The sequence below is a fragment of the Sphingomonas sp. 179-A 2A2 NHS genome (genome assembly GCF_045371305.1).
Classification (GTDB): Bacteria; Pseudomonadota; Alphaproteobacteria; order Sphingomonadales; family Sphingomonadaceae; genus Sphingomonas.
Genome location: NZ_JBIQDE010000006.1, coordinates 1 through 114,112 on the forward strand (window position 1 = coordinate 1; position 114,112 = coordinate 114,112).

Consider the following 114,112-nt stretch of genomic DNA (forward strand, 5'->3'; position numbering starts at 1 on the left):
TGCCGCTCACGCCCCGCAGAGGCAGCTTTGTGCCGCCCGTCGAGTTTGCGCTCAGGCACCACCTCGCTATCCGTGAGATTGCTCCGGCGTCTCACACGCCCGAGGTGGCCTATGGAGGAAGAACGATGATATCAGCGGAGGCTAAACATGCCTGAACCGCGCCGGCCGGCGGTGAGCACCTAGTTAACAGCCCGCAGGTGTGGACGCCGCGAACCACATCAGGGACGCACGGACGGATCAGCCATCCGTCTCAAAGCACATTCGCCAGCGATGGATCGCAATCGCTCGGGAAGACAGAGCCTAAGTCATCGATGCTTTGCTATTTGGGGCGCTCGCCAAAGCATTCAGTGCTGTATGGACGTCGTTTCTACGGCAGACGTGCATCCGTGCTCAAAGAGCCGGCGGCGAGCCTACCGCCTCCAACGACGCAAGCGGACTGGAACACTCTATATAGGGCGCGCTTGCTCCCGACTTGTGGAACGGCAACATCTACGACCGAACGGGAGCGGCGAACACGCAACCGGCGAGCCAGAACAGCATCGCGCCCGGCATCTCAATGTGTCTGACGGTCTCGCTAGATCGCCCGCACGTCGCGAGCAGCACGGCATATGGAAACACCGTGGCGGAGAGGGTGGGATTCGAACCCACGGTACCCGTAAAGGCACAACGGTTTTCGAGACCGTCCCAATCGACCACTCTGGCACCTCTCCGCGAGGCAACCGGGCGTGCCAGATGGCGGGCCCGGTGGATCGAGGGCGCGCCTCTAACGTGGTTGTGGTGGCGGCGCAAGCGGCTGCTTGTGCAGCGCGCAAGAGCAACTAGATTGGCCACATGTCCGCCGAACCCACCACCGCGATCCCCGCTGACGCGCCCGTCGCGCCGCCGATCGCCCATGCCCGCTTCACGATCGGCGATATCGTGCGGCACCGCATGCTCGATTTCCGCGGCGTCATCTTCGATATCGATCCGGTCTTCGCCAATACCGAGGAATGGTATCTGTCGATTCCCGAGGGGCTTCGCCCGCGCAAGGACCAGCCGTTCTACCATCTGCTCGCCGAAAACGCCGAATCGACCTATGTCGCGTATGTGAGCCAGCAGAATCTCGTCCATGACGAAAGCGACGAACCAGTGGATCATCCGGCGATCGCCGGATGATCCACTGGGCTCACCGACGGCCGCTATCGCCTGCGCCGCGAGCATCGTCACTGATAGATCAGGTGGAGATCGGGCCGGCAGCGCGATTCATCTTCGCTGCCGCCCCGCTCAACATTGACAAGCGACGGCGACTCTACTAGCTGCGCCGTTCCTCCTGGCCCGGTTTCCGGTCCGGGCACAGACATTTGGGTAGAGTGACAGGGCCATGTTCGCAGTCGTGCGCACGGGCGGCAAGCAGTATCGCGTTGCCGCCGGAGACAAGATCGTCGTCGAAAAGCTGGAGGGCGATGCCGGCGCCTCCGTTACGCTGAGCGACGTGCTCCTCGCCGGCGAAGGTTCGGAGCTGAAGCCGACCGACGGGCTGACCGTCGCGGCTGAAATCATCGCGCAGGCGAAGGGCGAGAAGGTTATCGTCTTCAAGAAGCGCCGCCGTCACAACTATCGCCGCCGCAACGGCCACCGCCAGAACCACACGATCCTCAAGATCGTGTCGATCGGCGCGTCGGCCTAACCGCGAAGCGTAAGGAGCAAGCACCATGGCACATAAGAAAGCAGGCGGCTCGTCGCGTAACGGTCGTGATTCGGCCGGTCGTCGTCTTGGCGTGAAGAAGTTCGGCGGTCAGGAAGCGATCGCGGGCAACATCCTCGTCCGTCAGCGCGGCACCAAGTTCTATCCGGGCCGCAACGTCGGCATCGGCAAGGACCACACCCTTTTTGCGCTCGTCGACGGCCGCGTGGTGTTCCACGAGGGCAAGCTCGGCCGCAAATTCTGTTCGGTCGACATGATTGCCGAAGCGGCAGAATAACATCGGGTAACCATCCGGGTTGCCCACCAGGGCGATCCGGAGCCTCCATCAGGGAGGCCAGCCAGAAACAAGGGAGCCGGGTCCGCCCAGGCTCCCTTTTTTCATGCTCCCTCAACACGCATGTCGCCGGCTCGTCATGACGAGCGGCTAACGGCGCACGGGAGGAGAGCGCACCATGTTCGCGCGGACGAAGAGACTGACGCTGCGGCCAAGCTGGCCGGAAGAAGCGGAGACGCTGACGCAAGCCATCGCCCATGAAGAAGTGGCGATGAAGCTCGCGCGGCTGCCGTGGCCCTATAGCGTGGGCGATGCCGAGGCCTTCCTCGCGGTGCCGCGGGGCCCCACCGACGCGCGCTTCTTCATCCTGGCGCATGACGGCTCCTATCCGCGGATGGTCGGCGGGATCGGCCTCAACGCCACCGGCCGCCACACCGCCGAACTCGGCTATTGGCTGACCCCCCAGGCATGGGGCCGCGGCTATGCCACCGAGGCCGGGCGCGCGGTGATCGACATGGCGCGGCACGCGCTGCCGCTGCGCCGGATCGAGGCGAGCCATCATCTCGATAACCCGGCCTCGCGCCGGGTGCTGGAGAAGCTCGGCTTCCGCGAAGTGCGGCGCCAGCCGCTCTATTCGCTCGCCCGTGGGGGAGAGGTGGACTGCGCGGTGCTCGCGCTCGATCTCGAGGGCGAGGCGGAACCGGCCCGAATGCGGATCGCCGCGTAGCATCGCAGGCCCCTACGCAACGGCCGGGCGCCTCCCCCGTCCGGCCGTTCGCATCCCTGTGCGCCCGCGTGCCACCCCGTGGCGCCGCGGATGTCGCGGATTGCAAAATCGTGGCGAACGGCCGACAGCGCGGCCATGTCCGTTGCCCCTCTCCGCCGTCGCCTCAGCCCGGAAGAATCGCGCGCCGCCGCGATGGAGGCGGCCAGCGAGCTGCTGGTCGAGGTCGGCCCGCAGGCGGTCACGCTAAAGGCTGTCGGGGCACGGATCGGCCGCACCCACGCCAATCTCCTGCATCATTTCGGATCCGCCGAAGGGCTGCAGAAGGCGCTGATCGAACACATGGCCTCCCGCATCGTCACCACGATCAAGGAAGCGGTGATTCGCTCGCGCGAGGCGGAGGATCCCGCCGAAGTCGTGGATCTCACCTTCGATGCGTTCGGCAAGAACGGCGCGGGCGCGCTGGCCAGCTGGATGATCCTCAGCGGCAATGAAAATGCGCTGGATCCGATCCTCACCGCAATCCACGATCTGGTCGAGGATCTCGCGCAGGACCAGCACGCCCCGGGCGCCCCGATCCGTGAAGAGACGCTGCAACTCGTCCTGATGGCGCTCGGCGATGCACTGCTTGGCGGCTCGATGGCACGCACGCTCGGCCTGCCGCGCGACACGGCCCGCCGCCTCGCCCGCGGCATGCTCCTCGCCGACCGGGGCAAGTAACCCGCCCGCGCACGCACAAATCAGTCGTCACCTCCGGCTCGATCCGAGGTCCCGCTTCTTCATCCTTGAAGACATGCCGTAAGCGCCCGCGGGCGAAACCAACGCGTCGCGATGGAATAGGGGGGAGGCAGGCGCGTCGCCCGTTTGGGCCGCGGCACCAGCACCGCTTCGCAGAACCGACACTGTCGGCGCGCTTTACACCTGCCGCTTGTGCGCGCGGCACGTTAACCTTCCGAACCCGCGCGTTTCCGCCGATCCTGCGCGGCTGGCACGCGCACTGCATCATGATCAGTGCACCGAGCGTGGTTACGCTTCAGCCGGGCGGGTGCGTCGCTTCTTCGATCTCGCGACGCCCCGCCCGCACCCGGTAATCTTCAGTGTCAGCCGGCCTTGGCCTGGTCCTTCAGCAGATCGGCAAGCTCGCCGCTCTCGTACATTTCCATCATGATGTCGGATCCGCCGACGAATTCGCCGCCGACATACAGCTGCGGGATGGTCGGCCAGTCCGAATAGGCCTTGATGCCCTGGCGGATCGCCTGGTCCTGCAGCACGTCCACGCTCTCGAAATCGACATTGAGGTGCTGGAGGATCGCCACCGCACGGCTGGAGAAGCCGCACTGCGGGAACAGCGGGCTGCCCTTCATGAACAGCACAACGGGATTGTTCTTCACCACCTCGTCGATGCGGGCGTGGGAGTCGTCGGTCATCTTCTTGATCCTCGCGGGGAAACTGCTGCGGACTATTTCGGTACCGACGTCGTCAACTGCAAGGCGTGGAGCACGCCGCCCATCCGCCCGCCCAGCGCGGCGTAGACGGCCTGGTGCTGCTTCACCCGCGGCATGCCGGCGAAGGAGGCGGACGTCACCTTCGCCGCATAATGATCGCCATCGCCGGCCAGATCAGTGATCTCGACCTCGGCGTCGGGGATGCCTTCGCGGATCAGCGCGGCAATCTCGTCCGCCGCCATCGGCATGTTACTTCAGCTCCATCAGCTGGCGGCGCGCGACGATCGTCTGCTCCTCCAGCGCGGCGCGCACTGCGGCCTCGTCGGTGTCGATCCCGGCGGCGGTCAGATCACCCACCACCTTGCGCACGACGTCTCCGTCGCCGGCTTCTTCCAGATCGGCGTGAACCACCGTCTTGGCATAGGCATCGGCTTCCTCGGGCGTCAGCTTCATCAGCTCCGCGGCCCACTGGCCGAGCAGGCGGTTCCGGCGTGCCACGACGCGGAACGCCATATCCTCGTCGTGCGCGAACTTGGCTTCAAAGGCGCGCTCGCGATCGTCGAAGGTAGTCATGGTTTTGCGTTGCTCCTGTTTGATGCCGGAATAGGTGGGCGGAGCACGCGACGCAACATGCGCCACATCGTTCGTGTCGCCTCATGCACCGACAGCGGATGCCGGGCCGCACCCGCGGTCCGCATCTGGCGATCCGCGGGACGGTCGATTGGCCGTCCCGCGTGCCGCTCAGTCGGCCACGCGCACCACGAGCTTCCCGATCGCGCCGCGGCCGGCCATCTTGGCGATCGCATCACCGCCCTTCTCGAACGGGAACACCTCGGTCACCTTCGGCGCGATCTTGCCCTCCCGCCATAGGTCGAACAGTTGCTTGATGCTGGCGCGGTTCTTCTCCGGCTCGCGCGCGGCATAGGCGCCCCAGAACACACCGCGAATGTCGCAGCTCTTCAGCAGCGTCAGGTTCAGCGGGATCTTCGGGATACCGGCCGGGAAGCCGATCACCAGATAGCGGCCTTCCCACGCCATCGATCGCAGCGCCGGCTCGGCATAGTCGCCGCCCACCGCGTCATAGACGAGGTCAAAGCCGTTCTTCCCCGCCTTCTCCTTGAACGTGTCGGCCAGCGCTTTGCTCTCGTCCTTGGAGAAGGGCGCGCGGCCATAGATGATCACGTCGTCGGCGCCCGCCTCGCGCACGGCCTGCGCCTTCTCTTCGCTCGATACGGCGCCCACCACGCGCGCGCCGAACGCCTTGCCCAGTTCCACCGCGGCCAGCCCGACGCCGCCCGCCGCGCCCAGCACCAGCAGGGTCTCGCCGGCCTTGATCTGCCCGCGATCGACCAGCGCGTGGATCGTCGTGCCATAGGTCAGCAGCAGCGCCGCGCCTTCCTCGAAGGAGCGCTCGTCCGGCACCGAATAGATATTGTCCGCCTTCATGGCGAGCTTCTCGACCAGCCCGCCCATGCCGGTGTTGCCCATCACCCGATCGCCCGGCTTCCATGCCGTCACGCCTTCGCCGACGCTCTCGACCACGCCGGCCACTTCGCCACCCGGGGCGAACGGGCGCTGCGGCTTGAACTGGTATTTGTCCTCGATGACCAGCACGTCGGGATAATTGATCGCGCAGGCCTTCACCGCGACGATGACTTCACCGGCCTTGGCGACGGGATCGGGAAGCTCCCCGATTTCCAGCGTTTCAGGTCCGCCCGGCGCTTTCGACAGCAGTGCTCGCATGTTTCTCTCCCGCGATCCACGGGCGATGCTCATCCAGCATCGCCTCGAATTTCGAAATCGCGGTATCCCTTGCCAGCGTCAGGCCGACTTCGTCCAGCCCCTCCATCAGGCACCGGCGACGGAACGCGTCCAGCGCGAAGACGAACCGGTCCTGATAAGGGGTGGTGACGGTCATTGTCTCCAGATCGATCGTGATCTCATCCGTCTTGGCGACCTCGATCAGCCGGTCCACCGCTTCCTGCGGCAGAACGACGGGTACGATTCCGTTCTTGAATGCGTTGCCGGAAAAGATGTCGGAAAAGCTCGGTGCGATCACCGCCTTGACGCCCATGTCGCCCAGCGCCCAAGCGGCATGTTCGCGGCTCGATCCGCAGCCGAAGTTGTCGCCGGCGATCAGGATCGGGCTGCCGGCATAGGCGGGATCGTCGAAGATGTTGCCCGGCTGCGCACGCACCGTCTCGAACGCGCCGCGGCCAAGGCCGGCGCGCGTGATCGTCTTCAGCCAGTGCGCCGGGATGATGACGTCGGTGTCGACGTTCTTCGCACCCCAGGGATAGGCCTTGCCCGAAACGTTGCGCACCGGCTCCATCAGCGGCCCCGCACCTTCGCCAGGACGGAGGGCTTGGCGATCGCAGCATAAGCCGCGACGCCGCTCAGCATCGATCCCGCGACCAGCAGCACCAGAATCTTCTTCATGTCGTCCTCCCCTTACGCCATCAGCTCGCGCACGTCTGCCAGCCGCCCGGTCACTGCCGCCGCGGCCGCCATCGCTGGCGACAGCAGGTGCGTGCGCGCCCCCGGCCCCTGCCGGCCGACGAAGTTGCGGTTGGAGGTGGAGGCGCAGCGCTCGCCCGCCGGCACCTTGTCCGGGTTCATCGCCAGGCACATCGAGCAGCCCGGCTCGCGCCATTCGAATCCGGCGGACAGGAAGATCCGGTCCAGCCCTTCCGCTTCCGCCTGCCGCTTCACGAGCCCCGATCCCGGCACCACCATCGCGCGCACGCCATCCGCCACGTGGCGGCCGTCGGCGACGGCGGCGGCGGCACGGAGGTCCTCGATCCGGCTGTTGGTGCACGATCCGATGAAGACATGCTGCACCGGCACGTCCTGCAGCCGGGTCCCCGGTGTCAGGCCCATATAGTCGAGCGACTTCTGCGCCGCTTCGCGCTTGGACGGGTCGGCGAAGCTCTCCGGCGCCGGCACGGTGCCGGTGATCGACACCACGTCTTCCGGGCTCGTGCCCCAGGTCAGGGCTGGCGCGATCTCGCTTGCGTCAATGATGACGGTGCGGTCGTACGTTGCGCCCACATCGCTCGCCAAGCTGCGCCACCAGGCGACCGCCTTGTCCCAATCCGCACCTTTCGGCGCCATCGGGCGACCTTTGATGTACGCGAATGTACGGTCATCAGGCGCGATCATCCCCGCCCGCGCGCCCGCCTCGATCGACATGTTGGCAACCGTCAGCCGCCCCTCGATCGACATCTCGCGGATGATGTTGCCAGTATATTCAATGACATAGCCGGTCCCGCCCGCGGCGCCGATGCGCCCGATGATCGCCAGGATCACGTCCTTGGGCGTCACCCCGAACCCCAGCGTCCCCTCGACCCGCACTTCCATCGTCTTCGACGGACTTAGCAGCAGCGTCTGCGTGGCGAGCACATGCTCCACCTCGCTAGTTCCGATGCCGAAGGCGAGCGCGCCCAGCGCGCCATGCGCCGACGTGTGGCTGTCACCGCACACCACCGTGGTGCCGGGCAGCGTGAAGCCCTGCTCCGGCCCGACGACGTGGACGATGCCCTGCTCGGCAGCGAGCGCATCGATGTAGGGGACGCCGAATTCTGCGACATTCTGGCGCAGCGCCGACAATTGCGTCGCGCTTTCCGCGTCAGCGATCGGCAGCTCGCGGCCCGCTGCGTCGACGCGCGGCGTGGTCGGCAGATTGTGATCGGGCACCGCCAGCGTCAGGTCCGGCCGGCGCACTTGTCGGCCCGCCGCGCGAAGCCCTTCGAAGGCCTGCGGGCTGGTGACCTCATGAACGAGGTGGCGATCGATGTAGATCAGGCACGTCCCGTCGTCGCGTCGTTCGACGACATGCGCGGCCCAGACCTTCTCATAGAGTGTGAGCGGACGGCTAGCCATGTTGCCGCGCCCTTACCCGAGATGGGCGTGGGAGGAAAAGGCCACTTTCCTCCTCGGGCAATAAAAGTTTTCTCCGCCCCGCCTCTCGAGACCGAACATTGCGTAACCGGACCCGAGGGCGCGCCCAAGGGACAACCTTAACCCAGCGCCACCTCGTAATAGGCCGTCGTCTTCGACGCGACGTCCTCCGCCGTCACCCCCGGCGCCAGCTCGATCAGCCGGAACGCGCTCTGGTGATCGGGACGCTGGAACACGGCGAGATCGGTGATGATCATGTCCACGACGTTCTTGCCGGTGAGCGGCAGCGTGCAGCTCGGGATGAACTTGGGGCTTCCGTCCTTCGAGACATGCTCCATCACCACGATGATCTTCTTCACCCCGGCGACGAGGTCCATCGCGCCGCCCATGCCCTTGATCATCTTGCCCGGGATCATCCAGTTCGCGATGTCGCCGTTCTCGGCCACTTCCATCGCGCCCAGCACGGTGAGGTCGATATGCCCGCCGCGGATCATCGCGAAGCTCTGCTCGCTGCCGAAATAGACGCTGTTGGGAAGTTCGCTGATCGTCTGCTTCCCGGCGTTGATGAGGTCCGGGTCCTCCTCCCCCTCATAGGGGAACGGCCCGATGCCCAGCATGCCGTTCTCGCTCTGCAGCGTCACCGTCATCCCTTCGGGGATGTTGTTGGCGACGAGCGTCGGGATGCCGATGCCCAGGTTCACATAATAGCCGTCGCGCAATTCTTTTGCGGCCCGGGCAGCCATCTGGTTGCGGTCCCAGCCCTTCGGCGTTTCAGACACGGGGGCAGTCTCGGGCATCAGTGGCTCCGTCCTTCGATCGGTGTGATGGTGTTGAATTGTTCGCGCAGTTCCTGGCCGACGCCGTCGACGATCGCCTGCAGCGCCTTGTTCTCGTTGACCGGCCAGACGGCGGCATAGGCCTTGGCGGCATGGCGGATGGTGTCGGCGATGAGATAGCCGAACACGCGCGGATCCTCGAGGACGCCGGGGTCGATCAGCACCGTGCTGCCGACCCCCTCGGTTACCCAGATCCGCGCCGCCTCGACCGAGCGATCGCCAAGCGCCGCCACGCCGTCGATATCAATTTCCCTCGGCTTGCTCATGGCCGCTCCGCCACCACCGCCGCGCCCGGGAGCGCGAACCAGGCAAGGCCGGTATAATCGCGCCGTTCCCCGCCGCCGCTCGCTACCACGCAGCCGCTGCGCGCGATCGGCCGCACCGCCGCCGCGGTCGAAACTTCGGCATCCGGCTCCGCCATTCCTGCGGCTGATAGGGCCTTCTTCGCCGCGACCGGATCGGCGGCGATGAAGGTCACGCTCGCCCCCATCGTGCGCAGTGCATTGAGCGAGGCAACCGCCGCATCCCGCTCCGCCGCTCCAGCCTTTGCGACGCTCGCATCAATCAGCACGGCAGTCTTGCCGTCGGGGCAGGACGCGCCCGACGTCATCGCCCGGGCGACATGGCGGATAAGGGCGCGCCAGCCAGCCTCAGGGGCCGGTGCGCCGGGCTTGCCGGACGTGCTGCCATCGGGGGCGGGAAGCGCGGAGCCGGCCGGCAACACCTGCAGCCTCGCGGTGGCGGGGATCTCGGTTCCCGGCAGCGGGGCGGCGGCCACCGCAGGCGCAGTGATCCGGGTGCGCTCCTTCTTGCGCTTGGGGCCATCCAGCTTGCGCTTTCCGATCGTGCCCGCTGCCGCGACCGGGATCACCGCCGCGACACAGCCGGACAGCATCCCGCCAAGCGCCAGCGCCGCCGCGATGGTCGCGTGCGGCCGGCCGGTCACGCTGTCACCTGCTCCGCTGCTTGGGCGGGCCGGGGGCGGGTCAGGCGGAACTCGATCTTCTTGTCGTACGGCGCGCCGACGATCATCCGCTTCACATAGATGCCCGGCAGGTGGATGTGGTCGGGATCGAGGCTGCCGACCGGCACCACCTCCTCGACTTCCGCGATGCAGACCTTGCCCGCGGTGGCCATCGGCTGGTTGAAGTTACGCGCCGTCTTGCGGAAGATGAGGTTCCCGCTCTCGTCCGCCTTCCAGCCCTTGATGATGCTGATGTCGGCCCGGATGCCCCGCTCGAGGATATATTCCTCCCCGTCGAACACCTTCACTTCCTTGCCCTCGGCCACCAGCGTGCCGACACCCGTCTTGGTGTAGAAGCCGGGGATGCCGGCGCCGCCCGCGCGGCAGCGCTCGGCGAGTGTTCCCTGCGGGCAGAATTCCACCTCCAGCTCGCCGGAGAGATACTGGCGCTCGAATTCCTTGTTCTCGCCGACGTAGGACGAGATCATCTTCTTCACCTGGTGCGACCGGAGCAGCTTCCCCAATCCCTCGCCGTCGATGCCGGCATTGTTGCTGGCGATCGTCAGGTCCTTCACGCCCGATGCCTGGATCGCGTCGATCAGCCGCTCCGGAATGCCGCACAGACCGAACCCGCCGGCGCAGATCGTCATTCCGTCATGCAGCAGGCCGTCCAGCGCCGCCGCGGCATCGGGATAAAGCTTGTTCATGCGGTGCCGCCTCTCGATTTCGTATCGGCGGTAACGATTAGCGGCTTGGCACCCGAGCTTCAAGCAAAGGTGAATGGTGGTTCAACTTTGCTCGTCCAGTCATTCCCGCCGTCAGAAGGTGGTTCGCGCCACCCCAAGGGCGTCGGCCAGATCGTCCAGCGCCTGCGCCTCGCCAGTAACCTTGATCGCGTGCATGCCCAGCGCCGCCGCCGGCTTGCAGTTGATCCCAAGATCATCGAGGTACACGCAGCTCGCCGCGGGCTTGCCGAGATAATCGAGCATCATCTGATAGATACGCGGATCGGGCTTGCGGATCCCCACCTTGCTCGATTCGATCACATGATCGAACCGCGCCAGCACCTCGGCCACCTTCGCCGCCTTCTCCGCGGAACGGGACATGCCCGCACCCTCCCCCGCCGGCACGTTGTTGGTGATGCACCCGAGGCGGTAACCATTGCTCTTCAGCCAGTCGATCGCGTGGACCATGCGCGGGCGGATATCGCCGGACAGCAGCGCCAGCACGTCCTCGCCGCGCAGCTCATGGCCAAGCGCACGCGCTTCTTCGGCAAACATCGTGTCGAAGCCACCAGCGTCGATCTCTGCGCGTTCAAACAAAGCCCAGGCGTTCGCGTCCGGGTTGGTGGCGTTGATCTGGCGGATCAGATCGTGCGGCAATCCGCGCTCGCGCTCCAGCCGATTGAACGCCTCGAACGGGGACGAGGTGACCACCCCGCCGAAATCGAAAATAACCGTGTCGCGCATCCGCTCCCGCTTTCTATTCTCGTGACAGGCGGCCATCGCCGTGCCTGCTGCGCCCGTCAATAGCGGCGCCAGCGATAGCGAACGTCCGGCAAGCGCTCCTCGTTGCCGCTTGTGCCGCGTGGTGGATCTGCGCCGCCTCAGCCAGGTCATCCTCGCGAAGGCGGCGCAGCGTGATCAATATTCCAGCTTCAGCCCCGGCCGGTTCCAGCGCGTCTTCACCAGCCGCCCGGTGCCCGACAACGTGAGGTACGCATCGCGCATGTCCTCGCCGCCGAAGCAGATGTTGGTGGTGAAGATATCGTCGGTCGCGACGAACTCGACCAGCTCGCCCTCCGGCGAGATCACGCTGATCCCGCATTCGCCGATCGTCGCCACGCACACGTTGCCCGACGCCTCGACGGCGAGGGAATCGAAGAACTTCCAGCCGGCAGGGCGATAGACCGGGATGCCCGGCCCGCCGACGCCGGCGGCCGCATCCACCTTGCCCGGCGCGGTCACGGCGAACTTCATCAGCCGGCAGGTGTAGGTTTCCGCCGCATAGAGCCACTTGCCGTCCGGCGAGAGGCCGCAGCCGTTGGGGTTGTTCGACGGGAAGACGACTTCTTCCAGATGGCTGCCGTCGGCCTTGGCGTAGAAGATGCCGACCACGTCATGGACGCGCTTCCTGTGGTCCACCTTGCCGTGGTCGGTGAACCAGAAGCCGCCGTGCTTGTCGAACACCAGATCGTTCGGCCCGCGCAGCACGCAGCCGAAATCGCCCGATTTGTACAGCACCTCGACCTGGCCGGTCGCCGGATCGATCCGCTCGATCCGCCCGCCGGAATAGTTGCTGGCGATCCCGCCCGGCGCCAGCATGCCGTTGTTCTCGTGCCAGTCGAACCCGCCGTTGTTGCAGCAATAGAGCATGCCATCGGGCCCGAGCGCGAGGCCGTTCGGGCCGCCGCCGGGCTCCGCGATCGTCTCCTTGCGGCCATCGGGATGGACCCGCGTGATCCGCCCCGGCTCGATCTCGACCAGCGCGATGCTCCCGTCGGGCATCATCACCGGCCCTTCCGGAAAGCGCAGGCCGTCCGCCACCAGTTCGAAATCCGCCATCATCCTCTCCCTCGCTGCCTGGCGCCTCCGCTCATCCGCGAATTTCCGCCGTGTCGACGGTTACATTCACGAGGGCGGCGCCAGAGGCAAGGGAAGGCGTGACGGGGGCCGTCAGTTGCGGAAGCTGGGATCGATCCGGTCGAGCTTGCGCAGCAGTGCCGGCCAGGCGAGCTTTTCGGCCAGCTTGCCCATGCCCGCCGGCGCGCTTTGCCCGGCGACCTTCTCCTCCACGCCCTGCGGCGGATTGTTGAGGTTCTCGCGCCCCGCCGACAGCATCAGCACCTGCGCCTCGCACGCGCGCTCGAGGAAGTAGAGCCGCAGGAAGCAGGACGCGACACTGTCGCCCACCGCCAGCGTGCCGTGGTTGCGCAGGATCATCGCGTGCTTGTCGCCAATGTCCGCCACCAGCCGCTCGCGCTCATCGAGGTCAGTCGCGATGCCCTCATAGTCGTGATAGGCGACATTGTGCTGCGCGATCATCGCCGTCTGGGTGTGCGGCAGAAGGCCGAATTCCATTGCCGACACTGCCTGGCCGTGCGGCGTGTGGAGGTGCATCACCGCCGCGGCATCCTCGCGCGCCATGTGGATCGCCGAGTGGATGGTGAAGCCCGCCGGGTTCACCGGGTGATCGGTATGGCCGACCGGATTGCCCTCGACATCGATCTTGACCAGGCTCGAGGCGGTGATCTCCTCGAACATCATGTCATAGGGGTTGATCAGGAAGTGATGCTCGGGCCCCGGCACGCGGGCGGACAGGTGCGTGAAGATCAGATCGTCCCAGCCGTACAGCGCGACGAGGCGGTACGCCGCAGCAAGATCAACCCGCGCCTCCCACTCGCCGGGGGCATATTGGGCGGTGTTGTCGACCGGTGCCAGCGTGGCCATGGCGTGCTCTCCTGATTGCGATTTGCGCGGGATCATAACGGCGCGCCGGGACAGGGGCAATCGAACCCGGATCGGGGCGCGAATCCCGGCGATAGCGCGACCGTTCGCGGACGATTGCAGAAAACGAATGTTGAGGAAGTTGAGGCGACAGCGCGTTTTTCTCCAACACCCTCAACATTGGCGGCGATCGGCAACAGGGCAGGCGTCAGGCGCATCATCATCGCCGCTTAGAACATGATCCGTGCCATGTAGGACAGACGCCGGCGGATCACTCCGGCGTCATCACCACCTTCAGCGCCTCGCGCCGGTCGAGGATGGCGTATGCCTCGGCGCCCTGCGACAGCGGCAGCCGGTGCGAGATGTAGCGTTCGGGCCTGAGCTGCCCCTTCTGCACCATCGGGATCAGTTCCTGCCACCAGTGCGGCACGGAGCAGGTGCCGGTGCGGAACGTCAGCCCGCTGGCGAAGGCGCGCTCCATCGGGAAGGGGAAGCGCCGCGTCTGGTTGACGCCAAGGCATGACACCGTGCCCCATTTGCCCACCAGCCGAAGCGACAGATCGATCGTCGCGTCGGCGCCCACCGCCTCGACGACGCTGCTGCACATCCGGCCCTTGGTGTCTTCGCGGATGAATTGCACTGCTTCTGCCGGATCGACGCCGACCGCGCCCAGCCCTTCAGCAATCGCGCGCCGCTCGGGCACCAGGTCGATCGCATAGACCCGCCCCGCGCCCATCGCGAAGCAGCCTTCCACCGCCATTAGCCCGATCGGGCCGAGCCCCACCACCGCGACGCTCGCGCCCGGCTTGATGTCGGCATTGCGCACCGCCATCCAGCTGGTCGGCAATGCATCGGTGAGCATCAGCGCCTGCTCGTCGCTGATTCCTTCGGGGATGCGTCGCGCATTGACGTCGCCCGCGGGCACGCGCACCGCTTCCGCCTGGCTGCCCTGCAGCGCCGCGGACAACCCGTAGCAGCCGGACCCGTTGTTTTCGCATTCGTGCACCCGGCCCATCAGGCAGCCGGGGCAGGCGCCGCAGCCGACCGCGGCGGAGATCATCACGCGGTCGCCTGATTTCAGGTTGCGCACCGCGCGGCCGATCTCGACCACTTCGCCCACCGCCTCATGACCGACGCAGAAGCCTTTATCCTCGGAAAAGCCGTGGCCGTGATAGATGTGGAGGTCGCTGCCGCAGATCGCGCAATGCTTCACACGGACCAGCACGTCGCGGTCGTCCTGCAGCGCTGCATCCTCGGTCGATCCGTACTGGATGTCGCGCGCGCCGAAATACCGCAATGCCTTCATGATCCGCTCCCTTATGCCTTCGCCCAAGGGGAGCGGAACGGCGGACGCGCGTCAACCGGCCTTCGGAAATCCCGGATAGCCGCGACGTGGCCCCCCTCCGACAAGGGTGGCGGAGTCGGGTGAATGAACGCCGGGCGTGTGCCTCTGGACGAGCCCGGGCAGCGTTGCCATCTTTCTTATAACGCTCTCTTGTGTGGCTAATCAGCAACACCACATGATGCTCGAAGGAAACAGGCACTACCCATGAACCTCGAGAAATTCACTGACCGCGCCAAGGGCTTCCTCCAGTCGGCGCAGACCGTCGCGATCCGCATGAGCCATCAGCAGATCGGCCCGGAGCATCTGTTGAAGGCGCTGCTGGAAGACGAGCAGGGCATGGCCGCCGGCCTCATCCAGTCCGCCGGTGGCGACGCCCGCCGCGCGGTGACGGAGACCGATGCCGCGCTCGCCCGCATCCCCGCGGTCAGCGGTTCGGGCGCGCAGTCGACGCCGGGGCTCAACAACGATGCCGTGCGCGTGCTCGACCAGGCCGAGCAGATCGCGCAGAAGGCCGGCGACAGCTACGTCACCGTCGAACGCCTGCTGGTCGCCCTCGCGCTGTCGCTCAACACCGCCGCCGGCAAGGCGCTGCAGGCCGCCGGCGTGCGCGCCGATGCGCTCAACACCGCGATCAACGACCTGCGCGGCGGCCGCACCGCCGACACCGCGACGGCCGAGGATCGCTATGACGCTCTGAAGAAGTTTGCCCGCGACCTCACCGAGGCGGCGCGTGACGGCAAGCTCGATCCGGTGATCGGCCGCGACGAGGAAATCCGCCGCACCATCCAGGTCCTCGCCCGCCGCACCAAGAACAATCCCGTACTGATCGGCGAGCCCGGCGTCGGGAAGACCGCCATCGCCGAGGGGCTGGCGCTGCGCATCGCCAATGGCGACGTGCCCGATACGCTGAAGAACAAGACGCTGATGGCGCTCGACATGGGCGCGCTGATCGCCGGAGCAAAATATCGCGGCGAGTTCGAGGAGCGGCTGAAGGGCGTGATCGACGAGGTGAAGGCCGCCGAGGGCGACATCATCCTCTTCATCGACGAAATGCACCAGCTGATCGGCGCCGGCAAATCCGAAGGCGCGATGGACGCGGGCAACCTGCTCAAGCCGGCGCTCGCGCGCGGTGAGCTGCACTGCGTCGGCGCGACCACGCTCGACGAATATCGCAAGTATGTCGAAAAGGACCCCGCGCTGCAGCGGCGCTTCCAGCCGGTGTTCGTCGGCGAGCCGACCGTTGAGGACACGATCTCGATCCTGCGCGGGCTGAAGGAGAAGTACGAGCTTCACCACGGCGTGCGCATCACCGATGGCGCGCTGGTCTCCGCCGCGACGCTGTCGAACCGCTACATCACCGATCGCTTCCTGCCCGACAAGGCGATCGACCTGATGGACGAGGCCGCCAGCCGCATCCGCATGGAGGTGGAATCCAAGCCCGAGGAGATCGAGACGCTCGACCGCCGCATCCTTCGCCTCAAGATCGAGCGCGAGGGGCTGCGCCGCGAGACCGACGAAGCCTCGCAGGACCGGCTCGAGAAGATCGAGGAGGAACTCGCCAATCTCGAGCAGCAGTCCGCCGAGCTGACCCAGCGCTGGCAGTCCGAGAAGGACAAGCTGGCCGGCGAGGCGAAGCTCAAGGAACAGCTCGACGCTGCCCGGCTGGAGCTGGAACAGGCGCAGCGCCAGGGCGATCTCGCCAAGGCGGGTGAGCTTTCCTACGGCCGCATCCCGGCGCTCGAAAAGCAGCTTGCCGAGGCGCAGGGCGCCGCGGCCAATGCGATGCTGCGCGAGGAAGTGACCTCGGAGGATATCGCCGGCGTCGTCGCCCGCTGGACCGGAATCCCGGTCGAGCGGATGATGGAGGGCGAGCGCGACAAGCTCCTCAAGATGGAGGAAGTGATCGGCAAGCGCGTGATCGGCCAGGCCGATGCGGTGCGCGCCGTCTCCACCGCCGTTCGCCGCGCCCGCGCCGGGCTGCAGGATCCGAACCGGCCTCTGGGCTCGTTCCTGTTCCTCGGCCCGACGGGCGTCGGCAAGACCGAGCTGACCAAGGCGCTCGCGGAATTCCTGTTCGACGATCCCAACGCGATGGTGCGCATCGACATGAGCGAGTTCATGGAGAAGCACGCGGTCGCCCGGCTGATCGGCGCCCCTCCCGGCTATGTCGGCTATGAGGAAGGCGGCGTGCTGACCGAGGCGGTGCGGCGCCGGCCCTATCAGGTCGTGCTGTTCGACGAGGTGGAGAAGGCGCATGGCGACGTGTTCAACGTCCTCCTCCAGGTGCTCGACGACGGCCGCCTCACCGACGGCCAGGGCCGCACGGTCGACTTCTCGAACACGCTCATCATCCTGACGTCGAACCTCGGCAGCCAGTATCTCGCCAATCTCGGCGAGGGCGAGGACGTCGAAACGGTCGAGCCGCAGGTGATGGAGATCGTCCGCGCGCACTTCCGCCCGGAATTCCTCAACCGGCTGGACGAGATCATCCTCTTCCACCGGTTGGGTCAGGCGCACATGGGGCCGATCGTCGACATCCAGGTGGCGCGCGTCGGCAAGCTGCTCGCCGATCGCAAGGTCACGCTCGACCTCACCGACGCCGCGCGCGCGTGGCTCGGCCGCGTCGGCTACGATCCGGTCTATGGCGCCCGCCCGCTGAAACGCGCGGTGCAGCGCTATCTGCAGGATCCGCTCGCCGATCTCATCCTGCGCGGCGAAGTGAAGGACGGCAGCACGATCAAGGTCGACGAAGGCGACGGGAAGCTCGTGCTTTCCGTTGCCGGCTGACATTGCAACTTTCTTTTGCTATGCAGCAATCGAACCCTTTGCAGGATCTTGCCTGATGCGCTTCGTGAACTTGGCTCTGGTTGCTTCGCTTCTTGCCACGCCAGTCGTGGCGCAAACCCAGCCGACGAGCGCGGCGCCGGCAACCGAGAAGGGCTCGAAGGACCCGAACCGAATGGTGTGCCGCACTGTGGAGACGACCGGCAGCCGGCTCGGCAGCAAGAAGATCTGCCGCACGGCGGCCGAATGGGTCGAGGTTCAGGCGATCGAACGGCGCGATATCGAGCGGATGCAGGCCGGCCGCGTCAAGAGCAACTGATCGTCAGCCGTCATAGCCCATCCGCTCCACCCACGGGCGCAGGATGGGCATGACGGGGGCGAGCTCGTCGCGATACCGCTGCCAGCGTGCCACCGCGCGCTGGTACAGCGGCTCGGTGACCTGCGCGTAGCTGGCGGTGCGCACCGTGCCGCGCTGCTGCGCCCCGGCGACATTGTCGATGAGCTCTGGCGTATAGTCCGCACCGATGAAGTCGAGCGCCGCGCGCAGCTCTGCCGCGGGATCGGCGACCAGCCGCTCGTAGCGGACGCGATGAACCGTCAGCGGCAACCGCGCCTCCGCCTGCGACCAGGCGGTGAACACCGCATCATAGGTGCGCGCCGCTTCCTCGAGATCGGTGAAGCTCAGCATTGCCTGGTTCGGGCGGAAATTCGCCATGAAGCAGCTTAGCACCACGTCATACGGGTGGCGTTCGACCAGCAGGATGCGCGCCTCCGGGAACAGCCGGTGGATCAGCGGCATGCGCGCCATGTGCAGTGGATGCTTGTCGACCGTGAGGTCCGCCGTCGCGCTCGCCCCCAGATCCTCCACCATCGCCCAGTAGCGCGCGCGCAGATCGGCGAGCGCGTCAGGCGCCAGCGCGGGCACGCTCGCCAGCCCCCCGATCGCCTGTTCCAGCGTCGGGATCATCGGCTGTTCTTCCAGCACCTGTGCGCCCGACAGGCGGCCGACCATCGTGTCGAGCAAGGTCGTCCCCGAACGCGGGAAGCCGACGATGAACAGCGGCGCCGGCCGGTCGGTGGCGGGGCCGTCGACCGTGGGCGGCGCCCAATCGCGCAGCGCCTCGGTCTCGCCGATGATCTTGGCGCGGTAGCTGCCCACCGCTGACGGCCGCGCCGTCTCCCTCACCTTCGCGTTCATCTCGGTGAACAGCGCGAAGGCCGCCTCTGTTTCACCCATTCGATCCGCGATCAGCGCCCGGATGTGTGCGCGGCGATGCGCGCTGATCGTCTCAGGGATGCGCTGCGCATGCGTGGCCGCTTCCTCCAGCCGCCCCCGCCGAAAGGCCGCCCACGCCTCGAGCAGCGCCAGCTCGTCCCCGATCCGCTGCCGCGCGACGGCAATCAGCGCGTCGAGCAGATCGAGCGCATTGTGGTTCTCCAGCAGCAGACCGAGCTCGAGGTAAGCGGCCGGGTCCTCCGGTGCGAGCGTGATCGCGCGGCGCAGCGCCTCCTCGGCGGCATTGACGTCCTCTGCGGCGGCTTCCGCCAGGCCGAGGGCCAGCTGCACCCGGGCATCGTCCGGCTCGATCCGCGCCACGTCGCGCGCCACCCGTCGACGCGCCTCCGGCCGGTCGAGCGCTTCGAGCACCTCGATCAGCGCAAGGTAAAAGTCCGTTCCCTGCCGCCGCTGGGTGATCGCCATCTCCAGCGAGGCGACGGCCGCATCGCCCTCACCCAGCTGCATCTGCGCCTGAGACAAATTTGCCCAGCTGTCCGCGTCCTCGGGCCATGCCGCCACCACGTCGCGGTACAGCGCCGCGGCCGCCAACGCATCGCCGCCTTGCAGCGCGACGAATGCCGCCAGCCGGTCGACCTTCGGTTCGCGCGGCAGCGGCGCGAGCAAATCGGTCACCCGCTCGAGCCGACCCGTCGCGATCAGCGCCTGCGCCAGGTTGAAGCGGGTGGCGCGATCGTCCGGGATAAGGGCATGAAGCGCCTCGAGATGCCCACGCGCAGCCTCCGGATCGCCTGCCCGGCTCGCCAGCATCGCGGCGAAGGCGAGCCGCGGCTCGCTCGGCTGGTCTACGACGGCAGCCTCGGCCTGCTCGCGAGCCTCCGCAATCCGCCCGGCTTGCGCCAGTTGCGCGATGCCGCGCAACACCGTCTCGTCATTGGTCATCGTATTCACTTCGGTTGCGCCACGTCGAACGCGACGGTCAGCCGCTCACCGGCAGCGAAAGGTCGCGTGCCGTGCCACATGGTCGAGGGAAACAGGACGAGCTGGCCCAACTTGGGTTCGATCTCGCGGAAGGGGGCAAGGTCCGGCACCAACGTGTCGCACGCCCCCAGCGTCAGCCATCCATCGCGCTGCTCGCCGCCAAGCGAGGGCGGCAGCGCGACGTAGAGCGCCGAGCTGATCCAGCCATGGCTGTGGACATGATCGGCATGATGCCCGCCATCGGTCAGCCGCACCGACCAGGAGCCGGCGAAGCGGATCGGCGCGCGCGGCCCGGCCAGTAGCGGATGCGCCGCATCGGCTGGCGGCAGTGCGGAGATATAGCGCGACACCGCGCCGCGGATCGCATCGCGCAGGCGAATGATCTCGGGCTCGATCCGCGCCAACAACGGCCCGTCAGTCTGCGTGCCACGCCGCACCGATTGGTCGAGCGGCTGCTCGGCGGCGATGTGCAGCGAACGCAACCGCTCGGCGAGTTCGGTGAGATCGCCGAGCTCGCGGCTGATATCATGCACCTGGACGAACGCGGGATCGCCCTCCAGCCACGCCCAGCGCGGGTCGTCCGTCATCCGCCAGCCAAGCGCCACGTACGGCCACAGGATCCGCCCCCCCGGCGCCCTGGTGCCACGATGCGCGAGCGCCGCCGCCTCGGTGATGCGACCGCGGCGGATCATCGATCGCACGCGCCGCACCAGCGTGCCGGCCTCGACGGTATCGGACAGGCCGTCGAAGTATGCGCCAGCCGCGGCATGATCACCGGCCTCGTCCGCCGCGATCGCCGCGAACAGATCCAGGAATGGCTGCGCGCCGATCGCGCGCCGCGCGGCGGCGACGGTGGCGGTCACGTCCTCGAAGCGCTCGGCGAGCAACAAGGTGGATAGCCAGGCCTGCCACAGTGACGGATTATCCGGCGTGCGCGCTACGGCCTCGCGATAGCTGCGCAGATCATCGGGATCGCCCATCATCCGCCGCAGCCGCGCAAGCGTCGCATGGCCGTCGAGCCACAAAGGCTGCTGCGTGACGATCTGCTCGATCCCGGCAATCGCCCCCGCGGCATCGCGCTCGGCGAACTGTGCGCCGGCCAGCCCGAGGAATAGCGCGCCATCCACGGCCGATAGCCGGCGCGCGAGCAGGAAATCCTCCACCGCCGGCAGCCCGGCCTCAAGCCTGGCGCGCGCCGCGCCATGCGCGATCAGCCCGTCGGTCGGCGCAAGGGATCGTGCGCGCGTCAGCGCGTCGACGGCGATCTTCAGGTCACCGGTATTTCGCGCTGCCAGCCCATAGACCTGCCACAGCCGCGCATCGCGGGAATGGCGTTCCGCGGCGCGACGAAGCAGCGGCACCGCGGCCTCGTCCTGACCCTCGCGCATGGCCAGCAGCCCGGCGCGATAGGCGCCCTCGGCATCATTCGGCACGGCGCGCCGAAGCATCGCAATCGCGTCCCCAGCCGGCGCTTGGGGTAAGGCGGACGTCACGCGCATCACCAGCGTCTTTAACGCCCCCGCCACAAAAGAAAACGGCGGGCATCGCTGCCCGCCGTTCGAGTTCCTGGTTGTGAGTGAGACTTAGAAGTCCAGCGTCACGCCCGTGTAGATGTAACGACCGATGGCGTCGTACACGCCCGGCCAAGTGTTGCCGTTGCACGGACCAGCCGGGCAGTTGGCAGCCGCGGTCAGGCGCGGCGACTTGTCGAGGATGTTGTTCGCACCGAGACGGAAGTTGAAATTGTCCCCAACCTTCGCGGTGAACGACAGGTCGAAGTAGCTCGTCTCTTCCAGACGACGGTTCACCGGGGTGACCGTACCGCCCAGCTCGACAGTGTCGAGCGTCACCGGGCCCATGTAACGCCAGCGGAGCGAGAGACCCATGCCGTTCGGCGCGGTGTAGCTCGCACGCGCCTGGTGGCGCCACTTCGGGTTCGGCGTGCCGCAGATGTTGCCGTACAGGTTCGAGCAGTCATACGGATCCGACACACCCGGATCGGTGATCAGCTCGTCCAGGTACGTACCAACGAAGCTGAGGCCGACGCTGCCGGCTTCGCCAAGCGGCACGGTGTAGCTGGCGTTGACGTCGATACCCTTGGTCGACAGGCCACCGATGTTCTGCGTCGTATCGACAACGTAACCGCCGTTCGACCGCCACAGCGAACCGAACTGGTCACGGTTGATCAGGCCGCAGAAGAACGGGTTCGCGGTCTCGGTGCAGATCTGCAGGGTGGTATCCTGACCGATGCTGCTGACGGCGCCCTCGAGCTTGATGCTGAACCAGTCGACCGACAGCGCGAACCCACGCAGGAAGCGCGGCTGGATGATCACGCCTGCCGTGTAGGTGTCGGCGACTTCCGGCGCGAGGTTCGAGTTGCCGCCGATCAGGCCGTTGTACTGCTCGGACGGATTCGGCGCGACCACCTGGCCAATGGTCAGGCCCTGCGCCAGACAGCCGACGTCAGCTGCCGTGATGGCGAAGCCGGCGCACGGATCAGTCGAGCCGTTCAGCGCGACGCGGTTCGGCGCGAACAGATCCTGGACGGTCGGCGCACGGACGGCGCGATTGTAACCGCCGCGGAAGCGGATGTCGCGGATCGGCGCGAATTCACCCTCGATCTTGTACGTGTCGGTGTTGAACTTGCCACCAGCCGAGTTCTTGTACGACGAATAGCGGTAGCCGCCGGTGAGCGACAGATCGTGGAAGAAGTTGTCCGAAACCAGCGGCAGGCGGACTTCGGTGAACACTTCCTTGACGTCGAAGCTGCCTGCGACCGGCAGCGTCGGCGCGCCCTGACCCGCGAGATCGCCGGTCTGGAACGTCACGTCCGAGAAGAAGTCCAGCTTCTCCTTGCGGTATTCACCACCGATCACAATGCCGAGCCCTTCGTCGGCCCACGGCGACTTCACGCCATACTCGCCCAACGAGCCGCTGATCGAAGCGTTGGCTACCTGCTCGGTGTTGATGCCGCGCTGGAAGCCCGGAACCTGCAGGTAATCGAGCGCCGCAGCGCTGACGCCGCCACCGAAGATGTTGTACGGCACGCAGTTCGGATCGCTGCCGCCAGCCTGAGCCGAACGGCAGATCGGGGTACCGTCCGGTCCCGTGATGACGTCGAGCGCGTTGGTCAGACGGCTCACCGAGAAGTCGTTGAAATACGTCTCGGCGAAGTTGGTGCGGCCATACTGGTAGTAAGCGTCATAGTTCCACGCCGAACCCAGATCGCCGCGAACGCCGGCCACGAAGCGGTAGCTGGTGTGCTGGAGATCGTCACGACGCGGGCCACCTTCAACGTTGCGGCGCAGGATCTGCAGCGCACCGCGATTGTAGGTCCCACCGCTCACCGGATCGGTGAATACGAACGGCGCTTCGCCCGCGATGACCGAATTGTCGGGACGCGTAAGCAGGTTGCCTGGTGCGCACACGATCCCGGCCTGCTGCGGGGACAGCAGCGGGTTGTCGCAGTTGATGGAGAACGTATTGCCGAAGTTGCCCGACGGCGCGATCTGCGCCACGGTACGATCGTCCATGAACATGAACTCGGCGTACGGCTTGATCGCCTCCGAGATCTCGTAGTTCGCGAAGAAACCGGCCGTGTAGCGCTCATCCGGACGCTGGAAGTAGTTCGTCGGCGCGAAGTTGTACGGCGTCGAGCCCGGGATGAAGGTGTTGCCGGGGCCGATCTGCAGGGTCGCATCGTTCGTGAAGAACGTGCCGTTGGCCGAGGTGGCCGAACCGCCGCAGTTGTACCGTCCGAGGCCGGCCGCCTGCTGCGCCGCGGTCGACTGACCGAGCGCGCACGACGAATAATCGCGGCGATCCTGCGTCACCGCGTCGATCTTGCGGTAGCCGGCATAGGCAGTGATGTGGCCGCGGCCGTCATCAAAGCTGGTGCCGAATGCGGCCGACACGTCGACCGTGCCGCCGTCCGCAACCTGCCCACGCGGCGCGCCGAAGCCGCGCGCACCAAGCGCATCACGCACGTCCGAGCCCGCGCGGTTCGTGTGGTTGTAGAACGAATACTGGCCGTCGAGGCGGAAGCCCTCGAAATCGGTATCCATGACGAAGTTGACGACGCCCGTCACCGCGTCCGCGCCGTACACCGACGAGGCGCCGCCCGTCAGCACGTCGACACGCTTGATGATCGAGCCCGGGATCGTGTTGATGTCGGCAGCCGACGAGCTCGGGTCGCCCGGCATCAGGCGGCGGCCGTTGACGAGGACGAGGTTACGCTCCGAACCGAGGCCACGAAGGTTAATCGTCGCGGTGCCGGTCGACGCGTTCGAATAGCCCGAGTTCTGGCCAGCGAACACCTGCGGCAGCGAGTTGACGAGATCCTCGACGCGGGTCGTGCCGGTCTGACGGAGCTCGGCGGAGGTCAGCACCGTGATCGGGCTGGCGCTCTCGAGGTTCGGCGAACGCAGGCGCGAACCGGTGACGACGATGTCGCTCGCACCACCCGAGGTGGCGGGCTCCCCGTCCGACGAGGCCTGATCCAGCTGGCCTTCGATCGGGCCGGTGCCGGCCTGTTCTGCAGTGGACTGGACTTCGGATTGCGCCAGTGCCGGGGTCGCAAGGATTGCGACACCGAACACGACCGGCGCAACACCGCGCAGCAATGCGCTCTTGGTCTTGCTAACCACGTTTCGATTCCTTCCCTCTTTTTCCTGTCCGGGGCCTCCCTCAGCCCAGATTACGGACAGAATAGGCTTTGCTTGCAACGCAGACCTGTCATTGTAAACGTGTGTCAGGGCGGGATGAGGCACAATCACTGTCGCATGTAGCACAATTGCAACAGCACCTAATTACGGGCAAGGAACGGGCGATGGCGGGGCGCTTCACGATCGGATTGTTGCTGGTTTCGCTGCTGGGCTGCGGCCCGGCCGCTGCGCAAGGGGACAAGCGGAAAAGTCCTCCCGAATCCGTGGCAAAGCTTGCGGCATGCCGCCAGATCACGGAGGATACTGCGCGGCTCGCGTGTTTCGACCGCGAAGTGGCTGCCTTCGACGTCGCGGTGCGTGACCGCAAGGTCGCGGTCGTGGATCAGGAGGAAGTGCGCAAGACGAGGCGCACGTTGTTCGGCATTGCCTTGCCCCGGATCAAGCTGTTCGATGATGCGGACGATGGCGAACCGGAGATCAAGCAGCTCACCGCGGTCATCAAGTCCACCAGCCAGGGCGAAGGGGGGCGGATCGTCTTCACGCTGGACGATGGCGCGGTCTGGGCACAGACGGATGACTATCCGGTCTATTATGCGGTAAAGCCCGGCCAGAAGGTGACGATCAAGCGCGGCGCCCTCAGCAGCTATTTCGCCGATTTCGAGAAGACCGTCACCGTTCGCGCCAAGCGGCTGCGTTAATGCACCCAGCCGAGCGCGAAGCAGACACTTTCGCGGCGCGCGGCGATCTTGCCGGGGCAGAACCGTTGCTGGAAAAGGCGCTGGCCGCACAGCCAAATCGCGCCGAAACCTGGTTGAAGCTCGGCTCCGTGCGCCGCGCGCTCGGCAACGCGAGCGGCGCCATGGCTGCCGTCTCCGAAGCGCTGCGGCTCGAACCGTTGAACTTCATGGGGCTGATGAGCCGCGCCCGGCTGAAGGAAAGTGCAGGCGACGCGGTGGAAGCCGCACGCGATTATCTCCGCGCCCTCGCCCAGCTACCGCCCGATCAACCTGTCTCGCCCCATCTGCGCGCGATGGTGGCCCATGCGCAGCGGCAGGGCGAGGCGTTCCGTGATCAGGTCGCGGCGCGGTGGGAGGCCGTGACGCAGGCGGTGCCCGGCCTCGATCCGGACATGCGCAAGCGCGCGCAGCGCTTCACCAGCAATGCGCTCCACCGTACGCGCGTCTACCATTCCGAGCCGACGCACTACCATTATCCAGGGCTCATCGAGCGCGAGTTCCACGATCGAAGCGCCTTCCCGTGGCTGACGCAGCTCGAGGCGCAGACCGACGCGATCCGCGCCGAATATCTCGCCATGCAGCAGCGCGGCGCCGGCGTCGGCCAGCCGTATGTCCAGTACGAGGCCGGCCTGCCGGTGCGGCAATGGGCAGCGCTCAACCACTCGCTTGACTGGACGGCGTTTCACCTGACGCAGAACGGCGGGACGATTTCGGTCAACGCCGATGCCTGCCCCGCCACCATGGCCGCCCTCGCCCCGATCGATCAGCCGCAGGTGAAGGGCCGATCGCCCAACGCAATGTTTTCGCTGCTGAAGCCGCGCACGCGCATTCCGGCGCACACCGGCGTCGCCAATACCCGGTTGGTCTGCCACCTGCCACTGATCGTGCCGGACGGCTGCTGGTTCCGCGTCGGCGCCGAGACGCGGCAGTGGCGGGAGGGCGAGGCATTCGTGTTCGACGACACGATCGAGCATGAGGCCGCGAATGACAGTGATGCGCCGCGCGTCGTGCTGATCTTCGACGTGTGGCACCCGGGCCTTGCTCCGCCCGAGCGCGAGGTCGTGGCCCGGCTGATGGAGGCGGGCGGTCTCGACGAGGGGACGCCGCTCTAGGCGCCTATTGCGGCATCGGCCCGGCGATCAGCAGCGGATCAATCCGCGCGTCGCGCCACTTCATCGCCCAGTGGAGATGCGGTCCCGAGGCACGCCCCGTCGCGCCGATCGCACCCACCACATCGCCCTGTCGCACCCGCGCGCCCAGCGGTACGTCGATCCGCGACAAGTGGAGAAAGGCGCTGTTCAGCCCCATGCCGTGATCGATGATCAGCAGATTGCCCTCGAGCGTGAAGGGCGACGCGGCGGCGAGCGCCACCACGCCATCCGCCGGCGCTTTGACGGGCGTGCCCGCCGGCCGTGCGACGTCGACGCCGGAATGATAGCTCCCCGGCTCACCGCGATAGATGCGCTGCGCCCCGAACAGGCCGGAAATGCGCCCCGTCACGGGCCAGGTGAAGCGCTGGCGCCATCCTTCCACATCCGATGATTGCGAGCGCGCCGCGGCGATCTGCGCCAGCTCGTCCGGTCGGCGGCGCTGGAAGTCCGCGCTCGGCACCGGATATTTCGCCACCCGGTCGAGCCGCTCGATCCGCCAGGCGCGCGGCGCGACGGAAATGCTGCGCGTGACGGTGCGGCCGTCGCGCAACACCGCTTCCAGTGTCGATGTCGGCCCGGCGTCCCGGTCAAATGCAACGACGAACCGGCCGTCCGCCGCCACCGGCACTGCCTCGCCATCCTTGCGCAGTTGCGTGGTTCCGGTGGGCGCCGCGCCGAGCAGCAGCCCGCCCTGGCTGGCGGTGCCGTCGATCCTGATCGCCGCGGGCGGCAAGGGAGCCTCAGGCGCGGGCGCGGCAGCCGGCAAAGCGCGAGGTGGTGGCGGCGGTGAAGCAGGCGCCACCGCCGGCGCCATCGCCGGGGGCGCCACGCAGCCCGCGATCATCACCAGGAGCGCGCCCGCCACCAGCGCCCGCACCGTCATTTCGGCGCCATCGCCTCCGATGCCAGGGCAGCGCTGGCGAAGGCACGCTGGGTCGCCACGTCCCAATAGCGCAGATCCTCGATCGGGATTCGCGCCCCGCTGATCGCGCAGGTCACATGGTCCCCCGGCGTTAGCACGCGAAAGCCATTGGCCATGTAATGAAGCCGCGCGGGGCGATCGGTATTCGACATCAGCATTCGTTCGTCTTTCACTCTAGCCGACTATAGCAACGTCGGCTGATCGGCTTTGGTGCCCGAATAGGCCCGCCCCCGGGCACCCTCAACCTTCGCATCGACCGTCCCGTCGGCGAACTTGAGCGTCAGCGCTCCTGCCGCGCGCGCCGCCGCCGCGCTGGTAAGCGTGCCCCCGCCGCGCGCCGTGACGCGGGCATAGCCGCGCGCCAGCGGCGCATCGGGATCGACCGATGCGAGCAGCCGGCCGAGATCCTCCAGCCGCTGCCGCGCGCCCTCGATGCGCCGCGCGAGCAGGGCGGGCCGAAGCACCGCCGCGGTACGATCCAGTTCGCCGCGGGCACGCACCACCCGACGCTCCAGACCGCGATCGAGCCGCCCGCCAAGGTCGTCGAGCCGCTGGCGTTGCGGACCCAGCAGCCGGTCGCGCGACGGCAGGTGCCGCGCCAGCGCTGCCAGCCGCTCCCCGCCACGCTCGACATAGCGCCGCGCGCAACGCTCCATTCGCTGCCCCTGCGCCGCCACCGCCAGCCGGATGTCGGCAAGCACCGGCACGGCAAGCTCGGCGGCAGCGGTGGGCGTCGGCGCGCGCAGATCGGCGGCATAGTCGCACAGCGTGGTGTCAGTCTCGTGCCCGACGGCGGAGATGATCGGGATCGAGCAGGCGGCGACGGCGCGCACCACGGCTTCCTCGTTGAACGCCCACAGATCCTCGATCGAACCGCCGCCGCGCGCGACGATGACGAGATCGGGCCTCAGATCCTCCGGCAGCGCATCGAACCCACGCACCGCCGCCGCGACTTCCGCCGCCGCGCCCTCGCCCTGCACCTTCACAGGCCAGACCAGCAGGTGGCTGGGGCAACGATCCTCCAGCCGGTGGATGATGTCGCGGATCACCGCCCCGGTGGGCGAGGTGACGACGCCGATCCGCCGCGGCAGGAAGGGCAGTGGGCGGCGCGTCTTGGATTTAGCGAACAGACCCTCGGCATCGAACCGCGCCTTGTTGCGCTCCAGCAGCGCCATCAGTGCGCCGGCGCCGGCCAGTTCCATCCGCTCGATGATGATCTGATATTTGGAGCGGCCCGGATAGGTCGTCAGCCGGCCGGTCGCGATCACCTCGATCCCGTCTTCCGGGCGAAAGGCGAGGCTTGCCGCCTGTCCCTTCCAGATGACGCCGTCGATCACCGCGGCATCATCCTTCAGGCACAGATAGCAATGGCCCGACGCAACGCGCTTGTAGCCGGAAATCTCGCCGCGCAGGCGCACATGGCCGAATTCGCCCTCCACGAAGCGCTTCAGCTTGGCCGACAGTTCGCCGACCGACATCGCGGCTGCGTTGTCCCCCGGGACAGGGTCCGCTACGAGCCGCGCCGGAACATCGAAGAAGGGGTCGGGCATGAACGTCCTGCTGATCGGATCGGGCGGGCGCGAGCACGCTCTGGCATGGAAACTCGCGCAATCTGAGCATCTAGATACGCTCTATGCTGCCCCCGGCAACCCCGGGATCGCGCAGCACGCGACCATCGCGGCACTGGATACGGCGGATCACCGCGCCGTGATCGATTTCGTGCGCCGGAACGCCATCGGCCTTGTTGTCGTGGGGCCGGAGGTGCCGCTCGTGGCGGGGCTTGCCGACAATATCCGCACCATCGGCGTGCCGGTTTTCGGCCCGGGGCGTGAGGCCGCGCGGCTCGAAGGATCGAAGGGCTTCACCAAGGATCTGTGCGCCCGCGTCGGCATCCCGACTGCGCGCTATTTTCGCGTCACCTCACGCGATGGCGCGATCGCCTGCCTCGATGACTTCGCCACCGGCGCTGATCTTCGCTGCGTGATCAAGGCAGATGGCCTCGCCGCGGGCAAGGGCGTCGTCGTCGCGATGAGCCGCGCCGAAGCGGAAGAGGCGATCCACGCGCTGTTCGCCGAGGGCCCGGCCGAGGCGGTAATCGAGGAATTCCTGGAGGGCCAGGAGGCGAGCCTTTTCGTCCTGTCCGACGGCACGGTCACCGCCAGCTTCGGCAGCGCGCAGGATCACAAGCGCGTCGGTGACGGCGATACCGGGCCGAACACCGGCGGCATGGGCGCCTATTCTCCCGCCGCGGTGCTGACGCCCGAACTGGAAGAGCAGGCGCTGGGCGAGATCGTCCGCCCGACGATCGACGCGCTCGCCGCTGCCGGCACGCCGTACGTCGGCGTGCTCTACGCCGGGCTGATGCTGACCGCGGATGGCCCCAAGCTGATCGAATACAACGTGCGCTTCGGCGATCCCGAATGCCAGGTGCTGATGGCGCGCTTCGAGGGCGACCTCCTCGAAACGCTGCTGGCGGTGGCCGAAGGGCGGCTTGCCGACCTGCCGGAGCCGGCCTTCGCCGATAATGTCGCGCTGACCGTGGTGATGGCCGCCAACGGCTATCCCGGGACGCCGGAGACGGGCGGCACCATCACCGGCATCGACGCCGCGGAGGCGACCGGCGCAATCGTGTTCCAGGCCGGCACGCGCGATGACGGTGGCAAGCTCGTCGCCGCCGGCGGCCGCGTGCTTGCGGTGACGGCAACCGGCGAGAGCGTCGCCGAGGCACAGGCCGCCGCTTATAAGGCGGTCGACGCGATCGACTTCCCGACCGGCTTCTGCCGCCGTGACATCGGCTGGCGGGCGATCGGCTAGATGGCACCCGGCAATCCCTCACCCCCGTTGCGGGAACCATGTGCCGTCCCTAAGGCTTGGCGCTCGGCGTAGCGGAGCGTTTCATGGAGCCTACCTCAACGGACGGCACGTTGGTCACGATCGTGCTGGCGATCATTGCCCTGCTGGGCGTGCTGACAGTGGTCGCGATCATCGTCGGTGCGCGCAAGAAGCGGCTGCGTGCGGCCGCCGATCGCAGCGAACAGGAACGCCTGGCGCGCAGTGCCAAGCGGCCGACGCCGGTGCGCCCCTCTTCGACGCGCCCAGGCACGCGCGCTGCGCCGGCCCCCATTGCCGGTGCGCCGGATCAGCCGGCACCGGTGGCGCCGCCCCCCGTGGCGCCGACCGCGCTGGACAGCGCGGCGCTCGGCACTGCCCCCGCACCCGCGCCGGTCACGCCGCCCCCGCCGCCGCTCACCGATCTGCCGGAAGTGATGCCCGCCGCGCCGGAGCAGCCGGCCGAGCCGATGCCACTCGCCGACGAGCCGATCGCCGCCGCCGCGCCGCTTGATGCGTCGCCCGCCGCCGAAGCACAGCCGCCGCAGCAGAAACCGCCGGTCGAAGCGCCGCCTCCGCCGCCTGCCGCGCCCGCAGCCCCTGTCGGCCCGCCGCCGGGTGAGGCGCCGGTCACCACGATCAAGGGCCTCGGGCCAAAGGTCGCCGGACGGCTCGCGGAACTCGGCATCCACACGGTCGGGGATCTTGCCGCGCTCGACCAGCGCGCCGCGGAGGATCTGGACGCGCGCCTCGGGCCGTTTACCGGCCGCATGGGCCGTGATCGCTGGCTCGAACAGGCGCAGCTCCTCGCCAGCGGCGACATCAAGACGTTCGAGGAGCGGTTCGGGAAGCTCTGAGGGCTGATCCGGATCGATTGACGGCCGCGCCGGCGCCGCGCAAGGCGCGGAACATGCGCTTCTTCTCGGACAACGCCGCCCCCGTCCACCCTGCCGTGCTCTCCGCAATGGCAGAGGCGGATGTGCTCGACACCGCTTACGACGGCGATCGCTGGTCAAAAGCGCTCGACGAGCGGCTGTCCGAGCTGTTCGAGACGCAAGTCGAGGCCTTGTGGGTGCCGAGCGGCACGGCGGCCAATTGCCTCGCGCTCGCCGCGCTGTGCCCGCCGCACGGCGCGGTGCTGTGCCACCATGACGCGCATATCCAGAACGACGAATGCGGCGCGCCGGAATTCTACACCCATGGCGCCAAGCTGCTGCTCGCGGAGGGCGCCGGCGCGAAGCTGACGCCGGAGACGCTCGCCGCGCTGCTCGGCACGATCCGCAACGACGTGCACCAGGTGCAGCCGCACGCCATCTCGATCACCAACGCGACCGAATATGGCCTGGTCTATTCCCCCGACGAGGTGGCGGCGATCGGCGCGCTGGCGGCGGACCGCGGCCTCGCGCTGCACATGGACGGCGCGCGCTGTGCCAATGCGCTGGTCCACGCCGGTTGCTCGCCCGCGGACATGACGTGGCGGGCAGGCGTCACCGCGCTCAGCTTCGGCTTCGTCAAGAACGGCGGGATGAACGCCGAAGCGCTGGTGTTCTTCAAGCCCGGGCTGGTCGAGGCGACGCGTTATCGCCGCAAGCGCGCCGGGCTGCTCTTCTCCAAGGGCCGCTATCTCGCGGCGCAGATCCTGGCGCTGCTCGAGGAGGACCGCTGGCTGGCGAATGCCCGCGCGGCCAATGAAGGCGCGGCGCTGATCGCCGCCGCAGCGGGCACGCGGCTGGTCCACCCGGTCGAGGCGAACGAGGTGTTCCTGCGCGTTTCACCCGACGAAGCGGCATCGCTGCGCGCGAAGGGCTTCGACTTCTACGACTGGGGCGTCGGCGAGGCGCGGCTCGTCATTTCGTGGAACCAGCGCGCGGAGGATATCCGCCCGCTGGCCGAGGCGATCGCAGCGCTCGGCTAGGCGCTTCACCCGCCGCCCGATCCGCTCTACGCGGCGCCATGACCACCGCCCCGCCGCCGCAATCGACTCGCGCCCGCGTGCTGATCCCGTTCGGGATCGTCACGCTGATCTGGGGATCGACCTGGCTGGTGATCCGCGATCAGCTGGGCGTGGTGCCGCCGTCCTGGTCGGTCAGCTACCGCTTCCTCGTCGCCGGCGCGGTGCTGCTCGCCTGGGCGCTGATCCGGCGCGAACCCGGCCGGCTGGACGCACGCGGCTATGCCTTTGCCGCCGCGCTCGGCCTTGCGCAGTTCGTGCTGAACTTCAACTTCGTCTACCGCGCGGAGCAGTTCATCACCTCCGGCCTCGTCGCCGTCGTCTTCGCGCTGCTGCTGATCCCCAATTCCCTGTTCGGCCGCATCTTCCTTGGCCAGCGCTTGGGGCGGCAGCTGGTGATCGGATCGGCCATCGCCATGGCCGGCGTCGCCTTGCTCTTCGTCCATGAGATCCGCAGCGATCCCAAGGGGCCGACTGCCTCACTGGTCGGCATCGGCCTGACGTTATGCGCGATCCTCTCCGCCTCCAGCGCCAATGTGATGCAGGGAACCGAGGTGGCGCGCGCTTACCCCATGCTGCGCACCACCGCGATCGCGATGCTGCTGGGCGGCGCGTTTGACGCGGCCTGGGCGTGGATGACGGTCGGCGCACCAGTGATGGAATGGCGGCTCGGCTATATCGCCGGGATCCTGTACCTCGGCATCTTCGCCTCGGCGCTCGCCTTCCCGCTCTATTTCGGCGTGATCCGCATCATTGGGCCGGCGAAATCGGCCTATTCCAGCGTCATCGTGCCGGTGATCGCGATGGCACTGTCGACGATGTTCGAAGGCTATCGCTGGTCGCTGCTCGCCGCGGGCGGCGCAGCGCTCGCCGCCGCCGGGCTGGTGGTGGCGCTCACCGCACGCAGGCCCAACCGGTAGTCGGGATAGAGCGGCGTCCAGCCGAGTACCCGCTTGGCCTTGCCGTTCGCGACGCGCCGGTTCTCGGCATAGAAAGCGCGCGCCTGGGGTGACAGGCTGTCCAGCGGCACGATCGGCGGCGGCGGCCGCCCGAGCAGCGCCGCCGCATAGTCGATCACATCATCCTGGCTCGACGGATAATCGTCAGCGAGATTGTACGCCCCCGCCGGCGCGGTGAACCCCGCCACCACGCCGCGCGCGATGTCGTGGACATGGACACGGCTGAACACCTGGCCGACGAGCCCCGTGCGATGCGCCTTGCCCGCCGCGACGCGGTCGAGCGCAGATCGGCCGGGACCGTAGATGCCGGGAAGCCGGAAGACGCGCGCGCCGAGTGCCAGCCACGCCGCGTCGGCCGCATTCCGCGGTGCGCGCCGCCCGGTGATCGGCGCGCTTTCGTCCACCCACGCGCCACCCGCGTCGCCATAGACCCCGGTGGAGGAGAGATAGCCGAGCCACCTCCCCTCCAGCAGCGCGCCGTATTGCACCAGCACCGGATCGTCGGCACCATCGGGCGGCACGGAGGAGAGGACGTGCGTTGACGCCGCAATCCCCGCTCGCACCGCATCATCATCGTCGAAGCGGATCGTGCCGCCGCGCCCGTCGCGCGTCGTGGCGAGCACCGGGCCGCCCGCGGCATCGGCGATCGCACTGGCGGCATAGCCGAGCCCGAAGATGAAGAGCCGGCTCACTTCGCGAGCGTTGGCTTGGCCATGGTGGCGCCGGGCACGTGATCTTTCTTCCACTGCATCGACATCCGAACGCGCGTCGCGCCCGAAGGGTGATCGAAGAACACGAATTCCTCGAATCTGCCCGGCTCGAGCTTCCGATATTCCGACAATCGGATCGCCGCGGTGGCAAAGCCATCCGGCGCGCGCGCGGCGTCGAGGCCGAAGCGATCGGCCTCGCTCTCGCTCGAGCGGATCACCGTGCTGATGTACGGTGTCGCCAGTGCGGCCAGCACGCTCGCGACCGCCAGCAGCAGCGGCGCGCCGGCGGGGTCCGCCACGTCACGCACGCCCCAGCGCGCGTGGCGCGCGATCAGCCGCGGCGCAATCCGCGAAAGCGCCAGGAAGACGACCACCACGAACAGGCCGAACCACAGGAGCAGCCACCAGATGTGGCCGAGCACATAATGGCCCATCTCGTGCCCCATCACCGCGGCGACCTCATCGGGCGGGGTGCGGTTGAGCAGATTATCGTTCAGCGCGATGCGGATCGTGGGGCCGAGCCCCGCGACGTTGGCGGAGATCCGCTTCGACTGGCGCGACTCGTCCGCGACGTAGATGTGTTCGGCGGGAATGCCGTTCGCCTTTGCCATCGCCACGATCCGGTCGCGCAGCGGGCCGGCGGGCATTTCGGTATAGCGGTTGAACAGCGGCTCGATGAACACCGGCCCCAGCAACAGCCCGATGGTGAGGAAAGCGATCACCACCCCCGCGCCGATGGCCCACCAGGCGCGACGGAACCGGCGGATGACGGCGTAGATCGCGGTGAACAGCAACGCATTCACCACCAGCGACACGCCCAGCATCTTCAGCTGATCGATGAACCAGGCACCGAACGTCTGGCTCATCAGGTCATATTGCGCCTCGCGCACGAAGTCGGTGTAGATCGTCCACGGCAGGAACAGCAGGAAGCTGACGAGCGTGAAGAGCACGCCGTAAAGGCCGGGAACCAGCCAGCGGCGCTTCACCCGGCGTTCGGCGAGTTCGCGCATCCGCGCCGAGAAGCCGCTGGCGAGCAGCGCGCCATAGACCAGCACCGCAACCACGGCATTCCACAGGATCAGCCAGTACCCGCCCTCGAAATAGGCGTCCGACTTCGCCCGTGCGGGCCCCTGCAGAAGATCGAGGTAGGCGCGGGTGGCCGCGTCGACATCGAAGCCCGGATTGGCCACTTGCGCCTGCGCGATGGCAGGCAGCAGCGCCGCTGCCCCCAGCAGCGCTGCCCCGATTGCCTTCCTCATCCCCTGTCCCCCCCGGTTATGGGGCCATTGGCCCCTTGAACAACGTGCCGAAATAATCGCCCTTGTTCCATACCGGACGCGTGGCTGCGTCGGCGATGTCGCGGGCGATGCGATAGTTGACGTCGACGAAGCGGACGCCCTGTTCCCATTCGATCGGCTGCGACAGATCGTCGCTGGGCTTGTGATAGTTGGTCGACATGAAATGCTCGACCGCGGCCTTGCCCGGCCCCTTCTGGCCCGGCCACAGGAACACCGAGGGCACGCCCTTCTGCACGAAGCGGAAATGGTCGGAGCGCACGAAAATCCCCTCGTCCGGCATCGGATCCGGCGACAGCGTCACGCCCGCGCTCTGCACGGCGCGCTCGATGATCGGCCCCAAGGTCGAACGATCGCCGCCGAACGCCACCATGTCCTCGAACTTGTAGGTCAGGATCGGCATGTCGAGATTGACGTTGGCGATGATCGACGATGCCGGAACCGTGGGGTGATTGGCGAAATAGTCGCTGCCGATCAGCCCCTTCTCCTCGGCGGTGACGGCCAGGAACAGCACGCTGCGCTTGGGCGCGCCTTCCTTCTGGAAACGCTTGGCCTCCTCGATCAGGCTGGCGATGCCGATCGCATTGTCGAGCGCGCCATTGTGGATCTTGTCCTCGCCCTTGCCGCTGTTGCCGACATGGTCGAGGTGCGCCGAGAGGACGACCACTTCCTTGGCGAGCGTCGGATCGCTGCCGGGCAGCATCGCGATGACGTTGGACGAGCGCGCGGGCGTGAAGCTCGTCTTCACCGACGCGGAAAGCGTTGCCGGCAATGCCTCGGGCGTGAAGCGGGCGTCGGCCTTGTTCGCTTCCCTGGCGATCTTCGTCCAGCCCGTCCGCGCACCGGCGAACAGCTTTTCCGCGCCGGTCAGGCTCAGCGTCGCAAGCGTCGGGATGCCGCCTTCCTCGACATGGCCGGTGCCATCCGGATTGGCCCAGGTCATGCGGCTGTGGCTGTTTGCTTCCGCCAGCTTGGCGAACGGGCGCTGCTTCTCGCTGCGCGGGGTGTAGAGCGTGACCGTGCCGATCGCCCCGCGCTCGGCGGCGAAGCGCGCCTTGGTGGTGGGGGAGCCGAGCCACGCACGCTCCTCACCCGTCATCTTGGACGGCGAGCCGCTGACGAAGGCGACGATCTTCCCCTTCACGTCCACGCCGCTGTAATCGTCGCGGCCATATTGCGGCGCGACGATGCCATAGCCGACGAACACCACGGGGGCGGACAGGTCCGTCTCCTTTGCACGCGGGTTCGCCGAGGGGACGTAATCGACGCCGTAGGTGAGCGGCAGCGTGGTGCCGCCGCGCGTAACGCTCAGCTTGCCCTCGCCATCCGTCTTGAACGCCACCAGCGGCACGTTCTGCAGATAGCTACCCTTGTCGCCGGCCGGCTTCAGCCCGGCGGCAAAGAACTGCGAGGCGACATATTCCGCCGCGATATCATATTCCGGGCTGCCCGCCTCGCGCCCCTTCATCGCGTCCGATGCAAGGAACATGACATGCCCCTTGATCGCCGAGGCACCCGGCGACAGCGGCGCTGCCTCCTGCGCGATCGCCGTTACCGGCAGGGTGGAGAGAAGAAACGCAAGAACGACACGACGCATTGGTGGATTGATCCGAAAGAAACCGTTCGTCGCGGCCATCGGGATGCGGCACGCCGGCACGGACGGGAAGGTTGAGCGATTTCTTCGAACTAGCAGCCCGCCGCGCCATCGCAAGCACCCCGTCCCGCCGCGGCAAGCCGCCTTCAGCTAATACGGATGGAACCCAAGGCGCCCCCGGCTATATCTCCCCTCATGCTCGACGTTCTCAACGCACCCGCCGTCCCCGCCGTTCACCGGCGCCAGGATTATCGTCCGCCGGCCTGGCTGGTGCCGCAGCTGTCGCTCGATTTCGCACTCGATCCCGCCGCTACCCGCGTCCGCGCCCGGCTGGAGGTCACGCGCAATCATGAGGGTGACGAGCCGCTGCGCCTCGACGGGGAGGAACTGACGCCGCTCTCCGTCAGCGTCGACGGCGTCGCGATCAACGACTGGCGGATGGAGGGCGACCAGCTCGTCATCCCGCTGACCGGCAAGGATCATGTCATCGAGACCGAGGTGGAGATCGCGCCCGATCGCAACACCCAGCTGATGGGCCTCTATTCCTCGGGCGGGAACCTGTGCACCCAGTGCGAGGCGGAAGGCTTCCGCCGCATCACCTTCTTCCCCGATCGCCCCGACGTGCTCGCCACCTATCGCGTGCGCATGACGGCCGACAAGGCACGCTATCCGGTGCTGCTGGCCAATGGCGATCCCGTCGCGTCCGGTGATAACGGCGACGGCACCCACTGGGCGGAATGGCACGATCCCTTCCCCAAGCCCTCGTATCTGTTCGCGCTGGTCGCCGGCGATCTCGCGTGCAACCGCGGCACCTTCACCACCCGCTCGGGCCGCGAGGTGGAGCTTGGTATCTGGGTGCGCGAGGCGGACCTGCCAAAGACCGATCACGCGCTCCACGCGTTGAAGACGTCGATGGCGTGGGACGAGCGCGTCTATGGCCGCGAATATGATCTCGACGTGTTCAACATCGTCGCGGTCGACGATTTCAATTTCGGCGCGATGGAGAACAAGGGGCTTAACATCTTCAACAGCCGCTACATCCTCGCCGACCCCGATACCGCGACGGACTACGACTATGACGCGATCGCCTCGGTCGTGGCGCACGAATATTTCCACAACTGGTCAGGCAACCGTGTCACCTGCCGGGACTGGTTCCAGCTCTCGCTGAAGGAAGGCTTCACCGTCTTCCGCGATCAGGGCTTCTCGGCCGATCAGGGCTCGGCCGCGGTCAAGCGGATCGAGGACGTACGCGGCCTTCGTGCCAGCCAGTTCCCGGAGGATGCCGGCCCGCTCGCCCATCCGGTGCGCCCGGAAAGCTATATCGAAATCTCGAACTTCTATACCTCGACGATCTACAACAAGGGCGCCGAGCTGATCCGCATGATGGCGACGATCCTCGGACCCGTCGATTTCCGCGCCGCGTGCGATCTCTATTTCGAACGGTTCGACGGCACGGCGGCGACGTGCGAGGATTTCGTGCGCTGCATGGAGGATGCGGGCAACGTCGATCTTGCCCGCTTCCGCCTGTGGTACAGCCAGGCTGGGACGCCGCGCGTCTCGGTCAGCCTCGATCATGACGGTGGCCGCGCCACGCTGCGCCTCGCGCAGCACGTGCCGGCGACGCCCGGGCAGGTCGACAAGCAGCCGATGGTGCTACCGCTCAAGATCCGCCTGTTCGGCGCGGAAACCGGCGCCCCGCTCGGCCCCGAACAACTCGTCCTGTTCAGCGAGGTGAGCGAATCGATCGTGTTTGACGGCATCACCGAACGCCCGGTGCTGTCGATCAACCGCGGCTTCTCCGCGCCGGTGACGATCGAAAGCGATCGCACTGCGGATGATCTCGCCTTCCTCGCCCGGCACGACGATGATCCCTTCGCCCGCTACGAGGCGATGCAGCAGCTGATGCTCGACACGCTCGTCGCCGGGACCATCGAAGGGCGCGCGGATCATCAGGCGGTGATCGATGCGGTCGCCGACACGCTCGACAATCCCGCGCTGGACGCTGCGTTCATCGCGGAGGCAGTGCTGCTGCCATCCGAGGCCTTCATCGGCGACCAGCTGAGCACGGTCGATCCGGAGGCGGTGTATCGCGCGCGCGAGGCGCTGCGCGCCGATCTCGGCCGCGCGCTCGCCGACCGCTGGCGCGAGGTGTACGAGGCGCACACCACCGACAAGCCGTATGAATATACGCCTGCCGCCAAGGCGTCGCGCCGGCTGCGCAACGTGGCGCTCGGCTATATCGCGGCTTCGGGCGCGGCCGATGCGGCGGCGCTTGCCTTCCGCCAGTTCGAGCGCGCCGACAACATGACGGATCGCCAGGGCGCGCTCACCACGCTCGTCAACGGTGACAGCGATCTGCGCGAGGCGGCGCTCGACATCTTCTACAATCGCTATGCCGGCAATTCGCTGGTGCTGGACAAATGGTTCCAGACGCAGGCGCTCTCGACACGCGACGATACGCCCGCCGCCGTCGCGGCGCTGGCGCAGCATCCCGATTTCACGCTCGCCAACCCGAACCGGGCGCGCAGCCTGATCGGCGCCTTCGCGGTGAACCAGCGGGCGTTCAACCAGCCGGATGGTGCGGGTTATCGCTTCCTCGCCGATCAGCTGATCGCGCTGGACCGGCTCAATCCGCAGACGGCGGCGAAGCTGCTGCCGCCGCTGGGGCGCTGGCGCCGGTTCGATCCGGCACGCGCCGCGCTGATGAAGGCCGAGCTCGAGCGGATCGTCGCGACGCCGGGCCTGTCCAAGGACGTGTTCGAACAGGCGTCCAAGAGCCTGGAGGGCTAGGCGCCCTCGCACCCGCCCGCCCGGCGCTGCGCCGGGGCGGGCGGGTGCCGGTGCATCACGCGGTGCGGGTGCCCGTCACCGGGAAGCTGCCGAACGCGCCCGCGCCCACGGTGCCGCTCACGCTGTCGCCGTCGATGGTGACGGACATGTCGAGCGTCATCGGCATCGGCACGGTCATCTGCTGCTTCCACGTCAGCGTGTTGCCGTTCACTTCGCCCGACACGTCGGACGAGCCCATCGCGCCGGAGTTGGTGCCGGTGAAGGTATTGCCGTCGCTCTTCACGGTCAGCGTCGACTTCTGGTCACCCAGCGGCGACTTCACGGTGACGTCGTAGGTTCCGTCGACTCCAGCCATCACTTTCTCTCCTCAGGTGCGCCCGCTGCGGACGCTGCACTCATCACCTCGACTGGCAGTCCCAGCGTGTCAAGCTGGGGCCGGACGGTCTTGGCATCGCCGATTACCACCCAGACGAATCGGTTCGGATCGATGACGCTACGGATCGCGCCCTCCAGTTCCTGGCGGGTCATCGCGCGGTAACGCTGGGTGATCGTCGAATAATAATCGTCCGGCCGCTGGTAGAGGTCGTTGGCCTGCATCGCGCCCAGCACGTCGCCGGCGGTCTCGAACTCCCCGGCCAGCGATCGCGTCGCGCCGGTGATGGTGCGGTCGAACTCCGCCTGGGTCATCGGCTTCGGCCCCAGGAACGCGCTGATCTCCTGCCGCAGCGATGCGATCGCCGCGCCGGTCTTGTCGGCCTGCACCGGCGCCACGATCACATAGGGCGCGGCTTCCGCATTGCGGTTGAAGTTGCCGAACGCGCCATAGGACCAATGCTTCGTCTCGCGCAGGTCCATGTTGATCCGGCCGAGGAAGTCCCCGCCCAGCGCATCATTGGCGGTGATCACCGGCAGCAGGTCCTGCGTGCCGCGCAGGTTCGTGCGCAGCGCGCCGGTGATGCGCGACTGCGGCGAATCCGGCCGGTCGACCAGCACGATGCGCGGCGCGGGCAGGCTGCGATCCTCGCGGAACACCTTGGTGCCCGCCGGGCCCTGCGCCGTCCAGCCGGTCAGCGCACGATCCAGCGCGCTCTTCACCTCCCCCATCGGCCGATCGCTGACGACGAAGATCTTCACCTTGTCGGGACGGAACCAGGCGCGGTGGAACGCGATCAGGTCGTCGCGGGTCAGCGACTGCACCGCCGCCGCATCGCCGCTGCCGCGTGCCTTGGCGTAGGGGCTGCCCGCGCCATAGAGGATCGGCGGCACGACGCGCTGGGCGATGCCGGCGGGATCGGTCAGCTCCTGCGCGATCTGCGCCAGCAGCTGCGTGCGCACGCGCGGCAGCTCGCTTTCCGGGAAGGCTGGCGCGCGCAGGATATCCGCCCACAGGTCAAGCGCCGGCGTCAGGTTCGCGCTCGGCACGCGGAAGCTGACGGTGGTGCGATCTGCCGAGGAGCCGGTGTAGATGTCGAGCCCCAGTCGCTCCTTCGCCTCGGCGAGCTGGATCGAGTTGAGCGACTTGGTGCCCTCGTCGATCATCGCCAGGGTCATCGCCTGCGTGCCCAGCTTGTCCGCCACGTCGGCCGCAGTGCCGGCGTCGAAGCTTGCCACCATCTGCGTCACAGGCACGGTCGCCCGGTTCGCGTAGACCAGCTCGATCCCGTTGGTCAGCTTCGCCCGCTGCACCGTCGGGAAGGCAAGCGCGCCCACGTCGGCAACGTCCGGCATCGGCCCGCGCGTGCCCTTGGGCGCCGGATCCGCCGCCAGCGTGCCCGGTGCTTCGGCCGGCACCTGCGCCTCGTCATATTTGTCGCGCTCGCCCGGCACGACGGTCAGCGAATAGGCGGGCTTCGTCAGCCAGCGCTGCGCCGCCGCCTTCACGCTCGCTGGCGTCTGCGCCGCCAGCGCCGCCAGCTGCTTCTTGTAGAAGCCCGGGTCGTTCGAATAGAGCGCGCCTTCCGCCAGCGACACGGCCTTGCCGCCGAACCCGCCGACCGATTCCAGCCCCGCAATGCGGCGCGAAACGGTGGAGGTCAGCGTGCGCTGCACTTCGTCCTGCGTCGGCCCGGTACGGATGAAGTCGGCGACGAGTTCATCGAGCCGCTTCGCCACCACCGCCGGATCGACGTCCGGGCGCACCAGCGCCTGGATGGTGAAGGTGCCGACCTGCGCATAATCGGAATAGCCGGCACTCACCTGCACCGCCGTCTTGTCGCCCTTCACCAGCGCATTGTCGAAGCGCGAGCTGGCGAGGCCGCCAAGCACCGATGCCGCAACCTCCAGCGCCGGCGCGTCGCGATCGTTCAGCCCCGGCACCGGCCAGCTCTTCACGATCAGCGGCGCGGCGACGCGGTCCTTCATCACTTCCGCCTTGGGCGCGGGCAGCGTCGGTACCGGTGCCGGCGGCGCGACGCTTTTCGGCCCCGGCTTGATCGCGCCGAAATACTTCTCGGTCAGCCGCTTCGCGGTCGGCACGTCGATGTCGCCGGCCAGCACCAGCACGGCATTGTTCGGCCCGTAATGATCGCGGAACCAGTCCTTCACGTCCTGCAGGCTGGCGCGATCGAGATCCGCCATCGAACCGATCGTGCTGTGGCCGTAGGGGTGGCCATCGGGGAACACGTTCTCGATCAGCTTGTAGCTGACGAGGCCGTAAGGCTGGTTGTCATTCTGCCGCTTCTCGTTCTGGACGACGCCGCGCTGCTCATCCAGCGCCGACTGGGAGACGGCCCCGGCCAGCCACCCCATGCGGTCGCTCTCCAGGAACAGCGCCCGCTCCAGCGCGGCGGTCGGCACCGTCTCGAAATAATTGGTGCGATCGAAATAGGTCGTGCCGTTGAGGTCGGTGGCGCCGACCTGCTTCAGCGGCTCGAAGAAGTCGCCCGGCGCATTCTCGCTGCCGTTGAACATCAGGTGCTCGAACAGGTGCGCGAAGCCGGTCTTGCCCTCCGGCTCATGCTTCGAGCCGACGTCATACCAGACGGAGACCGCCACCACCGGCGCCTTGCGGTCGGTGTGCACCACCACGCGAAGGCCGTTCTTCAGCGTGAACTGCTCGTAGGGAATGTCGATCGCCTTCACCAGGTCGGCGACCGGCGCGGCCTTCTGCGCGCCGGGGATGGCAGCGGTTGCGGTCGCCGCCTGCGGCGCGGCGTAGGCGGGGGCGAGCGGGACGAGTGCGATCGCCGCGACGCTGGCGGCCAGTGAAATCGACAGACGCAATGGGAGACTCCTCAAGGATCATGCCAGCCTAGTGGCGCTTCGCCGAACTGTTAAGACCGCAACACTTCGTTACATGATTGACTGCCACGGCAACCATTGCCTAAGCAACGATCATGGCGTTCACCGACTCGACCTTCTCTCCGGAAACGTCACCGGGTTATCTCGTCCGGCTGGTCCACCAGATGAATGTCGCCGCGATCGACCGCACGCTGGCCGAAGACGGCCTCACCGCGACGCAATGGACGACGCTCGTCTCGCTTCATTTCCAGCATGCCGACACCTGCGTCGGGCTCGCCCGCAAGCTCGGCCACGACAAGGGCGCGATGACCCGGCTGATCGACCAGATGGAAGCACGCGGCTGGGTGGTGCGGCAGCGCGACGACGAGGATCGCCGCCTGATCCGCCTGTCGCTCACGCCGGAGGGCACCGCAACGGCGATCGCCGCGAAGCGCAAGGTGATCACCTGCTGGAACGGCATCCTCGCCGACTGGAGCGATGCCGAGGTCGCCGAGCTGATCGCCATGCTGCAACGGCTGCGCCGCACGATGGAGGAAAAGATGGCGGAAGAGAGCGACCCATGCGCCGCCTGAAGAGCCTGTTCCGGCCTGCCACTACCCGCGCCGCCGGCACCGCCGCGCTCGTCGCGCTGCTCGCCGCCTGCACCCCGCCGGACACCGCGCCGCAACTGAGCCAGCGCGCGCCGGCGGACCTCGGCCTCACCGGCGCGCCAATGCCGTCGATCGATCCCAGCTGGTGGACGGCGTTCGGCGATCCGCAACTCGACCGCATCGTCGCCGATGCGCTTGCCGGCAGCCCGGATCTCGACGCCGCCCTCGCCCGCGTGCGTCAGGCGCAGGCGGTGCTCGCCCGGCGCGACGCGGAAACCGGCCCCGACATCACGGGGGACGCGAACGCGCAGGTGTCGCGCCTTTCCGGTCGTTACACCATTCCGCCGCCCTATGGCGGCAGCGTGCGCTTCCTCGGCACCGCACAGGCGAACCTGTCGTGGAACCTCGACCTGTTCGGCCGCCAGCGCGCCGCGATCGAAGGCGCCCGCGCCTCGCTCGCCGCCGCCAGCTATGACGTCGACGCCGCGCGGCTGATGCTCGCCGGCTCGATCGTCTCCACCTATGCCGAGGTCGCCCGCGCCGAGCGCGTCGCCGGCATCGCCCGCCAGACCATCGCGACGCGCGAGCGCGCCGTCCGCCTCGTCAACACGCGCGTGCAGAACCGCCTCGCCAGCGAGCTCGACGTGCAGGCGGCGAGAACCCTGCTCGCTCAGGCCCGCGTCGCGCTGACCCGGGCGGAAGCCGCGCGCGTCATCGCGGTCGACGCGCTTGCTGCGCTCGTCGGCCGCGGATCGGATTATGCCGCGGGCATCGGCGTGACGCGGCTGGCCCCGCCGACCAGCCTTGCCCTCCCCACCAGCATCCCGGCGGATCTCCTTGCCCGCCGCGCGGACATCGCCGCCGCCGCTGCGCGGGTCGACGCTGCCGCCGCTGGCCGCCAGGTGGCGCGCCGCGCTTTTTACCCGAACGTGAACCTCATTGCGCTCGCCGGGCTCCAGGCGGTCGGCATCGGCAACCTCTTCAATGCCGATGCGGGGACGGCGGGTGCCGGCGGCGCCTTCCATCTTCCGATCTTCGATTCCGGCCGGCTGAAGGCGGATCTCGCCGGCGCCACCGCGCAGGTCGATCTTGCCATCGCCGATTACAACCGCACCGTGGTTGGCGCCGTGCGCGAGGCCGCCGACGCGCTCGCCGCGATCCGCGCCAACGCCGCCGAGGCGAACGCCCAGGCCGAAGTCGTCCGCGGCTTCACCGAGACCAACCGGCTGAACGCCGTGCGCATCAACGCCGGGCTCGAATCGCGCCTGACCGGCATCGACACCGACATTCGCCTGCTCGACGCGCAGCTTGCCTCCGCCACCCTCGCCGTCGACGCGCTCGCCGCCCGTGCCCGGCTTGCGCAAGCGTTGGGCGGCGGCTTCGATCCCTCCCGGAACCCTGCATCATGAGCGATACCGCCGTTCCTGCCCCCCCGCCCGCCGGCCGCCCGGCGCTTCGCCGCCGGCTGCTGCTGGGGCTGGCGATCGTCGTCATCGCGGCGCTCGCCATCTGGGCGGTGTTCCACTTCCTGCTCGCCCCGCCGGCGGAGGAAACCGATGACGCCTATGTCGCCGGCGACGTGGTGGCGATCACAGCCCGTGATCCGGGCACGATCATCGCCATCCATGCCGACAACACGCAGGCGGTGAAGGCCGGCCAGCCGCTGATCGATCTCGATCCGCTGACCGCCGACGTGAACCTCGCTGCCGCGGAGGCCGAGCTTGCCCGCGCGGTGCGCGGCACCCGCGCCGATTTCTCCCGCGTCAGCGAAGCGAACGCCGCCGTCGTCCAGGCCGAGGCGCAGCTCGCCGCCGCGCAGGGCGATTACGCCCGCCGCCGCGGCGCCGCCGACGAAGGCGCCGTCTCGGGCGAGGAACTGAGCCACGCCGCGGATCAGGTGAAGGTCGCGCGCGCCGCGCTGAACCTCGCGCGCAGCCGCCGCACCCAGGCGCAGAGCACCGTTGCCGGCACGGCGGTGGGCACCAACCCCGCCGTCCTTTCCGCCATCGCCAATTATCGCCGCGCTGCCATCGTGCGCAGCCACATGCACATCGTCGCGCCGATCGACGGCGTCGTGGCGCAGCGCAATGCGCAGGTCGGCCAGCAGATCGCCGCCGGCACGCCGTTGATGGCGGTCGTCCCGCTGCAGCGTCTGTGGGTGGATGCGAACTTCCGTGAAACGCAGCTGAAGGACCTTCGCATCGGCCAGCCCGCGACCGTCGTGGCGGACGCTTATGGGGACGATGTGGTCTATCACGGCCGGGTCGTCGGTCTGGCGGCGGGCAGCGGCAATGCCTTCGCGCTTCTTCCGCCGCAGAACGCCAGCGGCAACTGGATCAAGATCGTGCAGCGCGTGCCGGTGCGGATCATGCTGGATCCCAAGGATCTGAAGGCGAACCCGCTGCGCGTCGGCCTGTCGGTATTCGCCACGGTGGACACCGCGAACACCAGCGGCCCGCGCCTCGCCGCGCCCGCCGCCCAGCCCTATCGCGGCAATGTCGCGGAGGCCGATCCCGCCGTCGAGGCGAAGATCGCCCAAATCATCGCGGCGAACCGCTGATCCCATGGCGCGCGCGCACCCTGCCGCCCCTTCACTGATCGCCGCCCCGGTGATGGCACGCGTGCATGGCTAGCGCGGCCGCGCCCGCCGGCGCCCGCCCGGGCAGCCCGCCTGCGCAGCCGGTGCCGCTCTCCGGCGCGCGCCTCGGGCTCGTCGCCTTCGCATTGGCACTCGGCACGTTCATGATGGTGCTCGATACCACCATCGCCAACGTCTCCCTGCCCACCATTGCGGGCAACCTCGGCGTCAGTGCCGACAATTCGACCTGGATCGTCACGGCGTTCGCGGTCGCCAACGGTATTTCCGTGCCGTTGACCGGCTGGCTGATGCGCCGCTTCGGCGTGGTGCGCACCTTCTGCACCTCGCTCGCGCTGTTCACGGTCGCCTCCTTCCTGTGCGGCATCGCGTGGAGCCTGCCGTCGCTCATCATCTTCCGCGTGCTGCAGGGCGCCGTCTCGGGCCCGATGATGCCGGGCAGCCAGGCGCTGCTGATCTCGGTCTTCCCGCCCGAAAAACGCGCCACCGCGCTCGGCATCTGGTCGATGACCACGTTGGTCGCGCCGATCATGGGGCCGATCCTCGGCGGCTACATCTCCGATAATTACCATTGGAGCTGGATCTTCCTGATCAACGTGCCCTTCGGCATCTTCACCATCGCGATCTGCTGGACGAACCTGAAGGATCGGGAGACGCCGACCGCCAAGGTGCCGATCGACACGATCGGCCTTGCGCTGCTGGTGCTATGGGTCGGCTGCCTTCAGGTGATGCTCGATCTCGGCAAGAACGCGGACTGGTTCAACGATCCGACGATCGTGGTGCTGACGGTGATCGCCGGGATCGGCTTCGTCGCGTGGCTGATCTGGGAGCTGACGGACGCGCATCCGATCGTCGATCTGTCGCTGTTCACCAACCGCAATTTCGCGATCGGCAGCCTGGCCTTCTGCCTTGGCTATGCGGTGTTCTTCGCCAACATCCTGCTGCTGCCGCTCTGGCTGCAGACCCAGCTCGGCTACACCGCCACCTGGGCCGGGCTGGTCGCCGCGCCCAGCGGCATCGTCGCGGTGCTGCTCACGCCATTGAGCGCGCGCCTGTCGGGCAAGATCGACGCGCGGATCCTCGCCAGCATCTCGTTCGTCGCGTTCGCGATCAGCTACTGGATGCGCTCGGGCTACACCACTTATGCCGGCTTCTGGGATTTCGTGATGCCGCTGCTGGTGCAGGGCGTCGCCATGTCCACCTTCTTCCTCGCGATGCTGACGATCTCGCTCGATCGCATCCCGCCGGAACGGATACCCTCGGCGACCGGCCTCTCCAACTTTACCCGCATCGTCGCGGGTGCCTTCGCCGCGTCGATGATCACCACCGCGTGGGACCGGCGCGAGGCGCTGCACCAGGGCCGCCTGGCCGAGGCGATCGGCAACGGCGTGCCGTATCAGATGGCCAGCGAGGGACTGATGAACCTCGGCATGAACGCGACTCAGGCGGCCGCTGTGATCACGCGGCAGATGGTCGGCCAGGCGTATCTTCTCGCCTCCACCGATCTCTTCCGCCTCTCCGCTTGGCTCAGTGCCGGGCTGCTGATCATCGTCTGGTTCTGCCGTCGCCCGTCCGCCAACGGCGCAGGCCCCGTCGCCGCCGACTGAGCCTTGCGTCCTCCCCCGCGCCAATTCATAGCGTGTTCCAAGAATAGAACGGGAGAGGGCCATGGATCTTTCGCTCAGCGACGAGCAGGCGATGCTCCGCGACACGCTGACGCGCTATCTGGCGCAGCATTTCGCCTTCGATCCGCACCGCCCACGTGACGGCAAGGCGCTATGGCGCGCACTTGGCCAGGATCTCGGCGTGCTCGGCGCGACGCTCCCGGCGGAGGCCGGCGGCCTTGGCGGCGGCGCGGTGGAGGCGATGGTCGTCGCCGACGCGCTGGGCGAGGCGCTTGCTCCCATCCCCTATATCGACGGCGTGGTGATCGCCGGCAGCTTGCTTCAGGCGGCGGGCGGTGAGCGCGCCGCTGCCCTCCTGCCGCAGATCGCTGATGGCAGCACGCGCGCAGTGCTCGCCGCCGGGGAAGCCGACAGCCGACAGGCGCTCGAAGCCGTGACAACGAAGGCGGAGAAGAGCGGCAACGGCTGGGTGCTGACCGGCGAGAAGATCGTCGTCGCCGGCGCGCCGGACGCCGACTGGCTGCTCGTCACTGCCCGCACCTCGGGCGCCCCGCGCGACGTGCGCGGCGTCTCGCTGTTCCTCGTGCCAACGGACGCGGCCGGCGTGTCGCGCCACGATTATCGCCTGATCGACGGGCTTCCCGCGGCCGACATCACGCTCGCCGGCGTGTCGCTGCCGGCCGACGCGCTGCTGGGCGAAGAGGGCGCCGCGCTCCCGCTGCTGGAACGCGCGCGGGACGCCGGCATTGCCGCGCTCTGCGCCGAGGCAGCCGGCCTTGCCCGCAAGATGCTGGGTGACACGGTCGCCTACACCAAGGAGCGCAAGCAGTTCGGCCAGCCGCTCGCCAGCTTCCAGGCGCTGCAGCACCGCATGGTCGACATGTTCATCGCTGCCGAACAGGCGACCTCGGCGGCCTATCTCGCCGCGCTGAACGTGGATGCGGCGGCTAATGTGCGCGCCCGCGCGATCGCCGCTGCCAAGGCTACCGTCGCCGATGCGATCCGCTTCATCGGCCAGAATGCCGTCCAGCTGCACGGCGCGATGGGGATGACCGACGAGCTCGCCGTCGGCCATTATTTCCGCCGCGCTACGGCAATCGAGCAGCAGTTCGGCGCCGCCGACCACCATCTGAAGCGCTACGCCGCGCTGATGCGCGCCGAGCTGGCGATCTGAGAAGGCCCCCTCCGCACGACGCGGAAGGGACCTCTCGCGTTACAGCACGAAGCGGCTGAGGTCGGTGTTGCGCGCGACGCCGGCGAGGTGCTGCTCGACATAAGCCGCATCCACCGTCACCGAGCTGCCCGCGCGATCCTCGGCGTCGAAGCTCACTTCCTCAAGCAGCTTCTCCATCACGGTCTGCAGCCGGCGGGCGCCGATATTCTCGATCTCGCCATTCACTTCGGCCGCGATCCGCGCGACGGCGCGAATGCCGTCCTCGGTGAAGTCGACGGTGACGCCTTCGGTACCGATCAGCGCCTTGTACTGCGCCGGCAATGACGCCTTCGTGTCGGACAGGATGGCGACGAAATCATCCTCGGTCAGGCCCTTCAGCTCGACGCGGATTGGCAGGCGCCCCTGAAGCTCAGGCAACAGGTCGCTCGGCTTCGCCACATGAAACGCGCCCGACGCGATGAACAGGATATGGTCCGTCTTCATCGGGCCGTACTTCGTCGAAACCGTGGTGCCCTCGATCAGCGGCAGCAGGTCGCGCTGCACGCCCTCGCGGCTCACCGAACCGCCGCGCACGTCGCTCACCGCGATCTTGTCGATCTCGTCGAGGAAGACGATCCCGTTCGCCTCCGCATCGGCCAGCGCGACGCGGCTCACCTCATCCTGGTCGAGCCGCTTGTCGGCCTCTTCCTCGACCAGCTTTTCCCATGCCGCGGGCACCAGCAGCTTGCGCCGCTTGGTCTGCCCGCCGCCCAGCTTGCCGAACATTTCGCCCAGGTTGATCATGCCCATCTGGCCGCCACCGGGCATTTCGAACGGCATCTGCGGCGCGACCTGAAGCTCAAGCTCGATCTCGGTCTGGTCGAGATGCCCGTCGCGGAAGCGCTGGCGGAAGCTTTCGCGCGTTGCCTGGCTTGAATCCTTGCCGACCAGCGCATCGAGCAGCCGGTCCATCGCCGCTTCCTCGGCCTTGTCCTTCACCGCGTTGCGGCGACGTTCCTTTTCCAGCCGCACCGCTTCCTCGACCAGGTCGCGCGCGATCTGCTCCACGTCGCGGCCGACATAGCCGACCTCGGTGAACTTGGTCGCTTCCACCTTCACGAACGGCGCATCGGCCAGCTTCGCCAGGCGGCGGCTGATCTCGGTCTTGCCGCAGCCGGTCGGCCCGATCATCAGGATGTTCTTGGGCGTGACCTCGTCGCGCAGCTCAGGCGCCAGCTTCTGCCGGCGCCAGCGGTTGCGCAGCGCCACCGCCACGGCACGCTTCGCGTCCTTCTGTCCGATGATATGTGCGTCGAGGGCGGCGACGATCGCCTTGGGGGTAAGTGTGTCCTTCATCGCGCCCGCATATCGGGGCCGATCGGCGGGGGATCAAGCGGCGCGCGTGCCTTCACCCCTCCCGCACGATCCCTTTCAGGCGATACAGCTGGTCCAGCGCCTCGCGCGGTGACAGCGCATCGACATCCAGCGCCTCCACCGCCGCACGCAACGGGTCCACCGTCTCCTCCGGCACGGCCGCCGCAGCAGCGGCGAACAGCGGCAGGTCGTCCAGCCCCGCCGCCAGCCCGCCGGTCTTGGCGCGCCCCGCCTCCAGCTTCGCCAGCACCGCCTTCGCCCGCGCCACCGTTGCCGGCGGCATGCCGGCGAGCCGCGCGACGGCAAGACCATAGCTGCGATCCGCCGGCCCATCAGCCAGTTCGTGCAGCAGAACCAGTTCGCCCTTCCACTCGCGCGCCCGCACATGGTGCAGCGACAGCGCGTCGCATCGCTCCGCCAGCCGCGTCAGCTCGTGATAGTGCGTTGCGAACAGGCAGCGGCAGCGATTGTCCTCGTGAATCGCCTCCACCACCGCCCAGGCGATGGCGAGCCCGTCATAGGTCGATGTGCCGCGCCCCACCTCGTCGAGGATGACGAAGCTCTGCGGCGTCGCCTGCGCCAGGATCGCCGCGGTCTCGACCATCTCGACCATGAAGGTCGATCGTCCGCGCGCCAGATTGTCCGACGCCCCGACGCGGCTGAACAGCCGGTCGACCAGCCCCAGCGTCGCACTGGTGGCCGGCACATAGCTTCCCGCCTGCGCCAGCACCGCGATCAGCGCATTCTGCCGCAGGAACGTCGACTTGCCGCCCATGTTCGGGCCGGTGACGAGCCACAGCCGCGAGCTTTCGGACAGCGTGCAATCATTGGCGACGAACCGCTCGCCCGCCTTGGCAACCGCCGCCTCCACCACCGGATGCCGACCGCCGATGATCTCGAAGCATGGATGCTCCACAAGGCTCGGCCGCGCCCAGCCGCCCTCCGCGGCGCGCTCCGCCAGCCCGGCCGCCACGTCCAGCCGCGCCAGCGCATCCGCCGTCGCCGCGATCGGCTCGGCGCGGGCGAGCGCCGCAGCGATCAGGTCCTCGAGATGCGACGCCTCCGCCGCCACCGCATGCGCGCCCGCCTGCGTCACCCGGCTCGCCACCTCGTGCAGCTCGGGCGCGTTGAAGCGCACCGCCCCTGCCATCGTCTGGCGATGCGTGAAGCCGCTGTCGGGCTTCATCAGCGCCTCGGCATTCTTCGCCGGCACCTCGACATGATAGCCAAGCACGTTGTTGTGCCGGATCTTCAGGCCGTTGATCCCGGTCTCGGTGCGATAGCGCGCCTCCAGCGCCGCAATCGCCTTGCGCCCGCCTGATCCTGCATCGCGCAGATCGTCGAGCGCGGCGTCATAGCCCTCCGCGATGAAGCCGCCGTTCGCCGCGTCGATCGGCGGCATCGGCACCAGCGCGCGCTTGAGGAGGTCGATCAGCTCACCATGCCCGCGCAACCGCGGTGTCAGCTGCGCCAGCAGGTCGCCGCCTGCCCCGTCCACCAGCTGCGCCTCGATCGATTGCAGCGTCTCCGCCAGCAACCATGCGCCGTCGAGCCCATCGCGCAGCTGCCCCAGGTCGCGCGGGCTGCCTCGCCCGGCCACCAGCCGCCCGATCGCACGGCCGATATCGGGCAGCGCGCGCAACCGCTCGCGCAGCCGGGCGCGCAGGTCGCCGTCCTCGTGGAACAGCGTGACCAACGCCAGCCGCGCCTCGATCGCAGTCCTGTCCATCAACGGCGCGCCGATATCCGCCGCCAGCAGTCGCGCCCCCGCCCCCGTTACCGTACGGTCCACCGCATCGAGCAAACTGCCCTTACGCGTGCCGCCGGCGGTGCAGGTCAGCTCCAGGCTCTCGCGCGTCGCCGCATCGATCGCCATCGTCTCGGCGCTGCGGCGGATCACCGGCGCACGTAGGAACGGCAGCGTCCCCTTCCCATTATGGTCGAGGTACGCGATCAGCCCGCCCGCCGCGGCGAGCATCGCGCGATCGAACTGGCCGAAGCCGTCGAGTGTCGCCACGCCGTGCAGGCGCTTCAGCCGCTCCTCGCCGCGCGCGCTGTCGAATTCGCCGCGCGGACGCCACACCGTCGCCGGCGCATCGCTCCCCTCGGCCGCCACCACTTCCGCCGCCGCCAGCCGCGCAAGCTCCGCGCCCAATGCCTGCGGCGAACAGGCGATCACCTCGAACCGGCCGGTCGATACGTCCGCCGCCGCGATCCCGACGCCGCCCGCCGCTTCGCCCACCGCGACGCACCAGTTCGCGGCGCGCGCATCCAGCAGCGCTTCCTCGGTCAACGTCCCCGCGGTGACGAAGCGGATGATCGCGCGGTTCACCAGCGCCTTCGATCCGCGTGCCTTGCGCGCCTCTTCCGGACTCTCTGTCTGCTCCGCGATGGCCACGCGGCGCCCGGCCTTGATCAGCCGCTGGAGATACGCCGTCGCCGCATGCACCGGCACGCCGCACATTGGAATCTTCTCGCCCGCATGTTCGCCGCGCGCCGTCAGCGCGATATCAAGCACCCCGCTCGCGATCCGCGCATCCTCGAAGAACAATTCGAAGAAGTCGCCCATGCGATAGAACAGCAGGCAATCGCCCGCTTCTTCCTTCAGCGCCAGATATTGCGCCATCATCGGCGTCGGAGCGGTGGGTTCGGCCATGATTTTCCGGGTGTCGAAACGGATGAGGTGCGGATGCGGGCAGACGGACGTAGCGCTGCCCGGCGGATCGCGCCTGTCTAGCCAGACATGCCGCCGCTGACGAGTGGCGCTTTGGCCGCAAGCATCGGGACGCGCGCTCGTTCGGCCGCTATTAAGGGCAAGCCGAAGGAGCCGCGCCATGACCTTTGCGACCGCCACCATCCCCTCGCCGACCGGCGATCTGACGCTGATCGCCAGCGACATCGGTCTCGCCGCGATCCTGTGGGATGACGATGCAGCGATGCAGGCGCGCTATTCGCCCCGCCGCGCGGATCCGGACCATCCCGTGATCGCCGCCGCCATCCGCCAGCTGGACGAATATTTCGCCGGCACGCGCACCACCTTCGATCTGCCGCTCGATCCGGTCGGCACCGGGTTCCAGCGCGACGTGTGGCGCGCGCTCCTCACCATCCCTTATGGCGAGACGCGCAGCTACGCCGACATCGCCCGCGCGATCGGCCGCCCCAGCGCCAGCCGCGCGGTCGGCGCCGCGAACGGCCGCAATCCGATCCCCATCGTCACGCCGTGCCACCGCGTGATCGGCAGCAACGGCGCGCTCACCGGCTTCGGCGGCGGGCTGCCGAACAAGCAATTGCTGCTCGCGCTCGAACGCGGGGAAACTGCGCTGCTCTGAGCCATCTCTTTCGACTGGCGCCGCTTTGACTCGCGCTTGGCCGCCCGGTCGGCCATCATCGCATCATGTCGGTCCTCGCGAAGGAAGTGATGCCAGCATGATGCGCCCTCTGCCTCACCCAGCACGCCTCTTGAGGTGCGACGCATGAGCGACGACACCGATCAGCCGATCCGCTGCAGCTGGGCGCAAGGCAATCCGCTGATGCGCGCCTATCACGACACCGAATGGGGCGTGCCGCAGCATGATCCGCGCATGCTGTGGGAAATGCTGATGCTCGAAGGCTTCCAGGCGGGCCTCTCGTGGCAGATCGTGCTCAACAAGCGCGAAGGGTTCCGCGCCGCCTTCGCCGGTTTCGATCCAACCGGGGTCGCCCGGTTCGATGCCGCCGATGTCGATCGCCTGATGGCCGATCCCGGCATCGTACGCGCCCGCGCCAAGATCGATGCGACGATCCGCGGCGCGCAGCTTTACGAGGCGATGGGCCCCGCCGCCTTCCACGATTTCTGCTGGGGCTTCACCGATGGCCAGCCGATCCTCGGCAGCGGCACGCAATGGCTCGCCACCACGCCTTTGTCGGAACGGATTTCGAAGGAGCTGAAGGCCCTTGGCTTCAAGTTCGTCGGCCCGACGATCGTCTATGCCTGGATGCAGGCGGTCGGCATCGTCAACGATCACCAGTCCGATTGCTTCCGCCGCTACGGCATGCCCGTAGTTGCATCGTAACGGTCTCTGCCTAAAGGTCCCCCGCGCCATTCCCCCCCGGAGCCCCAATGACCGACGAGACCAAGACCAACGTAGAATTTTCCGAGCGCGAGGCGCTGCTGTTCCATTCGGAAGGCCGCCCCGGCAAGATCGAGATCATCGCCTCCAAGCCGATGGCGACCCAGCGCGATCTCGCCCTGGCCTATTCCCCCGGCGTCGCGGTGCCGGTGAAGGCGATCGCCGACGATCCGGCCACTGCGTACGATTATACTGCGAAGGGCAATCTGGTCGCCGTCATCTCCAACGGCACCGCCATCCTCGGCATGGGCAATCTCGGCGCGCTCGCCTCGAAGCCCGTGATGGAAGGCAAGGCGGTGCTGTTCAAGCGCTTCGCCGACGTCGACTCGATCGATCTCGAGGTGAATACCGAGGACGTCGACGCCTTCATCAACTGCGTCGCGCTGCTCGAGCCGTCGTTCGGCGGCATCAACCTTGAGGACATCAAGGCGCCGGAATGCTTCATCATCGAGCAGACCCTTCGCGAACGCATGAACATCCCAGTGTTCCATGATGACCAGCACGGCACCGCGATCATCACCGCGGCCGGCCTCATCAACGCCTGCCTCGTCACTGGCCGCGCGCTCGGTGACATCAAGGTGGTGGTGAACGGCGCCGGCGCCGCCGCGATCGCCTGTACCGAACTGATCAAGGCGATGGGCGTCCGGCACGAGAACGTGCTGATCTGCGATCGCAAGGGCGTGATCTACCAGGGCCGCGACAATGTGAACCAGTGGCAGTCGGCGCATGCCGTGCCCAGTGAGGCGCGCACGCTGACGGAAGCGCTGGTCGGCGCGGACGTGTTCCTCGGCCTTTCCGCCGCCGGCGCGCTGAAGCCGGAAATGGTGAAGGACATGGCCAAGGCGCCGATCATCTTCGCCATGGCCAATCCGGAGCCCGAGATCCGCCCCGAACTGGCGCGCAGCGTCCGTCCAGATGCCATCATCGCCACCGGCCGCTCGGATTATCCGAACCAGGTCAACAACGTCCTCGGCTTCCCCTTCATCTTCCGCGGCGCGCTCGACGTGCGCGCCTCGGCGATCAACGATCAGATGAAGATCGCCGCGGCGCAGGCGATCGCCGAACTCGCGCGCGAGCGGGTGCCGGAGGAAGTCGCCGCGGCCTATGGCGTGCAGCATGTCTTCGGCCCGGATTACATCATTCCGGCGCCGTTCGACCCGCGCCTGATGGAGATCGTCCCCGCCGCCGTCGCCAAGGCGGCGATGGATTCGGGCGTCGCACGCCGCCCGATCCTCGACATGGAGGGCTATCGCCAGAGCCTGCGCGCGCGGCTCAATCCCACCACCTCGGTGCTCAGCCTCGCGTACGAGGGCGCCCGCGCACACCCGAAGCGCGTGCTATTCGCGGAGGGCGAGGAGGAAGTGGTGCTTCGCGCCGCCATCGCCTTCAAGGAGGGCGGCTATGGCATTCCGGTGCTGGTCGGCCGCGACGACGTGCCCGATCGCCTGCGCGCGCTCGGCATCGCCAATCCCGAGGAATATGAGCTGCACAACAGCCGCATCTCGCCGCTGGTGCCGCAGATGGTCGACTTCCTCTACGCCCGCCTCCAGCGGCGCGGTTACCTGCGCCGCGATTGCGAGCGGATGATCAACCAGGATCGCAACATCTTCGGCGCGGTGCTGCTGCAGCTCGGCCAGGCCGACGCGATGATCACCGGCATCACCCGCCCGTTCGCGCAGTCGATGCGCGAGGTGCGCCGCGTCGTCGATCCGGCGCCCGGCCGCACGCCGTTCGGCATCCACCTGATGGTCGGCCAGAGCCACACCGTGTTCATCGCCGACACGACGGTGAACGAACGGCCCAGCCCCGAACAGCTCGCCGACATCGCCGAGCAGACCGCCGCCGTCGCCCGCCGCATGGGCCACGAGCCGCGCGTCGCGTTCCTCAGCTACTCCACCTTCGGCAATCCCAAGGGCTCGTTCCTCGACAATGTGCGCGAGGCCATCACCGTGCTCGACGGGCGCAAGGTCGGTTTCGAATATGAAGGCGAGATGACGCCGGACGTCGCGCTCAATCCGAAGCAGCTGGCGAACTATCCTTTCGCGCGCCTTTCCGGCCCGGCGAACGTGCTGATCATGCCCGGCCTCCAGTCCGCGCATATCTCCGCGAAGCTGCTGCGCGAGCTTGGCGGCGACAGCGTGATCGGCCCGATGCTGGTCGGCATGGAAAAGCCGGTGCAGATCGCACCGATGACGTCGTCTGCCAGCGATCTGATGACGCTGGCTGTGCTCGCCGCCGGCGGTGTCGCGCGCTAAGCTGAAGTAAAGGCGGGCGCGGGAGCGATCCTGCGCCCGCCCTTATCGTGCGCGCGATCGTTACACCCCACGCAACCATTATCGCCGCCCAGCCATTACCCCCTTCGTCCAGAACAGCGAAGGAGGAAGCGATGCGGAGTGTTGCGTTGGCCGCAATTGGCGCAGCCGTGATGGTAACGGGCTGCACGGGAGACAATTACGGCCCACGTCGTGGTTACGGCGGCAGTTACGCCAATTACGACTATAACCGCCCCGATCCCAGCTACGGCGGCTATGAAGCGGATCGCTATTACCGCGACGACCGGCGTTATCGTGAGCGTCGCTTGTCGCCCAACGAGCGCATCTATGCCGGCCGCGACGGTCGTTACTATTGCCGCCGCGATGACGGCACGACCGGCCTGATCGTCGGCGGCATTGCCGGCGGCGTGCTCGGCACGGCCCTGAAGCCCGGCGGCTCGGGCATCCTCGGCGCGCTCCTTGGCGGCGCAGCCGGTTCGGCGCTCGGCCAGTCGGTCGACCGCAACAGCAACCGCAACGAGGTCGTCTGCCGGTGAGGTCTGCGGGTGCCGGGCAATCCGGCACCCCGGCTTCGCGCGCCATTTAACGCGATCGACTTAAAACCCCCTTCCCTCCGCGCGCGGGACGGGGCATCGTGCTTCGTGTGCGGCAAAGACCGCAAGCGGAGAGACGGATGACGAAGCGGATCGCAGTAATCGGTGCAGGCATGGGCGGGCTGTGCGCCGCCATCAAGGGGCGGGAGGCCGGCCACGCCGTCACCGTCTTCGAACATGCCGATTCGGTCGGCGGCACCTGGCGCGCCAATCGCTACCCCGGCGTTGCCTGCGATGTGCCAGCCATCCTCTACCAGTTCAGCTTCGCGCCCAATCCGAACTGGAGCCACCATTACGCGCGCGGCGCGGAGATCCACGATTACACCAAGGGCTTGGTCCATCAGTTCGGCCTCGCCGAGACGCTGCGCCTCAACGAGGGCGTGACGAAGGCCGTCTGGAACGAAGGCGACGGCACCTGGACGATCGAGACGGAGAAAGGCGCCAGCGAGACGTTCGACGCGATCGTCCCGGCGCTCGGCCAGCTCAGCCGCCCCTGCTTTCCCGACATCCCCGGCGTGCACGATTTCGCCGGCGCGAAATGGCACGCGGCGGAATGGGACGACAGCGTTGACCTGAAGGGCAAGCGCGTCGGCGTGATCGGCTCGGCGGCCAGCGCGGTGCAGCTCATCCCCGAAGTCGCCAAGGAGGCCGGCCACCTCGTCGTCTTCCAGCGCACCCCCAATTGGGTGGTGCCGCGCAACGATCATCACGTCACGCCAGAGGTGAAGGCGCTGATGGCCACCAACCTCGACATGGCGATGAAGCTCGGCGCGCAACAACGCGCGGCGATCTTCGACACGGCCGACAGCTATTTCTGGCAGGCGTTCAAGTGGACGCCCGAAGGCCGCGCCGCCTACACCCGCACCGCACTCGACCATCTCGAGGCGCAGGTGCCCGATCCCGAGCTGCGCGCAAAGCTCACCCCCGATTATCCGATCGGCTGCAAGCGCATCCTCATCACCGACGATTTCTACCCCGCGCTGAGGCGCGACAACGTCACGCTCGAAACCTCCGGGATCGAGGCGATCGAGGCCAATGGCGTGCGCACCAAGGACGGGTTCCACGAACTCGACGTGCTGATCTTCGCCACCGGCTTCGAGACGACGCAATGGGACTGGTCGATGGAGGTCGTCGGCGAGGAGGGCCGCACGCTCAAGGAGACGTGGAAGGACGGACCCGAGGCCTATCTCGGCATCATGGTCGCCGGCTTCCCCAACATGTTCATCCTCTACGGCCCGAACACGAACTTGGGCCACAATTCGATCAGCTTCATGATCGAGCAGCAGGTCGGCTACATGCTGCAGACTCTCGCCGCGCTGGAAGCCGAGCAGGCCAGGGCCGCCGGCGTCACCCCCGACGGCCAGCGCCGCTTCAACGAGCGCATCACGCAGCTATTGTCGAACACCGTCTGGGCCGATCCGCACTGTCGCAGCTGGTACAAGGCCGCCAACGGCCGCGTGTACCAGAACTGGGCCGGAGACTGCGCCAGCTACGCCGAGGAAACCGCCGTGATCGACCGCGAAGCCGTCGCGCTGCGCTGACCGGAAAAGCCCCTCCCCTTCGGGGGAGGGGTCGAAGCGGGGCATGCCAAACAACAGCTCCCCGCTAACCCGCCGTCATCCCGGACTTGATCCGGGATCCCGCTTACTTTTCCCGCCGGCGCGCGCGGCCGCGATGGCTAAGGCGCGGCCCAGCTCACCCGTCGCTGACGCGCTCGATATCCGCCCCCACTGCCGACAGCTTTTCCTCCAGCCGCTCGTAACCGCGGTCCAGGTGATAGACGCGGTTGACCGAGGTCTCGCCCTCTGCGGCCAGACCGGCCAGGATCAGGCTCATCGATGCGCGCAAATCCGTCGCCATCACCGGCGCGCCGACCAGCTTGTCGACGCCGCGCACCACCGCGGTCCGCCCGCTCACCGTGATGTCCGCGCCCATCCGCGCCAGCTCGGGCACGTGCATGTAGCGGTTCTCGAAGATCGTCTCGGTCAGCACGCTCGCGCCATCGGCCTTGCACAGCATCGCCATGAATTGCGCCTGCATGTCGGTGGCAAAGCCCGGGAAGGGCGCGGTGGTCAGCGTCAGCGGCTGGAGCGGCCCCTGCGCCGTCACGCGCACCGCGTTCTTCTTCAGCTCCACCAGCACGCCCGCGTCGGCCAGCGCGGAAAGCGTCGCCCCCATGCTCTCGGGATCGACGTTCACCAGTTCCAGGCTGCCGCCGGTGATCGCCGCCGCGCAGGCATAGCTGCCCGCCTCGATCCGGTCCGGCATCACAGCATAGGTGGCGCCGTGCAGGCGATCGACGCCCTCGATCTCCAGCGTCTCGGTGCCGATCCCCTCGATCTGCGCGCCCATCGCGACGAGGCACCGGCACAGGTCGACGATCTCGGGCTCGCGCGCGGCATTCTCGATCCGTGAGCTGCCCTTCGCGGTCACCGCCGCCATCACGACATTCTCGGTCGCGCCGACAGAGACGACCGGGAAGCGATAGCGCCCGCCCGAAAGGCGCCCGACGCCGTTCACCTTGGGTGCCCGCGCGGTGACATAGCCCGCGCTCATCTCCAGCTCGGCGCCGATCGCCTCCAGCGCCTTCAGGTGAAGGTCGATCGGGCGATTGCCGATCGCGCATCCGCCCGGCAGCGACACGCGCGCCTCGCCGGCCCGCGCTAGGATGGGCCCGAGCACCAGGATCGATGCGCGCATCTTGCGCACGATGTCATACGGCGCCTCGGTCGAGGTCAGCTGCCCCGCTCGGATCGTCATCACGCGGCCGAATTCGTCCGGCCGGGTGCCCTCGATCGCGGTCGACGCGCCCAGCTGGTTCAGCAGATGGCCGAACCCGTCAACATCGGCCAGCCGCGGCAGGTTGCGCAGCGTCAGCGGCTCGTCGGTCAGCAGCGCACACGGCATCAGGGTGAGCGCTGCATTCTTCGCGCCCGAAATCGGCAGCTTGCCCGACAGACGGTTGCCACCACGGATGAGGATACGGTCCATCGTGTGCCTCTAGCCGTGCGCTTCGCCCGCGCCAAGCGACGGCAGCGTAACGATGTTGATCGACTTTAATGCAGCCGCGCGCAATCGGTGACTAGCGTCCGCGCCTCAACCGGGGGGCCACCAACGCGTGCCAAGTAGCTGTTTCGCCGACCGTCTCGGCGAGTATATGTCTTTGTCAGAAGCGGAGCGGACGGCCCTTCAGGGGCTGGAGGATCGTGAGCGCGTGCTGCGGCGGGGCGCCACGCTGATCCGAGAGAATGACGTCTCGACCGATCTGTTCATCGTCAAGCAGGGCATGATGATGAGCTGCGTCATCCTGGATGACGGCAGCCGGCAGATCCTGCGCTTCCTGTTCCCCGGAGACATGATCGCGCTGTCGGCGCTGGCCTATGCCCGTGCGCCGGAAACGGTTACGGCGCTGGCCGAAAGCATCGTCTGCCCGTTCGAGCGGCCGGTGATGGCGCGGCTGGCGGCGCAGCAGCCGCGCTTGTTCGCGGCGATCGTCGCGATCAACCAGATGGAGCGGGTGGCGCTGACGGATCGCCTCGCCGGGCTCGGCCGCACCTCTGCCAAGGCGCGGGTCGCCTCGGTGCTGCTCGACGTGCGCAATCGCCTGCGCCGGATCGATCCGACGCTGGGCGACAGTTTCCCGCTCGGGCTGACCCAGGAGGAGATCGGTGACGCCACCGGGCTCACCGCCGTCCACGTCAACCGCATGCTGCGCCAGCTGGAGGATGAACAGCTGATCGCGCGCGGCTCCGGCCGGGTCACCTTCCTCGATGAGCGGCGGCTCGCGCGGGCGGCCAATTACGTCGATCGACGCGGCAACATCGATCTCACGTGGCTGCCGCCGCGCGCGCCTAGCGGTGCCCCGACGCGGAGCTAGCGCAGCCGCTCGACGAACTTGATGACATATTCGTAGGCGGCGCGATCCTCGGCCGCCAGCCGGGCATTCAGCGCCACGCCGTCACCCGTCACGGCGCGCGATTTCCACAGCGCGACCTGGTACGCCTTGCGCTCCGCGGCGCAGGATTGATCGGTCTGCAGCGCGATCGTCGCCGGCGTGCCGCTGCTCGCCATCGCGACCTGCGCGTAGTCCTCAAGGCAGGTGTACCACGCCGCCCGCTCCGCCGCCGCCGGCACCTCCGCTTCTGCGCCGGCGAGCAGCAGCATCGGCAACAGCAGCATCGCCGGCGCGGCGGTCAGGCGCTTACGCCTTTTCCAGCGTGCATTGCAGCGGGTGCTGGTTGGCGCGGGCGAAATCCATCACCTGCCCCACCTTGGTCTCCGCCACTTCGTAACTGAACACGCCGCACACCCCGACGCCCTTCTGATGGACGTGAAGCATCACGCGCGTTGCTTCCTCGGCATTCATGCGGAAGAAGCGCTGCAGGCAAAGGACGACGAATTCCATCGGCGTGTAATCGTCGTTGAGCATCAACACGCGATAGGGGGTCGGCTGCTTGGTCTTCGCACGGGTGCGAGTCGCCACGCCGATACCGGTGCCCTCACCGCCATCTTCACGTCGTTCGGCCATGCTGATCGGGTAGGTCATTGTCACGCGCCAAAATATGGCAAGCTCACCGGCAAGGGCAAGGCCGCGGTTTGCGCTCGGGCCAAGAAAAAAGGGCGGCCGCCGTGCAGCAACCGCCCTTTCATCGCCTGTAATCAGGTGCGCGCGGTTACGCGGCGACCTTCATCTTCTCGGTCGCCAGCGCGACGCGGTTCGAGATCGGCTGCGCGATCTCACCCGCCAACTTCAGCGCCGCTTCGGTCGAGCGCGAGGTTTCCGCGACGAACGCATCGAAGGACGCGCGCGCGAAGTCGCTCTGCAGCTTGAACAGATCGGTCGGCGAGGTGACGCTCGCCATCGATCGGAACGCGGCAGTCGCCTGCTCGTACGAGCTCTTGGCATAGGCAGCGGCATTCTGGCCCATCTGCTCGAAGCCCTTGGCGGCGATCTTCGAGGATTCCACCACCGCTTCGATATTGCCCTTGTTGAACGCGCCGATCTCCTGGATCGTCTCCACGCCCTTTTCCATCTGTGCCTTGGCACGCTCGTTCACCTCGGCGAACGCGGCCTTGGTCTTCTCCGTCATTGCTTCGATCGTCTCGACCATCTTGAATTCCTTCGCGCTGCGGGTCGCCGGCTCTGCGGCGTCATCATTGTCGACGGCCGCCGGCGATATGATCTCGTCCGTGTCCGTCCCGATCGGCTTCTTGAAGGCCGACTTCCTCGCCGGCGCCTTCAGCACCGGGGGCACAGGGCTGGGGCCGTTATCGGCCACCGCGGGTACGATTTCGTCGAGGCTGGTCGGCGTCGCAGAAGTGTCGGACATGCACACGGCTCCTTATGCTGCAACGCACAATAAGCCTTTTCGGGCAATGTTTCAATGTTATTTGTGCGGCGCAGCAAAGTATCGCGCGTTACTTCGCCGTTCACCGAGCGCGCACGTAACTTCCCGGCGCGTCTTCGATCGCAGCCAGGCGGCCGCCGCCCGGCACCCGCGCGCCCGTCGCCGGCACCGTTTCTCCGCCATGGCCGCGCAGCCATTTTAGCCAGTGCAGCCACCAGCTGCCCTTGGTCTCGGTTGCGCCCGCGACGAACTCGTCCAGCGACTGCACCGGCGCGTCATTGGTCCAGTACTGATATTTCTGCGCCGCCGGCGGGTTCACGACGCCGGCGATATGGCCCGATCCTGCGAGGAGGAAGGTGACCGGCCCGCGGAAATGCCGGGTGATCTCGAACACGCTTTCCGCCGGCGCGATATGATCCTCGCGCCCCGCCTGCACGAACGACGGCGTCTTCACCCGCGTCAGGTCCAGCGGCACGCCCTGCACGGCGATCGCACCGGGCGAGACGAGCAGATTGTCGCGATACAGGTCGCGCAGATACGCCATGTGCCATTTCACCGGCAGGTTGGTCGTGTCGCCATTCCAGTGCAGCAGGTCGAACGGCGCGTAATCGTTGCCGAGCAGGTAATTGTTGGTGACGTAGTTCCAGATCAGGTCGCGCCCGCGCAGCAGGTTGAACGTCGCCGCCATGTAGCGCCCGTCGAGGAACCCCTCGGGCGCCAGCGTCTCGACCAGCTTCATCTGATCGTCGTCGATGAAGTTCCTGAGGTCCCCGGCGCGTGCGAAATCGACCTGTGCGGTGAAGAAGGTCGCGCTCTTCACCTTGTCCGCCTCGCCCCTTGCGGCGAGCAGCGCCAGCGTCGCGGCCAGCGTCGTCCCCGCCACGCAATAGCCGATGGCGTGGACGGACGGCACGTCGAGCAGCTCGCGGATCACGTCCACCGCCTCCACCTGCGCGCCGACATAATCGTCCCATGTGACGTGGGCCAGCGACGCATCGGCCGATTTCCACGAGACCATGAACACGCTGATCCCCTGGTCCAGGCACCAGCGGATGAAGCTCTTCTCGGGCGTCAGGTCCAGGATGTAGAAACGGTTGATCCACGGCGGAAAGATGACGAGCGGGGTCGCCAGCACGTCCGGCGTGGTCGGCGTGTACTGGATCAGCTCGTACAGCGGCGTGCGGTGGATCACCTTGCCCGGCGTGGTCGCCAGGTTGCGGCCCACCTCGAATGCGTCGCCCGGCGTGTGGGTCAGCTGCCCGCGCGCCAGGTCCGCCAGCATGTGCTGCATGCCCTTCAGCAGGTTCTCGCCCCTGGTCTCGATCGTCTTGGCGATCACCTCGGGGTTGGTCAGCGCGAAGTTGCTCGGGCTCATCGCGTCGACGAAGCCGCGCGCCGCGAAGCGCAGCTGCGCCCGGCGCGCCTCGTCCACGCCCTCGATCGCGTCGATCCCGCGCAGCATATGGTCGGCAATCATGAAATAGGATTGCCGGATCCAGTCGAACACCGGGTTCGCGCGCCACGCCTCGCCTCGGAAGCGCTTGTCCGCCGCCTGCGCCGCCGGCTCCTCGGGCCGGGGCGCGGCCGGATCGAGGAAGCGCTGCCACAGCGACAGGCTGTCCGCCCAGAAATCCTGCACCTGCTGCGCGAAGGGATTGGCCGCGGGCGTGGCGGGCGCCGCCTTCGCCATCGCCAGCCCCTGCTCCAGCATCATCTGCTGCGCACGGCCCATCACCCAAGTCCAGTGCTGGAGGTCCGCGAGGCTCGGCATCGCGCCCCCGCCGGCGCCCGCGCCCAGCGTCTCCGCCCATCCGGGCATGTCAGGACGCTCTGGCTTCTCTGAACTCGGCGTCGCTGGCTCGTCGGTCATCGATCCCTCTCGCCGCACAGCATAGCGTGGCTATGGGCGAGCGATAGCCTCCCTGCTTTCGCTCCGGCACGGCAAGGTCTATGCCGCATGTCCCAGCAAGAGGGATTCCCATGTCCGAAGAATTCTACCGCATGAAGCGCCTGCCGCCCTACGTCATCGCCGAAGTCAACGCGATGCGGGCCGCGGCGCGCGCGGGCGGCGAGGACATCATCGATCTGGGCATGGGCAATCCCGATCTGCCGCCGCCGGCGCATGTCATCGACAAGCTGGTCGAAGTGGCGAAGAAGCCCGATGCGCACGGCTATTCCGCGTCGAAGGGCATTCCGGGCCTGCGCCGTGCCCAGGCCAATTATTACGGCCGCCGCTTCGGCGTCGATGTCGATCCCGAAACCGAGGTGGTCGTCACCATGGGCTCCAAGGAAGGGCTCGCCAGCCTCGCCACCGCGATCACCGCGCCGGGCGACGTGGTGCTCGCGCCCAACCCCAGCTACCCGATCCACACCTTCGGTTTCATCATCGCCGGCGCCACGATCCGCGCCGTGCCGACGACGCCGGACGAGCATTATTTCGACAGCCTCGAACGCGCGATGAACTTCACCGTGCCGCGCCCCAGCATCCTCGTCGTCAATTACCCGTCGAACCCGACGGCGGAGGCGGTGGATCTCGCCTTCTACGAGCGGCTCGTCGCCTGGGCGCGCGAGAACCAGGTGTGGATCATCTCCGACCTCGCTTATTCCGAGCTCTATTACGACGGCAACCCGACGCCCTCGATCATGCAGGTGAAGGGCGCGAAGGACGTCGCCATCGAGTTCACCTCCTTGTCGAAGACCTATTCGATGGCCGGCTGGCGCATCGGCTTCGCGGTCGGCAACAAGACGCTGATCGCTGCCATGACACGGGTGAAGTCGTATCTCGATTACGGCGCCTTCACGCCGATCCAGGCCGCTGCCTGCGCCGCGCTTAACGGCCCGCAGGATATCGTCGAGCAGAACCGCAAGCTCTATCACAAGCGCCGTGACGTGATGGTGGAAAGCTTCGCCCGCGCCGGGTGGGACATTCCCTCCCCGCGCGCCTCGATGTTCGCCTGGGCGCCGCTGCCGCCCGCGCTCGCGCATCTCGGCAGCCTCGAATTTTCGAAGCAACTGCTCACCCATGCCAAGGTCGCGGTCGCGCCCGGCGTCGGCTACGGCGAGAATGGCGAGGGCTTCGTGCGCATCGCGATGGTCGAGAACGAGCAGCGGCTGCGCCAGGCGGCGCGCAACGTGAAGCGCTACCTCGCCAGCATGGGCGTCAACACCCCGGCACGGAACGCCGTTTGAGCCACCCCGACGCGGCGCAATCCCGTCCGCCCGGCCCTGGTCCGGGTTCGACGCTCCTTCGCCCGATCGTAGCCATCAGGCGGCGGGCGGATGGACGCGTATAATCCGCTCTATTCGCTGGCCGGCGTCCTCGTCGGCCTGCTGGTCGGGCTGACGGGCGTCGGCGGCGGCTCCTTGATGACGCCGCTACTGGTGCTGGCGTTCGGTTTCCACCCGGCGACCGCGGTCGGCACCGATCTTCTCTACGCCTCGGCGACCAAGACGGTCGGCGGCGCGGTGCATGGCCTTCGCGGCACGGTGGACTGGGCGATCGTCCGCCGGCTCGCCATCGGCAGCCTCCCTGCCGCCGCGGTGACGCTGCTGGTGCTGAGCCGCGCCGGCACGCATGATTCCGATACCGGCGCGGCCATCACCGTCGTGCTCGGCATCGCCCTGGTCCTGACTGCGCTTGCCACCTTCTTCCGCGCCCGCATCGTCGCGCGCGTCGCGCCCGCCTTCCGCGGCATGAGCGGGCGGCGCCTCGTTGGTCTCACCATCCTGCTCGGCGCGATCCTCGGCGTGCTCGTCTCGCTCACCTCGGTCGGCGCCGGCGCACTCGGCATGACGGCGCTGCTGATCCTTTATCCCAAGGCGCCAGTGAACCGGCTGGTCGGGTCGGACATCGCCCATGCCGTGCCGCTCACCCTCATCGCCGGCATGGGCCATTGGTGGCTCGGCTCGGTCGATCCCATGCTGCTCGTCTCGCTGCTCGCCGGCTCCATCCCCGGCATCATCCTCGGCAGCATCATCGCCTCGCGCGTCACCGATCGGGTGCTCACCCCCATCCTCGCCACCACCCTCGCGATCGTCGGCCTGAAACTGATCTTCTGACGTCGCTCACGCGGCAGCAAGCTTGTCCCGCCGGGCGCCAGGCGCGATAGCGCGCGCCCACATCATTCAATCGATACGCAGGACCATCAAATGCCCCGCCCCGGCTTCGCCTTCTCCACCGCCTTCAAGGTGCGCTACGCGGAAATCGACGGCCAGCGCGTCGTCTTCAACTCGCGCTACCTCGAATATGCCGATGTCGCGGTCACCGAATACTGGGACTGGACCGGGATCGCCGACGCGCTGGGGGACACATGGCGCGAAATGGAATTCCACGTCCGCCGCGCCAACGTCGATTATCTGAAGCCGCTGATGTACGGCGATACGGTCGATGCCTCGGTGCGGATCGATCGCATCGGCACGTCCAGCATCACCAAGCGCTTCGAACTCGCCAACCAGCATGGTGAGCTCTGCAACGTGATCGAGCTCGTCAGCGTCAACGTCCATCTGCCCACCGGCCGCCCGGTGCCGATCGAGGGCGAGGTGCGCCAGTTCCTCGACGCGCTGATGGTGGCGCAGCCCGATCGCGTGGCGTAAGCTCGCCCCATGCTCGAAATGCGCCCCGATTGCGAACGCTGCGGCACTGATCTTCCGCCCGATGAGGGCGGTGCCTTCATCTGCTCGTTCGAATGCACCTTCTGCGCGGAATGCGCCGACGATCTCGACGAACGCTGCCCGAACTGCGGCGGCGAACTGGTCGATCGCCCAGCCCGCGTCGGCGCCGCGCTGAAGAAGCACCCCGCCTCCACCCAGCGCCACTTCAAGGGCTGAGCGTCGCCGTTCGCCCCGAACATGGTCTAAGGAGGGATCGGGGCCACCTTCGGACCGAAGGCTTGCGCCCGCCCCCCTGTCCTACGTCCCCCGATCGTGATCTAATCGCCCAGATGGCCACCGCCCTTCTTCCTGCCGCCCGGCTGCGCGCATCGCATCCGCAGACATCCGCGAATGTTGAGGGCGTTGGAAAAAAACGCGCCATCGCCTCAACTTCCTCAACATTCGTTTTTTGCAATCGTCGATGACGGCGCGGATTCTCATCGTCGCGGGCTCCGATTCCGGCGGCGGCGCCGGCATCCAGGCGGACATCCGCACCGTCACCATGCTGGGCAGCCATGCGATGACGGCGATCACCGCGATCACCGCGCAGAACACGCTTGGCGTTCAGGGCGTCCACCCGATCCCGGCCGCGATGGTCGCACAGCAGATGCGCGCCTGTATCGATGACATTGGCGTCGATGCGGTGAAGATCGGCATGATCGGCTCGGCGGAAACCGCCCATGCCGTGGCCGATGTGCTCGAGCAGCTGGCCGGCGTGCCGATCGTCTTCGATCCGGTGATGATCGCCACCTCGGGCTCGGTGCTGGCCGACGAAGCCACGATCGCCGCGTTCGACCGCCTGATGCGGCTTGCGACGGTGATTACGCCGAACGCACCCGAACTGGCGGCGCTCACTGGCCTGGCGGTCTCGTCGGAAGGTGATGCGCTGGTCGCGGGTCGGGAACTTGCCGCGACGAGCGGCGCGGCGGTGCTGGCGAAAGGTGGCCACCTCGCGCCGGATGTTACCGGTCAGGTGCTGCTGCCGGCCGGCGAACCGCAGGATCTGGTGGCTGACAATCTGATCCTGCCGGATGGTTTCGACATGGTCTGGACGGGCAGGCGCATCGAAACACGCCACACCCATGGCACCGGCTGCACGCTGGCAAGCGCCATCGCCGAGGGGCTCGCCCGCGGTCTCCCGCTGCCGCACGCGATCGCCCGCGCCCGCACCTTCGTCCGGATCGCGCTTCATGAAGCGCCGGGCGTCGGCACCGGCCACGGCCCGATGGGCCACCACAAGGTCCGCCTCGATTGTGATCTCGGCGGCGCCACGCCCAACCAGGTGACGCTCCCCGCGACCGACCACGCCGCCAGCCTCGCCTTCTACGCGGCGCTCGGGCTCACCCCGATCGTCGACAGCGCCGGGCGCTACGCCCGCTTCGAGAGCGCCGGCGGCACCACGCTCTCGATCGAGGCGACGGGGGAGATCGACGGCAAGCCGCTCGTCTTCCTCGAGGTCGCCGATCTCGACGCCGCCGTCGCTGCGGCGCGCAACGCCGGCATCACGGTTGCGGATCCGGTCGACCAGTCATGGGGCTGGCGCGAGGCGCGCCTCACCGATCCCGCCGGCAACGCGCTTTGTCTCTACACCGCTGGCGAGAACCGCCGCTTCCCGCCATGGCGGCTGGCATCATGCCCGGATTGAAGCACGAACGCCTGTATCTCGCCCCCGTCGTCGGCGTCGACGAGGCCGGCCGCGGTCCGCTCGCCGGCCCGGTCGTCGCCGCGGCGGTAATTCTCCCCGACAAGGGCGTGCCGCGCGGGATCGACGATTCGAAGAAGCTCCCCGCCACCGAACGCGCGCGGCTGTGCGGCCGGCTGAAGGATTGCGCCGTGGTCGGCATCGGGATCGTCGAGGCGGACGAGATCGATTCGCTCAACATCTACTGGGCGACGATGAAGGCGATGACGCTCGCGGTGGATCAGGTCGCCGCCACGCTCGGCTGCGCGCCGGGCCATGTGCTGGTCGACGGCAATCGCCTGCCGCGCTGGGGCTATGCCGCGACGCCGATCGTCGGCGGGGATGCGCTCAGCCGCTCGATCGCCGCCGCCTCGATCGTCGCCAAGCACACCCGCGACACGATCATGCTCGCCCATCACGAATCATATCCGCATTACGATTGGGCCTCGAACAAGGGCTATGGATGCCCCGCCCATCGCCGCGCTTTGGCCGAACACGGGCCCTCGCCGCTGCATCGGCGCAGTTTCGCACCGGTCGCGCAAACTGTTCTGCCACTGTGAGTCTTTCGCGCCACACCCCATAGTTTGAGTCAACCGACGGCGCCGGACTCTACATCTGGGGCGGTCCACCAAATGTTCCGCGTCGTTAACGCGATGGCAGCAAATCGCGTTAACCAATGCTCGCTTGACGCCGAGTCCACGCCGCGGCGACCATCGCGTGCGAAAAGGGGGAATCAATGGGGGTCATGGTTAAAACGCGGGTACGCAGTGCAAAGGCCGAGCCGGCAGCGGCTCCGGTCGCGCCGCTGCCGCTGGACGAGATCCTCATGGGGGATTGCATCGCGCACATGCGCGCGCTGCCGGCGAAGTCGGTCGACATGATCTTCGCCGATCCGCCCTACAATCTGCAGCTGGGAGGCGAGCTGTTCCGCCCCGACGGCAGCCACGTCGATGCCGTGACGGACGAATGGGACAAGTTCGATACCTTCGCCGCCTATGATGCGTTCACCCGCGCCTGGCTGGCCGAGGCGCACCGCATCCTCAAGGACGACGGCACGATCTGGGTGATCGGCAGCTATCACAACATCTTCCGCGTCGGCGTGGCGGTGCAGGATCTGGGCTATTGGATCCTCAACGACATCGTCTGGCGCAAGAACAACCCGATGCCCAATTTCCGCGGCACGCGGTTCACCAACGCGCACGAAACGCTCATCTGGGCGTCGAAGGGCGAGAAGGCGAAATACACCTTCAACTACCGCTCGATGAAGACGCTGAACGACGAAATCCAGATGCGCTCGGACTGGGAATTCCCGATCTGCGGCGGTCAGGAACGGCTGAAGGACGCCGCCGGCCACAAGGTGCACCCGACGCAGAAGCCCGAAGCGCTGCTGTACCGCATCCTCCTCGCCTGCACGAAGCCGGGCGACGTGGTGCTCGATCCGTTCTTCGGCACCGGCACCACCGGCGCGGTGGCCAAGCGCCTCGGCCGCCACTGGATCGGGATCGAGCGCGAGACGGATTACATCGACGCCGCTCGCCAGCGGATCACGGCCGCGCTGCCGCTCGACGAATCGGCGCTCACCACGATGCAGAGCCCGCGCCAGCAGCCCAAGGTCGCGTTCGGCGTGCTGGTGGAGAATGATTATCTCCCCGCCGGCAGCGTGGTGACCGATGCGAAGCGCCGCTTCCGCGCCACCGTCCGCGCCGACGGCAGCCTCGCCAGCGATTGCGGCGCGGCAGGCTCGATCCACAAGCTCGGCGCGACGCTGCAGGGCGCGCCGGCGTGCAACGGCTGGACGTTCTGGCATTACGAGGCGGACGGCGCGCTGAAGCCGATCGACGCGCTCCGCCAGACATACTTGCTGGCGACGCAGATCTAATTGCGTGCGGCGCGGGCCGCGCTGCGCCAAGGGGCCGATATGCACCTGCGCCCGATCCAGTTCGTCGACGCCCCCTTCGCCTATCCCGACGGGGCCGTCGCGCGCCTCGCCGGCGGCATGCAGTGGTTCGCCGCCTATGAGGTGATCGAGCACGGCGCCAGGCGCGTCGTGCCGGTCGCCGAGGTAGCCGCGCTCGGCGAGCGCGCCGCGCTGCTCCACGCCCGCATCACCGCCCCGCGCCCCGCCCTCGCGCTCGGCGAGCGTACCTTGCGCTTCGACCAGCCGCTCGTCGCCGGCATCCTCAACATGACGCCGGACAGCTTCTCCGACGGCGGCGCCACGCGCGACGATCCCGCCGCCGCCGCCACCGCCGGCATGATCATGGCCGAAAACGGCGCCGCGATGATCGACGTCGGCGGCGAATCGACCCGCCCCGGGGCTGCGCTCGTGTGGGAAGAGGATGAGGCGAAGCGCGTCACCCCTGTCATCGAGCGGCTGATCGCCGCCGGCGCGCTCGTCTCGATCGACACGCGCAAGGCGCTGGTCATGGATCGGGCGCTCGCCGCCGGCGCGCAGATCGTGAACGACGTGTCCGCATTGCTGTGGGACGAGCGTGCGGTCCAGGTAGTCGTGCGCGCCGGCTGCCCGGTGATCCTGATGCACTCGCCCGATCCCGCCAAGGGTCCGCACGGCGGCACCGGCTATCGCAACGTCGTCACCGAGGTGTTCGACTGGCTCGAGGCACGCGTCGAGGCGGTGGTCGCGGCCGGGGTCGATCGGTCGCACATCATCGTCGATCCGGGCATCGGGTTCGGCAAGTCGCTGCAGGACAATCTCGCGCTGATCAACGACCTCGCCATCTTCCACGGCCTCGGCTGCCCGATCATGCTCGGCGCCAGTCGCAAGCGCCTGATCGGCGCGCTGTCGAACGAGGCGCCGGTCGGCGAGCGGCTCGGCGGCTCGGTCGCGCTGGCGCTGAAGGGGGCGGAAGCCGGCGTCCAGCTCTTGCGCGTCCATGACGTCAGGGAAACGGTGCAGGCGCTGCGCGTGTGGCGCGGGCTGCGCGACCGGGCGTTCGTGGGATGACCGCCCTTCGCCCGGTGCGCGGCTGATGTGCGTCGTCGCCCTTGCGCTCGCCGCCGATCCGCGCTGGCCGCTGGTGGTGGTGGGCAACCGCGATGAGTTCCACGCCCGCCCCGCCGCCCCGCTGGCGCGATGGGATGACGCGCCGCACATCCTCGCCGGGCGCGATCTCATGTCCGGCGGCGGCTGGATCGGGGTGTCCGAGGAAGGCCGCTTCGCCGTGCTGACCAACGTCGCCGGCCATCCGCGTGGGCCCAATGCGCCCACCCGCGGCGCATTGGTGGCCGATTACCTGGGCGACGGCAGCCTGCCCGCCGACGACAGCCTCGCCGCATTCGGCGGGTTCAGCCTGATCACCAGCGACCGGCATGGCGCCCAGTTCCGCACCAACCAGCCGGCCCCGCTGCACCGCGCGCTCGAGCCCGGGCTGCACGGCATCTCGAACGGCCCGCTCGATCCGCCCTCGCCGCGCACCCGCACGCTCACCGCCGCGCTCGGCGAATGGCTGGACCACGCCCGCCCCGTGGAGGCGCTGCTCGCTCTCCTCGCGGACGAGGCGCCCGCCGTCCCCGGCGAGCGCCCCGTGTTCATCCGTGACAGCGTCTATGGCACCCGCTGCAGCACGGTCGTGGCCGTGGATGCCGCCGGCGCCGGCATCATCATCGAGCGCCGCTTCGGCCCCTCCGGCGTGCCGGAGGGGGAAACCAGCCTCAGCTTCCGCTGGCCGTAGCCTTCCCTTCCAGGCTGTGGCGGCGGCCATAAAGGAAGTAGATCGACAGGCCGACGAGGTTCCAGATCACGAAGCGAACCATCGTCGACGAGGGCAGGCTGAACAGCAGATAGAGGCAGCCGACGATCGCCAGCGTGCCTACCAGATAAGGCTGCGGACAGCGGAACAGGCGCGGCGCATCCGGCGCCCGCTTGCGCAGCACCATCAGGCACGCGCCAACCGCGATGAACGCCAGCAGCGTGCCGGCGTTGGCCAGCTCGGCGATTTCATCGAGCCGGAACAGGCCGGCGACGATCGCGATCGACGCACCCGTCACCAGCGTGATCAGCGTCGGCGCGCCGGTCCGCGGGCTGACGCTCGCCAGCCGACGCGGCAGCAGGCCGTCACGCGCCATGGTGAAGAACACGCGGCTCTGGCCGTACATCATCACAAGGATCACTGACGGCAGCGCGATGACCGCGGCCAGCGCGATCAGATAAGCCGCCATTGGCTTGTCCAGCGCACGCAGCACCAGCGCCAGCGGCTCGGGCGAATTGGCGAGGCTGAGGAACGGCAGCGCGCCGATCGCCGCCACCGCCACCAGCATGTAGATCAGCGTGCAGACCAGCATCGATCCGACGATGCCGATCGTCAGGTCGCGCCCCGGGTTCTTCGCTTCCTCGGCGGACGTCGCCACCGCGTCAAAGCCATAGAAGGCGAAGAACACGATCGCCGCCGCCGCCATCACGCCGCGCTTCTCGCCGCCGGTTTCCACCGAACCGAAGCCATAGGGCATGAACGGCGAGAGGTTGTCGGCGTTGAACGCCGGCAGCGCGAAGGCGATGAACACCGCCAGCGCGGTCAGCTTGATCACCACCAGCACGATGTTGAGCGTGGCGCTTTCCCGCGTACCGGCGATCAGCAGGCCCATGACGCTCAGTGCCACCAGCACCGCGGGCAGGTTCACGATCCCGCCAGCGTGCGGTCCGCTCAGCAAGGCGGCGGGCAAGACAACGCCGGCAGACTGGATCCACCCGACGAGATAGCCCGACCAGCCGACCGCCACGGTCGCGCAGGCCAGCGAATATTCCAGGATCAGGCTCCAGCCGACGATCCACGCCAGCGCCTCGCCAAGCGCGGCATAGCTGAACGTATAGGCGCTTCCCGCCGCCGGGATCATCGTCGCCAGTTCGGCATAGGCAAGCGCGGCGCAGGCGCAGACGGCGCCGGCGATCACGAAGGCCAGGATCACCGCCGGCCCGGCGCGCTCCGCGCCGACGCCGATCAGCGTGTAGATGCCGGTACCCACGATCGCGCCTACCCCCAGCGCGATCAGGTGCGGCCAGGACAAGGTCTTGGCGAGTGTCTGTCCCGCTTGATGCTGTGTGACAGACTCCAACGACTTACGCGGACCGAACATTCATTTCCCCCTTTGACGGCGGCGGACCGTGCCGTGTGATCGCGGATCAGGCAACACTGCTGTAGCATAAGGCCGCTTCCCGATTGCGGCCGATGCCCGCTGCGTGGCATAACAGTCGTTACGCAAGAACCGGGGAAGATCGCCATGTCCACCGCCGTCCTGCCGATGCCGAGTCGATTCTCGATCATCACCATCGCTGCTCCCGGGGTGGAAGCGCCCGCCTGGAACGCGCGGCTGCGCTGGCCCAGCTTCGGCGACGATCATGTCGCGCTCGATCATGAAGGCCGCCGGTCGATCTGGGCCGCGCAGCTCGATGCGGCGGTGATGCGGGCCGATCGCGCCGTGGTGCTGGTGGCGGAAGGGATCGGCTGTCACGCCGCTTCCTGGTGGGCACGCCTCACCCCGCGCAGCTATGTCTCGCGCGTGGCCGGCGCGCTGATGTTCGATCCCCCGGCGGAAGGCGCGCGCGATCGCGAGGCTTTCGCCTCGCCCGCCGTGGCCCTGCCCTTCCCCTCGCTGGTCCTGGCCGGGGAGCGCGCCACGCTGCCCGAAGGCGCGATCGACAGCTGGGGCAGCCGGCTGATCGACGGCCATCGTCAGCGCGAGGGGGATCTTCGCCCGTGGCGCAGCGCGCAGCGCCTGATCGAACGAGTCACCGCGCGGGTGATCGAGCGCGACGTCCAGCGCGTGCTCGCGCTTAACCCGGCCGCGCGGGACTGACATCGCTGGCGTCCGCTCTCTTCTGCGGGAAATGGACGCACGCGAAACGATCGAGACCGCACCTTCCTGTTGCCCTGCCCAGCGCCCCTCGCTAACCGCCGGAAATGGCGCTGGTCGGCATTATCATGGGCTCGACGTCCGATTGGGAAACCATGCGGCATGCAGCGGAGACGCTGGCCGCCCTCGACGTCGCTTACGAAACCCGCGTCGTATCGGCGCATCGCACCCCGCAACGGCTGTATGATTATGCCACCGGCGCGGCGGATCGCGGCCTGAAGGTGATCATCGCCGGCGCCGGCGGCGCCGCGCATCTGCCGGGCATGGCTGCCTCGATGACGCATCTGCCGGTGCTCGGCGTACCGGTCGAATCCAAGGCGCTGCAGGGCATGGATAGCCTGCTCTCGATCGTTCAGATGCCTGGCGGCATCCCGGTCGGCACGCTCGCCATCGGCAAGCCCGGCGCGATCAACGCCGGCCTCTTCGCCGCGTCGATCCTGGCAACCGGCGATGCTGCGCTGGCGGAGCGGCTCGTCGCCTGGCGCAAGGCGCAAACCGACAGCGTGGCGGAGTCGCCCGAATGACGCCGCTGCCCCCCGGCTCGACGATCGGCATCCTCGGTGGCGGCCAGCTGGGCCGGATGATCGCGACTGCCGCCGCCCAGCTCGGCTATCGCACCCATGTGCTGGCGCCGGACCGGGAAAGCGTTGCGGCGCAGACCGCCTCCTCGCTCACCCGCGCCGATTACCACAACCGCATCGTGCTCGCCGATTTCGCCGCGCAATGCGATGTCGTCACCTACGAGTTCGAGAATATCTCGGCCGGGCCGGTCGAATGGCTCGCTGATCGCGTGCCCGTCCATCCCTCTCCCGCCAGCCTGCGCGTGGCGCAGGATCGCCTCGCCGAAAAGCAGTTCGTTGCCGATGTCGGCGGCACGCCGGCGCGGTGGGCGGCGGTCGAATCGCGCGAGGCGCTCGACGCCGCCATTGCTGAAATCGGCACGCCCGCTGTGCTCAAGACGACGCGCATGGGCTATGACGGCAAGGGCCAGGTGCGGCTGCATTCGCCGGCCGATGCCGATGCCGCCTGGAGCGCGATCAACGGGCCCGCCGTGCTCGAGGCGTTCGTCGACTTCACCCATGAATTCTCGATCGTGCTGGTGCGCGATTGCGATGGGCGGATGGTCAGCTATCCGCCGCCGTGGAACGAGCATGAGGACGCGATCCTCGCCCGCTCCACCGTGCCCGCCCCGCCGCAGATCGCTTCGCTGTGGACCGAGGCTGCCGCGCTCACCGGCCGCATCGCCGATGCGCTCGGCCATGTCGGCGTGTTGACCTGCGAATATTTCGCCACGCCGAACGGCCCGATCTTCAACGAAATGGCGCCGCGGGTGCACAATTCCGGCCATTGGACGATCGAAGGTTCCGTTACCTCGCAGTTCGAGAACCATGTACGCGCCATTTGCGGCCTGCCGCTCGGCGATACGGCGCTTACCGGCACCGGCGTGGTGATGGAGAATCTCATCGGCGAACAGGCCGATCGCTGGGCCGACATCCTCGCCGAGCCGGGCGCGCATCTGCACCTCTACGGCAAGCGCGAGGTCCGCCCCGGCCGCAAGATGGGCCACGTCACCCGCATCCAGCGCGGCTAATCCCTGCCCGTAGGCGGTCCCCCGGGCCCAGACCCGGGGTCCCGCTTCTTCTGCGTGACGAGCGCGAACGCTCAGTCGATCATCGGCGCCATCCCCGGCTCGGCCTTCGCCATCGCGCGCTGATATGCCGGCCGCTCGGCAATCCGCTGGAGATACGCCCGCACATTGGGGAGTCCCGTCGGCGCCGCACCGCCAAAGGCGCGGGACGTCGTCAGCGTATAGACCATCATGATGTCCGCCAGGGTCAGGTTGCGGCCACCGAAGAACGGCACCTGCCCCAGCCGCCACTCCATCAGCTCGCGGCTGCGCTCGGCGCGCTGCCCGACGAAGCCCACCTTCGCCGGATCGCCGCCGCCAAGCGCGATCGCGGCCCCCATCATCTTGGTCGTCATGTAGGTCGCGTTCGACCAGTGAAACCAGAACAGGTGATCGGGATAGTCGGGATCATCCGGAGCCGGCGCGAGCCGCCCGTCGCCATAGCGCGTGTTGATGAACTCGCAGATCGCGGCGCTCTCGCCCAGCACCACGCCGTCCGCCTCTATAATCGGCGCGATGCCCATCGGGTGAAGCGCCTTGTAATCGTCCGGCGCCAGCCGGTTGTCGGCACGCCGATCGTATCGCTTCAGCTCGTAATCGAGGCCCAGTTCCTCGCACAGCCAGACGATTCGTTCCGATTGGGACAGGCCAAGGTGGTGAACGACGAGCATGGCCTTCCCTCCCGCGTGCGGCACGGATGGCCGCTGCCCGGCCAGTCATCGCCGAGCAAGCGGCGCTCCGCAAGCACCGCCGGCCGGTTAGTCGCGCCGCGACCCTGCGTTAGGCTGCTCGCCGACCTTCTCGTCGCCCAATTGGCCCGTGCCGTGGTAACCCTGCACGGATTGGCCGCCGGTGAAGTCGCCGGGCTTCTTGCCGGTATGCGGGTTGGGATAGGCGCCGCCCTGCGATTCGCCCTGCTTGTTCGGCGGCTCGGCATCGCTGGCGCTGGTCTTCCCGGCGCCCGCTGCGCCATCGGCCTGCATCGGCTCTTTCTCAGACATGTCGCGCTCCCGTGATTGTTGCACCCATCACCAACCATCGGCGCGCATGTTCGTGCCGTCGGTGCGCATCACCTGCCAATCGTCACCGGTATTCACCCATTTCCGACCGCGATTGACCGTCTTTCGCCGGCTCCTGCGGCCCGCCGTGCACGCGATCGAGGTAAAACCCGGCCAGCGTGTAATGCGCCTTCACCGCCTCCGGGCAGGACGCTTTCTGCGCCATCTCCAGCTCCTGCTCGGCCCGATCGTAATAATAATGCTGGTCGCTCATCACGGCACCGCTCCCGTCAACCGACTCATAAGGCTGACAAAGTTCACAGCAGAAATTCCGCCGCCGCTCACTCAACTGGGTTATGAAGCGCCAAGACACCGCGCATGCGCCGCAGTCATTTTGTCGCCGCTTCGTCGCGCCCCGCTCGCTCGACTCTGCGCGAAAGGTGCAAAAAGGCGGCTCATCACAGGAATTGAGGCCATGCGTGAAAGAGACAATGCCGAACGGCTGATGTGGCTGAACCTCGGGCTGCTCTTCGCAGTGTCGCTGGTCACACTTACCGGCGCCGTAGTGCTTTGAAGCCGGTGCCTGACTGCGACGGCATCCTTTGCGTTGCACTAACTTATTCTTTTTCCAAACGAATGCCGCATTCGCGCCACTAACGTGACCCAGCTTTTTCCATATTGAGCCGATCACGACGTGCAGCCAAACCTGTCTCGAGCAACGAACAAGCCGCGACCCGGGCCTGTAGCTGTACGGGCTACTGCTCGGCGGCCTTCCCCACTAACGCCCGCCGAGCGTTTTCCGGTCACCTGATCGCTCATGAGCGCTCCTTCCCTTGAAGGCCGGAGGGTGGAGATCTGGCGCGCCGGTGTCGCAGCACGCAGCAGCGAGGCCTACGCCAAGCCTTAGCCTCAGAGGTATGGCAGAGGTACAACTGCGTTCTTGATCCGCTTGTCCTGATCGCACTTTCCTCGTGTGGTTGGCGACGGTCGTCTGGCAGATGTTGCGCGGCGGTGATCCCTGCGGTTTCATCCTTGGCCCCTCGCTTTGAGGCACAAGTCTAGCGCGTCAGCCTGATGCGTCGCCGTCTACTCGCCGAGGTGTTGAACCTCGGCGATTTTCCAGCGCTTGCTGGAACCACGGAACCGCCTAACGTCCTGCGCTCCGCGAGCATCGGCCAAACGCTTCCTCCATAACGGACGTGATCCGGCGGCGGCTACGCCAAGATCATCGTAAAGCCACGTCCATCGGCATGATCGTCAGGGCCTGAGCCTGCAGTTCCATGCCTCGAATTCTTGAACGACGCGGGCAGGTGGATGCTACGAATGTTGGATACCGGTGGCGCAAGCACCGTCTGGGTGAGGCTGCCCTGCCCCGGCCCCCGCCGCGCCGCCGCATGAAGCGGCCATTGTGCTGATGATCGTCACTGTCCATCGCAAGCTCGCGCCGTTGGCACCGGCGTTCGGGCTCGGCGTGGGCATGCTTGCGCGGGTATCCGGGCAGGGCGTGGCGTTGATCGTCACTCTGGCGGCGGCGAGCTACCTCTCGCCCGAACAATTCGGCGTCTACGCGCTCGCCGCGGCGATGGTCACCATCATCCGCACGATGCTGTACGGCCCGACCTACCAATATGTGATGCAGACGCCGGAACTGCATCGCTACTCGAGCGAAACCCTCGTGCTGAAGGTGCTGACGGCGGCGGCCTGCTCCCTGGTGCCGATTGCGATCTTGTCTATCTGGCCGGAGCTGTTCGGCAGCCGTGACGTCCTCTGGTTGTTCCTGCTGATGGCGCCGTCGAACGTGTTGGGTGCGTTCGCCGCCTGGTCGGAAGCGCAACTGCTGCGCCGCGGGACGAGTATGGGATATTACACCTCCCTCGCGCTGGTCGAGATGTTCGGCGGCGCGGTAGCAGTCGCGATGTTCGCCGCCAGCTATGGTGTCATCGCGCTCGTCCCTATGGTCTATCTTCGCGCGGTCTTGCTGTTCGTCGCATTCAGCGCGCTCGCTCGTCCTGCCTTGTCCACCGGCTTCAGCGCGCCTCGCCTTGCGGAAGTGACGCGCTGGACGATGCCGCAATATGCGTCGTCCCTTACCGGGCTCTTCTCCAATTATGGCGCGGACTTCATCATCGGCGCCCTGCTCAGCCCAGCCGCCACCGGCATGTACCGCGCGGCCAGCCGCATCACCGCGGCCGTCTCTGATCTCTGCGCCCAGCCAATACGGCTCGTGGCGATCTCAAGTTTCGCGCGGCGGATCGCCGCGGGTCGGCCTGCGTCTGACGTTTGGCCAAAGATCGCTGCACTTTGCCTGTTCGTCGCGGTGCCGGCGCTGGGTGGTCTCGCTGCAGTTTGCGATTTGCTCCTGCCTACGTTGCTCGGGCCATCATGGGCCGGCCTCGCGACGATCGTTGCGATTCTCAGTCTGGGCCGGGTCGTGACCACGCTGTCCGGCGTGGCCACGCCATTCCTTGCGGCGGTCGGCCTGCATCGTCGGCTGCTGCCCGTCCAGCTCTCGGCTTCCGCCTGCCTTCTCGGTGGCTTGCTGGCGAGCGCAGATCACGGGATCGTCGCCGTGGCGGTCGTGGCAAGCGGTACCACGATGATCGCAGCGATCATCTACATTCTGATGGCCTATCGCGCTGCGCAAGGCGCTCGCTACCCTGCCGTCCGGCTTCTTCTGCTCTCCGCCGTGCCTGGCGTCGTTTCCACCGCGACTGCAGTGATTGTCTCGCGCTCCTCGATCGTCAGCGATGCGGCAACCTTGGGCGCCTTGTCGATCGCATCAGCTGTGATCGCCTGGTCTGTTTCGGTTGCGCTTTTGAAGGGGCGCCTCTCCCCGATCATGCACGTTCTGCGGGACGAGCGCGCCACGCCTCCACCGTCTGTCGGCCGTGCAGAGCCGCCCAGCGCCGACAATGCCGATTTCCACCGCGTGAGGCCCACCGCATGACGCTGTTCATCAACGGGAATAACTTGAACAACCCGTTCTGGGGTGTCTCGCGGGTGGCCTTCGAACTGGTTCGCTCGCTTGACCGAATCTTCGCCGAACCGGGCAAGATGAACCCGTTTGATGACGTTGTGTTGCTTGGCCGCACGCCCACCTCTCCGATCCCGTCTCTCAAGGCGATCCGCTACGAGCGTATCCGCGCGCCCAGTCTATATCTGTGGGAGAATGTTGCTCTGGCGCTGCGCACAAAAGGGCACCCGATCGTCGGCTTTCAGAATCGCAATCCGCTGTTCAAGCGCAATTGCGCCACGATGATCCACGGGCTGCAGGTCCTCACCCAGCCCTCCTCCTATTCCCTGCGTGCGCGGTGGGAAGGCCGGTTACTGCTGCCGATCATCGGGCGTCTGCACCGCACGATCCTCACCGTTTCGCGTTTTTCGGCGGACGAGATCGCCGCCCTCGGCGTTGCGAAGCGCGACAAGATCGATGTCGTCTACAATGGCATCGATCATTGCGAGGTTCGTTCAGGCGGTACAGCCAAGGCCGCCATCGATCCGCCGCTGCCGCCACGTGGCTACGTTCTTGCCCAAGCCAGCGTGAAACCGCACAAGAACATCGGCATTCTGCTTCAGGCCTTCGCTGATCCAGCTCTCGCTGATCTGACGCTCGTTTTGTTCGGCGGGGATGATCGCGCAGCCTTTGCGGCGGCAGGCCACTCCATTCCCTCGAACGTCGTGTTTGCCGGGCTAATCGGAGACAGCGCCCTTGCAGACCTTCTCCGCAACGCACTCTGCCTCGCCTTCCCATCTCTGACGGAAGGATTCGGGCTGCCGCCCCTGGAGGCTATGATGGCTGGAACTCCGGCGGTCGTCAGTGACCGCGGCGCCATCCCGGAGATATGCGGCGGAGGTGCCGCGATGATGTGCGACCCGACCGATGCTACCGCTTGGCGGGACGCGATTGCCGAACTTGCCCGCAACGAAGAACTTCGCGCACGCCATGTTGCGCTTGGCAAGGCGCGCGCCGAGACGTTCACTTGGGAGCGGGCCGGCCGCAGCCTGTACGACATCCTTGTCGCTCGTCATGGAGTTTGAGCGGCACAATTCCCCGCTACGGCATTGACCGGGCGCCGCGGCACACCTTCGCCGGCAGCGCTAGGTACTTTCCCCGAAGCACAGCCCCTGCCGCCGTGATAAATCCAGATCGTGGATCGGTCCGCTAAACGGGCTTCTTTAACGTGCGAGGGGTAAAGGTCGATGTTCGACTCGCTTGATGCCGTCATGCTCGCGCGGATCCAGTTTGCCTTCACTGTCAGCTTTCACTTTATCTTCCCTGCCTTCTCCATCGGCCTCGCGAGTTACTTGGCGGTGCTGGAAGGATTGTGGTTGCGGACCAGGCGGGAGGTGTACCTCGATCTGTTCCGCTTCTGGGTGAAGATCTTCGCCATCGCCTTTGCGATGGGTGTCGTCTCCGGCATCGTGATGTCCTATCAGTTCGGCACCAATTGGGCGGTCTTCTCGGACAAGGCCGGCCCCGTCATCGGGCCGCTGATGGCCTATGAGGTGCTTACCGCCTTCTTTCTCGAGGCAGGGTTCCTCGGCGTCATGCTGTTCGGGATGCAGAAGGTCGGCCGCACGCTGCATTTCTTCGCCACGCTGATGGTGGCGCTGGGTACGCTGATCTCCGCGATCTGGATCCTCAGCGTGAACAGCTGGATGCAGACCCCGGTGGGCTACGAGATGAATGCGGTCGGGCAGTTCGTGCCCGGGCCCGACTGGTTCACGATCATCTTCAATCCCAGCTTCCCCTATCGCCTGTTTCACACCACGCTCGCCGCCTATCTCACCACCGCCTTCGTGGTCGGCGGCGTCGGCGCGTGGCAATTGCTCAAGCAACGCGGCGGCCGGCTGATCGCGCTGCATGTGCGCACCGATCCCTCGGAATTGATCGCCGTGTCGCCGCGGTCGGAAGCGGCCGCGCGCAAGATGCTGTCGATGGCGATGTGGATGGCGACGATCGTCGCGCCGATCCAGATCATCGCCGGCGACATGCACGGCCTCAACACACTCCAACACCAGCCCGCCAAGGTGATGGCGATGGAAGGCCACTTCAAAAGCTACCCTGATGGCGCGCCCCTGATCCTCTTCGGCATTCCCAACTCGGCCGAGCAGCGGGTCGACTATGCTGTCGAGATACCCAGGGGCTCGTCGCTGATCCTGAAGCATGATCCCGATGCACCGCTTGCGGGGCTCGATACGGTGCCGCTCGATCGGCAGCCGCCCGTCGGCGTCGTCTTCTGGGCATTCCGCATCATGGTGACGATCGGCGTCGGGATGCTCGGGCTCGGCCTGTGGAGCCTATACGCGCGGTGGCGCCGCCGCCTGTACGACTGGCCATTGCTTCACCGGGCGGCAGTGATCATGGGGCCGTCCGGCTTCGTCGCGGTCATCGCCGGCTGGGTGACGACCGAGGTGGGGCGGCAGCCCTATACCATCTACGGCCTGCTCACGACGGCCCAAAGCGTGTCCCCGCTCGCGGCGCCCGCGGTGGCGTCATCGCTGATCGCCTTCATCATCGTCTATTTCGCGGTGTTCGGTTTCGGCACCTGGTACATCCTGCGCCTGATGAACAAGGGCGTCGAGGTTCACGAGCCCCGGCCCACCGAGGCATCCGGCCCGATCCGCACGGCGGGGATCACCCCGGGTCCGACCCAGCTGGCGGGGGCCTGAGCGATGGGCGTCAACGTCGACCTGACGATCGTCTGGGCGTTCATCATCGCCTTCGCCGTCTTCGCCTATGTGGTGATGGACGGGTTCGATCTGGGCATCGGCATCCTGTTCCCGACCTTCTCCGTGGGCGAGGAACGCGATCAGGCGATGAACGCGATCGCTCCGGTGTGGGACGGCAACGAAACGTGGCTGGTGCTTGGCGGCGGCGGCCTCTTCGCGGCCTTCCCGCTTGCCTATGGCGTGGTGATGACGGCGCTTTACCCGCCGATCATCGCGATGTTGCTGGGGCTCGTCTTCCGCGGCGTCGCGTTCGAGGCACGCTGGCGCGATCCGGCGCATCGCGCGGGGTGGGATTTCGCCTTCACCGCCGGATCGTTCGTGGCGGCCTTCTCGCAGGGCGTGATCCTCGGCGCATTGCTGCAGGGGGTGACGGTGTCGAACCGCGCCTATGCCGGCGAGTGGCTCGACTGGCTCAGCCCGTTCAGTCTCGTCACCGGCATCAGCGTCGTCTGCGGCTATGCGTTGCTCGGCGCCACATGGCTGATCTGGAAGACGGATGGGCGCACCCAGGCGCATGCCTGCCGCCTCGCCGGGCTCGCCTTCGGCGCGACGCTGGTCGCGATCGTCCTCGTCAGCCTGTCGACGCTGGGGCTCGATGCGGATTACCGCGAGAAGTGGCTCGGCACGCCGGCCATTTACGTGACATCGCAGGTGCCGCTGCTGAGCGCGATTGTCGCCTTTGCCTTTCACCGCTCGCTGAAGAAGCGGCGAGAGGTGCGGCCCTTCTTCCTGGCGCTCGCGCTTTTCCTGATGAGCTATATCGGGCTCGGGATCAGCATGTATCCCTATGTGGTGCCGGAAGCGCTCACCATCTGGGACGCCGCGGCGCCGGAGCGCAGCCAGGTCTTCATGCTGATCGGGGCAGGCGTACTGGTGCCGATCATCCTCGCCTACACCGCCTGGGCCTATTGGGTATTCCGCGGCAAGGTGGGGACGGAAGGATATCATTGATGCAGGAGGCGCCGCTCTGGCGGCGGCTCGGCTGGATGGCCCTGATCTGGGCCGCCAGCGTCGCCGCCGTCGGCGCGGTCGCCATGGTGATCCGCCTGTGGCTGAAGCCCTGAAGCTCAAGCCCTTGGCGCATCAGCCCACGCGCCGATCACCCGTCATTCGGTGCCCTGCAGCTCCCGTCGGAACGCATCCACCGACCAGTCGCGGCCGAGGAAATCGCGCGCCAGGACGTTCATCGATGCACTGCCGCCCGGCGCCAGCACACGCTCCCGGTAACGCAGCGCCGTCGCCCGGTCGCGGAGCCCGTTGCGACGGAACTCGCCGAACAGGTCGCTCGCCAGCGCCTTTGACCAGACATAGGTGTAATAGGACGCGCCATAGCCGATGACGTGGCCGAACGACGCATATTCATGCGTCCCCGGCGGGTTGGGCACAGGCCCATAGCGGTCGTAGGCCGTCGTGAAGACCCGCGACAGGTCGCCCCCCTGCTGCCCACCCGAATAGAGCTCCAGCGCCGCATTTGAATAGCCGAGCTGGCGGGTCCAGGTGGCGCCCTCTCCGAAGCGCCGGCCGGCGTTCATGTTCGCGACCAGCGTCGCCGGGATCGGCTCGCCCTTGTCATTGGTGGCGAAGCGGCGAAGCGTCTCGTAATCCCGCACCCATTCCTCGAGCAGGGCGGACGGCGCCTCGACCACGTCGCCTTCAAGCTCGACTGCGTTTTGCGCGGCGAAACGCTGCGCACCGGAAAAGATCCAGTGAATGAGATGACCGAACTCGTGGAGGAAAGTGACGACCTCCTGATGTTCCATCTGTCCCTTGGTGAACGGGGTCATCAGCACCGCGACGGGCAGCTGCCGATCAGCGACGCCGAAGCGGGCAAAGCCCAGCGCCGCGTGAGTGTACTTGCCCGGCCGCGGATGCATGTCGAGGAAGAAGCGGCCGATCACCTTGCCGTCCTGCACCATCTCGAACGCCTCGACGTCGGCATGCCACGTCGCCGTCTTCCAAGGGCGGATGTCGACGCCGAACAGGTCGCTGGTCAGCGCGAAGATGCCGGCCTGCACCTTGTCAAAAGCAAAGTAGGGGCGGATCTCCGCTGGATCGACGGCGTAATCCTCCTGCTTCACCAGCTGGCGCGCGTAGTTGACGCTCGACGCATCGAGCTGCTTGAGGCCGGGGTCGTCACGTTGCAGCCGCGCAAGCATTCGCGCGATCTCGGCCTCGGCGACCGGGCGCGCGACCGCGTCGATGTCCGCCATGAAGCGCTCTACCCGCGCCGGACTCCCCGCCATGCGCGACGACAGGTCAAGTGCGGCAAAGCTTGGATAGCCAAGCAGCGTTGCCAGTTTCGCGCGATTTTCGACCACCCGGCCCAGAACAGCCGCGTTGGCGGGATAAGCGCGGGTCTGGAAGGCCGTCATCACTCGCTTACGCAGTTCGGCGCTGCGCGCGTTGCTCAGCAGCGGGAACACCTCGGGATAGGTCATCCCGATCCGCACCATCCCATCCGCGCCGACGGGGTGCGCCGCAAGCCAAGCCGCGGGAAGGCCGTCGAGTTCCTCCGGCCGGGCGGTCACGGTGCGATTATCCTCCGCGATATTCTTCTCGAAAGTCGCGGAGTCGGCGATGATCCGGTTCTGGAGTTTCGTTACCTCGGCGCGCGTCGCCTCGTCCTTGTCCACCCCGGCGCGGCGATAATTGGCGAGCTGGCGCGCCAGCATCGGCTGCAGTTCTGCGGGCACGCCCCGCTTCTCCACTTGCTGCAGCCGCTCGTAGATCGGGCGAGACATGCTGATGTCCACCATGGCCGCGCCGGATCGCTGGACACAGTCCTGTCCCGCTTGCCGGATGGCGGCATCCGGATGGACGTTCATCAGGATCATCGCATCGGTATTGCCCGCGGTCATGCCGACCAGGTACAGGTCGTCATAGGCGCGCAGTAGCGCGATTGGCTCGCTGTCCAGCGGCATGCCCTCGAGCCGCGCACGCAATGCCGCCATCGCGCTGAGCCGGCGGTCGCACTGCGCCTTAACCTCGGCCGGGCTTGCCGGCGCCAGGAGCAGCGGGCCAATCGCCGCGTCGGCGCTGACGGCGCTTGCGGACGCTACGCTGGCAGCTGGTGCCTGCGCCAGGATCGGCGCGGCGCTGCCGGCGAGCAGCAACGCAAGCGCGCGCAATCGCACGATGGACATGATGGCATTCCCCCCTGATTCTCTTGGACCGGTTGCGCCGTTTGGCCCCCGGCCGAGATGATCCGGGAATGATCGCGGGCGGTTGCTGCCCCCAGCAGCCCCCGGCATCCGCGATCACCCTCCCCCCGGAAGACGCCCCCGTAGCGCCAATCACCGGCCAGTGCGCTGGAAGTTTTTACGTGTAATTTCTTGATGATCGCGCGCGCTCACCGCATGGCGGTCGGCAGAAACTAGATATGTGGTGCAGATGAGCGGCGACGACACGGCTTACGATCAGCAGTTTGGCGTTAAATACAGGCCTGCGGAAGCGATCCTGCGCCATCCGCGCTTTCCGCAGGCTCGCGCTACCTATGTCGACCGCGTCATGACATTGTATGGAGAGGATGCCTTCCTCAACAAGCTGCTGATGGAAGCCGTTCGGATCGTCATCTTCTCGGTCGCGATCTGCCTCGATGCTGCCTATCGCGAAGAAGATCGCGGGACCTGGCCGACCGTCGCCAATCTAAAGAAGGCTTTGGCGATGTTCGGCCTCGCCAGCCCACGCCGGATCGAGCAGGTGACGGCGCGGCTGGTGCAGACCGGATTCCTGGAAAGTCGGGTGTCCCCGATCGATCGACGGGCGCGGTTACTTGTCCCGACCGCCCGAATGATCGATCACGATTGCCAATGGCTGATGGCGCATTATGCGCCGCTCGCCGAGATGTTCGGGCCCGACGATTTCGCATTGCCACTGTCGGGTGACTTGCGCTTCCAGCAGGTACAGCGCCGGGTGGCGACCGATTTCTTCCCGCAGTCCGCCGCGGTGCTCCTGCGCAACCCGGACATGATGCTGTTCCTGGCCCGTGATGCAGGCGTCTTCGTGCTGGTCTCGCTCGTGCAGGACAGTCTCGAGCGCGGGACGACGGAGGTGCCGCTGTCACTCTCCACGCTGGGCACGCGCTTCGGCGTCTCGCGAACCCACGTGCGCCAGCTCCTCGGCACGGCCAGCGAACAAGGCCTCGTCACGGTCGATCCGTCCCGCCGCACGATCGGCCTAAGCCCCCGCCTGCTGGCGAGCCTCGACCGCTTTATCGCCGACAGCATGTCAAACCATGACCTGACCGGCGCGGCGGCACGAAAGGAGCTCGCGCTGGCGTGATGCCCGCGCCGGTCGCACGTGGCGCGTCTCAGCGGCGCTGGCCACCCTTCGTCAGGCGCTCGTGCTCGGCCAGCGCCGCTTCATAGGCCGCGCGTTGCTGGGCGAAGATCTCCTGGTCCCGGCGCGCCTTTGCCAGCGCTTCCTGATGCGCGGCCTGCGCCTGTTCGTACGCCCGCTGATCGGCGGCCTGCTTCTCGCGCATCGCCGCGATCTCGAGCGATTGCTGCGCGGCCGTCGCAAGCTGCGCCGCATTCGCCTGGCTCAGCGCCTCCGCCTCAGGGTCGGTGGCACCCGGCCACAGCGCGTCGGGAATTGCATCTGGGCAGGGGTTGCGCGCCGGATCGGTCGAGATCAGCGCCAGCCGTTCCGCCGCCTCCCGGCCGTAAGCGTCTGCCTCCTCCTTCGCCGCCATGCTCCTCTTGAGCGCGGCGGCGCTGCAGAACGCCCAGGTCTGGGTGTCCTTCTTGTCGCTCAGCGTCAGCGCCTGATAGCGCTCCGCCACCTTCAAATGCGGGCTGACGGCCGGGTTCGCCGGAGCGGCAGGCGCGCCCGCGTCCACCGTATCCGCTTCGCCCCCCAGCGCCACGTTCGGATCGATGGTTGCCATCGGCTTCGCTGCGCCGAGGGGCACGATTGGCGCCGCGCCGCCGCGGCGAACAAGCAGTGTCGGTTCATCGCCGCTGCCCTTCTTGATCGCGGAGACCGATGCGCGATCGCGATAGACCAGCTGATAGGTCGAGCCGGTGATCGGGCTTTGATATTCGTACGTGCCAGACCCCGCCTTCACATATACGCGTTCCTGGCCCGCCTCGTCGACGCGCAGATCATCACCCTGCGGCTGGATCACGATCGAATAGCCCGATTCCGGAATGGAATAGGTACCCGCCGGAATGCTCTGCGCGATCGCTGGCGCGGCGGCGATTACCGCCCCACTCACCGCCAAGATTGTCCGCCACATTGTTGCTGACCTCCCATCGATCCCCGTAGCGAGGGTCCGTCTAGGGGGCTTGTGTCGTGATCGCCAGCATCTGCGGCGATCTCGCGCTATCCGTTCTGGCGTCTCGCGCGATCATCCTGCGATCCGCGGGGCGCTGCGGTCGTCTCGCAGCCAGCCAACCCGTCTTCCGCCTCGTCGCCGCGACGAGTGTCGCGATCGATCACCAGCATCGGGCGTGGCAGCGGCTCCACTCCCGCGCCCGGGCCGCCGCGCTTGCCACTCAGCCCGCGCTGAGATTTTGCGCGCCGCAGATCCAGGTCGGCGACGTCCAGCAGCTCGGTCAGGTCCCGGCCGCCGTCGCGTGAAAGCGCTATCCCGATGCTGCCGCCGACGCGCACCGTCTGCCCCGCGACCGTCAGTTCCCGCGTGATCGCGGCGCGGATCCCCTCCTTCAACGCAGCGGCCAGTTCCGGACTGGCATCCGGCACCACCAGCACGAACTCGTCGCCGCCCAGCCGCGCCGCCTGCGCATCCGCCGGTGCTACGCCGCGCAGGCGCTCGGCGACGCCGATCAGCACGTCATCCCCGGCCCGGTGTCCCAGCGTGTCGTTGATGCTCTTGAACCAGTCGAGATCGACGTAGAACACGGCCAGTCCGGCGCCGCTGCGTCCCGGCTGCTCCTCCGCCCAGCGGGCAAGGCCGGCACGGTTGAGGAGCCCCGTCAGCGGATCATGCCGCGCCTGATGATCGTTCGCCATTTCTGCCCGCATCGTGCGCACCAGCTGCTGGTTGAGGTGGAACGCCGCCGAACTCATGCTGATGAGGTAGAAGGGGATCTGGAACATCACGAGCAGCAGGATCGGCTCGCCCGACAGGCCCGCCGCGACGGCGCACGGTCCCAGGCTCAGCCCGATCATCAGGCCAACTAGCCGCGGCGCCCCGAAATTGCGGAAACAGATCCCGCCTACCATCGCTGCGGCCGACAGGCACGCCAGGGAAGCGGCCACCCAGTCGCCGCTCGCCACGCACATGAAGGTGCCATATCCAACGCTCGCCGCCCACAGCACCGCCAGCAGGATGTAGAGATCGGTCGGCCCGCGCCGCCCTTCCGCGACGGCGCGGCGCCCCAGCAGCAGCACCGGCAGGCGAACCGCACCGAGCAGCAGTTCCAGCGCAAGCCACAGATAAGCCTCGAACGTCTGCATCCGGGCTGCGACCACTGCGGACACCGCGATGGTGTTGAGCACCCCGCCGGCAAAGATCGGCAACGTCGAATACAGGCTGTGCAGCAGCGTGCGGCGCATACCATCGGGGATGTCCTTGCCGGGCTCGACCAGCCAACGTGTCAATGACCACCGGGGCAGTTCACCCCCGGCACCCGATCGTGCTTGCATGTTTCCGTCCGCCGCGCTTGCACCCCCCCGGGGCGCAGTTCCTGCAAGGTTGTTAGGCCGGCGAATCTTAACGGCCGGTTTGTATTAAAACACTGCCTAAATTGGCTCTCCCCACAACTCCGGTGAAGCAACCAGGACGTTATTGCTCTTCTTTAGCGGTTTCAGCGGGTTAACGCCGCCCTCACTCGGGAGCAGCGGGCATCACACGTATACGCGCCGCCTGGCGCCTAGTTGGCCCCTTGACGCTGGTGCGGAATGGACGGGTGGGTCGCGTGATCGAACCCACGCGACATGAAACTGCTATTGGCGACCAGCAGAGGGTCGGCGCCTCACGGGTCACCTCCAGATCGCTCAGTGCGGGCACAAGCAGACGATCAGAGCGCCCCATCTGCCAAACCGCGGCCTATATCGCCCTGATGAAGAATGGGCAGGTCGACGCGGTGCTCGACCTGCCCAAGTGCCCCGGAGGAAACGTCAAAAGTTGAAGCGAACACCTGCCCGATAGATACGACCAAGGGTGTCATACAGCGCCGGGTTGACGTCGAGACCGGTGTTGGTCTGCGGCGAGGGTGTCGGATCGTTGTCGAACACGTTGTCGACCTTTCCGTAGATACTGATCCCCTCCGTGATCTTGAAAGCGGCGCCCAGATCCAGGTAGAATTCGCCCTTCATCTTGTTGAAGTTTACCGTGTTGTTGTTCCCGGTCGAAACGGGGCAGTTCGTCTGACAGACGACGTAGCTGTTGTTGAACACGCCGTCAGAGAACCAACGCTCCTGCACCGTCAGCGTCAGGCGGCCGGTGTCATAAGTCTGCGTGGCAAGCCACTTCCAGTGGGGTATCGCGCCGGTGTTGGCGCCGGCATCGTCTCGCCGCGCGACGCCGGCGATTCCCGCATCGACAATGAATTTGCGCACGTGTGTACCCAGCGCCCGGACGGTGAAGGAGCCCGGCAGGCCGAGCGGCTCCTTCCACTGGTAGCTCGCCTCCAGATTGAAGCCGCTCGTTTTCCAGGACGCCAGGTTGAACGGCTGGACGTTGACGAAATTGGTGCCCTGCGGCCCGTCGAGCTGGAAGCCTCCGCAAAACGCCTGGTTCCCCTCGAAGCAGAAGCGGACGATCTGGTCGGGCGTCAGCGTGGATACGACCCCGCTGAGCTTGATCTGGTAATAGTCCACCGACAGGCTGAGCCCGGGCAACCACGAAGGCCGCGCATAGACGATGCCAAGCTCGGTATCGCGCGCGGTTTCCGGACGCAGGTCGGTATTGCCGACGGTGTTCTGGAACACCTGCACGGCGATGTTGCGGAACGGATCGTTGAAGCTTGGCAGCGTGGTCACCGTTGGGGCGGCGAAAAGTTCCGACAGGTTCGGCGCGCGGACGTCGCGTGACGTGACGGCGCGGAGCGTCAGCCCATCGATCGGCGAGTTCCACGTACCGCCGATCTTCCACGCCCACACTGTGCCGGACGTGCTGTAGTCGGTGACCCGGGCGGCGCCGTTCAGGTTCGCGCGCCCCGCCGCGTCGCTGTCCCATAGCGGCAGGTCGACTTCGAGGAAGCCTTCAATGACGTCATATTTGCCGCGGCCGTTCTTGTAGTTGCCGGCTGCCCAGTTGCTGCCCTGCGCAGAATTCAGCAGCGGATCGGCCGGATAGAGGGCGTTGTTAGGGCTGACGGGGCTGACCCCGGCGCCGTAGGCATCACCCCGCACCCGGTAATACTCCCGGCGGTACTCACCACCGAACGCGACGGACACTGGACCGGCCCAAAGGCTGACTGGCTGGCCGGAAAAGTTGAGGCTCACGACATCCTGCTTCAAAGTCGTGCGCTGCAGGGGCCCGGCCTGCGGCATAATGTAGTCCAACGCCGCCTGGCTGGGGGTGAAGTTGCCGAAAATATTGATCGGCTGGCATCCGAGCGCCCGCGCCGCCGGATCTGCGCAGACGATCGCGCCGTTCAGTACCACTGCGTTGGTGGCGGCCACGTAGCGCGGCTGGAGCACGATGCGATCGACGTCGATTGCAACCTTGGTGGTGCCGTGCTGATAATAAGCGTCGTAATTCCAGTCTGATCCACCGAGGCCGAAACGGCCCCTTGCACCAACTACGAAACGATACTGGTCACGGTCCGTCTGGACGAGCTGGTTCGGAAGCTGGCCGTTGCTCGATCCGAAGTTGAAGGAGGTGATGTTGGCCGCGGCGCAGCGATCGCGGATCAGCTGCGGCAGGAACGGGTTCGCGCATTGAACCGTGAGGTTCGGCCGGTTGTACCCCGGGCTCGGCTGATTGCTGGTCCGGACCTGCGCAATGTTGACCGTGCCGTAGATCTCGTTGTTCGGAGCGAAGTCATAGCCGATCCGGGCATAGCCGTTGATGCGTTCGAGCTTGGACTTGAGCGATGCGCTCGATCCCGGCGCACCCGACAGGTCACCGCCCACGCAGAAGGAATTGCCCGGGAAGCAGTTCGACACGCGACCGTTGCCGAGCGGCTGCCCGCCCGATCCGTAGTTGAAGTTCACGGGCGTGCCGTTCGCATCAAAAGCGATGCCTTGCAGCGGGCCGTTGTTGATGAGGCCGTACTTGGCGTACTGGTACGGCTGAGCGAAGTCGGAATAGACGAACTGCGGCCCGGGTCCGGTGGTGATGCCGGTGTTGAGCAGGGTGGACGCGCGGTGCCAGTCGCGACTGCCGGCAAGGTCGATGCCGTAATTGCCCGGGCCGACCCCGCCCTCATGGTCGTATTCGCCGCTGACGATCAGGTGCAGGCGGTCCTCCAGCAGCGACGTGCCATAGGCCGCCTGGACCAGCGCCGTCTCGTCGTCACCGTAGGTGGTGATGCTGCCAAGCACATTTGCCCTGAAGCCCTCGAACCGCGTGTCGGTGATGAAATTGACCACGCCGCCGACCGCGTCCGAGCCGTAGGAGGCGGATGCACCGCCGTTGACGATATCGACGCGTTTCACGAGCAGCTGCGGGAACATGCTGATGTCCGGCACGCCGGTCACATTGGCGCCGACCACGCGCTGGCCATCGAGCAGGGTAAGCGTGCGGATCGGCTGAAGGCCCCGCAACGAGAAGGAGCTGAGGCCCTGCGTGCCGCTGGACGTGCTGAACGTGCCGGTCGAGGCCCCCGTCGAACCCTGCAGCGAGGGGAGCTGCTGGATGGTGTTGAAGATGTTCGGCTGCGCGTTGTTGGCGATCTGCTCCTCGCCGATAACGGTGGTCGGCGTCGGCGCGTTGAAGCCGTCCGCGATAATGCGGCTGCCAGTGACGATGATGTCGGATGTGTCTTGCGGCCGCTCCCGGGAGGCATCGGGCAGCGCGGCGCTCGGCATTTCCTGCGGCGCAGCGGTGAGGAGATTCGGCGTTGTCTGCGCGGCGGTGGGAGCATTCGCCGGCGTCTCTGCCCCGGTGGGGGCGTTTGGCGTTGTCTGAGCCACGGCGGGCATTGCGACGAGCGCGGCGGTCAACGCGACCAGGCTGGAAGCACCGCACAATCGGCGGCGATCAGGCGTGAAGCAGTGCATCCATCCCTCCCCATGTTCATTTGCTGTTCGGTACCTGACCCACACAGGCCGGACCGCTCAGATCAATGTACCGGATCGGTTTGGAGCAAACATCTACGACCATAGTCGCAGGGCCGGCGCGCTGGTTCACAGACGAGCCAAAGACAAGGCGTGATGGACAGGAATGTAGAGCGTGCGCTGACCTTCCCGCGCGGCCGGCCGGTCGCGGTCCTGCATATCACTCGAGGAGGGTGGAGACTTACTGGCGCTGCCGCCTAGGGCATCAGCCGCTTGCGCCCTTGCGACAGGTGCCAGCGCATGGCGAGCGCTGCCCCATCGCCGTCCTGGGCGCGGATCGCGTCGACGATCGCATCATGCTCGTCCATCATCGCCTCGATCACCTGCGGCGGACGCGCGCGCGAGATGTCCACGCCCGCCCGCAGGATGCGCATGACTTCCTCCTGCAGCTGATCGAAGATCGCGACGAACGCGAGATTACCCGTCGCCTCCAGGATCGAGCGGTGGAGCAGCCAGTCCTCGTCATGCGCGGGCGCGCTGGACAGGAGCGCGACCCGCAGTTGCGCCAATCGTTGCTCGATCTGCTCCAGATCCCGCTGCGAGCGGCGATGCGCGGCGAGCCGCGCCCCCTCCGCCTCCACGACGAAGCGCACCTCATAGGTGCCGAGCGTCGCAGCCAGGCCTTCCAGCGGCACGTGCGTGCCGAGGCGCTCCGACGGCCGCCGCTTGACATAGGAACCGGCGCCGCGCCGCGCTTCGGTGATGCCATCAGCGGCCAGCCGTACGAGTGCCTCTCGCACAATGGTGCGCGACATGCCGAACATCTCCGCCAGGCGCGCTTCCGACGGCAGGCGGTCGCCGGGCGTCAGGTTCTCGTTGTTGATGATGCCGACGATCGCCGTGTAGGCGCGGTCCGCCAGTCTACCTTCTTGCACGGACGCTTGCCCTCATCGTTGCCTGTACGCGTCGACACCTCAGACGAGGTAGCTGAGCCCCACCACCATGACGAGTCCGGCGACCGAAATCACCGTCTCCAGCAAGGACCAGGTGCGGAAGGTGTCGGCGGTGCTGGTGCCCATATACCCTTTGACCAGCCAGAAGCCGGGATCATTGACGTGGCTGAAGAACACCGATCCGGCACCGATCGCCAGCACCACCAGTTCGGGCGACGCGCCGGAAGCGGCGACCACCCCGGGCATGATGCCGACTGCAGTGATCGTCGCGACCGTTGCCGATCCAGCCGCAAGACGGATGCCGACCGCGACGAGCCAGCCGAGCAACAGCGGGGAGATGGCGTACATCATTACTATGCGCGCCAGCAGGTCGGACAAGCCAGCACTCACCAGCACCTGCTTCAGCGCGCCGCCAGCGCCGATCGCCAGCAGGATAGCGCCCGCAGCCCCCATCGTCTCATGCCAGATCGAATCCTGGATCTTCGCCTCGCTCAGCCGGCGTCCGAACAGCAGCGGCAAGGCGATCAGATTGGCGATCAGCAGCGCCAGCACCGGATTGGCCGCGGCAGCGAGGAACGCTGAATCGCCAAGGCCTGGCACCAGCTTGCCGAGTTCGCCCGACGCGATCAGCACGATCGGCAGCAGCACGATGAAAAGTGCACGTCCGCGCGACGGCGTGACAAGGTCAATCACGGGGTCGCTCAGCACCGGCTCGATCAGCCTGATGCCCGGCGTCACGATGCGTGCCAGCACCGGGCCGGCAAGCACCGCGATCGGAACCGCGATCATCACGCCGTAGAGCATCGTAAGCCCGAGGTTCGCGCCCAGCGTCTCCACCGCGAGCAACGGGCCGGGATGCGGCGGCACAAGTGCATGGACGACGCCCAGCCCGGCGAGCGCTGGCATGATCAGCCGCAGCTTGGCAGCATCGCGCGTCGCAGGATCGTCGCCGCTTGTCATCTCCTTCGCAGCAGCGACAACGATGGGGAGCAACAGCACCAGCCCCGTCTCGAAGAACAGGGGCAGGCCGATGACGATCGCGATGCCGAGGGTCGCCCAGGGCGCGGCACGTGGACCGGTCAGCCGCAATGCACCGTTCGCGAGCGATGCGGCGGCGCCCGACAGGTGCAACATCGCGCCGAGCGACAAGCCAAGCGACACTACCAGGCCGGTGCCCCCGATGATGTCACCGACGCCCTTCTGTACCGCCTTCGCAGTATCGGCCAGCGGAAGTCCCGCGAGCAGGCCTACGGCAAAGGCTCCGCAGAGGAGGCCGATGAATGGATGAAGCCGCGCGCGAACGATCAGCAGGATCGCAAGCGCAATTCCGGTGAGCGCCGCGGCGACCAGTTGCAGGTCACTGGCGCCGGTCATGCGTGGCTGCCGAAAAGATTGCCCGCCGCAAGTTCCGAGGCTGCCGCCTTCGTGCGCACCATCCTGACCCCTCCCAAGTACGAGCAAGTAGTCCGACAGATTTCGAACGATCTGTGAATAAACCGCTTGCGCCCGTCAGTATTACTCAGACATAGTGCGATCTGTCCAACCGATTCTGGAAAACCAGAACAATGATGGGCCGCTCGCCCAAATGAGGTGGCGGAGCGCCGATGGCTAAAGCCAAGGGAGGGATGCGATGGTGACGTCTGCTCAGGTGACGGTGGATCCGTCTGAAGCAAACATGTCGACGGCGTGCGACAGCCGAACGGCGGTCCGGCTAACGCCGACGCAGATCAAGGTCCTGCGCGGTGTTCATTCGGGACGACTGAACAAGCAGATCGCCTATGATCTCGGTATCGCTGAAGCGACGGTGAAGTCGCACATGACAGCGCTGATGCGAAAGCTGAACGTGCGCAATCGCACGCAGGTGGCGATTGCCGCGCAAACACTGGCGCTGCCTGTCGCCTGACCTTGACCGCGCGTCGCTTTGACGAGCGCGTCGACATCTCCGTCGCGGAGTATCCCATGAAGGCGTTCGTCCTGCTGACCCTTGCGCTGCTGGTGGCGCCCGCTCCTGCCCGTGCGCAGTCGACGTCGGTCTTTCTCTCCGCTCCTGACGATCCACGAGCGGTCACCGTCAAAGGTGTGGGCGACGGACGGGCTGACGATAGCGCCGCTATCCAGCAGGCGATCGACGCGGTCGCCGCCGACCGACAGCGTGGCGGCGGGGGCATCGTGTTCCTGCCGTCGGGGCGCTATCGCATCTCGCGCACGATCTTCTTGCGGTCGGGCGTGCGGATGTTCGGGGTCGGCCCGACCCGCCCGGTCATCATGCTCGGTGACAATACGCCGGGGTTCGCCCGTGGCATCGGTGCCATGCTCAGCTTCACCGGTGAGGACCAGTATAGCGCGGGCAAGCCGCCCGTGGCCCCGCCCACCAGCGTGCCTCCGAACGACTCCGTATTCGACGCGACCTCCACCACTTTCTACTCAGCGCTGGCGAACGTCGACTTTCGTATCGGGGCTGGGAATGGCGGGGCGGTAGCCGTGCGCTCCCGCGTCGCGCAGCACGGCTATCTGCGCCACATCGATTTCCACATCGATTCGGGCTTCGCCGGCATCTACCAGGCAGGCAACGAGGCCGACAATCTGCGCTTCTTCGGCGGGCGCTACGGCATCGTCACCGAGAAGACCTCACCCGCGTGGCAGTTTACGCTGATCGACTCCGAATTCTCCGGTCAGCGAGAGGCGGCGATCCGCGAGCATGAGGTCCTCCTGACGCTGGTCAACGTCGCTATCCGCGACACCCCCGTCGGGATCGAGATCGATCGCGGCTATTCGGACTCGCTGTGGGGCAAGAACGTTCGTTTCGAGAACGTCAGCCGTGCCGGCGTGATCATCTCAAGCGAGACTAGCGTCTTCACGCAGATCGGGTTCGACAACGCGGTGGGTGTGAACACGCCGGTGTTTGCGCAATTCCGCGAAAGCGGCCGCACGATCCCCGGGCAAGGCAGAGCGTGGCGCGTAAGCGATTTCTCGCACGGGCTGAAGCTCGCCGCACTTGGCGCGATGGGCACCACCGCCACCGACATCACCATGGCCCCGCTTGGTGATGCACCTCTTCGTCCCGCAGCGGCGCTTCCGCTGCTGCCGCCAGTCAGCGAGTGGGCGAACGTGCGGGCGCTCGGCGCGAAAGGCGATGACCAGACGGATGACACCGCCGCGTTGCAGCGCGCGATCGACGCCAACCGCGTCGTCTATTTGCCGATGGGTCGGTATCGGATCACGGACACGCTGAGGCTCAGGCCCGACAGCGTGCTGATCTCGCTCCACCCCAACCGCACCCAGATCTACCTGCCCGACAATGCGCCGCGCTTCGCGGGCGTGGGCAATGCCAAGGCGATGATCGAGAGCGGCAAAGGCGGGGCCGCGGTTCTCTACGGCGTCGGGCTCTACGCCGGCGGGGTCAATCCGCGCGCGTCGAACGTCATCTGGCGCGCAGGCGAACGCTCGATGATCAACGACGTGCGGATTCACGGCCCCGTCGTCTACAACAACGGCAAGGCGAGCGGTGGCGGAATCGACCCCGCGGCGCGCTGGGATGGGCAGCAGGCGAGCATCTGGGTAACAGACGGCGGCGGCGGCACGTTCAACGCGATCTGGACGCCAAACGGCCTCGCCTCCACCGGCTTCTACGTCACCGACACCAAGACGCCCGGCCATGTCTACGAATTGTCAGCCGAGCACCATTTCAAGAACGAGATCGTGCTGCGCAACGTCGAGAATTGGGAGTTTCTCGCGCCGCAGACCGAGCAGGAGGTGCGCGACGGCCTGTATGCGGTGTCCACCGAATTCCACAACAGCCGCAACATCCTCTTCGCCAACTATCACGGCTACCGCGTCACCCGCACCGCCAAGCCGATGGACACGGCCGTGCGGCTGGTGAATTCGGGCGAGATCCGCTTCCGCAACGTCCATGTGAACGCCGAAAGCGCCTATGCGCACTGCGACGCGAAAGGCTGCGGCACCTTCGTGCGGGCAAGCAAATACCCGTTTGAGAACGCCATAACGGACGTGACCACTGGGCAGGAGGTGCGCGAGCGCGAGTTTGCGAAGCTGGATGTGCCGCCGGCTACATCGCGGCCCGCGGCTCTGCCCGAAGTGCCGGACACACCGGGCGTGACGAAGCTCGCCGACGGGTTCTACTCAGTCGCGGGGGGTGCGGTCGACGCACAAGGCAAGCTCTACTTCATCGACCGGTTTCATCAGCGGATTCACGGCTGGTCGCCATCGGAAGGGCTCACCACCGTCAGCCAGGCGACGCTCGATCCGGTAAACCTGACGGTGGACCGATCGGGCCGCCTGCTGGTGCTCTCCGCCGCCGGTCGTGATGGCACGGTCTATAGTGTCGACCCGAAGGCGCCCGATGATATTCGCACTATCCCCGCCACCGGTCCACGCCCTGGCAGCGCGATCGCGCTTCCTGTCAACGTCTGGGCGAACGGCGAGTTTGCCGATCGCATCGATCAGACGACCTACGAATACCCGCCCCTCTCCCACTTCTTCACCAGCAAGATGGGCGAGGCAAAGCGCGAGGCCTATGTTTCGCCCGACGGATCGACCGCCATTCCGGCGTTCCGCGTCTGGAACCAGGGGCCGGACGACCATCAGGGCTGGCGCTGGTCAGACACGCTCGACAGTTACGGGCTGGTCACAGCCCGCCCGGGCGAGCGCGTGTACCTGACCAACGCGTCGGAGAACCTGACCTACAGCGGCAAGGTGGCGGCAAGTGGCGCACTCACCGACCTGCGCGTCGTCGCCCCGCGCGGCGGCGAGAGCGTGGCGCGTGATCCCGCCGGCAACCTTTACGTCGCGAACGGGCAGGTTTGGGTCTACGACAAAAATGGTCGCGAAGTGCGCCGCATCGACGTGCCCGAGCGGCCATTACAATTGTTGATCGGCGGCCCCGGGGGGCGCACCCTTTTCATCCTGGCCCACCACGCGCTTTACTCGGTCGCGATCTGAGCCGACCGTGCGTCTCTGTCGAGACGATCCATCGCGTGGACAGATGCTACACGACCGTCACATAGCCAAAAAGGTGAGAAGCGCCGCACCTGCGTGCGGCAGATGGTCTTCGGCACCGGCTCAACGATGAGATTGTTCTCGCCGGCTTGAAGACCAGCCTCGAAGACCTCACCCGCAGAGCGAGGGCTCCGCGCATCGCGCTACGCCTGATCTCGATCGGGGAGTGGTGCCGCTTACAGGACTCGAACCTGTGACCCCCGCATTACGAATGCGATGCTCTACCAGCTGAGCTAAAGCGGCCCGTGCGTGCCCCGGAAGGGCTCGTCGAGGCGCGGCGCCTAGCAGGGGGTTGCGCTCGACGCAAGCCCGCTGTGCCTTTACGTCGCCTTTACCACATAAGGCCCACATTAGGCGTGGGACACAATCGTCCAAGGGGCAGTACGCATGGATATCCGCGGCTTCGATCGAGCGCATGGCGAACGCGAGAGTGATCCGACCGAGGGCGGCGTCGGAGAGGCGACGGTGCCGGTCGGCGCGGACGAGCGGCGCATGCACGTGCGCGCCTATAACCATTGGGTGTCGCTGCTGGGCGGGCGCGCGTTCCCGCCGATCGAGGCGCTCGATCCGGCGCGGATCGCCGATTTCGGCCCGCACAGCGTGCTGCTCGATTTCACCGGCAATGCCGAGGATCCCGCGATCAGCTTCCTTGGCGAGGCACTGCGCGAGGAATGCGCGCTCGACCACGCCATCTCGCATATCTCCGAAGTGCCGGCCCGCTCGCTCCTGTCGCGGCTGACGGATCATTGCCACCAGATCATCGCCAATCGCGCGCCGATCGGCTTCGAGGCGGAATTCGTCGGCACCCGCGGCCACAACACCATGTACCGCGGCATCCTGCTGCCCTTCTCGTCCGACGGTGCGACGATCGACTTCATCTACGGCGTCATCAACTGGAAGGAGATCGTGGGCGAGGCGGAGCAGGCGCAGCTCGCCGAGGAACTTGCCGCCGCCGTGCGCAGCGCGCCGAAGATCGAGCCGCCAGCTGCGGTCTGGGCCGATGGCCCCAGCGCCGCGTTCGGCGGTGAGGACGAAACGTCGTTCGCCACCGACGCGGAGGGCGACGACCGCGCGCCGCTCGCCACCCTGTCGCTCGACGTCGCGGCAGCGCCGGGGGACATCGTGGTGCTCGTCGCCCGGGCCGGCGAGAATGGCCGCTTCGACGTGCTCGGTGCCGTTACCGATGATCCTGCCCTGATCGATCGGGCCGCTGCCCGTATCGGCTGACACACCAGTCGTTACATTCGTTACAAGGCTTGAGCCCGGCGGCGGGGCGGCGCATAGCCTGCCGCCATGTCGAAAGCATCGATGACGGCGCTGACCAAGGCGCTTGCCGACCGGCTCACCAAAGGGGCTCTGCCGGGCGAACTGGACGGCTTCGGCCCTGCGGAGCAGGCTGAAGCCGCTGCCTTCCTGGCCGCGGCGGCGGAGCGGCGTGCTGCCGGCACCGTCGCCATTGCGCTCGATCCGCTGCCGGGTGACGGCCCGTCGCGGCGCATGCGGCTGGCGATCGTCAACGACGACATGCCCTTCCTCGTCGATTCGATCGCAGGGGTGATCGGCGCGCACGACATTGCGATCGATCGGATCATCCATCCCGTGTTGCCCGTCACCCGCGATGCCGATGGCGTGCTGCAAGGTGTCGGCGACGCTGGCGTGCGCGAATCGATGATCTACATCGAAACCGAGCGCGCCGATGCGCGTGACCGGCGCGACCTGCTTGACGATCTCGCCTCGTGCCTCGCCGACGTTCGCGTCGCCGTCGAGGACTGGCGGCGCATGCAGGCGACGCTGGCCGCGGACGCCGGCATGATCGAGGATACCGGCGGGGACCCGGAAGGCGCCTCGCTGATGCGCTGGTTCCTCGACCGGCACTTCACCCTGCTCGGCCACGAACGCTGGATGGCGGATGCCGGCGGCGAGACCGGCCGGATCGTCGGCGAGCAGCTCGGCATCGCCCGCAACGCGCACGAGCCGCCGCTGTTGGCCGACCGCTCACGCCACCTCGCGATCAATTATTTCGCCGCCGGCAAGGCTGCGCCGCTGCTCCTCAAGTCGAGCCTGATCTCGCCGGTCCATCGCCGCGTGCCGATCGATCTCGTCGTGGTGCCGATCCGGCAGGGCAGCACGATCGCCGGCCTGTCGATCCATGCGGGCCTGTGGACCTCCGCCGCGTTGAACGCCCCGCCGCGCAGCGTCCCCGTGCTGCGCCAGCGGCTGGCCGACATGGAGGCCAAGTTCGGCTTCGACCCGGCCGGCCACACCGGCAAGGCGCTGACCCATGCGATGGCCGCGCTGCCGCACGACCTCGTCACCGCGGTCGATGCCGCATCGGTGGAAACGCTCGCGCTCACCGCGATGAGCCTTGCCGATCGCCCGCGGCCCAAGCTCGTCCTGCTGCGCTCGGCGCTCGGGCGGCACCTCTTCGCCTTCGTCTGGCTCCCGCGCGACGATCTCACCACCGCGCGCCGCGTGGCGATCGGCGAGATGCTGGCCGAGGCGGCGAACGGCGGCGTCCTCAACTGGTCGATCGCGCTCGAAGACGGCACCGTCGCGATGATCCGCTTCACGATCGATCTTCGCCAGTCGGGGGTCATGCCCGATACCGCGGCGCTCGACGCGCGGCTGGAAAAGATGGTGCGCGGCTGGGAACGCGACGTAGAGGCGGCACTGGCCGATCGCATCGCGCCGGCCCGCGCCGCCCGCCTCGCGCTGCGCTGGGCCGCGGCCTTCCCGCCCAATTACCGCAACGTCAGCACCGCCGAGGAAGCGGCCGAAGACGTGCTGCGCATCGCCGACCTCTCCGGGCCGGAGGATCGCGCGGTCCACCTCTATCCGCCCGCGGAGGGCGATGATCAGCGGCTCAAGATCTACAAGTCGAACGGCGCGCTTGCGCTGTCCGAAGCGGTGCCGGTGCTGGAGAATTTCGGCTACCGCGTGATCGGCGAACTGCCCACCCGCCTGCGCGAGGACAGTGACGCTTTCGTCCACGATTTCATCGTCCAGCCGCAGGGCGATGTGTCGCAGATCGATCGCCACGTGCTCGAAGGCGCGATCGCCGCCGTGCTGCGCGGCGAGGCGGAGAATGACGCCTTCAACCGGCTGATGATCACCGCCGGCCTCGCGCCGGCCGCCGTGCTCCTCTATCGCGCCTGGTTCCGCTACCTGCGCCAGGCGGGGCTTTCATACGGCCTTGGCACCGTGGTCGATGCGCTGAGCCGCGCACCGATGCTCGCCAAGGCACTGATCGATCGCTTCACCTTTGCGCATGATCCCAAGGCCAGCGGCGATACCGATGCGGTCGATGCCGCCATCGCCGCCGGGCTCGATGCGATCGTCGCAATCGATGACGATCGGATCCTGCGCGCCTTCAAGGCCGTCATCAACGCTACCTTGCGCACCAATGCCTTCGCCCCCGCCGGCCAGGAAGCGCTGGCGTTCAAGCTCGATTCCAGCCGCATCCCCGGCCTTCCCGCCCCGCTGCCATGGCGCGAGGTGTGGGTGTACAGCCCGCGCGTCGAGGGCATCCACCTGCGCGCCGGCCCGGTCGCGCGCGGCGGCCTGCGCTGGTCTGACCGGCGCGACGACTTCCGCACCGAGATCCTCGGCCTGATGAAGGCGCAGCGGGTGAAGAACGCGGTCATCGTGCCGACCGGCGCGAAGGGCGGCTTCTACCCCAAGCAGCTGCCCAATCCCGCCACGGATCGCGAGGCCTGGTTCGCGGAAGGGACGGAAAGCTACCGCATCTTCATCCGCACGCTCTTGTCGATCACCGACAACATCGTTGCCGGCACGGTCGTCCATCCCGAGGGCGTGCGCGTCCACGACGGCGAGGATCCCTATTTCGTCGTCGCTGCGGACAAGGGCACCGCTACGTTCAGTGACGTCGCCAATGCGATCGCGCTCGAACGCGGCTTCTGGCTGGGTGATGCCTTCGCCAGCGGCGGCAGCCAGGGCTATGATCACAAGGCGATGGGCATCACGGCGCGCGGCGCCTGGATCTCGGTGCAGCGCCACTTCGCCGAACGCGGCATCGACGTGCAGCAGGACGTGATCCGCGTCGTCGGTTGCGGCGACATGTCGGGCGACGTGTTCGGCAACGGCATGCTTCTTTCGAAGACGCTGAAGATCGTCGCCGCCTTCGATCACCGGCACATCTTCCTCGATCCCGATCCCGATCCCGCGGCGAGCTGGACGGAGCGCGCACGGCTGTTCAGCCTCCCGCGGTCGAGCTGGGACGATTATGACAAGGCGCTGATCTCGGCCGGCGGCGGCGTCTTCCCGCGCAGCGCCAAGACGATCCGCCTGACGCCCGAGGTAAAGGCCGCGCTCGGCATCACGCTCGACGAGATGGAGCCGACCGCTCTCATTTCCGCGATCCTGAGGGCGCCGGTCGATCTCGTCTGGTTCGGCGGCATCGGCACCTATGTGAAGGCCGCGAGCGAGAACAACGCTGCCGTCGGCGATCCCGCCAACGATCGCCTGCGCGTCAATGGCGAGGACGTGCGCGCCATCGCGATCGGGGAAGGCGCCAACCTCGGCGTCACGCAGGCCGGCCGCATCGCCTTCGCTGCCAAGGGTGGACGCATCAATACGGACTTCATCGACAATTCGGCCGGCGTCGATTGTTCGGACAATGAAGTGAACATCAAGATCGCGCTCAACCGCGAAATGGCCGAAGGCCGGCTGGCGTTCGACGATCGCAATGCGCTGCTCGGCGCGATGACGGACGATGTCGCGCATCTGGTGCTGGAGGATAACCGCCTCCAGACGCTGGCGCTGTCCATCGCGGAGCGAGCCGGCGCCCGCGGCGTGCCGAGCTATGTGCGGGCGATCGAGATCTTCGAGGCGACCGGTCGGCTCGATCGCCAGGTCGAGGGGCTTGCCTCGAACGAGGATTTGCTGCGGCGCGCCGGCGAAGGGCGTGGCCTTACCCGGCCGGAGCTCGCCGTGCTGCTCTCCACCGCGAAGCTCGCGCTGCAGGATGCGATCGAGCAGGCCGGCCTCGGCGCCGATCCGCTGCTTGAGCCCGATCTGCTCGCCGCCTTCCCGCCGGCGATGCGTGAAGGCTACGCCGGTGCGATCGAGCACCATCAGCTGCGTAGCGAGATCGTCGCGACGAAGCTCGCCAACCGCATCGTCAACCGCACCGGCCTGCTCGATCCGTTCGAACTGGCGGAGGAGGAAGGCGCCGCGCTTGGCGACGTCGCGGCGATGTTCGTGGTCGCGGAAAAAATGTTCCGCCTCGACGCCTTGTGGCGCGACATCGAGACCACCGCCATGTCGGAGGAGGGCCGCCTCGCGCTGTTCGAAGGCGTCGCGCGTGCCGTCCGCTCGCAGGTGTCGGATCTGCTGCGCGTCGTTCCCTCCGGCACGATGCCGAGCGCGGTGCTCGAACGGCTCGGCAAGGGGGTCGGCAAGCTCGAGACGCAGGCCAGCGACTTGCTGCTGCAGGAAGCGCGCGATGCCAGCGCCCGGATGGCCACCCGCCTCACCCGCGCCGGCGCGCCCGAATCGTTGGTCGCGCGCGTGGTCCGCCTCCACGAGATCGACGGCGCGATCGGCCTGGTCGATCTCAGCGCCCGGCTGAAGAGCGACGAGACTCATCTCACCCGCGCCTACACCCGGCTCGGCGAAGCGCTCGGGCTCGACTGGGCACAGGCAGCCGCAGCGCGCCTCGCCCCGTCCGATCCGTGGGAGCGGCTGCTGATCGCCGGGCTGGTGCGCGATTTCGAGCAGATGCGGCTCGATTTCCTCGCCCGCGAAGGGGCGCGCGATCCCGATGCGGCCGTGGACGCGTGGCTTGGCGACAATGCCGCGCGCGTGGCGCAGTTCACCGCCGTTGTCGGCCGCGCCCGCCAGTCCGCCGCGCCGACCGCCGCGATGCTGGCCCAGCTTGCCAGCCAGGCGCGGATGCTGCTCGGCCGCTAAGGCCCGGCGTCGGCGATCAAGGGATGCCCCGGCCTCGCGCCGGGGCCCCGTTCGGTTCCGGCTTAGTCGCCGCTTGGCCCCAGCGCCGGGTCGAGATCGCGCGGGCGCACGAAGCGGGTCAGCGTGCCGTGGTTCGGCGCCAGCGACGCCCAGTCGTCGATATCGAAACTCAGTTCGGCGAGGGTGGCGGTGGGGTATTTCTCCTCCGCCGCTGCGATCATGTCGGGCTCGCCGCCCTGCGTCAGCATCAGCACGAAATCCTCGAGCCCCGGATTGTGGCCGATCATCAGCAGCCGCCCGGCATCCGCCGGCGTCTCGCGCGCCACGTCCAGCAGCGTCGCTGCGGAGGCAAGGTAGAGCCGTTTGTCCCAGGCGGGCTCGATCGCCGCGCCATAGCCGGCGGCAAGATCCGCCACCGTCTCCATCACCCGCTGCGCGGGGGAGGCAACGATATGGTCGAACCCCAGCCCCAGGCGCTTGAGGTGACGGCCCATCGCCTGCGCGGCCTTGCGGCCCTTGGCATTCAGCGGGCGATCGAAGTCACGGGCGACAGCGTCGTCCCAGCCCGATTTGGCGTGGCGCAGCAGCGTCACCGTCTTCAAGGAAGCACTCCGTCATGTGGCGGGAGCCGCCTCATGCCTTAACGCAGCGCCGGAAGAAAGCCGGGAAGCGACTCGCGCGATCGCCTCGTCCAGCGGCACGCGCGCGATCGGCACGCCTGCGGGGAAGGCATCCAGCAGCCGCGAGGGCGTGGCGGCGGACAGCAGCACGAAGACGCCGCGATCCTCGGCCGATCGGATCAGGCGCCCGAACGCCTGCGCCATCCGCGCGCGCACGATCCGATCATCATAGGCGCTGCCGCCGCCCGCCAGCCGCCGCGCCGCGTGAAGCACGGTCGGCTTCGGCCAGGGCACGCCCTCCATCACCACCAGCCGCAGCGAATGGCCCGGCACGTCCACCCCGTCGCGCAGCGCATCCGTGCCCAGCAGCGAAGTGTGCGGATCATCGCGGAAGATATCCACCAATGTGCCCGTGTCGATCGGGTCGACATGCTGCGCCATCAGCGGCAGCCCGCCACGCGCCAGCCGGTCCGCGATTCGCGCATGCACCCCGCGCAGCCGCCGGATCGCGGTGAACAGCCCCAGCGTGCCGCCGCCCGCCGCCTCGATCAGCCGCGCATAGGCATTGCTCAGCGCCGGCACGTCGCCGCGCTTCACGTCGGTCACCACCAGCACTTCGGCTCGGCTCGCATAATCAAACGGGCTCTTCGCCTCGAACCGTGCCGGCGCGCGCATCAGATGCGCCGCGCCCACCCGCGTCTCGGCCGTCTCCCAGTCGCCCCCGGCAGTCAGCGTCGCCGAGGTGACGAGCGCGCCATGCGCCGGCTTCAGCACGATCTCGGCGAAAGGCCGTGTCGGGTCCAGCCAGTGGCGATGCAGCCCGATGTCGAACTCGCGCCCCTCCACCCGGTCCACCGCCAGCCAGTCGACGAAGTCCGGGTTCGCCGGCCCGCCGACGCGCGCGATCAGCGACAGCCACGATGCCACCGTTTCCGCGCGCCAGCCGAGCGAAGCGATCGCGCCTTCCACCCGCGCCCGCGCCTGCCCGTCGAGCCAGTCCGGCGCATCGGTCAACACCGCCTCCAGCCTTTTGCCGAGTGCCACCAGCGGCCGGTACAGCGAATCCAGTGCTACCGCCGCCGGCGCGGCGGCCTCGATCAGCTCCGCCGACGGTTCGGCCAGCTCGGTCTCCAGCGCATAGCCGGCATCCTCCGCCCCCTCGGCGCGCGCATAGGTAAGGCCGCGCACGCTCGCCAGCAGCGTCTCGATCGGCCCGAACGGTGCGCCTTCGCCCAGCCGCTGCAGCCATCCGTCCGCCGCCAGCGCCTGCGCCGCCTTCACCGCATCCGCGATCGCCTGCGCGCCGGCCTCGTCATAGCTCGCGACGTCCGACAATCGCGCCGCCAGCCCGCGCCGCCGCCCGCGGCTCCCCGCCTCCGGGCCGATGATCCAGCGGCGGAGCTCGATCGTCTCCTGTCCGGTCAGCGCGGTGGCGAACATCGAATCCGCCGCATCGAACAGGTGATGCCCCTCGTCGAACACGTAGCGGGTCGGCCGGGTCGCGGTTTCGCGCCCACGCGCAGCATTCACCATCACCAGCGCGTGGTTGGCGATCACGATATCCGCCTCCGCCGATGCCCGGGCCGCGCGTTCGATGAAGCATTTCCGGTAATGCGGGCAGCCGGCATAGACGCATTCGCCGCGCCGATCGGTCAGCGCGGTCGATCCGTTGCGCCGGAACAGCGTGGTCAGCCACCCCGGCAGGTCCCCGCCCACCATGTCGCCGTCCGCGCTATAGGCCGCCCAGCGCGCGACGAGCTGCGCCAGCACCGCGGCCCGGCCCGCAAAGCCGCCCTGCAGCGCATCCTCCAGGTTGAGGAGGCACAGGTAGTTCTCCCGCCCCTTGCGGGTGACCACCTTGGCGCGCCGCACCGTTTCGTCGGGATAAACCCGCCGCGTCTCGTGCCCCAGCTGCCGCTGCAGCGCCTTGGTATAGGTCGACACCCACACCGCGCCCCCGGCGGCATGGGACCAGAGGCTCGCGGGCGCCAGATAACCCAGCGTCTTGCCGATCCCGGTTCCCGCCTCGGCCAGCACCACGTTCGGCGTCTCGCGCGTCGTGCGCGGCGCGAAGGCACCCGCCACCGCCGCCGCATAAGCCCGCTGCCCCGGCCGCGTCTCCGCCCCCTCGCCCACCAGCCTTGCGAGCGCCTGCTGCGTCGCATCCGCATCGATCGCCACCGTACGCGGCGCCGGGCGCGGTGCGCCTTCCTCCCATTCCGGCAGGCGCGAGAACAGCCAGCGCTCGTTCGTCGCCGGCTTGCGGATCCGGTCTGCCAGCAGCGGCGCCCACGCCCAGCGCAGCCGGAACAGCGATTGCGCCGCGGTCCATGCCCCTTCCCGCTCCGGCCAGTCGCCTTGCGGGATCGCCAGCAGCCGCTCCGCCGCCTCGATCAGGAAGGGCGCGATGCCCGCATCGTCCGACGGCAGGTCAAGCCCCGTCACCGCCGCCAGCCCCTTTGGCGTCGGCACCATGAAGCGCGCGGGCCGCAGGAACGCGAACAGCTCCAGGAGGTCCAGCCCCGACAGATCGGCATAGCCCAGCCGCTGCCCGACGAGCGGCGCGTTCATCACGATCATCGGCGTATCGGCCGCCGCGCGGATCGCCTCGCCGCGCGACACGGCACGCACCTCGCCGCCTTGCGCGATCCAGATGCCGGTGTGGCTGGCATGAAGGGCCGGATAGGGAAACGCGCTCACCCCGCGACTCGTAGAACATACCAGCAACGCGCGCCACCCGCTTCGCGCCATCGCCATGCCCCTGCGCGCCGCCGCGATCCGCCCCGTCTTCCTCCTCCGCCATGGACAAACCGAACGCGAAGGCTGGATTCCCCCGGCCCCCTGTGCTTAAGGCCGCCGTGACTTCTGTTATGGTGAGGCGCGCCGGTCCATGAACATCCACGAATATCAGGCCAAGGAACTGCTCGCGAAGTTCGGGGTCCCCGTTCCCGCAGGCTATGCGGCGCTCAGCGTCGAAGAAGCGGTGGAGGCTTCCAAGAAGCTTCCCGGGCCGCTCTACGTCGTCAAGGCGCAGATTCACGCCGGCGGCCGCGGCAAGGGCAAGTTCAAGGAACTTCCGCCCGAGGCAAAGGGCGGCGTCCGCCTGGCCAAGACCGAAGACGAGGTCCGCACCGCCGCGACCGAGATGCTCGGCAACACGCTGGTGACGATCCAGACCGGTGAGGCCGGCAAGCAGGTCAACCGCCTGTACGTGACGGACGGCGTCGACATCGCGAAGGAATTCTACCTCGCACTGCTCGTCGATCGCGCCACCGGCCGCGTCGCGTTCGTCGTCTCGACCGAAGGCGGCATGGACATCGAAACCGTCGCGCACGACACGCCCGAGAAGATCCACACCTTCTCGGTCGATCCGGCCACCGGTTTCCAGCCCCATCACGGCCGCGCCGTGGCGCATGCGCTCGGCCTCACGGGCGATCTCGCCAAGCAGGCGCAGAGCCTCGCGGGCAAGGTGTACGACGCCTTCCTCGGCACCGATGCCTCGCAGATCGAGATCAACCCGCTTGCCGTCACGGACGACAACAAGCTGATGGTGCTCGACGCCAAGGTCGGCTTCGACGGCAACGCCATGTTCCGTCACAAGGACCTGATGGAACTGCGCGACGAGACGGAGGAAGATCCCGCCGAGCTCGAAGCGTCGAAGTACGACCTCGCCTACATCAAGCTCGATGGCGACATCGGCTGCATGGTGAACGGCGCCGGCCTCGCCATGGCGACGATGGACATCATCAAGCTGAACGGCATGTTCCCGGCGAACTTCCTCGACGTCGGCGGCGGCGCCTCGAAGGAGAAGGTCACCGCGGCGTTCAAGATCATCCTCGCCGATCCGAACGTGAAGGGCATTCTCGTCAACATCTTCGGCGGGATCATGAAGTGCGACATCATCGCCGAGGGCATCGTTGCCGCGGCGAAGGAAGTGAACCTCTCGGTGCCGCTGGTCGTGCGCCTCGAGGGCACGAACGTCGACAAGGGCAAGGAAATCCTCGCCAATTCCGGCCTCGCCATCGTTCCTGCGAACGACCTCGGCGATGCCGCCAAGAAGATCGTCGCCGAGGTAAAGAAGGCGGCGTAACGAAGTCGAACCCGCGCCTCCATCGTCATGCCGGTTTCGGCCGGCATCTCCCCGACATGGAGCGCGACCTAACCGGGAGACCCCGGCGTCGACCGGGGTGACGATTGGAGAGTGGAATGAAGGTTCTGGTGCCGGTCAAGCGCGTGCTTGACTATAACGTGAAGCCCCGCGTGAAGGCGGACGGGACGGGGGTCGATCTGGCCAACGTCAAGATGAGCATGAACCCGTTCGACGAGATCGCGGTCGAGGAAGCCATCCGCCTGAAGGAAAAGGGCGTGGCGACCGAGATCGTGGTCGTGTCGATCGGTGAGGCGAAGGCGCAGGAAACGCTGCGTACTGCGCTCGCCATGGGTGCGGATCGCGCGATCCTCGTCACCTCGGACGACAAGGTCGAGCCGCTCGCCGTCGCGAAGATCCTGAAGGCGATCGCCGACGAGGAACAGCCGCAGCTCATCATCCTGGGCAAGCAGGCGATCGACGACGACAACAACCAGACCGGCCAGATGCTCGCCGGCCTGCTCGGCTGGGGCCAGGGCACGTTCGCCTCGAAGGTCGAAGTGGCGGGCGAGACCGTCAAGGTCACGCGCGAAGTCGATGGCGGTCTCGAAACCGACAACTTCAAGTTGCCGGCGATCGTCACCACCGATCTTCGCCTGAACGAGCCGCGCTACGCCTCGCTGCCGAACATCATGAAGGCTAAGTCGAAGCCGCTCGCGACCAAGACCGCCGCCGATTACGGCGTCGACACCACGCCGCGCGTCAAGACGCTCAAGGTCGTCGAGCCGGGCAAGCGCCAGGCTGGCGTCAAGGTCGCCGATGTCGACGAGCTGGTGATGAAGCTCAAGGCGATGGGCGTCGCGAAGTAAGCGCACCGCCGGTCACTGATCCCGTCCCGGGCGCCGCGCGGACGCGGCCCCGACGGGGAGAGGAAAGAGGTTCAAGATGAAGACTCTGGTTTGGGTCGAGCACGACGGTTCGACCGTCAAGGATGCCACGCTCGCCGCGGTGACCGCCGCGTCGAAGCTGGGCGAAGTACACCTGCTGGTCGCCGGCAAGGGCGTTGACGGCGTGGCGCAGGAAGCCGCAAAGATCGCCGGCGTCGGCAAGGTCCACGTGGCTGACGACGATGCCTTCGCGCACGCGCTGGCCGAAAACGTCGCGCCGTTGGTCGTCGAGCTGATGGGCCATCACGACGCGTTCGTCGCGCCGGCCACCACCTCGGCGAAGAACATCGCGCCGCGCGTTGCCGCGCTGCTCGACGTGATGCAGATCTCCGAGATCCTGTCGGTCGAGAGCGAGGACACCTTCACCCGTCCGATCTACGCCGGCAACGCGATCGCGACCGTGCAGAGCTCGGATGCGAAGAAGGTGATCACCGTCCGCACCACCGCCTTCGACAAGGCGGCGGCAGAAGGCGGCTCGGCGGCAGTCGAGGCCGTTGCCTCGACCGGGGACAAGGGCCTCTCGACCTACGAAAGCTCGGAAATCGCCAAGAGCGCGCGTCCGGAGCTTGCCAGCGCGAAGATCATCGTCTCGGGCGGCCGCGCGCTGCAGAACGGCGAGAACTTCCGCTCGCTGATCGAGCCGCTGGCCGACAAGCTCGGCGCCGGCGTCGGCGCCAGCCGCGCCGCGGTCGATGCCGGCTTCGTGCCGAACGACTATCAGGTCGGCCAGACCGGCAAGATCGTCGCCCCGGAAGTCTATATCGCGGTCGGCATCTCCGGCGCGATCCAGCATCTTGCGGGCATGAAGGACTCCAAGACCATCATCGCCATCAACAAGGACGAAGACGCCCCGATCTTCCAGGTCGCGGACATCGGCCTCGTCGGCGACCTGTTCAAGGTCGTGCCGGAGCTCACCGAGAAGCTCTGATCCATGCCGCAGCCGTCTGCTGCCATCTCCGAGCGAAGCGAGGGGATGGCGCGGCACGGCGGCGCGCAGGATTTGACGTTCGAATCAGATGGGGCGGCGCTCTACCGGGGCGCCGCCCTTTCTATTCTAAGCCAGCTTTGCCGCTGGGCAGATGAACAAGTTCGCGGCCAAGCGGGACTTCGCCTCAGAGACGATCCGGCTCTCCGCGCCGTCGTCGATGCCGACGGCATCCGGACGGTGGCGGCGCGGCATCTTCCGCCATCGGCCCGCTCCGTCATTCCGGTCCGCGCCATTCTGTTCGACAAGAGCCCCGTGACCAACTGGTCTCTCGGGTGGCACCAGGATCGCACCATCGTTGTCCGTGAGCGGCACGAGATGGCGGGCTTCGGCCCGTGGAGCCGCAAACATGGCTTGCAGCACGTAGAGCCTCCCTTCACCATCATCGAACAGATGGTGACGTTGCGGATCCATTTGGATGACGTGCCTGCCACCAACGCCCCTTTGATTATCGCTCCTGGCTCACACCGGGTCGGAAGGGTGCCGGAAGATCAGATCATAGCGGCCGTTGAAGCTCACGGACGTCGCACGTGCGAAGCCGAAGCCGGCGATATTTGGGTGTACGCCACCCCGATCCTCCACGCCTCTGATGCATCCTCAGGTGCTGGCCGCCGGCGCGTGCTTCAAGTTGATTTCGCCGGCACCGATCTCCCTCTGCCGCTGGAATGGAGGGGCATCTAGTAACGGCGCTGAGGTGCCGCGACTTACCTCACCCCGCTCGAACCGGCCCTGTCGACCCGCGCGCGATCAGCCGCGCCGGCACTTCCACCGGGCCGTCGTCCACATCGCCGTCGCGCGCCGCGATCAGCGCCTCGACTGCCAGTGCCGTAACCTCGGCGATCGGCTGCGCGATCGCGGTCAGCTGCGGCTGATGGAACCGCACCACCGGCGTATCGTCGAAGCTCACCACCGAAACGTCACCCGGCACCTCGAGGCCGCGCCGCCGCACCTCGGCAATGGTCGCCAGCGCCATCTGGTCGCTGCTCGCGACAATCGCAGTTACAGGGTCGGCAAGGTCGAGCAGCCCAGCCGCTGCGGTCCCCCCGGAGGCGTAGCTGAAGTCACCCGTCGCCATCAGCCCGTTGCTGGAGAGGCCCGCCGCCTGCATCGCCCAGCGCCATCCCTCGATGCGCCAGCCGCTCAGCTCATAATCCGCCGGCCCGGCGATGAAGCCGATCCGCCGATGACCAAGCCCGACGAGGTGCATCGTGGCGTCGCGCGCCGCGATCTCGTCGCCCATGGTGAAGCGAAAGCCCGCCCCGTCCTTCAGCGATCCGATCCGCGCAAAGGCGATGCCCGATCGCTCCAGCAGCCCGGTGATCAGCGGATTGTGCGAATGCGGCGGGGTCAGGATCACGCCGTCCGGCTGAAGCGCGGCGATCGCGGCGGAAAGCTCGCGCTCGATATGGTCGCTATGCGTGTCGACCAGCTCGAAGATCAGGCGATAGCCGTGCTCGGCGCATTTCAGCATGCCGCCCAGCAGCATCTGGTCGACCCAGTCGGATCCCTCGCGCTTGCGCCAGTCCGCGATGGTGCGCTCGCGGTCGTTCAGCGCCAGGATCAGATATGATCGCGAGCCGCCCATCCGCTGCGCCGCGATCGACGGTACGTAGCCGAGCTTCGCGATCGACGCCTGCACGCGCTGCATCATCTCGGGCCGGACGTTCGGCTCCTTGTTGATGACGCGGCTCACCGTCTGCAACGAGACGCCCGCATCCGCGGCAACATGCTTGATCGTGACTGCCTGCCGTCGCCGCCCCATCTGTGACGCTCAGGCGGCTTGCTGGCGTGCGCCGGCGCAATAGCGCGCGACATAATCGGCATGCGGCGGCAGCGTCGCCACGGTGCGTGTCACCTGGTCGCGCAATGTCGCGAGCAGCCGGGCGAGTTCCTCGTCGGTCAGCTTGGCGGCGATCGGGTGCCAGCTGCGCGGCATGATCCCCTGCCCCATCATCACCTGCACCCAGCTGTTCTCCGCGAACAGTTCCTCGTTGCGGCGGAAGACGCGGCCCGTATCGCGGAACAGCTCGATCTTCTGCTCCAGGCTGTCGGGGATCGGCATCGCCGCGCATTGCCGCCAGAAGGCGCTGTCGCGGCGATCGGTGGCCTTGTAGTGCAGGATCAGGAAGTCGCGGATCTGCACCATGTCGGTCAGCTGCTGATCGTTGAACTCGGCGATGTCGCGCGGGCTGATCGGCCCCGCGGGCAGCATCCGGATCAGCCGGATCACGGCGCGCTGGATCAGGTGGATGCTGGTCGATTCCAGCGGCTCCATGAACCCGCCCGACAGGCCGATCGCGATGCAGTTGCGATGCCATTGCTTGCGCCGCGCGCCGGTGACGAAGCGCAGGTGATTGGGCTCGCTCAGCACCTCGCCCTCGACATTGCCCAGCAGCCGCTCCAGCGCCGCCTCGCGCGAAAGGTACCGGCTGCACCACACGATGCCGTTGCCCACCCGATGCTGCAGCGGGATGCGCCATTGCCACCCCGCATCATGCGCCATCGCGCGCGTATAGGGCACCGCCGGCGCCACGCTCGCGGTCTGCAGCGCAATTGCGGAATCGCACGGCAACCAGTGTGTCCAGTCGTCGAACCCGGCGTGCAGCGCGCCCTCGATCAGCAGCGCGCGAAAACCGGTGCAGTCGAGGAACAGGTCCCCCGTCACGCGCGTGCCGCCGTCCAATGTCAGCGCTGCGATGTCACCGCTTTCGCCGTCAAGCTCGACCGATGCGATCCGCCCCTCGATCCGCGTCGTGCCA

Annotated in this window: 97 protein-coding genes and 2 tRNA genes (1 of these 99 cut by a window edge); 51 read left to right on the forward strand and 48 right to left on the reverse strand. The window is 67.4% G+C overall.

All coding sequences use genetic code 11. From position 1 onward, the window contains the following. Positions 1–620 precede the first annotated feature (620 nt). Positions 621–710 (reverse strand) — tRNA-Ser (locus ACH0AE_RS13815). A 121-nt stretch (positions 711–831) separates the two neighbouring features. On the opposite strand from ACH0AE_RS13815, the gene hspQ reads away from it, so the two are divergent. The 5 genes from hspQ (at position 832) to ACH0AE_RS13840 (ending at position 3,402) form a co-directional block, all read left to right on the forward strand. After that, positions 832–1,155 (forward strand): heat shock protein HspQ, encoded by a 324-nt coding sequence (hspQ, locus tag ACH0AE_RS13820; RefSeq protein ID WP_406875815.1) that lies wholly within the window; start codon positions 832–834, stop codon positions 1,153–1,155. A 205-nt stretch (positions 1,156–1,360) separates the two neighbouring features. Beyond that, complete coding sequence (gene rplU, locus ACH0AE_RS13825; RefSeq protein ID WP_046406359.1) at positions 1,361–1,666, forward strand: 50S ribosomal protein L21; 306 nt, start codon at positions 1,361–1,363, stop codon at positions 1,664–1,666. Between the two features lie 25 nt (positions 1,667–1,691). Then, positions 1,692–1,961, forward strand: coding sequence for a 50S ribosomal protein L27 (gene rpmA, locus ACH0AE_RS13830; protein WP_066780771.1), 270 nt, complete (start codon positions 1,692–1,694; stop codon positions 1,959–1,961). 175 nt (positions 1,962–2,136) lie between these two features. Further along, entirely contained in the window at positions 2,137–2,685 is a 549-nt protein-coding gene (locus ACH0AE_RS13835) for a GNAT family N-acetyltransferase (protein WP_294444874.1), read from the forward strand. Positions 2,686–2,820: 135 nt separating this feature from the next. After that, the gene (locus tag ACH0AE_RS13840; RefSeq protein WP_294444875.1) at positions 2,821–3,402 is read left to right on the forward strand and encodes a TetR/AcrR family transcriptional regulator; all 582 of its coding nucleotides are present in this window, start codon (positions 2,821–2,823) and stop codon (positions 3,400–3,402) included. Positions 3,403–3,782: 380 nt separating this feature from the next. Here ACH0AE_RS13840 and grxD read toward each other — a convergent pair whose 3' ends face one another. From grxD to ACH0AE_RS13910, 14 genes are all read right to left on the reverse strand, one after another. Beyond that, the gene (gene grxD, locus ACH0AE_RS13845) at positions 3,783–4,109 is read right to left on the reverse strand and encodes a Grx4 family monothiol glutaredoxin (RefSeq protein WP_294444876.1); all 327 of its coding nucleotides are present in this window, start codon (positions 4,107–4,109) and stop codon (positions 3,783–3,785) included. Between the two features lie 32 nt (positions 4,110–4,141). Then, a complete protein-coding gene (locus tag ACH0AE_RS13850) occupies positions 4,142–4,375 on the reverse strand; it encodes a BolA family transcriptional regulator (RefSeq protein WP_294444877.1) in 234 nt (77 codons plus the stop codon). A gap of 1 nt (position 4,376) precedes the next feature. Beyond that, positions 4,377–4,700 carry a DUF1476 domain-containing protein gene (locus ACH0AE_RS13855; RefSeq protein ID WP_294444879.1) on the reverse strand — a complete coding sequence of 108 codons (324 nt, stop codon included), beginning with the start codon at positions 4,698–4,700 and terminating at the stop codon, positions 4,377–4,379. Between the two features lie 168 nt (positions 4,701–4,868). After that, complete coding sequence (locus tag ACH0AE_RS13860; RefSeq protein ID WP_294444880.1) at positions 4,869–5,870, reverse strand: NADPH:quinone oxidoreductase family protein; 1,002 nt, start codon at positions 5,868–5,870, stop codon at positions 4,869–4,871. Beyond that, a complete protein-coding gene (leuD, locus tag ACH0AE_RS13865) occupies positions 5,833–6,459 on the reverse strand; it encodes a 3-isopropylmalate dehydratase small subunit (RefSeq protein ID WP_294444881.1) in 627 nt (208 codons plus the stop codon). Before leuD ends, ACH0AE_RS13860 begins: the two co-directional genes overlap by 38 nt. Positions 6,460–6,578: 119 nt before the next feature. Next, a complete protein-coding gene (gene leuC / locus ACH0AE_RS13870; RefSeq protein ID WP_294444882.1) occupies positions 6,579–8,009 on the reverse strand; it encodes a 3-isopropylmalate dehydratase large subunit in 1,431 nt (476 codons plus the stop codon). Positions 8,010–8,146: 137 nt separating this feature from the next. Continuing rightward, positions 8,147–8,824: a CoA transferase subunit B gene (locus tag ACH0AE_RS13875; RefSeq protein ID WP_294444883.1), complete on the reverse strand. Its 678-nt coding sequence runs from the start codon at positions 8,822–8,824 to the stop codon at positions 8,147–8,149. Continuing rightward, entirely contained in the window at positions 8,824–9,129 is a 306-nt protein-coding gene (locus ACH0AE_RS13880) for a DUF5076 domain-containing protein (protein ID WP_294444884.1), read from the reverse strand. The genes ACH0AE_RS13875 and ACH0AE_RS13880 overlap by 1 nt, the downstream gene beginning before the upstream one ends. After that, a complete protein-coding gene (locus tag ACH0AE_RS13885) occupies positions 9,126–9,809 on the reverse strand; it encodes a hypothetical protein (protein ID WP_294444885.1) in 684 nt (227 codons plus the stop codon). The genes ACH0AE_RS13880 and ACH0AE_RS13885 overlap by 4 nt, the downstream gene beginning before the upstream one ends. Then, complete coding sequence (locus ACH0AE_RS13890) at positions 9,806–10,534, reverse strand: CoA transferase subunit A (RefSeq protein ID WP_294444886.1); 729 nt, start codon at positions 10,532–10,534, stop codon at positions 9,806–9,808. Before ACH0AE_RS13890 ends, ACH0AE_RS13885 begins: the two co-directional genes overlap by 4 nt. A 111-nt stretch (positions 10,535–10,645) precedes the next feature. Then, the gene (locus tag ACH0AE_RS13895; RefSeq protein WP_294444887.1) at positions 10,646–11,296 is read right to left on the reverse strand and encodes an HAD-IA family hydrolase; all 651 of its coding nucleotides are present in this window, start codon (positions 11,294–11,296) and stop codon (positions 10,646–10,648) included. 174 nt (positions 11,297–11,470) lie between these two features. Continuing rightward, a complete protein-coding gene (locus tag ACH0AE_RS13900; protein WP_294444888.1) occupies positions 11,471–12,391 on the reverse strand; it encodes an SMP-30/gluconolactonase/LRE family protein in 921 nt (306 codons plus the stop codon). Between the two features lie 111 nt (positions 12,392–12,502). Beyond that, a complete protein-coding gene (locus ACH0AE_RS13905) occupies positions 12,503–13,276 on the reverse strand; it encodes a class II aldolase/adducin family protein (RefSeq protein ID WP_227772205.1) in 774 nt (257 codons plus the stop codon). A gap of 268 nt (positions 13,277–13,544) precedes the next feature. After that, positions 13,545–14,579, reverse strand: a complete 1,035-nt coding sequence (locus ACH0AE_RS13910; protein WP_294445232.1) for an alcohol dehydrogenase family protein — start codon at positions 14,577–14,579, stop codon at positions 13,545–13,547. Between the two features lie 243 nt (positions 14,580–14,822). On the opposite strand from ACH0AE_RS13910, the gene clpB reads away from it, so the two are divergent. After that, complete coding sequence (gene clpB / locus ACH0AE_RS13915; RefSeq protein WP_406875816.1) at positions 14,823–17,405, forward strand: ATP-dependent chaperone ClpB; 2,583 nt, start codon at positions 14,823–14,825, stop codon at positions 17,403–17,405. Between the two features lie 55 nt (positions 17,406–17,460). Next, entirely contained in the window at positions 17,461–17,721 is a 261-nt protein-coding gene (locus ACH0AE_RS13920; protein ID WP_294444175.1) for a hypothetical protein, read from the forward strand. Positions 17,722–17,724: 3 nt separating this feature from the next. On the opposite strand, the gene ACH0AE_RS13925 is transcribed toward ACH0AE_RS13920, so the two are convergent. The 3 genes from ACH0AE_RS13925 to ACH0AE_RS13935 form a co-directional block, all read right to left on the reverse strand. Continuing rightward, positions 17,725–19,581, reverse strand: a complete 1,857-nt coding sequence (locus ACH0AE_RS13925; protein WP_294444177.1) for a tetratricopeptide repeat-containing sulfotransferase family protein — start codon at positions 19,579–19,581, stop codon at positions 17,725–17,727. A 5-nt stretch (positions 19,582–19,586) separates the two neighbouring features. Next, positions 19,587–21,068 (reverse strand): putative 2OG-Fe(II) oxygenase, encoded by a 1,482-nt coding sequence (locus tag ACH0AE_RS13930; protein WP_406875817.1) that lies wholly within the window; start codon positions 21,066–21,068, stop codon positions 19,587–19,589. 135 nt (positions 21,069–21,203) lie between these two features. Then, complete coding sequence (locus ACH0AE_RS13935) at positions 21,204–24,266, reverse strand: TonB-dependent receptor domain-containing protein (RefSeq protein ID WP_294444173.1); 3,063 nt, start codon at positions 24,264–24,266, stop codon at positions 21,204–21,206. Positions 24,267–24,448: 182 nt separating this feature from the next. Here ACH0AE_RS13935 and ACH0AE_RS13940 point away from each other — a divergent pair, with 182 nt between their 5' ends. Both ACH0AE_RS13940 and ACH0AE_RS13945 read left to right on the forward strand, forming a co-directional pair. Continuing rightward, entirely contained in the window at positions 24,449–24,982 is a 534-nt protein-coding gene (locus ACH0AE_RS13940) for a hypothetical protein (protein WP_294444172.1), read from the forward strand. Continuing rightward, positions 24,982–26,133 (forward strand): aspartyl/asparaginyl beta-hydroxylase domain-containing protein, encoded by a 1,152-nt coding sequence (locus ACH0AE_RS13945; protein WP_406875818.1) that lies wholly within the window; start codon positions 24,982–24,984, stop codon positions 26,131–26,133. Before ACH0AE_RS13940 ends, ACH0AE_RS13945 begins: the two co-directional genes overlap by 1 nt. Positions 26,134–26,137: 4 nt before the next feature. Here ACH0AE_RS13945 and ACH0AE_RS13950 read toward each other — a convergent pair whose 3' ends face one another. Genes ACH0AE_RS13950 through xseA form a run of 3 tightly spaced genes read right to left on the reverse strand, consistent with a single transcriptional unit; the run spans position 26,138 to position 28,644 of the window. After that, positions 26,138–27,055: a M23 family metallopeptidase gene (locus tag ACH0AE_RS13950; RefSeq protein WP_294444170.1), complete on the reverse strand. Its 918-nt coding sequence runs from the start codon at positions 27,053–27,055 to the stop codon at positions 26,138–26,140. After that, positions 27,052–27,252 (reverse strand): DUF2093 domain-containing protein, encoded by a 201-nt coding sequence (locus tag ACH0AE_RS13955; protein WP_294444169.1) that lies wholly within the window; start codon positions 27,250–27,252, stop codon positions 27,052–27,054. The genes ACH0AE_RS13950 and ACH0AE_RS13955 overlap by 4 nt, the downstream gene beginning before the upstream one ends. Positions 27,253–27,276: 24 nt before the next feature. Then, positions 27,277–28,644, reverse strand: coding sequence for an exodeoxyribonuclease VII large subunit (gene xseA, locus ACH0AE_RS13960; RefSeq protein ID WP_294444167.1), 1,368 nt, complete (start codon positions 28,642–28,644; stop codon positions 27,277–27,279). On the opposite strand from xseA, the gene purD reads away from it, so the two are divergent. The 4 genes from purD to ACH0AE_RS13980 all read left to right on the forward strand — a co-directional run bounded on the left by purD (position 28,643) and on the right by ACH0AE_RS13980 (position 32,794). Beyond that, positions 28,643–29,908, forward strand: a complete 1,266-nt coding sequence (gene purD / locus ACH0AE_RS13965; protein WP_406875819.1) for a phosphoribosylamine--glycine ligase — start codon at positions 28,643–28,645, stop codon at positions 29,906–29,908. The genes xseA and purD overlap by 2 nt on opposite strands. A gap of 83 nt (positions 29,909–29,991) precedes the next feature. Next, positions 29,992–30,780, forward strand: coding sequence for a hypothetical protein (locus tag ACH0AE_RS13970; RefSeq protein ID WP_294444164.1), 789 nt, complete (start codon positions 29,992–29,994; stop codon positions 30,778–30,780). Between the two features lie 53 nt (positions 30,781–30,833). After that, positions 30,834–31,838, forward strand: coding sequence for a low specificity L-threonine aldolase (locus ACH0AE_RS13975; protein ID WP_294444163.1), 1,005 nt, complete (start codon positions 30,834–30,836; stop codon positions 31,836–31,838). 38 nt (positions 31,839–31,876) lie between these two features. Beyond that, on the forward strand, positions 31,877–32,794 hold the full coding sequence (locus tag ACH0AE_RS13980; protein WP_294444162.1) for a DMT family transporter: 918 nt from the start codon (positions 31,877–31,879) through the stop codon (positions 32,792–32,794). On the opposite strand, the gene ACH0AE_RS13985 is transcribed toward ACH0AE_RS13980, so the two are convergent. The 3 genes from ACH0AE_RS13985 to ACH0AE_RS13995 are packed head-to-tail and all read right to left on the reverse strand — an operon-like array spanning position 32,704 to position 36,435. Then, positions 32,704–33,525: an NAD(P)-dependent oxidoreductase gene (locus tag ACH0AE_RS13985; protein WP_294444161.1), complete on the reverse strand. Its 822-nt coding sequence runs from the start codon at positions 33,523–33,525 to the stop codon at positions 32,704–32,706. The two genes, ACH0AE_RS13980 and ACH0AE_RS13985, sit on opposite strands and share 91 nt — an antisense overlap. Continuing rightward, positions 33,522–34,802, reverse strand: coding sequence for a M48 family metallopeptidase (locus tag ACH0AE_RS13990; protein ID WP_294444160.1), 1,281 nt, complete (start codon positions 34,800–34,802; stop codon positions 33,522–33,524). Before ACH0AE_RS13990 ends, ACH0AE_RS13985 begins: the two co-directional genes overlap by 4 nt. A gap of 16 nt (positions 34,803–34,818) precedes the next feature. After that, positions 34,819–36,435 (reverse strand): M28 family metallopeptidase, encoded by a 1,617-nt coding sequence (locus ACH0AE_RS13995; RefSeq protein ID WP_294444159.1) that lies wholly within the window; start codon positions 36,433–36,435, stop codon positions 34,819–34,821. A 192-nt stretch (positions 36,436–36,627) separates the two neighbouring features. Here ACH0AE_RS13995 and pepN point away from each other — a divergent pair, with 192 nt between their 5' ends. After that, the gene (gene pepN, locus ACH0AE_RS14000; RefSeq protein ID WP_406875820.1) at positions 36,628–39,222 is read left to right on the forward strand and encodes an aminopeptidase N; all 2,595 of its coding nucleotides are present in this window, start codon (positions 36,628–36,630) and stop codon (positions 39,220–39,222) included. A 55-nt stretch (positions 39,223–39,277) separates the two neighbouring features. Here pepN and ACH0AE_RS14005 read toward each other — a convergent pair whose 3' ends face one another. Continuing rightward, positions 39,278–39,577, reverse strand: a complete 300-nt coding sequence (locus tag ACH0AE_RS14005; RefSeq protein ID WP_294444775.1) for a hypothetical protein — start codon at positions 39,575–39,577, stop codon at positions 39,278–39,280. After that, positions 39,577–42,444 (reverse strand): pitrilysin family protein, encoded by a 2,868-nt coding sequence (locus tag ACH0AE_RS14010; protein ID WP_294444776.1) that lies wholly within the window; start codon positions 42,442–42,444, stop codon positions 39,577–39,579. Before ACH0AE_RS14010 ends, ACH0AE_RS14005 begins: the two co-directional genes overlap by 1 nt. A gap of 113 nt (positions 42,445–42,557) precedes the next feature. Between ACH0AE_RS14010 and ACH0AE_RS14015 the strand changes: the two genes are divergently transcribed. The 5 genes from ACH0AE_RS14015 (at position 42,558) to ACH0AE_RS14035 (ending at position 48,447) form a co-directional block, all read left to right on the forward strand. Continuing rightward, a complete protein-coding gene (locus ACH0AE_RS14015; protein WP_294444778.1) occupies positions 42,558–43,034 on the forward strand; it encodes a MarR family winged helix-turn-helix transcriptional regulator in 477 nt (158 codons plus the stop codon). Further along, positions 43,022–44,461 (forward strand): efflux transporter outer membrane subunit, encoded by a 1,440-nt coding sequence (locus ACH0AE_RS14020; protein ID WP_294444779.1) that lies wholly within the window; start codon positions 43,022–43,024, stop codon positions 44,459–44,461. The genes ACH0AE_RS14015 and ACH0AE_RS14020 overlap by 13 nt, the downstream gene beginning before the upstream one ends. Then, positions 44,458–45,612, forward strand: a complete 1,155-nt coding sequence (locus tag ACH0AE_RS14025) for an efflux RND transporter periplasmic adaptor subunit (RefSeq protein WP_294444781.1) — start codon at positions 44,458–44,460, stop codon at positions 45,610–45,612. The genes ACH0AE_RS14020 and ACH0AE_RS14025 overlap by 4 nt, the downstream gene beginning before the upstream one ends. A 65-nt stretch (positions 45,613–45,677) precedes the next feature. Next, a complete protein-coding gene (locus ACH0AE_RS14030; RefSeq protein WP_294444783.1) occupies positions 45,678–47,255 on the forward strand; it encodes a DHA2 family efflux MFS transporter permease subunit in 1,578 nt (525 codons plus the stop codon). A 61-nt stretch (positions 47,256–47,316) separates the two neighbouring features. After that, the gene (locus tag ACH0AE_RS14035; protein WP_294444784.1) at positions 47,317–48,447 is read left to right on the forward strand and encodes an acyl-CoA dehydrogenase family protein; all 1,131 of its coding nucleotides are present in this window, start codon (positions 47,317–47,319) and stop codon (positions 48,445–48,447) included. A 39-nt stretch (positions 48,448–48,486) separates the two neighbouring features. Here ACH0AE_RS14035 and hslU read toward each other — a convergent pair whose 3' ends face one another. Both hslU and mutS read right to left on the reverse strand, forming a co-directional pair. Beyond that, positions 48,487–49,782: an ATP-dependent protease ATPase subunit HslU gene (gene hslU / locus ACH0AE_RS14040; RefSeq protein WP_088333870.1), complete on the reverse strand. Its 1,296-nt coding sequence runs from the start codon at positions 49,780–49,782 to the stop codon at positions 48,487–48,489. A 52-nt stretch (positions 49,783–49,834) separates the two neighbouring features. Next, complete coding sequence (mutS, locus tag ACH0AE_RS14045; protein ID WP_406875884.1) at positions 49,835–52,429, reverse strand: DNA mismatch repair protein MutS; 2,595 nt, start codon at positions 52,427–52,429, stop codon at positions 49,835–49,837. Between the two features lie 205 nt (positions 52,430–52,634). Here mutS and ACH0AE_RS14050 point away from each other — a divergent pair, with 205 nt between their 5' ends. From ACH0AE_RS14050 to ACH0AE_RS14070, 5 genes are all read left to right on the forward strand, one after another. Then, entirely contained in the window at positions 52,635–53,129 is a 495-nt protein-coding gene (locus tag ACH0AE_RS14050; protein WP_294441853.1) for a methylated-DNA--[protein]-cysteine S-methyltransferase, read from the forward strand. 144 nt (positions 53,130–53,273) lie between these two features. Further along, on the forward strand, positions 53,274–53,852 hold the full coding sequence (locus ACH0AE_RS14055) for a DNA-3-methyladenine glycosylase I (protein ID WP_294441854.1): 579 nt from the start codon (positions 53,274–53,276) through the stop codon (positions 53,850–53,852). A 47-nt stretch (positions 53,853–53,899) separates the two neighbouring features. Continuing rightward, positions 53,900–56,164 carry an NADP-dependent malic enzyme gene (locus ACH0AE_RS14060; protein ID WP_294441855.1) on the forward strand — a complete coding sequence of 755 codons (2,265 nt, stop codon included), beginning with the start codon at positions 53,900–53,902 and terminating at the stop codon, positions 56,162–56,164. A 131-nt stretch (positions 56,165–56,295) separates the two neighbouring features. Further along, positions 56,296–56,718: a glycine zipper 2TM domain-containing protein gene (locus ACH0AE_RS14065; RefSeq protein ID WP_294441856.1), complete on the forward strand. Its 423-nt coding sequence runs from the start codon at positions 56,296–56,298 to the stop codon at positions 56,716–56,718. A 137-nt stretch (positions 56,719–56,855) separates the two neighbouring features. Next, entirely contained in the window at positions 56,856–58,316 is a 1,461-nt protein-coding gene (locus tag ACH0AE_RS14070) for a flavin-containing monooxygenase (RefSeq protein ID WP_406875821.1), read from the forward strand. Between the two features lie 154 nt (positions 58,317–58,470). Here the strand turns inward: ACH0AE_RS14070 and murA are convergent, their stop codons facing one another. Further along, positions 58,471–59,766 (reverse strand): UDP-N-acetylglucosamine 1-carboxyvinyltransferase, encoded by a 1,296-nt coding sequence (gene murA, locus ACH0AE_RS14075; protein ID WP_294441858.1) that lies wholly within the window; start codon positions 59,764–59,766, stop codon positions 58,471–58,473. Between the two features lie 166 nt (positions 59,767–59,932). Here murA and ACH0AE_RS14080 point away from each other — a divergent pair, with 166 nt between their 5' ends. Beyond that, complete coding sequence (locus ACH0AE_RS14080) at positions 59,933–60,652, forward strand: Crp/Fnr family transcriptional regulator (protein ID WP_294441859.1); 720 nt, start codon at positions 59,933–59,935, stop codon at positions 60,650–60,652. Here ACH0AE_RS14080 and ACH0AE_RS14085 read toward each other — a convergent pair. From ACH0AE_RS14085 to ACH0AE_RS14100, 4 genes are all read right to left on the reverse strand, one after another. Beyond that, positions 60,649–60,954, reverse strand: coding sequence for a hypothetical protein (locus ACH0AE_RS14085; protein WP_294441860.1), 306 nt, complete (start codon positions 60,952–60,954; stop codon positions 60,649–60,651). The genes ACH0AE_RS14080 and ACH0AE_RS14085 overlap by 4 nt on opposite strands. 22 nt (positions 60,955–60,976) lie before the next feature. Next, entirely contained in the window at positions 60,977–61,303 is a 327-nt protein-coding gene (clpS, locus tag ACH0AE_RS14090; RefSeq protein WP_294441930.1) for an ATP-dependent Clp protease adapter ClpS, read from the reverse strand. A 145-nt stretch (positions 61,304–61,448) separates the two neighbouring features. Next, positions 61,449–62,105, reverse strand: a complete 657-nt coding sequence (locus ACH0AE_RS14095; protein WP_294441861.1) for a phasin family protein — start codon at positions 62,103–62,105, stop codon at positions 61,449–61,451. Positions 62,106–62,205: 100 nt separating this feature from the next. Continuing rightward, the gene (locus tag ACH0AE_RS14100; protein ID WP_294441931.1) at positions 62,206–63,942 is read right to left on the reverse strand and encodes an alpha/beta hydrolase; all 1,737 of its coding nucleotides are present in this window, start codon (positions 63,940–63,942) and stop codon (positions 62,206–62,208) included. A 161-nt stretch (positions 63,943–64,103) separates the two neighbouring features. Between ACH0AE_RS14100 and ACH0AE_RS14105 the strand changes: the two genes are divergently transcribed. From ACH0AE_RS14105 to ACH0AE_RS14145, 9 genes are all read left to right on the forward strand, one after another. Next, entirely contained in the window at positions 64,104–65,312 is a 1,209-nt protein-coding gene (locus tag ACH0AE_RS14105) for an LL-diaminopimelate aminotransferase (RefSeq protein ID WP_294441862.1), read from the forward strand. 90 nt (positions 65,313–65,402) lie between these two features. Then, on the forward strand, positions 65,403–66,182 hold the full coding sequence (locus ACH0AE_RS14110) for a sulfite exporter TauE/SafE family protein (RefSeq protein WP_294441863.1): 780 nt from the start codon (positions 65,403–65,405) through the stop codon (positions 66,180–66,182). 90 nt (positions 66,183–66,272) lie between these two features. Continuing rightward, positions 66,273–66,716 (forward strand): thioesterase family protein, encoded by a 444-nt coding sequence (locus ACH0AE_RS14115; RefSeq protein ID WP_294441864.1) that lies wholly within the window; start codon positions 66,273–66,275, stop codon positions 66,714–66,716. Between the two features lie 9 nt (positions 66,717–66,725). Further along, on the forward strand, positions 66,726–66,950 hold the full coding sequence (locus ACH0AE_RS14120; RefSeq protein WP_294441865.1) for a DUF1272 domain-containing protein: 225 nt from the start codon (positions 66,726–66,728) through the stop codon (positions 66,948–66,950). Positions 66,951–67,194: 244 nt separating this feature from the next. Next, entirely contained in the window at positions 67,195–68,418 is a 1,224-nt protein-coding gene (gene thiD / locus ACH0AE_RS14125) for a bifunctional hydroxymethylpyrimidine kinase/phosphomethylpyrimidine kinase (RefSeq protein ID WP_294441866.1), read from the forward strand. After that, entirely contained in the window at positions 68,406–69,014 is a 609-nt protein-coding gene (locus ACH0AE_RS14130) for a ribonuclease HII (protein ID WP_294441867.1), read from the forward strand. The genes thiD and ACH0AE_RS14130 overlap by 13 nt, the downstream gene beginning before the upstream one ends. Before the next feature lie 176 nt (positions 69,015–69,190). Continuing rightward, positions 69,191–70,333, forward strand: coding sequence for a site-specific DNA-methyltransferase (locus tag ACH0AE_RS14135; protein WP_406875822.1), 1,143 nt, complete (start codon positions 69,191–69,193; stop codon positions 70,331–70,333). Between the two features lie 39 nt (positions 70,334–70,372). Then, a complete protein-coding gene (gene folP, locus ACH0AE_RS14140) occupies positions 70,373–71,419 on the forward strand; it encodes a dihydropteroate synthase (RefSeq protein WP_294441868.1) in 1,047 nt (348 codons plus the stop codon). A gap of 25 nt (positions 71,420–71,444) precedes the next feature. Next, positions 71,445–72,146, forward strand: coding sequence for an NRDE family protein (locus ACH0AE_RS14145; RefSeq protein ID WP_294441869.1), 702 nt, complete (start codon positions 71,445–71,447; stop codon positions 72,144–72,146). Here the strand turns inward: ACH0AE_RS14145 and ACH0AE_RS14150 are convergent. After that, the gene (locus ACH0AE_RS14150; RefSeq protein ID WP_294441870.1) at positions 72,127–73,545 is read right to left on the reverse strand and encodes an amino acid permease; all 1,419 of its coding nucleotides are present in this window, start codon (positions 73,543–73,545) and stop codon (positions 72,127–72,129) included. The two genes, ACH0AE_RS14145 and ACH0AE_RS14150, sit on opposite strands and share 20 nt — an antisense overlap. Positions 73,546–73,689: 144 nt before the next feature. Here ACH0AE_RS14150 and ACH0AE_RS14155 point away from each other — a divergent pair, with 144 nt between their 5' ends. The 3 genes from ACH0AE_RS14155 (at position 73,690) to ACH0AE_RS14165 (ending at position 75,913) form a co-directional block, all read left to right on the forward strand. Continuing rightward, positions 73,690–74,265 carry an alpha/beta hydrolase gene (locus ACH0AE_RS14155; protein WP_294441871.1) on the forward strand — a complete coding sequence of 192 codons (576 nt, stop codon included), beginning with the start codon at positions 73,690–73,692 and terminating at the stop codon, positions 74,263–74,265. A gap of 104 nt (positions 74,266–74,369) precedes the next feature. After that, the gene (purE, locus tag ACH0AE_RS14160; protein ID WP_294441872.1) at positions 74,370–74,846 is read left to right on the forward strand and encodes a 5-(carboxyamino)imidazole ribonucleotide mutase; all 477 of its coding nucleotides are present in this window, start codon (positions 74,370–74,372) and stop codon (positions 74,844–74,846) included. Beyond that, positions 74,843–75,913 (forward strand): 5-(carboxyamino)imidazole ribonucleotide synthase, encoded by a 1,071-nt coding sequence (locus ACH0AE_RS14165; protein ID WP_294441873.1) that lies wholly within the window; start codon positions 74,843–74,845, stop codon positions 75,911–75,913. Before purE ends, ACH0AE_RS14165 begins: the two co-directional genes overlap by 4 nt. Positions 75,914–75,984: 71 nt before the next feature. On the opposite strand, the gene ACH0AE_RS14170 is transcribed toward ACH0AE_RS14165, so the two are convergent. The 3 genes from ACH0AE_RS14170 to ACH0AE_RS14180 all read right to left on the reverse strand — a co-directional run bounded on the left by ACH0AE_RS14170 (position 75,985) and on the right by ACH0AE_RS14180 (position 77,221). After that, on the reverse strand, positions 75,985–76,620 hold the full coding sequence (locus ACH0AE_RS14170) for a glutathione S-transferase family protein (protein WP_294441874.1): 636 nt from the start codon (positions 76,618–76,620) through the stop codon (positions 75,985–75,987). Between the two features lie 87 nt (positions 76,621–76,707). Beyond that, a complete protein-coding gene (locus ACH0AE_RS14175) occupies positions 76,708–76,950 on the reverse strand; it encodes a hypothetical protein (protein ID WP_294441875.1) in 243 nt (80 codons plus the stop codon). Positions 76,951–77,032: 82 nt separating this feature from the next. Beyond that, positions 77,033–77,221 carry a hypothetical protein gene (locus tag ACH0AE_RS14180; RefSeq protein WP_294441876.1) on the reverse strand — a complete coding sequence of 63 codons (189 nt, stop codon included), beginning with the start codon at positions 77,219–77,221 and terminating at the stop codon, positions 77,033–77,035. Positions 77,222–78,361: 1,140 nt separating this feature from the next. Here ACH0AE_RS14180 and ACH0AE_RS14185 point away from each other — a divergent pair. The 5 genes from ACH0AE_RS14185 (at position 78,362) to ACH0AE_RS14205 (ending at position 83,744) form a co-directional block, all read left to right on the forward strand. Further along, positions 78,362–79,894 carry an oligosaccharide flippase family protein gene (locus tag ACH0AE_RS14185; protein ID WP_294441877.1) on the forward strand — a complete coding sequence of 511 codons (1,533 nt, stop codon included), beginning with the start codon at positions 78,362–78,364 and terminating at the stop codon, positions 79,892–79,894. Then, entirely contained in the window at positions 79,891–80,985 is a 1,095-nt protein-coding gene (locus ACH0AE_RS14190; RefSeq protein WP_294441878.1) for a glycosyltransferase family 1 protein, read from the forward strand. Before ACH0AE_RS14185 ends, ACH0AE_RS14190 begins: the two co-directional genes overlap by 4 nt. Before the next feature lie 162 nt (positions 80,986–81,147). Further along, complete coding sequence (locus tag ACH0AE_RS14195) at positions 81,148–82,620, forward strand: cytochrome ubiquinol oxidase subunit I (protein ID WP_294441879.1); 1,473 nt, start codon at positions 81,148–81,150, stop codon at positions 82,618–82,620. 3 nt (positions 82,621–82,623) lie between these two features. Beyond that, the gene (gene cydB / locus ACH0AE_RS14200; RefSeq protein WP_294441880.1) at positions 82,624–83,631 is read left to right on the forward strand and encodes a cytochrome d ubiquinol oxidase subunit II; all 1,008 of its coding nucleotides are present in this window, start codon (positions 82,624–82,626) and stop codon (positions 83,629–83,631) included. After that, complete coding sequence (locus ACH0AE_RS14205; protein WP_294441881.1) at positions 83,631–83,744, forward strand: DUF2474 family protein; 114 nt, start codon at positions 83,631–83,633, stop codon at positions 83,742–83,744. The genes cydB and ACH0AE_RS14205 overlap by 1 nt, the downstream gene beginning before the upstream one ends. Positions 83,745–83,786: 42 nt before the next feature. On the opposite strand, the gene ACH0AE_RS14210 is transcribed toward ACH0AE_RS14205, so the two are convergent. Then, complete coding sequence (locus ACH0AE_RS14210; RefSeq protein ID WP_294441882.1) at positions 83,787–85,823, reverse strand: M3 family metallopeptidase; 2,037 nt, start codon at positions 85,821–85,823, stop codon at positions 83,787–83,789. 247 nt (positions 85,824–86,070) lie between these two features. Here ACH0AE_RS14210 and ACH0AE_RS14215 point away from each other — a divergent pair, with 247 nt between their 5' ends. Then, positions 86,071–86,961, forward strand: a complete 891-nt coding sequence (locus tag ACH0AE_RS14215; protein WP_294441883.1) for a hypothetical protein — start codon at positions 86,071–86,073, stop codon at positions 86,959–86,961. 28 nt (positions 86,962–86,989) lie between these two features. Here the strand turns inward: ACH0AE_RS14215 and ACH0AE_RS14220 are convergent, their stop codons facing one another. The 5 genes from ACH0AE_RS14220 to ACH0AE_RS14240 all read right to left on the reverse strand — a co-directional run bounded on the left by ACH0AE_RS14220 (position 86,990) and on the right by ACH0AE_RS14240 (position 95,141). Then, positions 86,990–87,919, reverse strand: coding sequence for a hypothetical protein (locus ACH0AE_RS14220; RefSeq protein WP_294441884.1), 930 nt, complete (start codon positions 87,917–87,919; stop codon positions 86,990–86,992). An 86-nt stretch (positions 87,920–88,005) separates the two neighbouring features. Further along, positions 88,006–89,247, reverse strand: a complete 1,242-nt coding sequence (locus tag ACH0AE_RS14225; protein WP_294441885.1) for a diguanylate cyclase — start codon at positions 89,245–89,247, stop codon at positions 88,006–88,008. A 519-nt stretch (positions 89,248–89,766) separates the two neighbouring features. Further along, the gene (locus tag ACH0AE_RS14230) at positions 89,767–92,817 is read right to left on the reverse strand and encodes a TonB-dependent receptor plug domain-containing protein (protein WP_406875823.1); all 3,051 of its coding nucleotides are present in this window, start codon (positions 92,815–92,817) and stop codon (positions 89,767–89,769) included. Positions 92,818–93,071: 254 nt separating this feature from the next. After that, on the reverse strand, positions 93,072–93,749 hold the full coding sequence (locus ACH0AE_RS14235) for a FadR/GntR family transcriptional regulator (RefSeq protein WP_294441886.1): 678 nt from the start codon (positions 93,747–93,749) through the stop codon (positions 93,072–93,074). Between the two features lie 39 nt (positions 93,750–93,788). Further along, on the reverse strand, positions 93,789–95,141 hold the full coding sequence (locus ACH0AE_RS14240; protein ID WP_406875824.1) for a GntP family permease: 1,353 nt from the start codon (positions 95,139–95,141) through the stop codon (positions 93,789–93,791). Between the two features lie 301 nt (positions 95,142–95,442). Between ACH0AE_RS14240 and ACH0AE_RS14245 the strand changes: the two genes are divergently transcribed. Further along, positions 95,443–95,670 carry a response regulator transcription factor gene (locus ACH0AE_RS14245; RefSeq protein WP_294441934.1) on the forward strand — a complete coding sequence of 76 codons (228 nt, stop codon included), beginning with the start codon at positions 95,443–95,445 and terminating at the stop codon, positions 95,668–95,670. A gap of 56 nt (positions 95,671–95,726) precedes the next feature. After that, positions 95,727–98,726, forward strand: a complete 3,000-nt coding sequence (locus ACH0AE_RS14250) for a glycosyl hydrolase family 28-related protein (protein WP_294441888.1) — start codon at positions 95,727–95,729, stop codon at positions 98,724–98,726. A 224-nt stretch (positions 98,727–98,950) separates the two neighbouring features. Here the strand turns inward: ACH0AE_RS14250 and ACH0AE_RS14255 are convergent. After that, positions 98,951–99,026, reverse strand: a tRNA-Thr gene (locus ACH0AE_RS14255). 144 nt (positions 99,027–99,170) lie between these two features. Here ACH0AE_RS14255 and ACH0AE_RS14260 point away from each other — a divergent pair. Continuing rightward, positions 99,171–100,010 (forward strand): hypothetical protein, encoded by an 840-nt coding sequence (locus tag ACH0AE_RS14260; RefSeq protein WP_406875825.1) that lies wholly within the window; start codon positions 99,171–99,173, stop codon positions 100,008–100,010. Positions 100,011–100,076: 66 nt separating this feature from the next. Next, positions 100,077–104,714, forward strand: coding sequence for an NAD-glutamate dehydrogenase domain-containing protein (locus ACH0AE_RS14265; RefSeq protein WP_294441889.1), 4,638 nt, complete (start codon positions 100,077–100,079; stop codon positions 104,712–104,714). Between the two features lie 62 nt (positions 104,715–104,776). Here the strand turns inward: ACH0AE_RS14265 and ACH0AE_RS14270 are convergent, their stop codons facing one another. Both ACH0AE_RS14270 and ACH0AE_RS14275 read right to left on the reverse strand, forming a co-directional pair. After that, complete coding sequence (locus ACH0AE_RS14270; RefSeq protein ID WP_294441891.1) at positions 104,777–105,316, reverse strand: histidine phosphatase family protein; 540 nt, start codon at positions 105,314–105,316, stop codon at positions 104,777–104,779. Between the two features lie 12 nt (positions 105,317–105,328). After that, complete coding sequence (locus ACH0AE_RS14275; protein WP_406875885.1) at positions 105,329–108,085, reverse strand: helicase C-terminal domain-containing protein; 2,757 nt, start codon at positions 108,083–108,085, stop codon at positions 105,329–105,331. Between the two features lie 139 nt (positions 108,086–108,224). Between ACH0AE_RS14275 and sucC the strand changes: the two genes are divergently transcribed. The 4 genes from sucC to ACH0AE_RS14295 all read left to right on the forward strand — a co-directional run bounded on the left by sucC (position 108,225) and on the right by ACH0AE_RS14295 (position 112,034). Then, a complete protein-coding gene (gene sucC, locus ACH0AE_RS14280) occupies positions 108,225–109,424 on the forward strand; it encodes an ADP-forming succinate--CoA ligase subunit beta (RefSeq protein ID WP_294441893.1) in 1,200 nt (399 codons plus the stop codon). Between the two features lie 116 nt (positions 109,425–109,540). Further along, positions 109,541–110,290 (forward strand): electron transfer flavoprotein subunit beta/FixA family protein, encoded by a 750-nt coding sequence (locus tag ACH0AE_RS14285; RefSeq protein ID WP_294441894.1) that lies wholly within the window; start codon positions 109,541–109,543, stop codon positions 110,288–110,290. A gap of 76 nt (positions 110,291–110,366) precedes the next feature. Further along, complete coding sequence (locus ACH0AE_RS14290) at positions 110,367–111,296, forward strand: electron transfer flavoprotein subunit alpha/FixB family protein (protein WP_294441895.1); 930 nt, start codon at positions 110,367–110,369, stop codon at positions 111,294–111,296. Positions 111,297–111,299: 3 nt separating this feature from the next. Then, a complete protein-coding gene (locus ACH0AE_RS14295; protein ID WP_294441896.1) occupies positions 111,300–112,034 on the forward strand; it encodes a phytanoyl-CoA dioxygenase family protein in 735 nt (244 codons plus the stop codon). A gap of 28 nt (positions 112,035–112,062) precedes the next feature. Here the strand turns inward: ACH0AE_RS14295 and ACH0AE_RS14300 are convergent, their stop codons facing one another. Further along, the gene (locus tag ACH0AE_RS14300) at positions 112,063–113,115 is read right to left on the reverse strand and encodes a LacI family DNA-binding transcriptional regulator (protein WP_294441897.1); all 1,053 of its coding nucleotides are present in this window, start codon (positions 113,113–113,115) and stop codon (positions 112,063–112,065) included. A 9-nt stretch (positions 113,116–113,124) separates the two neighbouring features. Further along, a protein-coding gene (locus ACH0AE_RS14305) for a tryptophan halogenase family protein (protein ID WP_294441898.1) crosses the window boundary here: on the reverse strand, positions 113,125–114,112 show its 3' portion. 512 nt of this gene lie beyond the right edge of the window; the window shows 988 of its 1,500 coding nt (coding positions 513–1,500); its start codon lies off the right edge, out of view; it ends in the stop codon at positions 113,125–113,127.

What these genes read in the sequence shown, in the direction of transcription:
- hspQ (WP_406875815.1), top strand. Translation starts at nt 832, where the DNA reads ATGTCCGCCGAACCCACCACCGCGATCCCCGCTGACGCGCCCGTCGCG.
- rplU (WP_046406359.1), top strand. Translation starts at nt 1,361, where the DNA reads ATGTTCGCAGTCGTGCGCACGGGCGGCAAGCAGTATCGCGTTGCCGCC.
- rpmA (WP_066780771.1), top strand. Translation starts at nt 1,692, where the DNA reads ATGGCACATAAGAAAGCAGGCGGCTCGTCGCGTAACGGTCGTGATTCG.
- ACH0AE_RS13835 (WP_294444874.1), top strand. Translation starts at nt 2,137, where the DNA reads ATGTTCGCGCGGACGAAGAGACTGACGCTGCGGCCAAGCTGGCCGGAA.
- ACH0AE_RS13840 (WP_294444875.1), top strand. Translation starts at nt 2,821, where the DNA reads ATGTCCGTTGCCCCTCTCCGCCGTCGCCTCAGCCCGGAAGAATCGCGC.
- grxD (WP_294444876.1), bottom strand. Translation starts at nt 4,109, where the DNA reads ATGACCGACGACTCCCACGCCCGCATCGACGAGGTGGTGAAGAACAAT.
- ACH0AE_RS13850 (WP_294444877.1), bottom strand. Translation starts at nt 4,375, where the DNA reads ATGCCGATGGCGGCGGACGAGATTGCCGCGCTGATCCGCGAAGGCATC.
- ACH0AE_RS13855 (WP_294444879.1), bottom strand. Translation starts at nt 4,700, where the DNA reads ATGACTACCTTCGACGATCGCGAGCGCGCCTTTGAAGCCAAGTTCGCG.
- ACH0AE_RS13860 (WP_294444880.1), bottom strand. Translation starts at nt 5,870, where the DNA reads ATGCGAGCACTGCTGTCGAAAGCGCCGGGCGGACCTGAAACGCTGGAA.
- leuD (WP_294444881.1), bottom strand. Translation starts at nt 6,459, where the DNA reads ATGGAGCCGGTGCGCAACGTTTCGGGCAAGGCCTATCCCTGGGGTGCG.
- leuC (WP_294444882.1), bottom strand. Translation starts at nt 8,009, where the DNA reads ATGGCTAGCCGTCCGCTCACACTCTATGAGAAGGTCTGGGCCGCGCAT.
- ACH0AE_RS13875 (WP_294444883.1), bottom strand. Translation starts at nt 8,824, where the DNA reads ATGCCCGAGACTGCCCCCGTGTCTGAAACGCCGAAGGGCTGGGACCGC.
- ACH0AE_RS13880 (WP_294444884.1), bottom strand. Translation starts at nt 9,129, where the DNA reads ATGAGCAAGCCGAGGGAAATTGATATCGACGGCGTGGCGGCGCTTGGC.
- ACH0AE_RS13890 (WP_294444886.1), bottom strand. Translation starts at nt 10,534, where the DNA reads ATGAACAAGCTTTATCCCGATGCCGCGGCGGCGCTGGACGGCCTGCTG.
- ACH0AE_RS13895 (WP_294444887.1), bottom strand. Translation starts at nt 11,296, where the DNA reads ATGCGCGACACGGTTATTTTCGATTTCGGCGGGGTGGTCACCTCGTCC.
- ACH0AE_RS13900 (WP_294444888.1), bottom strand. Translation starts at nt 12,391, where the DNA reads ATGGCGGATTTCGAACTGGTGGCGGACGGCCTGCGCTTTCCGGAAGGG.
- ACH0AE_RS13905 (WP_227772205.1), bottom strand. Translation starts at nt 13,276, where the DNA reads ATGGCCACGCTGGCACCGGTCGACAACACCGCCCAATATGCCCCCGGC.
- ACH0AE_RS13910 (WP_294445232.1), bottom strand. Translation starts at nt 14,579, where the DNA reads ATGAAGGCATTGCGGTATTTCGGCGCGCGCGACATCCAGTACGGATCG.
- clpB (WP_406875816.1), top strand. Translation starts at nt 14,823, where the DNA reads ATGAACCTCGAGAAATTCACTGACCGCGCCAAGGGCTTCCTCCAGTCG.
- ACH0AE_RS13920 (WP_294444175.1), top strand. Translation starts at nt 17,461, where the DNA reads ATGCGCTTCGTGAACTTGGCTCTGGTTGCTTCGCTTCTTGCCACGCCA.
- ACH0AE_RS13925 (WP_294444177.1), bottom strand. Translation starts at nt 19,581, where the DNA reads ATGACCAATGACGAGACGGTGTTGCGCGGCATCGCGCAACTGGCGCAA.
- ACH0AE_RS13930 (WP_406875817.1), bottom strand. Translation starts at nt 21,068, where the DNA reads ATGCTTCGGCGCGCCGTGCCGAATGATGCCGAGGGCGCCTATCGCGCC.
- ACH0AE_RS13940 (WP_294444172.1), top strand. Translation starts at nt 24,449, where the DNA reads ATGGCGGGGCGCTTCACGATCGGATTGTTGCTGGTTTCGCTGCTGGGC.
- ACH0AE_RS13945 (WP_406875818.1), top strand. Translation starts at nt 24,982, where the DNA reads ATGCACCCAGCCGAGCGCGAAGCAGACACTTTCGCGGCGCGCGGCGAT.
- ACH0AE_RS13950 (WP_294444170.1), bottom strand. Translation starts at nt 27,055, where the DNA reads ATGACGGTGCGGGCGCTGGTGGCGGGCGCGCTCCTGGTGATGATCGCG.
- ACH0AE_RS13955 (WP_294444169.1), bottom strand. Translation starts at nt 27,252, where the DNA reads ATGCTGATGTCGAATACCGATCGCCCCGCGCGGCTTCATTACATGGCC.
- purD (WP_406875819.1), top strand. Translation starts at nt 28,643, where the DNA reads ATGAACGTCCTGCTGATCGGATCGGGCGGGCGCGAGCACGCTCTGGCA.
- xseA (WP_294444167.1), bottom strand. Translation starts at nt 28,644, where the DNA reads ATGCCCGACCCCTTCTTCGATGTTCCGGCGCGGCTCGTAGCGGACCCT.
- ACH0AE_RS13970 (WP_294444164.1), top strand. Translation starts at nt 29,992, where the DNA reads ATGGAGCCTACCTCAACGGACGGCACGTTGGTCACGATCGTGCTGGCG.
- ACH0AE_RS13975 (WP_294444163.1), top strand. Translation starts at nt 30,834, where the DNA reads ATGCGCTTCTTCTCGGACAACGCCGCCCCCGTCCACCCTGCCGTGCTC.
- ACH0AE_RS13980 (WP_294444162.1), top strand. Translation starts at nt 31,877, where the DNA reads ATGACCACCGCCCCGCCGCCGCAATCGACTCGCGCCCGCGTGCTGATC.
- ACH0AE_RS13990 (WP_294444160.1), bottom strand. Translation starts at nt 34,802, where the DNA reads ATGAGGAAGGCAATCGGGGCAGCGCTGCTGGGGGCAGCGGCGCTGCTG.
- ACH0AE_RS13995 (WP_294444159.1), bottom strand. Translation starts at nt 36,435, where the DNA reads ATGCGTCGTGTCGTTCTTGCGTTTCTTCTCTCCACCCTGCCGGTAACG.
- pepN (WP_406875820.1), top strand. Translation starts at nt 36,628, where the DNA reads ATGCTCGACGTTCTCAACGCACCCGCCGTCCCCGCCGTTCACCGGCGC.
- ACH0AE_RS14005 (WP_294444775.1), bottom strand. Translation starts at nt 39,577, where the DNA reads ATGGCTGGAGTCGACGGAACCTACGACGTCACCGTGAAGTCGCCGCTG.
- ACH0AE_RS14015 (WP_294444778.1), top strand. Translation starts at nt 42,558, where the DNA reads ATGGCGTTCACCGACTCGACCTTCTCTCCGGAAACGTCACCGGGTTAT.
- ACH0AE_RS14020 (WP_294444779.1), top strand. Translation starts at nt 43,022, where the DNA reads ATGCGCCGCCTGAAGAGCCTGTTCCGGCCTGCCACTACCCGCGCCGCC.
- ACH0AE_RS14025 (WP_294444781.1), top strand. Translation starts at nt 44,458, where the DNA reads ATGAGCGATACCGCCGTTCCTGCCCCCCCGCCCGCCGGCCGCCCGGCG.
- ACH0AE_RS14030 (WP_294444783.1), top strand. Translation starts at nt 45,678, where the DNA reads ATGGCTAGCGCGGCCGCGCCCGCCGGCGCCCGCCCGGGCAGCCCGCCT.
- ACH0AE_RS14035 (WP_294444784.1), top strand. Translation starts at nt 47,317, where the DNA reads ATGGATCTTTCGCTCAGCGACGAGCAGGCGATGCTCCGCGACACGCTG.
- hslU (WP_088333870.1), bottom strand. Translation starts at nt 49,782, where the DNA reads ATGAAGGACACACTTACCCCCAAGGCGATCGTCGCCGCCCTCGACGCA.
- mutS (WP_406875884.1), bottom strand. Translation starts at nt 52,429, where the DNA reads ATGATGGCGCAATATCTGGCGCTGAAGGAAGAAGCGGGCGATTGCCTG.
- ACH0AE_RS14050 (WP_294441853.1), top strand. Translation starts at nt 52,635, where the DNA reads ATGACCTTTGCGACCGCCACCATCCCCTCGCCGACCGGCGATCTGACG.
- ACH0AE_RS14055 (WP_294441854.1), top strand. Translation starts at nt 53,274, where the DNA reads ATGAGCGACGACACCGATCAGCCGATCCGCTGCAGCTGGGCGCAAGGC.
- ACH0AE_RS14060 (WP_294441855.1), top strand. Translation starts at nt 53,900, where the DNA reads ATGACCGACGAGACCAAGACCAACGTAGAATTTTCCGAGCGCGAGGCG.
- ACH0AE_RS14065 (WP_294441856.1), top strand. Translation starts at nt 56,296, where the DNA reads ATGCGGAGTGTTGCGTTGGCCGCAATTGGCGCAGCCGTGATGGTAACG.
- ACH0AE_RS14070 (WP_406875821.1), top strand. Translation starts at nt 56,856, where the DNA reads ATGACGAAGCGGATCGCAGTAATCGGTGCAGGCATGGGCGGGCTGTGC.
- murA (WP_294441858.1), bottom strand. Translation starts at nt 59,766, where the DNA reads ATGGACCGTATCCTCATCCGTGGTGGCAACCGTCTGTCGGGCAAGCTG.
- ACH0AE_RS14080 (WP_294441859.1), top strand. Translation starts at nt 59,933, where the DNA reads ATGTCTTTGTCAGAAGCGGAGCGGACGGCCCTTCAGGGGCTGGAGGAT.
- ACH0AE_RS14085 (WP_294441860.1), bottom strand. Translation starts at nt 60,954, where the DNA reads ATGCTGCTGTTGCCGATGCTGCTGCTCGCCGGCGCAGAAGCGGAGGTG.
- clpS (WP_294441930.1), bottom strand. Translation starts at nt 61,303, where the DNA reads ATGGCCGAACGACGTGAAGATGGCGGTGAGGGCACCGGTATCGGCGTG.
- ACH0AE_RS14095 (WP_294441861.1), bottom strand. Translation starts at nt 62,105, where the DNA reads ATGTCCGACACTTCTGCGACGCCGACCAGCCTCGACGAAATCGTACCC.
- ACH0AE_RS14100 (WP_294441931.1), bottom strand. Translation starts at nt 63,942, where the DNA reads ATGCCCGGATGGGCGGAGACGCTGGGCGCGGGCGCCGGCGGGGGCGCG.
- ACH0AE_RS14105 (WP_294441862.1), top strand. Translation starts at nt 64,104, where the DNA reads ATGTCCGAAGAATTCTACCGCATGAAGCGCCTGCCGCCCTACGTCATC.
- ACH0AE_RS14110 (WP_294441863.1), top strand. Translation starts at nt 65,403, where the DNA reads ATGGACGCGTATAATCCGCTCTATTCGCTGGCCGGCGTCCTCGTCGGC.
- ACH0AE_RS14115 (WP_294441864.1), top strand. Translation starts at nt 66,273, where the DNA reads ATGCCCCGCCCCGGCTTCGCCTTCTCCACCGCCTTCAAGGTGCGCTAC.
- ACH0AE_RS14120 (WP_294441865.1), top strand. Translation starts at nt 66,726, where the DNA reads ATGCTCGAAATGCGCCCCGATTGCGAACGCTGCGGCACTGATCTTCCG.
- thiD (WP_294441866.1), top strand. Translation starts at nt 67,195, where the DNA reads ATGACGGCGCGGATTCTCATCGTCGCGGGCTCCGATTCCGGCGGCGGC.
- ACH0AE_RS14130 (WP_294441867.1), top strand. Translation starts at nt 68,406, where the DNA reads ATGCCCGGATTGAAGCACGAACGCCTGTATCTCGCCCCCGTCGTCGGC.
- ACH0AE_RS14135 (WP_406875822.1), top strand. Translation starts at nt 69,191, where the DNA reads ATGGGGGTCATGGTTAAAACGCGGGTACGCAGTGCAAAGGCCGAGCCG.
- folP (WP_294441868.1), top strand. Translation starts at nt 70,373, where the DNA reads ATGCACCTGCGCCCGATCCAGTTCGTCGACGCCCCCTTCGCCTATCCC.
- ACH0AE_RS14145 (WP_294441869.1), top strand. Translation starts at nt 71,445, where the DNA reads ATGTGCGTCGTCGCCCTTGCGCTCGCCGCCGATCCGCGCTGGCCGCTG.
- ACH0AE_RS14150 (WP_294441870.1), bottom strand. Translation starts at nt 73,545, where the DNA reads ATGTTCGGTCCGCGTAAGTCGTTGGAGTCTGTCACACAGCATCAAGCG.
- ACH0AE_RS14155 (WP_294441871.1), top strand. Translation starts at nt 73,690, where the DNA reads ATGTCCACCGCCGTCCTGCCGATGCCGAGTCGATTCTCGATCATCACC.
- purE (WP_294441872.1), top strand. Translation starts at nt 74,370, where the DNA reads ATGGCGCTGGTCGGCATTATCATGGGCTCGACGTCCGATTGGGAAACC.
- ACH0AE_RS14165 (WP_294441873.1), top strand. Translation starts at nt 74,843, where the DNA reads ATGACGCCGCTGCCCCCCGGCTCGACGATCGGCATCCTCGGTGGCGGC.
- ACH0AE_RS14170 (WP_294441874.1), bottom strand. Translation starts at nt 76,620, where the DNA reads ATGCTCGTCGTTCACCACCTTGGCCTGTCCCAATCGGAACGAATCGTC.
- ACH0AE_RS14175 (WP_294441875.1), bottom strand. Translation starts at nt 76,950, where the DNA reads ATGTCTGAGAAAGAGCCGATGCAGGCCGATGGCGCAGCGGGCGCCGGG.
- ACH0AE_RS14180 (WP_294441876.1), bottom strand. Translation starts at nt 77,221, where the DNA reads ATGAGCGACCAGCATTATTATTACGATCGGGCCGAGCAGGAGCTGGAG.
- ACH0AE_RS14185 (WP_294441877.1), top strand. Translation starts at nt 78,362, where the DNA reads ATGATCGTCACTGTCCATCGCAAGCTCGCGCCGTTGGCACCGGCGTTC.
- ACH0AE_RS14190 (WP_294441878.1), top strand. Translation starts at nt 79,891, where the DNA reads ATGACGCTGTTCATCAACGGGAATAACTTGAACAACCCGTTCTGGGGT.
- ACH0AE_RS14195 (WP_294441879.1), top strand. Translation starts at nt 81,148, where the DNA reads ATGTTCGACTCGCTTGATGCCGTCATGCTCGCGCGGATCCAGTTTGCC.
- cydB (WP_294441880.1), top strand. Translation starts at nt 82,624, where the DNA reads ATGGGCGTCAACGTCGACCTGACGATCGTCTGGGCGTTCATCATCGCC.
- ACH0AE_RS14205 (WP_294441881.1), top strand. Translation starts at nt 83,631, where the DNA reads ATGCAGGAGGCGCCGCTCTGGCGGCGGCTCGGCTGGATGGCCCTGATC.
- ACH0AE_RS14210 (WP_294441882.1), bottom strand. Translation starts at nt 85,823, where the DNA reads ATGTCCATCGTGCGATTGCGCGCGCTTGCGTTGCTGCTCGCCGGCAGC.
- ACH0AE_RS14215 (WP_294441883.1), top strand. Translation starts at nt 86,071, where the DNA reads ATGAGCGGCGACGACACGGCTTACGATCAGCAGTTTGGCGTTAAATAC.
- ACH0AE_RS14220 (WP_294441884.1), bottom strand. Translation starts at nt 87,919, where the DNA reads ATGTGGCGGACAATCTTGGCGGTGAGTGGGGCGGTAATCGCCGCCGCG.
- ACH0AE_RS14230 (WP_406875823.1), bottom strand. Translation starts at nt 92,817, where the DNA reads ATGCACTGCTTCACGCCTGATCGCCGCCGATTGTGCGGTGCTTCCAGC.
- ACH0AE_RS14240 (WP_406875824.1), bottom strand. Translation starts at nt 95,141, where the DNA reads ATGACCGGCGCCAGTGACCTGCAACTGGTCGCCGCGGCGCTCACCGGA.
- ACH0AE_RS14245 (WP_294441934.1), top strand. Translation starts at nt 95,443, where the DNA reads ATGTCGACGGCGTGCGACAGCCGAACGGCGGTCCGGCTAACGCCGACG.
- ACH0AE_RS14250 (WP_294441888.1), top strand. Translation starts at nt 95,727, where the DNA reads ATGAAGGCGTTCGTCCTGCTGACCCTTGCGCTGCTGGTGGCGCCCGCT.
- ACH0AE_RS14260 (WP_406875825.1), top strand. Translation starts at nt 99,171, where the DNA reads ATGGATATCCGCGGCTTCGATCGAGCGCATGGCGAACGCGAGAGTGAT.
- ACH0AE_RS14265 (WP_294441889.1), top strand. Translation starts at nt 100,077, where the DNA reads ATGTCGAAAGCATCGATGACGGCGCTGACCAAGGCGCTTGCCGACCGG.
- ACH0AE_RS14275 (WP_406875885.1), bottom strand. Translation starts at nt 108,085, where the DNA reads ATGGCGCGAAGCGGGTGGCGCGCGTTGCTGGTATGTTCTACGAGTCGC.
- sucC (WP_294441893.1), top strand. Translation starts at nt 108,225, where the DNA reads ATGAACATCCACGAATATCAGGCCAAGGAACTGCTCGCGAAGTTCGGG.
- ACH0AE_RS14285 (WP_294441894.1), top strand. Translation starts at nt 109,541, where the DNA reads ATGAAGGTTCTGGTGCCGGTCAAGCGCGTGCTTGACTATAACGTGAAG.
- ACH0AE_RS14290 (WP_294441895.1), top strand. Translation starts at nt 110,367, where the DNA reads ATGAAGACTCTGGTTTGGGTCGAGCACGACGGTTCGACCGTCAAGGAT.
- ACH0AE_RS14295 (WP_294441896.1), top strand. Translation starts at nt 111,300, where the DNA reads ATGCCGCAGCCGTCTGCTGCCATCTCCGAGCGAAGCGAGGGGATGGCG.
- ACH0AE_RS14300 (WP_294441897.1), bottom strand. Translation starts at nt 113,115, where the DNA reads ATGGGGCGGCGACGGCAGGCAGTCACGATCAAGCATGTTGCCGCGGAT.